109 protein-coding genes, 1 tRNA gene, 2 pseudogenes and 1 riboswitch are annotated in these 106,121 nt (G+C 65.5%); of the genes and pseudogenes, 62 read left to right on the plus strand and 50 right to left on the minus strand.

The annotated features are described in order from the left end of the window. Positions 1–375 precede the first annotated feature (375 nt). Entirely contained in the window at positions 376–2,334 is a 1,959-nt protein-coding gene (locus XINFAN_RS10900; RefSeq protein WP_160144593.1) for an AI-2E family transporter, read from the minus strand. A 272-nt stretch (positions 2,335–2,606) separates the two neighbouring features. Here XINFAN_RS10900 and XINFAN_RS10905 point away from each other — a divergent pair, with 272 nt between their 5' ends. Further along, positions 2,607–3,404: a lytic murein transglycosylase gene (locus XINFAN_RS10905; protein WP_435530866.1), complete on the plus strand. Its 798-nt coding sequence runs from the start codon at positions 2,607–2,609 to the stop codon at positions 3,402–3,404. Between the two features lie 946 nt (positions 3,405–4,350). Here the strand turns inward: XINFAN_RS10905 and XINFAN_RS10910 are convergent. From XINFAN_RS10910 to XINFAN_RS10935, 6 genes are all read right to left on the minus strand, one after another. Beyond that, positions 4,351–5,430 (minus strand): GGDEF domain-containing protein, encoded by a 1,080-nt coding sequence (locus tag XINFAN_RS10910; RefSeq protein ID WP_233352193.1) that lies wholly within the window; start codon positions 5,428–5,430, stop codon positions 4,351–4,353. A gap of 2 nt (positions 5,431–5,432) precedes the next feature. Next, positions 5,433–6,014, minus strand: coding sequence for a heme NO-binding domain-containing protein (locus XINFAN_RS10915; protein ID WP_124086867.1), 582 nt, complete (start codon positions 6,012–6,014; stop codon positions 5,433–5,435). A 75-nt stretch (positions 6,015–6,089) separates the two neighbouring features. Then, positions 6,090–7,850, minus strand: a complete 1,761-nt coding sequence (locus tag XINFAN_RS10920) for a DUF4153 domain-containing protein (RefSeq protein ID WP_124086869.1) — start codon at positions 7,848–7,850, stop codon at positions 6,090–6,092. 60 nt (positions 7,851–7,910) lie between these two features. Beyond that, complete coding sequence (locus XINFAN_RS10925) at positions 7,911–8,339, minus strand: VOC family protein (RefSeq protein ID WP_124086872.1); 429 nt, start codon at positions 8,337–8,339, stop codon at positions 7,911–7,913. A 97-nt stretch (positions 8,340–8,436) separates the two neighbouring features. Further along, the gene (locus XINFAN_RS10930) at positions 8,437–9,846 is read right to left on the minus strand and encodes a surface lipoprotein assembly modifier (protein WP_124086874.1); all 1,410 of its coding nucleotides are present in this window, start codon (positions 9,844–9,846) and stop codon (positions 8,437–8,439) included. 15 nt (positions 9,847–9,861) lie between these two features. Next, a complete protein-coding gene (locus tag XINFAN_RS10935; RefSeq protein WP_124086876.1) occupies positions 9,862–10,980 on the minus strand; it encodes a hypothetical protein in 1,119 nt (372 codons plus the stop codon). Between the two features lie 125 nt (positions 10,981–11,105). Between XINFAN_RS10935 and thyX the strand changes: the two genes are divergently transcribed. The 3 genes from thyX (at position 11,106) to XINFAN_RS10950 (ending at position 12,769) form a co-directional block, all read left to right on the plus strand. Next, a complete protein-coding gene (thyX, locus tag XINFAN_RS10940; RefSeq protein WP_124086878.1) occupies positions 11,106–12,026 on the plus strand; it encodes an FAD-dependent thymidylate synthase in 921 nt (306 codons plus the stop codon). 68 nt (positions 12,027–12,094) lie between these two features. Further along, entirely contained in the window at positions 12,095–12,439 is a 345-nt protein-coding gene (locus XINFAN_RS10945) for a hypothetical protein (RefSeq protein ID WP_124086880.1), read from the plus strand. A gap of 3 nt (positions 12,440–12,442) precedes the next feature. After that, positions 12,443–12,769 (plus strand): arsenate reductase family protein, encoded by a 327-nt coding sequence (locus XINFAN_RS10950; protein WP_124086881.1) that lies wholly within the window; start codon positions 12,443–12,445, stop codon positions 12,767–12,769. Between the two features lie 536 nt (positions 12,770–13,305). On the opposite strand, the gene XINFAN_RS10955 is transcribed toward XINFAN_RS10950, so the two are convergent. Together XINFAN_RS10955 and thrS are read right to left on the minus strand one after the other, a co-directional pair. Next, complete coding sequence (locus tag XINFAN_RS10955) at positions 13,306–13,512, minus strand: cold-shock protein (RefSeq protein WP_124086883.1); 207 nt, start codon at positions 13,510–13,512, stop codon at positions 13,306–13,308. Between the two features lie 283 nt (positions 13,513–13,795). Next, the gene (gene thrS, locus XINFAN_RS10960) at positions 13,796–15,742 is read right to left on the minus strand and encodes a threonine--tRNA ligase (protein ID WP_124086885.1); all 1,947 of its coding nucleotides are present in this window, start codon (positions 15,740–15,742) and stop codon (positions 13,796–13,798) included. Between the two features lie 170 nt (positions 15,743–15,912). Here thrS and XINFAN_RS10965 point away from each other — a divergent pair, with 170 nt between their 5' ends. From XINFAN_RS10965 to XINFAN_RS10980, 4 genes are all read left to right on the plus strand, one after another. Beyond that, positions 15,913–16,572, plus strand: a complete 660-nt coding sequence (locus XINFAN_RS10965; protein WP_124086887.1) for a DNA-3-methyladenine glycosylase I — start codon at positions 15,913–15,915, stop codon at positions 16,570–16,572. Between the two features lie 115 nt (positions 16,573–16,687). Continuing rightward, the gene (locus XINFAN_RS10970; RefSeq protein ID WP_124086889.1) at positions 16,688–17,443 is read left to right on the plus strand and encodes an alpha/beta fold hydrolase; all 756 of its coding nucleotides are present in this window, start codon (positions 16,688–16,690) and stop codon (positions 17,441–17,443) included. Then, the gene (locus tag XINFAN_RS10975) at positions 17,443–18,411 is read left to right on the plus strand and encodes an alpha/beta hydrolase (RefSeq protein ID WP_124086891.1); all 969 of its coding nucleotides are present in this window, start codon (positions 17,443–17,445) and stop codon (positions 18,409–18,411) included. Before XINFAN_RS10970 ends, XINFAN_RS10975 begins: the two co-directional genes overlap by 1 nt. Then, positions 18,408–18,608: a hypothetical protein gene (locus XINFAN_RS10980; RefSeq protein WP_124086893.1), complete on the plus strand. Its 201-nt coding sequence runs from the start codon at positions 18,408–18,410 to the stop codon at positions 18,606–18,608. Before XINFAN_RS10975 ends, XINFAN_RS10980 begins: the two co-directional genes overlap by 4 nt. A gap of 88 nt (positions 18,609–18,696) precedes the next feature. Here the strand turns inward: XINFAN_RS10980 and phaZ are convergent, their stop codons facing one another. After that, on the minus strand, positions 18,697–19,989 hold the full coding sequence (gene phaZ / locus XINFAN_RS10985) for a polyhydroxyalkanoate depolymerase (protein ID WP_124086895.1): 1,293 nt from the start codon (positions 19,987–19,989) through the stop codon (positions 18,697–18,699). A 124-nt stretch (positions 19,990–20,113) separates the two neighbouring features. Here phaZ and phaC point away from each other — a divergent pair, with 124 nt between their 5' ends. From phaC to XINFAN_RS11005, 4 genes are all read left to right on the plus strand, one after another. Continuing rightward, positions 20,114–21,928, plus strand: coding sequence for a class I poly(R)-hydroxyalkanoic acid synthase (gene phaC / locus XINFAN_RS10990; RefSeq protein ID WP_124086897.1), 1,815 nt, complete (start codon positions 20,114–20,116; stop codon positions 21,926–21,928). A gap of 363 nt (positions 21,929–22,291) precedes the next feature. After that, entirely contained in the window at positions 22,292–22,744 is a 453-nt protein-coding gene (locus XINFAN_RS10995; RefSeq protein WP_124086899.1) for a Phasin, read from the plus strand. A gap of 179 nt (positions 22,745–22,923) precedes the next feature. Beyond that, positions 22,924–23,481, plus strand: a complete 558-nt coding sequence (gene phaR / locus XINFAN_RS11000; RefSeq protein ID WP_124086901.1) for a polyhydroxyalkanoate synthesis repressor PhaR — start codon at positions 22,924–22,926, stop codon at positions 23,479–23,481. Positions 23,482–23,488: 7 nt separating this feature from the next. Then, the gene (locus XINFAN_RS11005) at positions 23,489–24,433 is read left to right on the plus strand and encodes a LysR family transcriptional regulator (protein WP_124086903.1); all 945 of its coding nucleotides are present in this window, start codon (positions 23,489–23,491) and stop codon (positions 24,431–24,433) included. Between the two features lie 90 nt (positions 24,434–24,523). On the opposite strand, the gene XINFAN_RS11010 is transcribed toward XINFAN_RS11005, so the two are convergent. From XINFAN_RS11010 to XINFAN_RS11050, 9 genes are all read right to left on the minus strand, one after another. Then, positions 24,524–25,717 carry a DegT/DnrJ/EryC1/StrS family aminotransferase gene (locus XINFAN_RS11010; protein ID WP_124086905.1) on the minus strand — a complete coding sequence of 398 codons (1,194 nt, stop codon included), beginning with the start codon at positions 25,715–25,717 and terminating at the stop codon, positions 24,524–24,526. A gap of 128 nt (positions 25,718–25,845) precedes the next feature. Further along, on the minus strand, positions 25,846–26,394 hold the full coding sequence (locus tag XINFAN_RS11015) for a sarcosine oxidase subunit gamma (RefSeq protein WP_124086907.1): 549 nt from the start codon (positions 26,392–26,394) through the stop codon (positions 25,846–25,848). After that, on the minus strand, positions 26,387–29,302 hold the full coding sequence (locus XINFAN_RS11020; protein WP_124086909.1) for a sarcosine oxidase subunit alpha family protein: 2,916 nt from the start codon (positions 29,300–29,302) through the stop codon (positions 26,387–26,389). The genes XINFAN_RS11015 and XINFAN_RS11020 overlap by 8 nt, the downstream gene beginning before the upstream one ends. Continuing rightward, positions 29,299–29,571 (minus strand): sarcosine oxidase subunit delta, encoded by a 273-nt coding sequence (locus XINFAN_RS11025; RefSeq protein ID WP_124086911.1) that lies wholly within the window; start codon positions 29,569–29,571, stop codon positions 29,299–29,301. Before XINFAN_RS11025 ends, XINFAN_RS11020 begins: the two co-directional genes overlap by 4 nt. A gap of 4 nt (positions 29,572–29,575) precedes the next feature. After that, a complete protein-coding gene (locus XINFAN_RS11030) occupies positions 29,576–30,070 on the minus strand; it encodes a hypothetical protein (RefSeq protein ID WP_124086913.1) in 495 nt (164 codons plus the stop codon). A 41-nt stretch (positions 30,071–30,111) separates the two neighbouring features. Further along, the gene (locus XINFAN_RS11035; protein ID WP_124086915.1) at positions 30,112–30,426 is read right to left on the minus strand and encodes a hypothetical protein; all 315 of its coding nucleotides are present in this window, start codon (positions 30,424–30,426) and stop codon (positions 30,112–30,114) included. A gap of 8 nt (positions 30,427–30,434) precedes the next feature. Then, the gene (locus XINFAN_RS11040; RefSeq protein ID WP_124086917.1) at positions 30,435–31,685 is read right to left on the minus strand and encodes a sarcosine oxidase subunit beta family protein; all 1,251 of its coding nucleotides are present in this window, start codon (positions 31,683–31,685) and stop codon (positions 30,435–30,437) included. A gap of 179 nt (positions 31,686–31,864) precedes the next feature. After that, positions 31,865–32,407, minus strand: coding sequence for a Dps family protein (locus XINFAN_RS11045; protein WP_124086919.1), 543 nt, complete (start codon positions 32,405–32,407; stop codon positions 31,865–31,867). A 59-nt stretch (positions 32,408–32,466) separates the two neighbouring features. Beyond that, complete coding sequence (locus tag XINFAN_RS11050; RefSeq protein ID WP_124086921.1) at positions 32,467–33,900, minus strand: Glu/Leu/Phe/Val family dehydrogenase; 1,434 nt, start codon at positions 33,898–33,900, stop codon at positions 32,467–32,469. A gap of 380 nt (positions 33,901–34,280) precedes the next feature. Between XINFAN_RS11050 and XINFAN_RS11055 the strand changes: the two genes are divergently transcribed. The 8 genes from XINFAN_RS11055 (at position 34,281) to XINFAN_RS11090 (ending at position 42,180) form a co-directional block, all read left to right on the plus strand. Beyond that, positions 34,281–36,044: a TadE/TadG family type IV pilus assembly protein gene (locus tag XINFAN_RS11055; protein ID WP_160144594.1), complete on the plus strand. Its 1,764-nt coding sequence runs from the start codon at positions 34,281–34,283 to the stop codon at positions 36,042–36,044. Then, the gene (locus XINFAN_RS11060) at positions 36,041–36,604 is read left to right on the plus strand and encodes a TadE/TadG family type IV pilus assembly protein (protein ID WP_124086924.1); all 564 of its coding nucleotides are present in this window, start codon (positions 36,041–36,043) and stop codon (positions 36,602–36,604) included. Before XINFAN_RS11055 ends, XINFAN_RS11060 begins: the two co-directional genes overlap by 4 nt. 13 nt (positions 36,605–36,617) lie before the next feature. Continuing rightward, on the plus strand, positions 36,618–37,205 hold the full coding sequence (locus XINFAN_RS11065) for a TadE/TadG family type IV pilus assembly protein (protein WP_124086925.1): 588 nt from the start codon (positions 36,618–36,620) through the stop codon (positions 37,203–37,205). A gap of 115 nt (positions 37,206–37,320) precedes the next feature. Then, positions 37,321–37,605 (plus strand): hypothetical protein, encoded by a 285-nt coding sequence (locus tag XINFAN_RS11070; protein WP_124086926.1) that lies wholly within the window; start codon positions 37,321–37,323, stop codon positions 37,603–37,605. A 76-nt stretch (positions 37,606–37,681) separates the two neighbouring features. After that, positions 37,682–38,995, plus strand: a complete 1,314-nt coding sequence (locus XINFAN_RS11075; protein WP_124086991.1) for a homoserine dehydrogenase — start codon at positions 37,682–37,684, stop codon at positions 38,993–38,995. A gap of 84 nt (positions 38,996–39,079) precedes the next feature. Further along, a complete protein-coding gene (gene glpX / locus XINFAN_RS11080) occupies positions 39,080–40,045 on the plus strand; it encodes a class II fructose-bisphosphatase (RefSeq protein WP_124086927.1) in 966 nt (321 codons plus the stop codon). A gap of 243 nt (positions 40,046–40,288) precedes the next feature. Further along, entirely contained in the window at positions 40,289–42,037 is a 1,749-nt protein-coding gene (recJ, locus tag XINFAN_RS11085) for a single-stranded-DNA-specific exonuclease RecJ (RefSeq protein WP_124086928.1), read from the plus strand. 68 nt (positions 42,038–42,105) lie between these two features. Then, positions 42,106–42,180: transfer RNA gene (locus XINFAN_RS11090), tRNA-Glu, on the plus strand. A gap of 14 nt (positions 42,181–42,194) precedes the next feature. Here XINFAN_RS11090 and XINFAN_RS11095 read toward each other — a convergent pair. From XINFAN_RS11095 to XINFAN_RS11105, 3 genes are read right to left on the minus strand one after another with little or no spacing between them, the layout of a single operon-like run. After that, entirely contained in the window at positions 42,195–43,274 is a 1,080-nt protein-coding gene (locus XINFAN_RS11095) for a tyrosine-type recombinase/integrase (protein ID WP_124086929.1), read from the minus strand. Next, on the minus strand, positions 43,271–43,450 hold the full coding sequence (locus XINFAN_RS11100; RefSeq protein WP_124086930.1) for a hypothetical protein: 180 nt from the start codon (positions 43,448–43,450) through the stop codon (positions 43,271–43,273). Before XINFAN_RS11100 ends, XINFAN_RS11095 begins: the two co-directional genes overlap by 4 nt. Next, the gene (locus XINFAN_RS11105; RefSeq protein WP_124086931.1) at positions 43,450–43,692 is read right to left on the minus strand and encodes a hypothetical protein; all 243 of its coding nucleotides are present in this window, start codon (positions 43,690–43,692) and stop codon (positions 43,450–43,452) included. The genes XINFAN_RS11100 and XINFAN_RS11105 overlap by 1 nt, the downstream gene beginning before the upstream one ends. A 125-nt stretch (positions 43,693–43,817) precedes the next feature. Here XINFAN_RS11105 and XINFAN_RS11110 point away from each other — a divergent pair, with 125 nt between their 5' ends. Then, the gene (locus XINFAN_RS11110) at positions 43,818–44,372 is read left to right on the plus strand and encodes a helix-turn-helix transcriptional regulator (RefSeq protein WP_124086932.1); all 555 of its coding nucleotides are present in this window, start codon (positions 43,818–43,820) and stop codon (positions 44,370–44,372) included. 142 nt (positions 44,373–44,514) lie between these two features. Here the strand turns inward: XINFAN_RS11110 and XINFAN_RS11115 are convergent, their stop codons facing one another. After that, positions 44,515–44,763: a helix-turn-helix domain-containing protein gene (locus tag XINFAN_RS11115; RefSeq protein WP_124086933.1), complete on the minus strand. Its 249-nt coding sequence runs from the start codon at positions 44,761–44,763 to the stop codon at positions 44,515–44,517. 183 nt (positions 44,764–44,946) lie between these two features. Here XINFAN_RS11115 and XINFAN_RS11120 point away from each other — a divergent pair, with 183 nt between their 5' ends. The 6 genes from XINFAN_RS11120 (at position 44,947) to XINFAN_RS11135 (ending at position 49,489) form a co-directional block, all read left to right on the plus strand. Continuing rightward, on the plus strand, positions 44,947–45,555 hold the full coding sequence (locus tag XINFAN_RS11120) for a hypothetical protein (RefSeq protein WP_124086934.1): 609 nt from the start codon (positions 44,947–44,949) through the stop codon (positions 45,553–45,555). Then, positions 45,552–46,631 carry a hypothetical protein gene (locus XINFAN_RS11125; RefSeq protein ID WP_124086935.1) on the plus strand — a complete coding sequence of 360 codons (1,080 nt, stop codon included), beginning with the start codon at positions 45,552–45,554 and terminating at the stop codon, positions 46,629–46,631. Before XINFAN_RS11120 ends, XINFAN_RS11125 begins: the two co-directional genes overlap by 4 nt. Before the next feature lie 62 nt (positions 46,632–46,693). Further along, positions 46,694–47,260, plus strand: coding sequence for a metallophosphoesterase (locus XINFAN_RS11130; RefSeq protein ID WP_124086936.1), 567 nt, complete (start codon positions 46,694–46,696; stop codon positions 47,258–47,260). 79 nt (positions 47,261–47,339) lie between these two features. Further along, positions 47,340–47,516, plus strand: coding sequence for a hypothetical protein (locus XINFAN_RS21705; RefSeq protein ID WP_160144595.1), 177 nt, complete (start codon positions 47,340–47,342; stop codon positions 47,514–47,516). Further along, positions 47,517–47,693, plus strand: a complete 177-nt coding sequence (locus XINFAN_RS21710; protein ID WP_160144596.1) for a hypothetical protein — start codon at positions 47,517–47,519, stop codon at positions 47,691–47,693. It abuts the gene before it with no gap. Between the two features lie 383 nt (positions 47,694–48,076). Beyond that, a complete protein-coding gene (locus tag XINFAN_RS11135; RefSeq protein ID WP_124086937.1) occupies positions 48,077–49,489 on the plus strand; it encodes a hypothetical protein in 1,413 nt (470 codons plus the stop codon). Here the strand turns inward: XINFAN_RS11135 and XINFAN_RS11140 are convergent. Next, positions 49,452–50,000, minus strand: a complete 549-nt coding sequence (locus XINFAN_RS11140) for a recombinase family protein (RefSeq protein ID WP_124086938.1) — start codon at positions 49,998–50,000, stop codon at positions 49,452–49,454. The two genes, XINFAN_RS11135 and XINFAN_RS11140, sit on opposite strands and share 38 nt — an antisense overlap. Positions 50,001–50,604: 604 nt before the next feature. Here XINFAN_RS11140 and XINFAN_RS11145 point away from each other — a divergent pair. The 6 genes from XINFAN_RS11145 to XINFAN_RS11165 all read left to right on the plus strand — a co-directional run bounded on the left by XINFAN_RS11145 (position 50,605) and on the right by XINFAN_RS11165 (position 54,795). Further along, positions 50,605–52,629, plus strand: a complete 2,025-nt coding sequence (locus XINFAN_RS11145) for an STM2767 family DEAD/DEAH box helicase (protein ID WP_124086939.1) — start codon at positions 50,605–50,607, stop codon at positions 52,627–52,629. Further along, a complete protein-coding gene (locus XINFAN_RS11150) occupies positions 52,626–53,255 on the plus strand; it encodes an STM2766 family helicase-associated protein (protein WP_124086940.1) in 630 nt (209 codons plus the stop codon). Before XINFAN_RS11145 ends, XINFAN_RS11150 begins: the two co-directional genes overlap by 4 nt. Positions 53,256–53,536: 281 nt before the next feature. Continuing rightward, the gene (locus tag XINFAN_RS21715) at positions 53,537–53,689 is read left to right on the plus strand and encodes a hypothetical protein (protein WP_160144597.1); all 153 of its coding nucleotides are present in this window, start codon (positions 53,537–53,539) and stop codon (positions 53,687–53,689) included. 131 nt (positions 53,690–53,820) lie between these two features. Further along, positions 53,821–54,120, plus strand: coding sequence for a nucleotidyltransferase family protein (locus tag XINFAN_RS11155; protein ID WP_124086941.1), 300 nt, complete (start codon positions 53,821–53,823; stop codon positions 54,118–54,120). 140 nt (positions 54,121–54,260) lie between these two features. Continuing rightward, complete coding sequence (locus tag XINFAN_RS11160) at positions 54,261–54,506, plus strand: type II toxin-antitoxin system ParD family antitoxin (RefSeq protein WP_124086942.1); 246 nt, start codon at positions 54,261–54,263, stop codon at positions 54,504–54,506. Then, entirely contained in the window at positions 54,496–54,795 is a 300-nt protein-coding gene (locus XINFAN_RS11165) for a type II toxin-antitoxin system RelE/ParE family toxin (protein WP_124086943.1), read from the plus strand. Before XINFAN_RS11160 ends, XINFAN_RS11165 begins: the two co-directional genes overlap by 11 nt. A 182-nt stretch (positions 54,796–54,977) precedes the next feature. Here XINFAN_RS11165 and XINFAN_RS11170 read toward each other — a convergent pair whose 3' ends face one another. The 7 genes from XINFAN_RS11170 to XINFAN_RS11195 form a co-directional block, all read right to left on the minus strand. Next, positions 54,978–55,706 (minus strand): nucleotidyl transferase AbiEii/AbiGii toxin family protein, encoded by a 729-nt coding sequence (locus tag XINFAN_RS11170; RefSeq protein ID WP_124086944.1) that lies wholly within the window; start codon positions 55,704–55,706, stop codon positions 54,978–54,980. Next, entirely contained in the window at positions 55,699–55,902 is a 204-nt protein-coding gene (locus XINFAN_RS11175) for a hypothetical protein (RefSeq protein WP_124086945.1), read from the minus strand. The genes XINFAN_RS11170 and XINFAN_RS11175 overlap by 8 nt, the downstream gene beginning before the upstream one ends. 185 nt (positions 55,903–56,087) lie before the next feature. Beyond that, complete coding sequence (locus XINFAN_RS21720; RefSeq protein WP_160144598.1) at positions 56,088–56,261, minus strand: hypothetical protein; 174 nt, start codon at positions 56,259–56,261, stop codon at positions 56,088–56,090. A gap of 73 nt (positions 56,262–56,334) precedes the next feature. After that, entirely contained in the window at positions 56,335–56,631 is a 297-nt protein-coding gene (locus XINFAN_RS11180; protein WP_124086946.1) for a chromosome partitioning protein ParB, read from the minus strand. Beyond that, entirely contained in the window at positions 56,628–57,293 is a 666-nt protein-coding gene (locus XINFAN_RS11185; protein ID WP_124086947.1) for a ParA family protein, read from the minus strand. The genes XINFAN_RS11180 and XINFAN_RS11185 overlap by 4 nt, the downstream gene beginning before the upstream one ends. 34 nt (positions 57,294–57,327) lie before the next feature. Continuing rightward, positions 57,328–57,801, minus strand: coding sequence for a hypothetical protein (locus tag XINFAN_RS11190; protein ID WP_124086948.1), 474 nt, complete (start codon positions 57,799–57,801; stop codon positions 57,328–57,330). Between the two features lie 32 nt (positions 57,802–57,833). Further along, complete coding sequence (locus XINFAN_RS11195; protein WP_124086949.1) at positions 57,834–58,961, minus strand: helix-turn-helix domain-containing protein; 1,128 nt, start codon at positions 58,959–58,961, stop codon at positions 57,834–57,836. Positions 58,962–59,347: 386 nt separating this feature from the next. Here XINFAN_RS11195 and XINFAN_RS11200 point away from each other — a divergent pair, with 386 nt between their 5' ends. The 5 genes from XINFAN_RS11200 (at position 59,348) to nrdF (ending at position 64,171) form a co-directional block, all read left to right on the plus strand. Beyond that, positions 59,348–59,770, plus strand: a complete 423-nt coding sequence (locus tag XINFAN_RS11200; RefSeq protein WP_124086950.1) for a PaaI family thioesterase — start codon at positions 59,348–59,350, stop codon at positions 59,768–59,770. Positions 59,771–60,061: 291 nt separating this feature from the next. After that, positions 60,062–60,249, plus strand: a riboswitch (cobalamin riboswitch). Positions 60,250–60,351: 102 nt separating this feature from the next. Then, on the plus strand, positions 60,352–60,573 hold the full coding sequence (gene nrdH, locus XINFAN_RS11205) for a glutaredoxin-like protein NrdH (RefSeq protein WP_124086951.1): 222 nt from the start codon (positions 60,352–60,354) through the stop codon (positions 60,571–60,573). A gap of 10 nt (positions 60,574–60,583) precedes the next feature. After that, positions 60,584–61,012 carry a class Ib ribonucleoside-diphosphate reductase assembly flavoprotein NrdI gene (gene nrdI, locus XINFAN_RS11210; protein WP_267898353.1) on the plus strand — a complete coding sequence of 143 codons (429 nt, stop codon included), beginning with the start codon at positions 60,584–60,586 and terminating at the stop codon, positions 61,010–61,012. Further along, positions 60,994–63,120 carry a class 1b ribonucleoside-diphosphate reductase subunit alpha gene (gene nrdE, locus XINFAN_RS11215; protein WP_124086953.1) on the plus strand — a complete coding sequence of 709 codons (2,127 nt, stop codon included), beginning with the start codon at positions 60,994–60,996 and terminating at the stop codon, positions 63,118–63,120. Before nrdI ends, nrdE begins: the two co-directional genes overlap by 19 nt. 58 nt (positions 63,121–63,178) lie before the next feature. Then, positions 63,179–64,171: a class 1b ribonucleoside-diphosphate reductase subunit beta gene (gene nrdF / locus XINFAN_RS11220; RefSeq protein ID WP_435530864.1), complete on the plus strand. Its 993-nt coding sequence runs from the start codon at positions 63,179–63,181 to the stop codon at positions 64,169–64,171. 42 nt (positions 64,172–64,213) lie between these two features. Here nrdF and XINFAN_RS11225 read toward each other — a convergent pair whose 3' ends face one another. The 4 genes from XINFAN_RS11225 to ccrA form a co-directional block, all read right to left on the minus strand. Next, positions 64,214–64,450 (minus strand): Lrp/AsnC ligand binding domain-containing protein, encoded by a 237-nt coding sequence (locus XINFAN_RS11225; protein WP_124086954.1) that lies wholly within the window; start codon positions 64,448–64,450, stop codon positions 64,214–64,216. Positions 64,451–64,597: 147 nt separating this feature from the next. Further along, positions 64,598–66,145 (minus strand): ATP-dependent DNA helicase, encoded by a 1,548-nt coding sequence (locus XINFAN_RS11230; protein ID WP_124086955.1) that lies wholly within the window; start codon positions 66,143–66,145, stop codon positions 64,598–64,600. Positions 66,146–66,205: 60 nt separating this feature from the next. Then, positions 66,206–66,382: a hypothetical protein gene (locus XINFAN_RS21960; protein ID WP_199286407.1), complete on the minus strand. Its 177-nt coding sequence runs from the start codon at positions 66,380–66,382 to the stop codon at positions 66,206–66,208. A gap of 156 nt (positions 66,383–66,538) precedes the next feature. After that, complete coding sequence (gene ccrA, locus XINFAN_RS11235) at positions 66,539–67,831, minus strand: crotonyl-CoA carboxylase/reductase (protein ID WP_124086956.1); 1,293 nt, start codon at positions 67,829–67,831, stop codon at positions 66,539–66,541. 214 nt (positions 67,832–68,045) lie between these two features. Here ccrA and XINFAN_RS11240 point away from each other — a divergent pair, with 214 nt between their 5' ends. The 3 genes from XINFAN_RS11240 (at position 68,046) to XINFAN_RS11250 (ending at position 70,423) form a co-directional block, all read left to right on the plus strand. Continuing rightward, the gene (locus XINFAN_RS11240; protein WP_124086957.1) at positions 68,046–69,125 is read left to right on the plus strand and encodes an NAD(P)/FAD-dependent oxidoreductase; all 1,080 of its coding nucleotides are present in this window, start codon (positions 68,046–68,048) and stop codon (positions 69,123–69,125) included. Positions 69,126–69,210: 85 nt separating this feature from the next. Beyond that, entirely contained in the window at positions 69,211–69,546 is a 336-nt protein-coding gene (locus XINFAN_RS11245; RefSeq protein WP_124086958.1) for a carboxymuconolactone decarboxylase family protein, read from the plus strand. Positions 69,547–69,613: 67 nt separating this feature from the next. After that, complete coding sequence (locus XINFAN_RS11250; protein ID WP_124086959.1) at positions 69,614–70,423, plus strand: glycoside hydrolase family 25 protein; 810 nt, start codon at positions 69,614–69,616, stop codon at positions 70,421–70,423. A 148-nt stretch (positions 70,424–70,571) separates the two neighbouring features. Here XINFAN_RS11250 and XINFAN_RS11255 read toward each other — a convergent pair whose 3' ends face one another. The 4 genes from XINFAN_RS11255 to XINFAN_RS11270 form a co-directional block, all read right to left on the minus strand. After that, on the minus strand, positions 70,572–71,627 hold the full coding sequence (locus XINFAN_RS11255; protein WP_124086960.1) for a hypothetical protein: 1,056 nt from the start codon (positions 71,625–71,627) through the stop codon (positions 70,572–70,574). Positions 71,628–71,714: 87 nt separating this feature from the next. Further along, positions 71,715–72,530 carry a metal ABC transporter permease gene (locus tag XINFAN_RS11260; protein ID WP_124086961.1) on the minus strand — a complete coding sequence of 272 codons (816 nt, stop codon included), beginning with the start codon at positions 72,528–72,530 and terminating at the stop codon, positions 71,715–71,717. Further along, positions 72,523–73,290 carry an ATP-binding cassette domain-containing protein gene (locus tag XINFAN_RS11265; RefSeq protein ID WP_124086962.1) on the minus strand — a complete coding sequence of 256 codons (768 nt, stop codon included), beginning with the start codon at positions 73,288–73,290 and terminating at the stop codon, positions 72,523–72,525. The genes XINFAN_RS11260 and XINFAN_RS11265 overlap by 8 nt, the downstream gene beginning before the upstream one ends. Then, the gene (locus tag XINFAN_RS11270) at positions 73,287–73,802 is read right to left on the minus strand and encodes a Fur family transcriptional regulator (RefSeq protein ID WP_124086963.1); all 516 of its coding nucleotides are present in this window, start codon (positions 73,800–73,802) and stop codon (positions 73,287–73,289) included. Before XINFAN_RS11270 ends, XINFAN_RS11265 begins: the two co-directional genes overlap by 4 nt. 70 nt (positions 73,803–73,872) lie before the next feature. Between XINFAN_RS11270 and XINFAN_RS11275 the strand changes: the two genes are divergently transcribed. After that, complete coding sequence (locus XINFAN_RS11275) at positions 73,873–74,919, plus strand: zinc ABC transporter substrate-binding protein (protein WP_124086964.1); 1,047 nt, start codon at positions 73,873–73,875, stop codon at positions 74,917–74,919. Between the two features lie 197 nt (positions 74,920–75,116). On the opposite strand, the gene XINFAN_RS11280 is transcribed toward XINFAN_RS11275, so the two are convergent. Then, positions 75,117–76,100, minus strand: a complete 984-nt coding sequence (locus XINFAN_RS11280; protein WP_124086965.1) for an adenosine kinase — start codon at positions 76,098–76,100, stop codon at positions 75,117–75,119. A 74-nt stretch (positions 76,101–76,174) separates the two neighbouring features. Continuing rightward, entirely contained in the window at positions 76,175–76,819 is a 645-nt protein-coding gene (nth, locus tag XINFAN_RS11285) for an endonuclease III (RefSeq protein WP_124086966.1), read from the minus strand. A 302-nt stretch (positions 76,820–77,121) separates the two neighbouring features. On the opposite strand from nth, the gene XINFAN_RS11290 reads away from it, so the two are divergent. Then, complete coding sequence (locus XINFAN_RS11290) at positions 77,122–77,772, plus strand: YiaD family glycine zipper/OmpA-like lipoprotein (protein ID WP_124086967.1); 651 nt, start codon at positions 77,122–77,124, stop codon at positions 77,770–77,772. Positions 77,773–77,900: 128 nt separating this feature from the next. Here the strand turns inward: XINFAN_RS11290 and XINFAN_RS11295 are convergent. Both XINFAN_RS11295 and XINFAN_RS11300 read right to left on the minus strand, forming a co-directional pair. Further along, a pseudogene (locus tag XINFAN_RS11295) lies at positions 77,901–77,981 on the minus strand (IS5/IS1182 family transposase); the annotation flags it as partial. Between the two features lie 517 nt (positions 77,982–78,498). Continuing rightward, positions 78,499–80,508 (minus strand): AsmA family protein, encoded by a 2,010-nt coding sequence (locus XINFAN_RS11300; RefSeq protein ID WP_124086968.1) that lies wholly within the window; start codon positions 80,506–80,508, stop codon positions 78,499–78,501. Between the two features lie 383 nt (positions 80,509–80,891). Between XINFAN_RS11300 and rimO the strand changes: the two genes are divergently transcribed. Further along, positions 80,892–82,253: a 30S ribosomal protein S12 methylthiotransferase RimO gene (rimO, locus tag XINFAN_RS11305; protein ID WP_124086969.1), complete on the plus strand. Its 1,362-nt coding sequence runs from the start codon at positions 80,892–80,894 to the stop codon at positions 82,251–82,253. 1 nt (position 82,254) lies between these two features. Continuing rightward, positions 82,255–82,413, plus strand: a complete 159-nt coding sequence (locus tag XINFAN_RS21725) for a hypothetical protein (RefSeq protein ID WP_160144599.1) — start codon at positions 82,255–82,257, stop codon at positions 82,411–82,413. Here XINFAN_RS21725 and XINFAN_RS11310 read toward each other — a convergent pair. Next, positions 82,408–82,966: pseudogene (locus XINFAN_RS11310) on the minus strand (transposase family protein); the annotation flags it as partial. The gene XINFAN_RS21725 and the pseudogene XINFAN_RS11310 sit on opposite strands and share 6 nt — an antisense overlap. A gap of 35 nt (positions 82,967–83,001) precedes the next feature. On the opposite strand from XINFAN_RS11310, the gene XINFAN_RS21965 reads away from it, so the two are divergent. The 5 genes from XINFAN_RS21965 (at position 83,002) to XINFAN_RS11330 (ending at position 88,507) form a co-directional block, all read left to right on the plus strand. Further along, entirely contained in the window at positions 83,002–83,367 is a 366-nt protein-coding gene (locus tag XINFAN_RS21965) for a hypothetical protein (protein ID WP_199286408.1), read from the plus strand. Between the two features lie 96 nt (positions 83,368–83,463). Then, complete coding sequence (locus XINFAN_RS11315) at positions 83,464–84,630, plus strand: aromatic ring-hydroxylating oxygenase subunit alpha (RefSeq protein ID WP_124086970.1); 1,167 nt, start codon at positions 83,464–83,466, stop codon at positions 84,628–84,630. A gap of 59 nt (positions 84,631–84,689) precedes the next feature. After that, positions 84,690–85,898, plus strand: a complete 1,209-nt coding sequence (locus XINFAN_RS11320) for an NAD(P)/FAD-dependent oxidoreductase (protein WP_124086971.1) — start codon at positions 84,690–84,692, stop codon at positions 85,896–85,898. Between the two features lie 528 nt (positions 85,899–86,426). Next, entirely contained in the window at positions 86,427–87,440 is a 1,014-nt protein-coding gene (locus XINFAN_RS11325; protein WP_124086972.1) for a 4-hydroxyproline epimerase, read from the plus strand. Beyond that, positions 87,437–88,507: a threonine aldolase family protein gene (locus XINFAN_RS11330; RefSeq protein WP_124086973.1), complete on the plus strand. Its 1,071-nt coding sequence runs from the start codon at positions 87,437–87,439 to the stop codon at positions 88,505–88,507. Before XINFAN_RS11325 ends, XINFAN_RS11330 begins: the two co-directional genes overlap by 4 nt. On the opposite strand, the gene XINFAN_RS11335 is transcribed toward XINFAN_RS11330, so the two are convergent. From XINFAN_RS11335 to XINFAN_RS11355, 5 genes are read right to left on the minus strand one after another with little or no spacing between them, the layout of a single operon-like run. Further along, positions 88,468–89,472, minus strand: coding sequence for a 5-oxoprolinase subunit C family protein (locus XINFAN_RS11335; protein WP_233352194.1), 1,005 nt, complete (start codon positions 89,470–89,472; stop codon positions 88,468–88,470). The two genes, XINFAN_RS11330 and XINFAN_RS11335, sit on opposite strands and share 40 nt — an antisense overlap. Next, positions 89,469–90,215: a 5-oxoprolinase subunit B family protein gene (locus tag XINFAN_RS11340; protein WP_124086974.1), complete on the minus strand. Its 747-nt coding sequence runs from the start codon at positions 90,213–90,215 to the stop codon at positions 89,469–89,471. Before XINFAN_RS11340 ends, XINFAN_RS11335 begins: the two co-directional genes overlap by 4 nt. A 20-nt stretch (positions 90,216–90,235) precedes the next feature. Then, positions 90,236–91,414 (minus strand): NAD(P)/FAD-dependent oxidoreductase, encoded by a 1,179-nt coding sequence (locus tag XINFAN_RS11345; protein ID WP_124086975.1) that lies wholly within the window; start codon positions 91,412–91,414, stop codon positions 90,236–90,238. Positions 91,415–91,417: 3 nt separating this feature from the next. Then, entirely contained in the window at positions 91,418–92,194 is a 777-nt protein-coding gene (locus tag XINFAN_RS11350) for an SDR family NAD(P)-dependent oxidoreductase (protein ID WP_124086976.1), read from the minus strand. A gap of 43 nt (positions 92,195–92,237) precedes the next feature. Then, positions 92,238–92,597, minus strand: coding sequence for a cupin domain-containing protein (locus XINFAN_RS11355; protein ID WP_124086977.1), 360 nt, complete (start codon positions 92,595–92,597; stop codon positions 92,238–92,240). A 295-nt stretch (positions 92,598–92,892) separates the two neighbouring features. Here XINFAN_RS11355 and XINFAN_RS11360 point away from each other — a divergent pair, with 295 nt between their 5' ends. The 8 genes from XINFAN_RS11360 (at position 92,893) to XINFAN_RS11395 (ending at position 101,961) form a co-directional block, all read left to right on the plus strand. Further along, positions 92,893–94,509 carry a GMC family oxidoreductase gene (locus XINFAN_RS11360; protein WP_124086978.1) on the plus strand — a complete coding sequence of 539 codons (1,617 nt, stop codon included), beginning with the start codon at positions 92,893–92,895 and terminating at the stop codon, positions 94,507–94,509. Continuing rightward, positions 94,506–94,937 (plus strand): hypothetical protein, encoded by a 432-nt coding sequence (locus XINFAN_RS11365; protein WP_124086979.1) that lies wholly within the window; start codon positions 94,506–94,508, stop codon positions 94,935–94,937. Before XINFAN_RS11360 ends, XINFAN_RS11365 begins: the two co-directional genes overlap by 4 nt. 14 nt (positions 94,938–94,951) lie before the next feature. Beyond that, the gene (locus XINFAN_RS11370; protein WP_160144601.1) at positions 94,952–96,688 is read left to right on the plus strand and encodes a dihydroxy-acid dehydratase; all 1,737 of its coding nucleotides are present in this window, start codon (positions 94,952–94,954) and stop codon (positions 96,686–96,688) included. Beyond that, positions 96,685–97,581, plus strand: coding sequence for a dihydrodipicolinate synthase family protein (locus tag XINFAN_RS11375; protein ID WP_160144602.1), 897 nt, complete (start codon positions 96,685–96,687; stop codon positions 97,579–97,581). The genes XINFAN_RS11370 and XINFAN_RS11375 overlap by 4 nt, the downstream gene beginning before the upstream one ends. A 104-nt stretch (positions 97,582–97,685) precedes the next feature. Then, the gene (locus XINFAN_RS11380; protein WP_124086982.1) at positions 97,686–98,843 is read left to right on the plus strand and encodes an ABC transporter substrate-binding protein; all 1,158 of its coding nucleotides are present in this window, start codon (positions 97,686–97,688) and stop codon (positions 98,841–98,843) included. A 271-nt stretch (positions 98,844–99,114) separates the two neighbouring features. Then, positions 99,115–100,050 carry an ABC transporter permease gene (locus XINFAN_RS11385; protein ID WP_124086983.1) on the plus strand — a complete coding sequence of 312 codons (936 nt, stop codon included), beginning with the start codon at positions 99,115–99,117 and terminating at the stop codon, positions 100,048–100,050. Position 100,051: 1 nt separating this feature from the next. Continuing rightward, positions 100,052–100,852, plus strand: a complete 801-nt coding sequence (locus tag XINFAN_RS11390; RefSeq protein WP_124086984.1) for an ABC transporter permease — start codon at positions 100,052–100,054, stop codon at positions 100,850–100,852. After that, positions 100,849–101,961, plus strand: a complete 1,113-nt coding sequence (locus tag XINFAN_RS11395; RefSeq protein ID WP_124086985.1) for an ABC transporter ATP-binding protein — start codon at positions 100,849–100,851, stop codon at positions 101,959–101,961. Before XINFAN_RS11390 ends, XINFAN_RS11395 begins: the two co-directional genes overlap by 4 nt. 8 nt (positions 101,962–101,969) lie before the next feature. Here XINFAN_RS11395 and XINFAN_RS11400 read toward each other — a convergent pair whose 3' ends face one another. Next, positions 101,970–102,914 (minus strand): LysR family transcriptional regulator, encoded by a 945-nt coding sequence (locus XINFAN_RS11400; protein ID WP_124086986.1) that lies wholly within the window; start codon positions 102,912–102,914, stop codon positions 101,970–101,972. A gap of 142 nt (positions 102,915–103,056) precedes the next feature. Here XINFAN_RS11400 and XINFAN_RS11405 point away from each other — a divergent pair, with 142 nt between their 5' ends. The 4 genes from XINFAN_RS11405 to XINFAN_RS11420 form a co-directional block, all read left to right on the plus strand. Next, positions 103,057–104,226 carry an NAD(P)/FAD-dependent oxidoreductase gene (locus XINFAN_RS11405; protein WP_124086987.1) on the plus strand — a complete coding sequence of 390 codons (1,170 nt, stop codon included), beginning with the start codon at positions 103,057–103,059 and terminating at the stop codon, positions 104,224–104,226. A 13-nt stretch (positions 104,227–104,239) separates the two neighbouring features. Then, positions 104,240–105,016 (plus strand): SDR family NAD(P)-dependent oxidoreductase, encoded by a 777-nt coding sequence (locus XINFAN_RS11410; protein WP_124086988.1) that lies wholly within the window; start codon positions 104,240–104,242, stop codon positions 105,014–105,016. A 34-nt stretch (positions 105,017–105,050) separates the two neighbouring features. After that, the gene (locus tag XINFAN_RS11415) at positions 105,051–105,827 is read left to right on the plus strand and encodes a LamB/YcsF family protein (protein WP_124086989.1); all 777 of its coding nucleotides are present in this window, start codon (positions 105,051–105,053) and stop codon (positions 105,825–105,827) included. A 33-nt stretch (positions 105,828–105,860) separates the two neighbouring features. Then, a partial coding sequence (locus XINFAN_RS11420; RefSeq protein ID WP_435530865.1) for an electron transfer flavoprotein subunit beta/FixA family protein occupies positions 105,861–106,121 on the plus strand: 261 nt, incomplete at its 3' end.

Raw genomic sequence — 106,121 nt, forward strand, 5'->3', positions numbered from 1 at the left:
GAACTGAGCGTCCCGGCCCCGCCCGAAGCAGCCGGCCCGGGACGCGCAGTTCCATCCCCCCATATCCGCAATCAGGAGAAAGAGCGAACGGCGCGCGCAAGCGCCTTTGCCCGGCCGCCGCCCGGCCGCGGATGACGACAGGATGCGTGGCCTGACCCCCCGCCGGCGGCAGCCGGAGGGGCGGCAGACCGGCGGGAGACCCTTTCCCGCGGAACGCATCGCACGACCGCCGCCAGCCCCAGACTGGCGCGGGCGCATCCGGCGCCACAGCCGGATGCAAACCAGGCCATCGCTCTCCATGAGTTCCGACAGTGCGGAGTGCGAGTGCGGAGAGCGATGGCCGCCCCTTCTTTCCCTTCCCGCCATGCGCGCGGCTCAGGCGGGGATCTGTTCCGGCACCGCGGTCAGGCGCCCCCGGCTGCGGCGCCGCGCCGCGCGGGGGGCGGTCTCGGGCAGCGCGACCGGCGGGCGTTCGGCGAAAACCTCTTCCAGGAGCGCCTCAAGCCCGGTCACACAGAAATCCGCCCCGGTGGCGAGGATCTCCCGGATCTTCTCCGGCGTGACCGCGCCGCCGTGCAGCGGGCTTTCCGGGCCCTGCCAGATCACCACCCCTACCCTCTTGCCCGGCGCCGCCCGTTTGATGCGGCGGATTTGCAGGATCGAGCCGCGCGCGGGCGCCCCGTCGAGGAAGGACAGCACCATCGTCTCCGACACCGCCCCCGTCACCGCCGCGAACCGGCGCGGCGCCAGATCGGCATGGGACAGGATCTCGACCCTGGCGCCTTCGGCCGCCGCCGCCTGGGCCGCCATCCGCGCCGCCACATCGTCAAGCCGGCTGCGCCCGCCGAGGAAGGCGACCTGGCGGCCCGGCCCGGCCAGCGGCTCGGCGTCGTCCTCTTTCCCGGCCTCGGCCAGTTCCTCCTCCACCACCGCGTCGAGCTCATCGAGGAAAGCCATGGCGCTGACGGTCAGCCGCTCTTCCTGCGCGGGCGTCACCACGCCGCGCTCCAGATCGTGCTGCGCAAGCAGCAGCGCGGGCAGACCCACGTCGCGGTGATAATCCGAAAGCCAGGCCTCTTCCAAAGCCTCTTCTGCGCGGAAGGTGCTCTCAGTCACATCGCCCACCAGCAGCCGCTGATACAGCCGCATATGCGGCGCCAGCACCGGCTTGTCGCCGAACATCACATCGAACAGCTCGAACTGCGGGATATGGCGGCCCAGCACCACGAGGCAGACGGTCAGCGGCGTGGACAGCACCAGCCCCATCGGCCCCCAGACCCAGGTCCAGAAGATCGCCGCCACGATGATCGCCAGCGCCGTCACCCCGGTGCGCGAGCCGTAAAGCCAGGGCTCGACGATGTTCGAGGTGATCAGCTCGACCACGATGAACAAAGCCGCGGTCCAGATCACCGCCGACCAGTCCGGCGAGACCGCGAAGGCCAGAAACAGCGGGAAAGCCGCGGCGAGGATCGAGCCGATATAGGGCACGAACCGCAAGACCAGCGTCAGTAGCCCCCACAGAAGCGCATTCGGCACCCCGATCAGCCAGAGCCCGATCCCGATCGGAACCGCATAGATCGTGTTCACCAGAAGCTGCGCCAGCAGGTAATGCGCGACCCGGCTTCCCGCCTCTTCCAGCACCTGGGTGGTGCGGTGGATGTCGCTCGCGCCGACCAGCCGGATGAAGCGGTCGCGCAATTCGTCGCGTTCGAGCAGCATGAAGATCACGACGACGATCACCAGCCCGGCGGTGCCGATCGGGCTGACCAGCGGCATCACCAGATCGGTCAGGGTGGCGAAGGGGCTCTGATCCTCGACCACGGTCACCGGAACCGGCACCGACCCGGCCGCGGTCCCCGGCGCTGCCAGTCCCGCTGTCGCGCCGCCCTCGGCCGGGATCGCCGCGCCGATCTCGGCATTGATCTCGGTGAACATCTGCGTCAGCCGCCCGGTCAGGCTGTTGCCGTCGCCGCTTTGCTGCAAGGCCTCCAGTTTGGTGACGATATTGGCCTGGAATGCCGGCAATTGCCGCGCCAGCGTGCCGAGCTGGCTGACGACAACCAGCAAAAACAACCCGATGGCAGCGAAAGCGACCGTCACCGTGACCAGCACCGAGGCCAGCATCGGCATGCCGCGGTTGCGCAGGAAACTGACCAGTGGCGAGAGCGCGAAGGTGATCAGGATCGCCACGGCGAGCGGCAGGAAGATGTCGCGGCCCAGATGCAGGATGCCGGCGATGATGACGGCGCCGATCAGCGCGGTCAGCGTCATGCGCCTGGAACTGCCCGGATCGCGGATCCCGTAAAGCGCACCGGGCCGGGGTTCTTCCGACACCGGCTGTTCCTCCTGCATCCGCGCCACGCCAGACACCCCGCGCCCCGATCAATCCCCGCCCAACGCAAACCGCCGCCCCGAGGTTCCCGCGCCCCGGGAAAATACCGCGCGCTGCGGCGGCCCGGTCACGCAAAGCCCCCGATCCCCGGGGATCGGGCCGATATCGGGCCCGCGCATCGCCGCACCGGCGGTTAACCGCTTGATCAGGACGGCGGGCCGACTAGACTTGCGGGCCAAATCAGCCTTCAGGTGGACACGTGCGTCTCAATTCGATCTTTTCCGGTATCCTGGCAGTTCCCGCGCTGCTGTTCAGTCTCGCCCCGCCGGCAGCCGCCGCCTTTTGCGCCGACACCGGCGGCCGGTATGAGGAATGGAAGCCGGTCATGGCCCAGGAGGCCCGCGCCGCCGGCGTGGGCGAGGCCGGAATCCGGGCGCTTATGGGGACCTCATATTCCAAAGCCACCATCTCGGCCGACCGCAACCAGAAGAGCTTCAAATACACGCTAGACAAGTTCATGCAGGTGCGCGGCGCCGATACGATCGTGAAACAGGGCCGCGCGCGCAAGGCGAAGAACCCCGATTTCTACGCCGCGCTGGAACGGCAATACGGCGTGCCGGCCGGGGTGCTGCTCGCGATCCACGGGATGGAGACCGCTTTCGGCGGTTTCATGGGCGACACCAACGTGGTCTCGGCCATCGCCACCTTGTCCTACGACTGCCGCCGCAGCGATTTCTTCACCCCGCATCTGCTGGCCGCGCTGATGCTGGTGGACCGCGGCACGATCAGCCCGCAAAGCATCGGCGCCAAACATGGCGAGCTGGGGCATACCCAGTTCCTGCCCGGCAATGCGCTGAAATACGGGGTGGACGGCAACGGCGATGGCCGGGTCGATCTGAACAACGTGACCGACGCGATGGCCTCGACCGCGAATTTCCTGCGCCAGAAGGGCTGGCAGCCGGGTCTCGGCTATCAGGAGGGCGAGCCGAATTTCGCGGTGATCCGCGAGTGGAACGCGGCGACGGTCTACCAGCAGGCGATCGCCATCATGGGCAAACGGATCGACGGCTGAGCCGCAGCGCCATGAACACCGGGCCGGAGACGGCCCGGCGACGCGCTCCTGACGGACAGAAGGCCCGGACTTCGCGCTCGGCAAAGAGCACGGCAGAAATCCCTGCGATGAGATGCGGGTTCCACTCCCGGGAAACCGCGTTGAAACCCTCGGATCAACAGCCGGGCCGCGATCACTCAGCGCCCGGCGACCGACGAAGTGAACCCGCGCGTGCCGGCCTCTGCCTGCGCCGATGGGGCCGCTGCGGCGGCTCCGGTTCCCGGGAAAGCCGCCAGGAAGCGATCAGATCAGCCTGAAAATCCCTGAAAGCCAGCCTGCACAGGGCGTCGTTCTGCCCCGGCGCCCCCCTCCCCATAAAATTTCGCCGCTACGACTTGCGCTCCCGAAGCGGCACCGGACCAACAGACAGGCCACGGAAGTCCTGAGGGGCGGCTTCAGTGGTTGCGAAGAATACTCGTCCGCGGACGGTCCCGCCCCGGCGGAAGGCCAAAGTCCCGGCCGACCGCTCTCCCGCGGCGATCCCCGGGGCGCAGGAGAATACCCGGCTGCGAAGACGCCGTCCGATCCGAAGCGGGGGCCTTTCCATGCCCAAAGATGCCGGGCATTTTCTCGGGAGGCCGCAGCCAATTCACTGCTGTGAATACCCCATTCCCTCGCCGGCCGGGAATGCTCCGGTTTCCGGGACGATGCGTCGGGAACGTCATGCGACCGGAGTTCCAAAGCGCATGGCACTTCTGCCATATCGCCGGGTCATCGGCGCAAAGGGGCGGCGCCCCGGCAAGGTTTCCGCACGGATCCTTTCTCCCGGCATGCTCTCCGGCAGCCCACCAATCCTTATGCCCCGTCGCAACACCGTTGCCGGAAGGCCCGGGCGTCCTTTCCCCGCTCGGAGTTTCGGATCGCTGCGGCCATGGCCGTCCGGCCCCCGCGCGCGAGATCCGTTCCGTCATTCGCGGGCATCCAGACCCGCCTCATCTGCGTTTCCGCCGCGGCTCCGCCCCGCGCCCGGCCCGAGTCCCAGATCCTGCGCCCAGGCGACGCGGCCACGCCCGGCCCCCTTGGCCGCGTAAAGCGCCGCATCGGCATCGGCGAGAACCTGGGCGGGGTCGGGGTAAAGGCCGGGCGGGACCGTCACCATCCCGACGCTGGCCGAGACCCGACAGAGCGTGTCGCGATACGGGACCGGACGCGAAATCTGCCCGACCACCTCCTGCGCAAGCGCGCGCAGCCGGGTCTCGTTGGTCAGTTCGGGCAGGACCGCGATGAATTCGTCGCCGCCGACCCGCGCGACGCAATCGCGGGTCCTGGTCTGGCCACGCAGGATCGCCGCGACCGCCGTCAGCACCTGATCGCCCGCGGCATGGCCGTGATGGTCGTTCACCTGTTTGAAGAAATCCAGATCCAGATGCAGCAGGGCGAAAGCCGTCCCCTCGCGGCAAAGGCCGGCCAGGAAGGCGTCGCAGGCGCGGCGGTTGCGCAACCCGGTCAGCGGATCGGTCAGCGCCTCGTCCTCGGCCTGGCGCCGCGCGCCCTCCAGCCGGCGGCTGAGCGCGCGCATCTCGCCCATCACCAGCGCATTGGCCTCGGCCAGGTAAAGCAGTTCCATCGTCATATCGGTTGCGGCGAAATCGGTGTCGGTCAGATCCAGCTGATCCACCGCGCGCATGATGTCGATGCCGAAGGTCAGGTTGACGAGCACCCCCGCATCCCGCGCCAGAGGCACCGCGACGCCGCGCAGCCGCAGCCCGCCACCCTGCGGCACCATGCGGAATTTCTGCCCGTCGCGCGCGATCAGCCCGGCCACGCAGGTGATCTGCGACGGGCCGCGCAAGGCGAAGAGGGAAAACAGCGAGCGGCCCCTGATCTCGGTTCCGGGAAACATCCGGCGGATCAGCGGCCCGGCGGCCCGGATCGTGCCGTCCCCGGACAGAATCAGATGCATCGGCATCAGCCGCGCCAGCATCGCCGGATCGAGCGCCAGCCCCGCTTCCTGTTCCGCCCGCGGCGGCGACGGTTCATGCCCCATGATCAGCCCGCTCTGGACAATTCAAACCGGCGCGCTTCGGCGAACCGCGCCTCAAGCAGGCGGATGGTCAGCGCCGGCCCCTGAGCGCAAAGCCAGGGCTCGATCAGGACGAGGGCGCCGTAATCGTCTGCCATCGCGGTCAGCACCCCCGTCATCAGCGGCCCCAGCTCCATCGGAGCGCCACGGGCGGTCAGCCGGTAAAGCCCCGGCCCCACCTCATCCAGACGAAGATCGGGCAGGTCCAGTTCCGGCAGCGCCAGCCGGGCGCGGTCGGGCAGTTCCTCAAGCGAGAGCAGGAAATCGGTGAACCCCGCGCCGCCGAACCGCAACAGCCGGCGCGGCGCCGCGCAATGCGGACCCGCGATGATCGACGTGCCCAGATCTTCGAGAATCGCAGGCACCGGGCGATCCAGCTCTGCCGAACTGAGGGCCAGCACCTGGTCCAGAACCAGCGAATCGTAAGGCAGCAGCGGCTCGAACCCCGAGGACGGGAAACGGCCGCGCGACAGGATCCGCTGCCATGCGGCCTGGCCGAATGTGGTCAGCACATAACCCTGTAACGCGCGCAAAATCAGACCATACATCGCGCAAGCCCCTGCCGTTGCCCCGCCAAGGCTAGAGCGCAAAGGTTAAGAACTTATCCAGGACGACCCGCCGCCTCAGGGAACGAAGAAGATCCCCTCGCCCCCGGTCCCGAGCTGGTTGATCCGCGCCGGCGCCAGCGGCGGGGGCGCCACCTGCCAGAGCGTCAGCAGCCCGGTAAGCTGTTCGGTGTAAAGGCGGCTGCCGTCGCTGCCGCGCAGATCCAGCCGCATCACGCCGCCCGAGGGGCCCGGCATCAGCCCGTAGCCCTCGGTCCAGGCCTGGTGCGCCAGCAGAATCACCGCCTCTTCGCCCGGCACCTCGGGCAAAAGATCGGCGACCACCATCAGACAGCCCGGCCGCCCGTCCAGAACATTCTGGCAGGCAGAAAGGATCTGGTCGAGATCCCATTCCTCCATCTCGCCCAGGAGCATCGTCTTCGTGCCGGATGCGGAGTCGGGCTGCACCGGCAGCAGGCTTTCCAGTTCGGTGATCAATGCGGGCCGGCGCGAAGACGAATCGGTCTGCACCGTGCCGTAAAACCCGCCGTAATCCCCGGCCTGCAAGGCGCGCACCGACGCCAAGAGCGCCTCGTCGCCTTCGGCAAGCGCGTGATCCCCGATCCGCGCCATCGCGCGTTCGCCCGCGAAACCCCAGGCCCGGAAACCGGAATATCCCATATCCTCCAGCGATTTATCGCCCGCGATCACCCGCCCCGCCTGAGCGCGGGCCGAGATCGCCTCGGCATCCACAACCGGCGTCATCCACAGCACCGCCGCGCAGATCACCCCGAGCGCCAGCCAGGGATTGGCGGCGCGGATATGCCCGGCCCAGCCCCGGCCGCGCAGAATCGCCGCCGCATAGACCAGGCCGTAGACCAGCGCGATCAGCACCAGCACCAGCACCAGAAGGCGCGTGGGCGTCGGGCCATAGGCGGCGATGCGGATCCAGACCGCCCAAAACGCCAGCCCCGCCAGCACCGGCAGCAAAAGCGACATGGCCCGCGCCGACCACAACAGGACGGGGCTCTGCGTCGCCTCGGCATCGTCGGCGTCCAGCGCCACCGTCACCAGCAGGATCCCCGCCGCCGCCATCGCCAGAAGCGCCGCCGCGGGCGACAGGCCCGGGAAGCCGTCGTCAAAGCCACGGATCAGCGCCGCGCCGGTGAACACGGCGGAAACCACCGTCACCACCGGCAGCAAAAGCCGCAAAAGCCAGTGGACGAGGCGCGGCGAGAGATGTTCTGCCAGTTCGTTCACCACCGCCACCGCGAGGCCGAAGGCCGCGCCGGAGATCACCAGCGGCATCCCGTCGCGCAACAGCAGATCGCGGATCACGGTGATGCCGACCATCTCCAGCAGCGCGGAGGAGAGCAGGATCACCAGCCAGACCGCGCCGGTGAAGGCCGCCGCCACCATGGCGCGCACGAAGATCGTCCAGGAGATACCGAACAGCGCGGGGTAGTCGCGCCAGTTGCCGCGGCTGGCCTCGGCCAGCAGGAAAGGAACCGGCAGCACCGCCACCGCAAAACCTGCAAGCAGCGGCGCGGGCGTCCCGAAGAGCCCCTCGACCCCGGGCCAGCGCATCGACACCAGCCAGACGAGGCCCGCGGTCATCAGCGAGAGCGGCGCCGCCCTGAACGCCGCGCCGCGCAGCCGCAGGGTGCCCGCCATCGCGAAGAAGGCGCCGGTGAAGACGCTGATCAGCACGGCAAGGAACAAGGTCAGGCGCTCGCCCAGCAGATCGTTTTCGGCCGCCTCGGCCAGCAGCCAGACCGCAAGCCCGGCAGCGGCGCCGCAGATCGCAAAGGCCCAGCGGGTCGGAACAGGTCCACTCATGACCACCTCGGATTCGGATTTCGCATGTCACGCCGCCCCGGCCGGGCCGGGGCCGGCCGCTTACCAGTGGCCGGTGTTGCCCATCGAGGCCCAGGGTTCCTCAGGCGCGCGGGCACCGCCCTTTTGCAGCAGTTCCACCGACACATTGTCGGGGCTGCGCACGAAGGCCATCCGCCCGTCGCGCGGCGGGCGGTTGATCGTGACGCCGTTCTTTTGCAGATGGGCGCAGGTGGCGTAGATATCGTCGACCTCATAGGCGAGATGGCCGAAATGGCGGCTGTCCGAGGGCAGACCGTCGTCGCCGTCCCAGTTGAAGGTCAGCTCGACCGGGCATTCCGGCTGGCCCGGCGGCGCCATGAACACCAGGGTGAAACGCCCCCCCTCGTTGTCGATGCGCCGGGTTTCCTCCAGCCCCAGAAGCCGGAAGAACGCCATGGTCTTTTCCAGGTCGAGCACCCGGACCATGGTATGGAGATAACGGATCGTCATGGGAAAACCTCCTGTCACGGCAGAGACTTACCACATCGGCGCCCCAGGCGACAGTGGGCGCTTCCCGCCCCGGCGGGGTCGTTACCGCGCTCGCGGCTCAGAACACCGAGGATATTGCGAAAGAAACCGAGGTCGTCGATGTTTCGAATCGGCTGACATTGGATTCCGTGCGCCCATGACGCAGACTAACCACAGGAGCAAAGCCCATCACATCCCAGGCCTCAAGCGCCACATCCACAGAAACACCCAACGATCTGTCTGTTCGCCCGCCGGTGACCCAAGCGAAACCCAATGAGTAATTCTCGTAATCGCGCCAACCTGCAAAGGCATTGAAAGAAAGCTTGCCCGGACCAAGCGTCCAGCCCGGATCCACCCCAAGCGAAATATGTGCAGAATCGTAAGTGGAATTGACGTAATCTGATCGCATGATCTCTCCGGTCAGCGCAAGGCTGAGCCGCCCCTCGCCTCCTCGGATCGGCCGCTCGCCAATCAGGGCCACTGTGGCGACATCTATAACCTCGGGAGCCGTATCGCGCCAGTTGCGCTCGACCTCGATCGCCACCCAGAGCGATCCGTCTGCGCCGCTCCAGCCGAGCGCCTGAGCTTCAAAGCCGAGATGGGGGCCGGCTCTTTCACCCGCGATCCAGTTGTAACCAACTTCCGTCCGAAGGCTGACGGGCCGCTCGGCAGCCCCCACCAGCATGTCCCGACGCAAGCCCAGAGCGATACGCGAACGATCCAGATCGCGCGAACGCACCGACCCCGCTTTAGCCTGTGACGCGCCGTCGATCCGGTTTTTCACCATCTCCAGCGAGAAGCTCAGCACCGACTGCGCGGTGGCGCTGGCCGGAAGGATCCGTTGCACCCCGAAGCGCAGATTGGCGCGGTGCCCTGAAAGCGCCTCGGCGCCATCGTCAAGTGTGCCCAGATCGAAATCACCAATTCGGAAAACGTCATCGCGGGCGCCGCCATTCAAATTGTCGCTAGGCCCGGCTTCCAAATCTATCGACCAGCGCCAGGGTGTGCGATTGCGCACCCAGGCCAGATCCTGTCCAGACTGCTCATACGCCTTGTCGTCGGGTGCGACATCAAGCGAACGTCGCAGCCAGAATTGCGCCAGCATCGGCCGGTCATCGCCAAGGGCGGCAAGTGCCGTGGTGCGCGCGATTTCATAGCGCAGCGCTTTACCAGCCTCTTCTTCACGCGCGATCTTCCAGGCCTTACGCCCGGCAGTGAGCCCCTCTTGCGGACGACCGAGCTTTGGCTCGGTCGAAGCGAGCAGAAGCTGGACATAAACACTGTCAGGATCAGCCAGTAGCAGCGCCCGCGCGATACGGTTCGCCACCTCATAGTCGCCTGCACGCCAGGCTTCGCGCGCGGTCAGCAGGGCTTCATCGGGTGTGACGCGCAAAACGTCGGCGGTGACAGCGGGAATCCCGAGCAGATATACGACCGGAAGCATCGCCAACAGCTTCCCGATTCCGACAATCGCCGAAAGGCGGCTCATACCCCCGCCCTTCACTCAGCGCGGCGTACAGATCGGCGAGGCGCCCGCAGTGTCACAACGAGGAATGTTGAACACGCCATACTCATGGACACCATCGCGACCGATCGGGCTGATGTATATCACCCCCGCAACATCCGTAGCGCCATTGCCCCCGAAATTGCCGGCGTAAGTCCCGACACTGTCGCCGCCCCTGAGCTCGACATTTCCGAGGAAGCCGCCATCGCTGTTGATCGATGTCTCACGCAACACAAGACTGGGGAGCGTCGTTGTATCCACCGTCGAACCATCGCTGAAAACCAGCGTCGTCACCTGATTACCTTCGCGGTCCCAAACGGTGCGGTTGGCAATACCACCTTCGACGGTATCCCCACTCCCGGTTTGGGTGAAACGCGCGCTGACCTGAACCTCTCCACGGGTGCTGAGCGGCTCACCGGGATGGAACTCACCCGGACGCGGCGATCCTTGGGGGTCAAGCGGTCCCGGGATGAATACCCCGCCATAGCTGCCGTAATAGTTCATCACTCCCGTCTCCGGCCCCGGGGTCGGGCTCGTGTCGGGGATGCCGGTCGGGCGCGTGTACGCGACGACCCGGATAGCACCTCCACCGTTAAATTCGTTGAACTGGCCGCCGTCTGCTGCGGCAATCGCGACCAGATTCCCTCGCGCATTCTCAGCCACATAGGCCAAGAAAGAGCGGTTCATGTTGGTTTCCTGATACTCATAGGCCAGATAGGCTGGCTGGCCATGATGCGAGGGGATATCCATCTGCTGCCGACGTTTGAAAACCCCGTATCGGCCGGAAGAACTGACCCCGGCCATGTCGATCTCAAGCGTGGTACCGTCATAGCGAAACCCCCGCATGTCGCGGGTGATCGTATCCATACTGGGCGCATTGGGATCGGGATTTGGGATGGGAGGCTCAGGTTCAGCCGGATCTCCAACGAAGGGGTTGGTGCTTCCCCCGCATCCGGCGAGCAGGGCGGAGGTGAAAAACGCATATACGACCGGACGAAACATGAGATGAAACCCCGTGAAGAAATCCACAGCAGGATTGCCGCCAAACCCCTTGAAAGTCAAAGACGAATCCACATGCCGCACCTTTAGCGGCCGCCCGTGTCCCTCTCGCATCAGCATGATTTCGCGGCGCTTTCACGCTCTGCCACCAGATCTTGTTGCCAGGCCCCCGCGCCGGTTTGTCCCTTTGATCGTCTCTGCCTTCACGCTAGACCGGGTTTCAGATGATTCACCCGGAGGACCCCATGGCGCTGACCCCCGAACAAGAGGCCGAGATCGAATCCGCCCGCGCCCATCCGCGCCCGACGCTGCGCGCCGTCTCCGAGGGGATGGAGGCGCATCTCTACCGTGCCCATCCGGTGCTCGATCACGGCTTCATCCGGGTGGTGGATTACATGGGCGACGACAGCGCCATCGTCCAGGCCGCGCGGGTGTCTTACGGGGCGGGCACGAAACATGTCTCGAACGACGAGGGGCTGATCCGCTATCTGATGCGGCACTGGCATTCCTCGCCCTTCGAGATGTGCGAGGTGAAACTGCACGTCAAACTGCCGGTCTTCGTCGCGCGGCAGTGGATCCGTCACCGCACCGCCAACGTGAACGAATATTCCGCGCGCTATTCGGTGCTGGACCGCGAATTCTACATTCCGGCCCCCGAGAACCTGGCGGCGCAGTCGAAGGTCAACAACCAGGGCCGCGGCGAGACCCTCGCAGGCGAAGAGGCCGCGCGGGTGCTGGAGATCCTGAAATCCGACGCCAACCGCGCCTATGACAACTACGAGGGGATGCTCGGCCAGGCCCAACCTGACGGAAGCCCTCAGCAGGGCCTCGCGCGCGAGCTGGCGCGGATGAACCTGCCCGCGAATGTCTATACCCAATGGTATTGGAAAGTGGATCTGCACAACCTGTTCCACTTCCTGCGGCTGCGCGCCGATCCGCATGCGCAATACGAGATCCGCGTCTATGCCGAGGCCATCGCCGCCTGCGTGAAGGACTGGGTGCCGCTGGCCTACGCCGCTTTCGAGGATTACCGCCTCGGCGGTGCCACGCTGTCGGCCAAGGCCGTCGCGGTGCTGAAACGCCGCCTCGCCGGGGAAACGGTGGACGAGGCCGCAAGCGGCATGTCGAAAGGCGAATGGCGCGAGTTCACGGCGCTCTGGGGCTGATGCCGCGCCTGACCCCTTGTGCCCCCGCGCCCATCGGCTACCCTGCCCCGTAAAGACAGGAGGTTTCCATGCTCTTGCGCGTTGCCGCCGTTGCGCTGCTCATCGCCTCGCCCGCCGCGGCGCAGATGTTCTATGAGGATTTCCGCGACGAAGCGGAGCGCACCCGGGTCGATGGTCCCTGGGCGCGCTATCAGACCCATGTGCTGAAACTCTCGCAGGACCGTTACGCGGTGCTGTTCCGCCCGGGCTTCGTCGATGCGCCCACCGCGATCCGCGCCGTCGCGCCGCTTTGCGCGGCCCGGGGGCGCAGCGCGGTCGGCGAAGGCACGCTCGCCCCGGTGGATCTGGTGCGGGAGAATGGCGAAGATTCCGTATTGCAGGGCTACCGCGTGATCTGCGCGAAACCGGAGTGAACCATGATCCTTTACGGCATCCCGACCTGCGACACCTGCAAGAAGGCGCTGAAAACGCTTGAGGCCGCAGGCAAGAGCGTCACCTTCCGCGACATCCGCAAGGATCCGCTGAGCGAGGCGGAAATCGCAGAGATCGTCACCGAATTCGGCGAGCGCGCGGTGAACCGGCAATCGACGACATACCGCGGCTTCTCGGATTTCCTGAAAGCCTCGGAGCCCGAGGCGCAGATCGCCGCGCAGCCCGCGGTGATGAAACGCCCGCTGATCCGCGACGGCGGGAACTGGCATCTCGGCTGGGACGAGGCCACGCAGGCGGCGCTGACCGCATAAGCGGCAAGCGGTTGGAAGCGCGTGGTTTCGCGCCATAGCGGGCCCCGCAAATCCGCAGGAGGTCAGACGCCGGGCGCAGGGCCATCGGGAAATGCCGGTGCCCCCTGAAAGCGCGCCAGCAAGAAATCGCCAGGGTGCCAGGGCCGCTATCGTGCCTGCGCCGGAGAAACGCTTCGCCCGATCCGGGCCGCAACAAGCGCTGGCACATCTGCGATAAGATCCCGGTCCCGGGCTGCCAGGGCGATCACGCCCCCCCGGCAATTCAGGAGACCCGAGCGGTCAAGGTCATAAATGACAAGGAACGCGCGGCCCGGCGCGGCAGAACGGCCCGCCTGCACGGCCCCGGGTTACAAAGAAGAACAGCCTGGGCCTCGGCTCCGAAACGAACGCCGCAGAGCCGGGAACGGTCTGAACGACGGGAACAGCAGCCAAACCCGCTCCGGCCGGCAGCGCCCGGAAAACCGCGATCCGGGCCTGGAAAGCAAAAGGCCAGCCCGCAGCCATCTGCGGGCTGGCGGATATTCCTGCGCCCTTGCTCAGAGCAGTTTCAGATCGCCCGCCGAGGACCGCCCGTCGCGACCCGACTGAAGTTCGTATTCGATCTTCTGATTGTCGTTGAGGCCTTTCAGCCCGGCCCGTTCGACCGCCGAGATATGCACGAAGACATCCTTGCCGCCGTCATCCGGCGCAATGAAGCCAAAACCCTTCGTTGCGTTGAACCATTTCACGGTGCCAGTCGGCATTCCCGTCTCTCCCTTCAAACCCCCCGGGCCGCGGTATTGCTTCCCGGGCGTAGCCGCCAGGTCTTCCGGGCCTTTCGTCAGTGAGAGGCTAGTCAGAAAGTCTGTCGTTACTGAGGTGAGGATGACACGGCGCGAATGGAAATCAAGAAATATGCCACAAAACCGGCGCGATTCGCCGCTGCGCAGGGGAAAATCGCCCCTTCGCACGCCGCTTTGGCCGCCGGAAGCGGGCGAATCGCCCGCCGCCCGGCCCGCTTTTGCCGCCGCTCCGGCCTCTGCCGGCTCAGCCTGGCGCCGGCGGCAGCGCCTCATATGCCAGCGTCTGCACCGCGGAATCGAGCCCGAGGCTTTCGGTCCTGGTCTCGCCCAGCCGGCGCAACGAGACCGTCCGCTCAGCCACCTCTTTCATGCCCACGGCCAGGATCACCGGCACCTTGCCGACCGAATGCTCGCGCACCTTGTAGTTGATCTTCTCGTTGCGGGTATCGGCCTCGGCCCGCACGCCCGCCTTTTTCAGCGCCTCGGTCACTTCCAGCACATAATCGTCGGCATCCGAGACGATCGAGGCCACCACCACCTGACGCGGCGCCAGCCAGAACGGCAGCTTCCCGGCATAGTTCTCGATCAGAATGCCGATGAACCGCTCGAATGAGCCGAGGATCGCGCGGTGCAGCATATAGGGCCGGTGCTTGCCGCCATCCTCGCCGATATATTCCGCGCCCAGCCGTTCGGGCAGGTTCGGATCGACCTGGAAGGTGCCGCATTGCCATTCGCGGCCGATGGCGTCGGTCAGTTTGAAATCGAGCTTCGGCCCGTAGAAGGCGCCGTCGCCGGGGTTGATCTCATAGGGCAGGCCCAGATTCTCGATGGCGCCTTTCAGCGCGCCCTCCACCTTGTCCCATTGTTCGTCGGTGCCGATGCGCACCTCGGGGCGGGTCGAGAGCTTGATGTCGAACTTGTCGAACCCCAGATCGCGGTAGACCGAGGACAACAGGCTGATGAAACCCGCGCATTCCGATTCGATCTGCTCTTCGGTGCAGAAGATATGCGCGTCGTCCTGGGTGAAACCGCGCACCCGCATCAGCCCGTGCATCGAGCCCGAGGATTCGTAGCGGTGGCACGAGCCGAATTCCGCGAGGCGCAGCGGCAGATCGCGGTAGGATTTGAGGCCCTGGTTGTAGACCTGCACATGGCAGGGGCAGTTCATCGGTTTCAGCGCGTTGACGCGCTTTTCCTTCGCGCCTTCCTCGTCCACCTCGACGATGAACATATTCTCGCGGTAGGCCTCCCAGTGGCCGGATTTCTCCCAGAGCACACGGTCCACCACCTGGGGCGTGCGGATCTCCTTGTATCCGGCCACGCGCAGACGGCCGCGCATGAAATCCTCAAGGCCGCGCCAGATCTGCCAGCCGTTCGGGTGCCAGAACACCATGCCCGGCGCTTCTTCCTGGAGGTGGAACAGGTCCATCTCACGGCCCAGCTTGCGGTGGTCGCGTTTCGCGGCCTCTTCCAGCATGGTCAGATGCGCCTTCAGATCCTCGCGGTTCCTGAACGCCACGCCGTAGATCCGTTGCAGCATGGGGCGCGAGGCGTCGCCCAGCCAGTAGGCGCCTGCGACATGGGTCAGTTTGAACGCATCCGCCGGCACCTGGCCGGTATGGGCAAGATGCGGCCCCCGGCAGAGATCCTGCCAGTCGCCATGCCAGTACATGCGGATGTCCTCGCCTTCCGGAATCCGGTCCAGAAGTTCGATTTTGAAAGGCTCGCCGCGCTCTTCATAGTATTTCCGGGTGCGCTCGCGGTCCCAGAGTTCGGTTTTGACAGGGTCGCGGGCGTTGATGATCTGCTTCATCCGCGCCTCGATCTCGCCGAGGTCTTCCGGCGTGAACGGCTCGGCCCGGTCGAAATCGTAGAACCAGCCCTGATCGCGCACCGGGCCGATGGTCACCTTCACATCGGGCCAGATTTCCTGGACCGCGCGCGCCATGATATGCGCCAGATCGTGACGGATCAGCTCCAGCGCCGGGGCCTCGTCCTTCATCGTGTTGATCGAGATCGCGGCATCCGCCTGGATCGGCCAGGCCAGATCCCAGTGCCTGCCATCGACCTGGGCCGAGATCGCGGCCCTGGCCAGCGACGGCGCGATCGAGGCCGCGACTTCGGCCGGAGTCACCCCCGCCTCGTAATGACGGATATTGCCATCGGGAAATGTCAGGGAAATCTGGGCCATCGGCCTTTCTCCTCGTCGGTCTGGCGCCCACGGAACGCCCGGTTGCGGGTATGTATGATGGCGCTCCTTTGCGCCGTCACGCGCGCGGCGTCAAGCGTGGGGCGGGCGGGCGGCAGAAAATCTTGCGCCCCTGCGCCGCCTCTGCCAGCCTGCGCGAAAAGAGGAAACGGATGCGCAGCCTCACAGAGATCCTGGCGATTGCCGCGGCCCGCAAGGGCGGATCCGACGCGGTGCTGGCGGGCGCCGCCGGCCCGCTGCCGCGCGAAGACCTCGCCGCCATCCCCGATGACCGCTGGCTCGCCGCCATGGCGCGCGGCATCCTCAAGGCCGGGATCAGCTGGAAGGTGGTCGGGAACAAATGGCCCGGCATCGAGGCCGCGTTCGACGGTTTCGACCCCGGCCGCGTCTCGCTTTACGACGACGACAGGATCGACGCTCTCGTCTCCGACGCCCGGGTGATCCGCTCGGGGCCGAAGATCCTCGCGATCCGGCACAATGCGGTATTCCTGCGCGAAAACCCCGGCTTCGGCCGCCGCGTCGCCGACTGGCCCGACGAGGATTTCGCCGGTCTGCTGGCCTGGCTTGGCAGAGAGGGCAGCCGGCTCGGCGGCACCACCGGGCAGTATATGCTGCGCCATATGGGCAAGGAAAGCTACGTGCTCACATCGGACGTGGTGGCGCGGCTGAAGGCCGAAGGGGTGATCGACGGCCCCGCCACCTCGGCCAAAGCGATGAAGGCGATCCAGCAGGCGTTCAACCGCTGGCGCGCGGAAAGCGGTCTGCCGTTCAACACCATCGGCCGGGTGCTGGCGCAAAGCATCGACGGCTGACCCGGCGCCCGGAAACCGATACGGTTTCCGGACCGATTTCTTCAAAGAAATCGGCCCCCGCTTGCGGCGCGGCGCGCGCTCTGCCAGCCTTGTGTCGCCCCTGAAGGAGAAGCAGTTGACCGAATACCTCACCTCACCCCAGGGCCGCAGGCTCGCCTTCAACCAGAGCCCGGGCCAGGACAGCGGCCTGCCCGGCATCGTGTTCCTCGGCGGTTTCCGCTCGGACATGGAGGGCTCGAAAGCGCTGTTTCTGGAAGCCTGGGCGCGGGAACAGGGCCGCGCTTTCCTGCGCTTCGACTATTCCGGCCACGGCCGGTCCTCGGGCGATTTCGAGGATGGCTGCATCGGAGACTGGGCCGGAGACGCCCGCGCCGTGATCGAAGCCCGCACCAGCGGTCCGCAGATCCTCGTCGGCTCGTCGATGGGCGGCTGGATCTCGCTCCTGCTCGCACGCGCGGCGCCGGAACGGGTCGCGGGCCTCGTCGGCATCGCCGCCGCCCCGGATTTCACCACCCGCACCTGGGCGGAACTGTCCGAGGACCAGCGCGCCGAAACCAGCCGTTCGGGCCGGCTCGCCCTGCCCTCGGATTACTCGGACGAGCCCTATATCTTCACCCGCCGGCTGTTCGAGGACGGCGCGCAGAACCGCGTGCTCGACCGCCCGCTGCCGCTGCCCTTCCCGGTGCGGCTGTTGCAGGGCACCGCGGATACCGACGTGCCGCAATCCGAGGCGCTGCGGCTCCTCGGCCATATCGACAGCCCCGACCTGCGGCTGACCCTGGTCAAAGGCGCCGACCACCGCTTTTCCAGCCCCGACTGCCTCGCCCTGATCGCCGCCAGCATCCTCGACGTGACCCGGGCCGCCGCCTGATGCGCCGCGCCGCCGCGATCCTCGCCGCGCTTGCGCTCATCCTTGCCGGGCTCTGGTTTCTCGCCCCGCGCGAAGGGGTGGAGCGCGGGGTCGCCTTCGACACCTCGGTGCTGGGTGAGGACCCCGACCTCTGGCTGCATCTCAGCGAACAGCGCTACGCCGACATCCGCCCGGGCGCAGTGAAACGCATCCTCTGGGCGGGCGGGCGCGGCGCGAGGACACCGCTCTCCATCGTCTATATCCACGGCTTCGCGGCCTCGGCCGAAGAGATCCGCCCGGTCCCTGACGAGGTGGCCCGCGCGCTTGGCGCCAATCTCTTTTACACCCGGCTCGCGGGCCAGGGCCGCGCCGGCGAGGCGATGACCGAGGCCAGCGCAGGCGACTGGATCCAGGACATGGACGAGGCCATGGCGATCGGGCGCCGGATCGGCGGGCGCGTCATCGTGATCGGCACCTCGCTGGGCGGCACGCTGGCGGCCATCGCCGCGACCGACCCGGATCTGTCGCGCGACATGGCGGGGGTGGTGCTGATCTCTCCCGCCTTCGCGCTGCATGCGCCGTCGAACCTGATGATGGACGCGCCCTTCCCCCGGCTCTGGGCGCCGCTGCTGCTCGGCTCCACCCAACATGTGGCGGCAGTGAACCCGGCTCACGCGAAATACTGGGCGACGGAGTTTCCCACCGCGGCGCTCTTTCCGGTGGCCGCACTGATGCGCGAGGCCCGCGCGCAGGATTACGCAGCGGCGAAAATACCGCTGCTGGCGATCCTGTCACCCGACGACGCCATCGTCGACCCCGCCGCGCTCGCGCCGGTCGGGGCCGCCTGGGGCGGAACGGTGCAGATCGAGGAACGCCGGATGCAGGCGGGGGACGATCCCTTCGCCCATGTGATCGCGGGCGACATCTTCTCGCCCGGCCAGAGCGAGGCAGTCACCGCGCTGATCATCGCCTGGGCGCAGGCGTTATGAGCGCGCTCCTCGTCGTCATTCCCGGCTTCATGGCCGATGCACGGGGCGCCATGCCGCAGGTTTCGGACCCGGGAGGCGGGCAGATCGGCCTGTTGCGCCGCCGGCCCGAAAAGGGTGACGCGGATCGCCACCGATCCGCTACTCCCCCGTCGCCATCGCCGCGCGAGGCCCGGCCGATCACCGCCCTCGCCGGATGACCGGCCCGGCAAAAACCCGCGCCCCTGTCATTTTCTGTTCTTAAATATCCCCGCCGGAGGCAGCCGCGGGCCTTGCCCGCGGCGCTCTTCAGGCCGAGGCCAGACGGATCGGCGTCACCGCTTTCGCCGGCTTGCGCTCGGGCCGCGGCGCGGCGGAATTGGCGTCGATGAAATCCAGCACCAGGGGGCGGATGTTGAGCCGCCAGGACTTGCCCGCGAAGATGCCGTAATGGCCGGCCCCGGGCTCCAGATGCCGGGCCTTTTTCGATTCGGGCAGGCCGGTCAGCAGATCCAGCGCGGCGAGGCACTGGCCGGGGGCGGAAATGTCGTCCTTCTCGCCCTCGACGATCTTCACCGCCACCCGGGTGATGGCACCGATATCGACACGCTTGCCCTTCACCGCAAAGACGTTGCGGGCGATCTCGCGATTTTTGAAGATACGCTCGACGGTCGAGAGGTAGAATTCAGCGGTCATGTCCATCACCGCCAGATATTCGTCGTAAAAGCGGTTGTGGGCATCGTGGTCCGAGGCCTCGCCCCGCGCCTCGCGCAGGATCTGCTCGGTGAAGGCGCCGGAATGGCGCTCGGCGTTCATCGAGATGAACCCGGCAAGCTGCAACAGCCCCGGATAGACCAGCCGTCCGGCGCCCTTGTATTTGAAGCCGACGCGCTGGATCATCGTCTGCTCCAGCTGGCCCATGGTCACCCGGCGGCCGAAATCGGTGACTTCGGTCGCGGCCGCATCGGGATCGACCGGCCCGCCCATCAGCGTCAGCGAGCGCGGCTGCGCGTCGGGATCCTCGGCGGCAAGCCAGGCGGTGGCGGCCAGCACCAGCGGCACCGGCTGGCAGATCGCGATCACATGGGTGTCGGGGCCGAGTTCGCGCAGGAAATCGGCGATATAAAGCGTATAGTCCTCGACATCGAACTTGCCTGCGCTGACCGGAATGTCGCGCGCATTGTGCCAGTCGGTCACCCAGACATCGGCATCGGGCAGAAGCGAGGCCACGGTCGAGCGCAGAAGCGTGGCGTAATGGCCCGACATCGGCGCGACCAGCAGGATGCGCCGCGCCATCGGCGCGCGGCGGCGCACGAAGAACTGCACCAGATTGCCGAAGGGCCGCTCGACCACCACCTTCTCGTCGACCAGATGGTCCTGTCCATCGGGGCCGACGACCGAGCGGATGCCCCAGTCGGGTTTCGCCACCATCCGCGCGAAGCTGCGCTCGGTGACTTTGCCCCAGGCCGCCATCATCGGCAGCATCGGATTCATGGAAAGCGCGAACAGGGGATAACTCGCGAATGCCTGCACCGAAGCGCCCAGCCACTCATTCGTGTTGCGGACGCTTTCCATAAGATCGTAGGTGGCCGTATACTTCACTTGCGTCTCCATGACCCCGGGGGCATGCCCGGCACTATTCGCTTCGCGGGGCCAGGGGCGGACGGGATCGCGGGGCTGGCGACGTGATGCTGCGCGGCAGCAAATTTAGGGGGGAAATTTTTGTATGACAACTGCCGGTAAAAAAGAAGATTCGGAAAGTGTAGCAAGGTTGGAACGGTTGAACTCCAATCTGGCCCGGATCGAAGAGCTGTCGCAGCGCCTGACGGCTGCACTGGCAGCACGCCGGGCGCATGATCCCGCGCTGAACGGACCGGCCGCAGATGTCTATATGAAAGCCGCCGCCGCCTGGTTCGCCGGCATGATGCGCGACCCCGCGAAAGTGCTGGAACACCAGATCGGCTACTGGGGCAAGACGCTGAAACATTACGTCGAGGCCCAGCAGGTGCTGGCCCAGGGCGAGTTCCGTGCCCCCCCCGATCCCGGCCCGGGGGACCGCCGTTTCTCGAACCCCCTGTGGCAGACGCATCCGTTCTTCAACTATCTCAAGCAGCAGTATCAGCTGAACGCCGATGCGGTCACCACCGCGATCGGCGATATGGACGCGATCGGCGACGAGGACCGGCGCCGGGTGGAATATTTCACCCGTCAGATCGTCGACATGTTCTCGCCGACGAATTTCCTTGGCACCAATCCCGATGCGCTGGAACGCGCGGTCGAGACCGATGGAGAGAGCCTCGTGAAGGGGCTGGAGAACCTCGTGCGCGACATCGAGGCCAACAACGGCGAGCTGATCGTGACGCTGGCCGATAAGGAGGCCTTCTCCGTGGGCGGCAATCTCGCCACCACCGGGGGCGCGGTGGTCTACCGCAACCGGATGTTCGAGCTGATCCAGTATGCGCCCACCACCGACAAGGTGCACAAGGTGCCGCTGCTGATCTTTCCGCCCTGGATCAACAAATTCTACATCATGGATCTGAAGCCGCAGAATTCGCTGATCAAATGGATCGTGGATCAGGGTTTCACCTTGTTCGTGGTGTCCTGGGTCAACCCCGACGCGTCTTACGCGGATGTCGGCATGGACGACTATATCCGCGAGGGCTATCTGCGCGCCATGACCGAGGTGCGCCGCATCACCGGCGAAAAGCAGATCAACGCCGTGGGCTACTGCATCGCCGGCACCACGCTCGGGCTGACGCTGGCGCATCTGCACAAGGCGGGCGACAAGACGGTGAAGACGGCGACCTTCTTCACCACGCTGACCGACTTCTCGGATCCGGGCGAGGTTGGGGTGTTCCTCGACGACGATTTCGTCGACGGGATCGAGCGCCAGACCGGCCAGGACGGTATCCTGTCGCGGCTGTTCATGCAGCGGACCTTCTCGTTCCTGCGCTCGAACGACCTGATCTACACCCCCGCGATCAAAAGCTACATGCTGGGCGAGGCGCCGCCGGCCTTCGATCTGTTGTTCTGGAACGGCGATTCCACCAACCTGCCGGCGAAGATGGCGGTGGAATATCTGCGCGGCCTGTGCCAGCGCGACGGCTTCTCGCAGGGCGAGTTCAAGGTGTTCGGCGAGCCGGTGCGGCTGAAGGATGTCAGAGTGCCGCTCTGCGCCGTGGCCTGCGAGACCGACCACATCGCGCATTGGCGGGGCAGCTTCAACGGCGTGAAACAGATGGGATCGAAGGACAAGACCTTCATCCTGTCGGAATCGGGCCATATCGCCGGGATCATCAACCCGCCCTCGAAAGGCAAATACGGCCACTGGACCAGCGAGGCGCCGGTCGCGGGCCGGCCCGAGGACTGGCTCGCGGGCGCCACGAAGAACCCGGGCAGCTGGTGGCCCCGCTGGGCGGAATGGCTGGCCGACGCCTCGGGGCCGAAGGTGAAGGCGCGCACCCCGGGCGGCCCCGACAATCCGGTGCTGGCCCCTGCGCCCGGCACCTATGTGACCGCCGTTCCGAAGCTGATGCCCTGAGGTCTGCGCGGGCGCTCTTCCGCCCTCACGGGCGTCATCGCGAGCGAAGAGGCCCGTGAGGGCCGATGAGCGGGCCGGGCGGGGATGATTCGCTCGCGCAAGGGTTGTGCGGCCGGCGGCGAGGCTGCGGCCTTCCCGCTGCCGCAGGGCGGCGCGCCCGGCACATGCGCCGGAAATCTGCTGCAATCCCCGCCGCTTGCCGTCCGGCAGGGCGGCAGGCGGCGCTGTCATGACCCCGTTATGCGGATGGGTTATTGCTGCATTGCAGAAAAAAACTTGAAATGCTGCACCGCAGCATGTATATGATGGCTCAGGAAACGGGCAAGCCCCTCCCCAGAAAGCCCGATGCAGGAGATTGAAGCAATGACCAAGACCCCCGATTTCACCAAAGTGTTCCAGGACGTGCTGGCCTCGTTCCCGGTCGATGCCTCGGCATTCCAGAACGCCTTCCGCACCCAGGCCGCTTTCGGCGAGAAATTCTCGAAAGTCGCTCTCGAAGCCGCCGAGAAATCGACCGAAATCTCGGCCTCCTGGGCGAAAGACACCTTCACCCGTCTGGGCGACATCACCCGGGCCAAGACCGATCCGGCCGACTACACCAAGGCCGTGACCGATTTCGCCTCGAAATCGGCTGAACTGGCCGCCGAGAATCTGGCCGCCTTCGCCGAAGTCGCCAAGAAAGTGCAGATGGAAACCGTCGAGTTGATGCTCGCGGCCGGCAAGGAAGCCTCGGAAGACGCCACCGCCGCCGTCAAGAAAGCCACCGCCGACGTGCAGTCGGTCGCCAAGAAGGCCACCGCCACCGCCGCGAAGTGATCCCTGGCGGCCACCGCGCCGCCGCAGCGACGATATGGTTCGGGCGGGCTCGCTGAGCCCGCCCCTGCTTTTTACGCCCCACCCTTGCTTTTTACGCGAAGCCCCCCTTAAGCTTCTCTGCAAGCGCGAAGCCGGGCCCGGCCCGGCAAGCCGGAGTTCCAGGGAGAGAAGGGGGCATCATGTCCGATACCGACAAGCCGCTGCTGATCAAGCGCTATGCCAGCCGCCGCCTCTACAACACCGAGACATCCGATTACGTCACGCTGGAAGATATTGCGGGTTTCATCCGCAAGGGCCGCGAGGTGCAGATCATCGATCTCAAGACCGGCGACGATCTGACCCGGCAATATCTGTTGCAGATCGTGGCCGAACATGAATCCAAGGGCCAGAACGTGCTGCCGGTCAATGTTCTGACCGATCTGGTACGCAGCTATACCACCGGAATGCAGACGGTGATGCCGCAATTCCTCGCCTCGTCTTTCGAGATGCTGCGCGAGAGCCAGTCGAAGATGATGGAAAACCTGTCGGCCTTTCCCAATCCGATGGTCTCGGTGCCCGGGTTCGAAGCTTTGCGCAAACAGCAGGAAGCCTTCCTCAAAAGCATGATGGGTGGCATGGCCGCCTGGCCCGGCGCCTCGTCCGGCCCGGCGCCGGAAGAGCCCGCCGACAAGAACGAGGACATCGCCGAGATCCGGCGCCAGCTTGCGGAATTGCAGGCGAAACTCTCGAAACTCTGAGCCCGCCATGTCCGGGGCCGAGGGCCGCGTCACGCTCTGGGGGATCGAGGTCTTCCTCGCCGCCGCCGAGGAAGGCGCGATTTCCGCTGCGGCGCGGCGGCTCGGGGTCAGCCCCTCGGGGGTGAGCCAGCAGCTCAGCGGGCTGGAGGCCGCGCTCGGCGCGGTGCTCATGGACCGCACCGCGCGGCCGATGACGATGACGCCCGCCGGGCTTATGTTCCGCCGCCATGCCCAGACCATGCTGAACGCGGCGCAAGAGGCCCGCGCCGAACTCGCCCGCGCCGATCTCGCCGGGCTGACGACGCTGCGGCTCGGGATGATCGAGGATTTCGAGGCGGATGTGACGCCGCGCCTTCTGTCGGGTCTTGCCGCCGATCTGCCGGGCTGCCGGTTCCTGCTGGAAACCGGCCCCTCGCACCGGCTGCTCGAACGGCTGGAGGCGCGCGCGCTGGATATCGTGGTGGCGGCCGATCTGCCCGACGACAGCGCCAGCGAAGAGCGCGAATGCCATCCGATCCTGCGCGAACCCTTCCTCGCGATCCGCCCCCCCGGCGGCGACATCGCGCGGCTGCCGCTGATCCAGTATTCCGCCCGCCATGCCATGGGCCGCCAGATCGCCGCGCATCTCCTGCGCGAGGGGGTCCGCCCCGCCGCGCGGTTCGAACTGGACAGCTATCACGCGATCCTCGCCATGGTGGCCGCGGGCGAGGGCTGGGCGATCCTGCCGCCGCTCGCGCTGCACCAGGCCCGCCGGTTCCGCGCCGAGGTCGAGGCCGTTTCCCTGCCCTTCGCCCCGTTCTCGCGCAGCCTGTCGCTGATGGCGCGCGCCGGAGTGCTGCAAGACATTCCCGCGCTGATCGCCGGGCGGCTGCGGGCACTGGCCGGGGCCGAGGTGGTCGCACCGGCGCTGACGGACTGGCCCTGGCTGAAGGGCGAACTGGCGCTGACATAGCGGCAGCCCGAAATCTTCAAAGATTTCGGGCCAATTCCTTCAAAGGAATTGGTCCGGTTCCTTTGAAGGAACCGGGCCTCGGCCCGCCGTTCAGCCCCTGACCTCAGTCACCGCCGCCAGCACCGCATCGGCCAGGTAATCCAGCTCGGCCTGCTCCAGCCTGACCGGCAGACGCAGGTCGCAGGCGCGCATCAGCATGGCGCGGGTCTGCGGCAGATCCGGCGTCTCGCCGAGGAACTGCCAGTTCCAGAACGCCCGCGCATTGCCCTCGGACAGGCCGAAGATCTGCACCGGCACGCCGCGCGCCTTCGCCGCCGCCTGAAAGGCGCGGGCCTGATCGTCGTTCCATTCCCCCGCCAGGTTGAACTGGATCGAATCCGGCGCCCGCTGTTCCGGCGCCAGAGCCTCGGGCACGTTCAGCCACGGGCAGGCGTTCAGCTTTGCCGCGATATGGTCGTGATTGGCGCGGCCCTTCTCCACCCGCCCGGCCACCAGCGGCAGTTGCGGCCGGATCACCGCCGCCGACAGGTTCTGCATCCGAACGTTATAAAGCGGCAGTTTGTTCTGCCACTGGCCGAAACTGTTCTGAAGCCCGCCGTGTTTCTTCCAGTTTTCCTCATAGGCGCCCGACATGATGATCGCCCGCGCCGCCAGTTCGGGATCGTCGGTGATCAGCATCCCGCCCTCGCCCGCGTTCACCATCTTGTAGGACTGGAAGCTGAAACAGCCCGCCTTGCCGATGGTGCCGATCCGCCGCCCGTGCCAGGTGGTGCCGAGACTATGCGCCGCATCCTCGATCACCGGCACGCCGGCGGCCCCGGCCAGTTCCATGATCGCATCCATATCCGAGGTATGGCCGCGCATATGGCTGATCAGCACCGCGTCGGACCCGGGCAGCTTCGCCGCGAAATCCGCAAGGTCGATGCGGTAATTCGCGCCCACCTCGACCAGCACCGGCACGCATTCGGCATGGACCACCGCCGAGGGCACCGCGGCGAAGGTGAAGGCCGGGATCAGCACCCTGGCCCCCGGTTTCAGATCCAGCGCCTTCATGGTCAGGAACAACGCCGCCGAGCAGGACGACACCGCCAGCGCATATTTCGCCCCCATCAGCGCGGCGAATTCGCTCTCCAGCAGGGCGACCGGGGCATCTTGTGGCGCGTTGTAGCGGAACAGATCTGCCGATTGCAGCAGGTCGTCGATCGCGGCACGGGCGGCGGCGGGGATCGGCTCGGCCTGGTGAAGGTCGGGGGCGCAGAGAGCGGGCTGTTGACCGTCGGGCATGTTCAGATTTCCTGAAACTGAGTTTCAGGAAGCATTAAACAAGGCGCCCGGGACAATCCAGCGACGTTTCATCCCCCCGGCTGCTTTTCGCCAGTGGATTTCTTCCCCCAAAGCCCCGGGAAAGAGAACTACCTTTCGGCGCGCGCCTCCAGCCGTTCCAGCGCCAGCGCGCAATCCGCCCAGGCCGAACGCGCCATCGAGCGCGGGACGCGGATCGCGAAGCGTGTCTCATCCTCGCGCAGGATCAGCGCCGGGATCTGGTTCAGAAGGCTGCGCGCAGCCCTTCCCGGCGGAAACTCCCGCAGCCGCAGATCAAGCGGGACAAGCCGCGTCAGCGCAGCCTCCACCCCGGGGCCCGAGAGCGAAAGCCCCGCCCATCCGCCGCTCTGATCCGTCAGCGCGGCGGTATCAGTCAGCCCCTCGGGGGGCGCGGCGCCCAGCAAAAAGGCCTGATCGCGCCCGGCCCAGATCAGCCGCAGATCGTCGGCGGACGAGCAGCGCCCCGGCTCGGGGAAGCTCAGCCCCAGAGGTTTCAGCAGCTTCGCCGCCCGCGCGGCCGCGCCGGGATAGAGCGCCACCAGCCAGATCGGGCCGGACGGCAGCGGCTCCAGCGTGAGGCCGGCCTTTTCCAAAGGCCCTTGCCCGGCGAAGACGGGTTTCGCGATCAGTTCAGCCACGCATCCGCCCTCCGTCCGGGTCGAGGAACACCGGCGGGCCGGTCTCGCAGATCACGTCGAGCCCGCGCAGATGATCGACCAGCCGGACCCTCTCGCCATGCCTCGCCCGGCCGTTTCGCAGGAAGGCCAGGGCCAGCCAGCGCCCCAGCACCGGCGAGAAACAGACCGAGGTGACATGGCCCTCGCTGGTTTCGGGCGTGATCGCCTCGCCGGGGCGGAACAGATGCGCACCGGCGCTGATCGGCTCGTCCGACTGCAAGCCGATCAACTGGCCGCGCGCCGCGCCGGTCAGGCCGGGGCGTTGCGCGGCCGCCTTGCCGATACAATCCTTCTTCGCACTGATCATCGCGCCGAGGCCGAGGTCGGCGGCGGTGACGCGCCCGTCCATCTCGGCATGGGTCAGGAAGCCCTTCTCGATCCTGAGCACATTCAGTGCCTCGATCCCGTAGGGGCCGCCGCCAAGGGTTTCCGCCCGCGCCACCAGGTCGCGGAACAATGCCTCGCCGTAATCGGCGGGGACGGCGATCTCGTAGCCCTGTTCACCCGAGAAAGAGATGCGGAACAGCCGCGCCGCCACCCCGCCGACCGTCACCGCCCGATACCCCATGAACGGCAGATCGCCGACCGGAGCGTCGAGCAGCGTGTCCAGCAGCGCCCGCGCCTTCGGCCCCGCCACCGCGAACTGGGCGTAAACCTCGGTCACCGGAGTCAGCCGCAGATCCCAGGTCGCGCAGAACGCCTGATGGACGAAATCGAGATGGCGCGCCACCTGGTCCGCCGCGCCGGTGGTGGTGGTGATCAGGAAATGGCGGTCATCCAGCCGCGCCGCGGTGCCGTCGTCCAGCACATGGCCGTCCTCGCGCAGCATCAGCCCGTAGCGGATGCGCCCCACCGGAAGGGTGCTGAACATGCCGGTGTAAACCAGGTCGAGGAAGCGTCCCGCGTCGCTTCCCTGCACGTCGATCTTGCCGAGCGAGGACACATCCGTCACCCCGACCGCCTCGCGCACCATGCGGACCTCGCGGTCGCAGGCCTCGCGCCAGGTCGTCTCGCCGGGTTTCGGGAAATACGACGGGCGATACCAGAGCCCGGCCTCGACCATCGGCGCCAGCCGGTCGCGGCTGGCCTGGTCCGAGGTCAGAAGCCGCTCGGGCGCGAACCCCTTGCCGCGCCCGCCCGCGCCCATGGCGGCGATGGAAACCGGCACGTAAGGCGGGCGGAAGGTGGTCACGCCGGTGCCGGGAATGTCGCGCCCGGTGGCATCGGCCAGCACGGCAAGCGCCAGGACGTTCGAGTTCTTGCCCTGATCGGGCGCCATGCCCTGCGTCGTGTAACGCTTCATATGCTCGGCGCCGGCGTAATTCTCGGCCGCCGCGAGGCGCACATCCCTGACCGTCACGTCATTGGCGAAATCGAGCCAGGCGCGGCCCTCGCCCGCCACCGCCCAGATCGCGCGGTGGTTATAGGGCGCATCCTCGGCGGCAGGCAGCGCGACTCCCGCGGGCCGCAGCCCGAGGTCCGCCAGCGCGGCCTCTGCCGCCGCCTTGCCGGTGGTCAGCGCGCCATGGGTCGAGAAGCTGCCGTTCGCCGCGCCCACCGCGGTCAGCCCCGGCACCGCGGCCTCCATCGGCACGAAAGCCGCCAGATCTTCGGACCAGCGCGGGCGGCCGTTCATATGGCAGGTCAGATGCAAAGCCGGGTTCCAGCCGCCCGACACCGCGAGGCAATCGGTCTCGATCTCGAACGTCTCAGAACCCTTGCGCACCCGGACGCCTCGCAGCCCGTGGCGGCCGCGCGAGCCGACCACCTCTGCCCCGGTATGCACCGGGCAATCCTCGACATTCGAGGCATCCGCGCGCGGGTCGATGATCGCCGCCACCTGCACCCCCGCCGCCATCAGATCGCGCGCGGTGGCCCGTGCAGAGTCGTTGGCGGCGAACAAGGTCACCCGCCGCCCGGGCGCCACCCCGAACCGGTTCAGATATGTCCTGACCGCCGAGGCCAGCATAATCCCGGGCCGGTCGTTCATCGGGAAGGCGATGTGCCGCTCCTGCGCGCCCGAGGCGAGCACCGCGCGCGCCGCGACGATGCGCCAGAAACATTCGCGCGGCAGGTTGGGCCGGGCCGGGCGGTGCAGCCCCACCCGTTCCAGCGCGCCGTAAGTGCCGTGATCGTAAGCGCCGGTCACGGTGGTGCGGGTCATGATGCGCACATTCGGCAGGGCGCGCAGTTCGGCCTCGACCCCGGCGATCCAGTTCGCTGCCGGCTCGCCGCCGATCAGCCCGCCGTCGGAGAGAAGCCGCCCGCCGAGGCACGGGTTCTCATCTGCGAGGATCACATCCGCCCCCGCCCGCGCCGCTGTCAGCGCCGCCATCAGCGCCGCCGGCCCCTCGCCGATCACCAGGAGGTCGCAATGCGCCCAGGCTTTCTCATAGACGCCCTCGTCGGCGACGCCCCCGAGGCTGCCAAGGCCCGCCGCGCGGCGGATCAGCGGCTCGTAGAGGCTTTCCCAGAACCGGCGCGGCCACATGAAGGTCTTGTAATAGAAGCCCGCGCTCAGGAACGGCGAGAGCAGATCGTTCACCGCCATGAGGTCATGGCGCAAAGATCCGAGGCGGTTCTGGCTGCGCGTCTCCAGCCCCTCGAAAATCTCCTGCATGGTGGCGCGCACATTGGGGGTGCGGTTGGTCTTGCCCAAAACCTCGACCAGCGCATTGGGCTCTTCCGAGCCCGCGCTCAGCACGCCGCGCGGGCGGTGATATTTGAACGACCGCCCCATCAGCCGCACCCCGTTCGCGAGCAGCGCCGAGGCCAGAGTGTCACCGCGAAAGCCGGTGTAATCGCGCCCGTCGAAGCGGAACCGCACCGGGCGCGAGCGGTCGATGATCCCCCTGCCCTCGACCCTCATTCCGCCGCCCCGCTGCGGCCCGCGACCAGTTCCACGGCGAAAACCTCATGGGTGACGGTGCTGCGGGTGACGAGCAGCCATTCGCGGCAGCCGCCCTCGTGATACCACAGATCGCGCGCGCGCCCGGCGGGGTTGTCGCGCAGATGCAGGTAAGCGTCCCAGGCTTCGGGCGCGGCCCCCGCGCCGGGGCGGTTCAGATAATCCTCTGCGCCGAGACAGCTATATTCGCGCCGGTCGCGTGGCCCGCAAAGGGGACAGGTCAGCCGCATCGGATCACTCCACCCCGCGGCAGGTCGCGGCGGGCGCCCGGGTCAGGCGGTAGATCGTCTTGCCGCCGCCCGGTTCCGCGAGATCCGACATCCCCTCGCAGCCCCCACCCCCCTCGACGCGGAAGTAATCGGTCTCGATCTCCAGCACATCGCCCTTCAGCGCGCGGATGGCGAAACCGCCGCCGTCGCATTCGACATAGCAACTGGTGCGCCGCCCCTCGTCCATGCAAAAGGCGCTCTGGGTGAAATATTCGTTCGCGAGCCCGTCGCGCCGCGCGCGGCCCTGATCCGCGAACCGGCCGATCACATCCACCACCGGCCCCGGCGAGCCGGGCGCGTTATGAAAGTTCAGCCGCAGCGCCGCCACATGCTGATTGGGGTTTTTGCGCAGATGATCGGCGGAATAGTCGCGGGCGAAACAGCCCAGCGGGGCCTCGGCCATGGCGGGAAGAGCGAACAGGGCACCGGCGAGAAGCGCGGTCAGGGCTGGTCTCATCATCTCTCTTCTCCAGGGTTTGCGGCAGAGCGGCGCGGTTTCAGTTAATCCCACGGCCCGGCAGAAGGAAAGGCGCGCGGAAGCGGCAGGTCAGCGGCTTTCACTGCGGCGATCCGCGCCTCGTCGGGCGGCAGATATCCGCCGTTCGCATCATACACCGACAAGCTGAGCCGGTAAGCCGGGCGGCCCCGCGAGGCGTCCGGCCGCTCTTGCGCTGCGAATCCGGCATGTAGCTCCGTCGCGGATTTTAAGAAGCCCGAGCCAACCCCGGCCTCTGCCCGCGTCGGGCCGGGCGCGACCACGACCGCGCAGGCGGGCGTCGCGGCAAGCAGGGTCGCGAGGAGGAAAGGAAGGCGCATCCGTTCTCTCAATGCAGGTTGTGCTGGTGGCCGGTGCCTTCCTCGTCGATCAGATGGCCGGTCGCGAAACGGTCCAGCCGGAAGCGGCGGGCAAGGTCGTGGGGCTCGCCCGTGGCCATCAGATGCGCCATGCACCAGCCCGAGGCGGGCGTGGCCTTGAAGCCGCCGTAGTTCCAGCCGCAGTTCAGATAGAGCCCGTCGATCCCGGTCCTGTCGATGATCGGCGAGCCGTCCGGCGTCATGTCCATGATCCCGCCCCAGGAGCGCAGCACCTTCGCCCGGCCGATCACCGGCATCAGGGTCATCGCGGCTTCCATCACCTGCTCGGCCCGGGGCAGGTTGCCGCGCTGCGCATAGGAGGCGTGGAAATCCAGATCGCCGCCGAACACCAGCCCGCCCTTGTCGGATTGCGAGATGTAGAAATGGCCCATGCCGAAGCTGATCACATGGTCGATCGCGGGTTTCAGCCCCTCGGTCACGAAGGCCTGGAGGATATGGCTTTCCACCGGCAGCCGCATCCCGGCCATGGCGGCGACCTGGCCCGAGCGGCCGGCGACCATGATCCCCACCTTGCCCGCCCGGATCGCGCCGCGGGTGGTCTGCACGCCGCGCACGCGCCCGCCCTCGATGTCGATCCCGGTCACTTCGCAGTTCTGGATCAGATCGACGCCGCGCCGGTCGGCGGCGCGGGCATAGCCCCAGGCCACCGCGTCATGGCGCGCGGTGCCGCCGCGCGGGTGCAAAAGCGCGCCGTATATCGGGAAACGGGCATTGTCGTAATCGAGGTAAGGGATCAGATCGCGCAGGCCCTCGCGGTCCAGAAGTACCGCATCGTCGCCCTGGTTGATCATCGCATTGCCGCGCCGGACGTAAGCGTCGCGCTGGCCGTCGGAATGGAACAGCATCACCAGCCCGCGCTGGCTGAACATGACGTTGTAATTCAGCTCGGATTCCAGCTTCTCCCACAGTTTCAGCGAGAAACTGTAGAAGCCGGAGTTCCCCGGCATCATATAGGTGTTGCGCACGATGGTGGTGTTGCGCCCGGCATTGCCGCCGCCGAGCCAGCCTTTCTCCAGCACGGCGATGCGCTTCAGCCCGTGGTTCTTCGCAAGGTAATAAGCGGTCGAGAGCCCGTGCCCGCCGCCGCCCACGATCACCGCGTCATATTCCGCCGCCGGCGCCGGATCGCGCCAGGCGGGCTTCCATCCACGGTTGCCGCGCAGACCTTCGGCAAGGACGCGCCAGCCAGAGTAACGCATGGACCCACCCCCGGATTTGTCTGCCGCCCCGGACCGTAGTGGCCCCGGACCCGCCCATCTGACAGGGAAACCCGCGGATGTTCAACGGGCAGAAACGCCCGGGGGCGGAAAAGCGCAGCCTCGCGAACGAGGCCGCGCCTTGGGCCGGGTCTGCCGCTTGCGCCGGGAAGCCGCCGGGATCAGTGGCCGCCGCTTTGTGCCGGACGCAGGGTTTCGTAAAGGAACCAGATCCGCTTTTCGGCCGCGTCGATCCAGTTCTCGATCAGGCTGGCGGTGGCCACGTCGCCATGTTCGTCGCAGATGTCATGCGCGGCGCGCAAAGCGGCGACCTGGGCGCGGTTGTCCTCCATCAGCTCGGCCAGCATGTCGGCGGGTTCGACATAATCGGCCTCGTTCGGGGCGATGCGCGACATCTTCACCACCTGGTCGGGCGATTTCAGCGTCTGGCCGCCCAGCTTGCGCACCCGCTCGGCCATGTCGTCGGTGGTGGCGAGGATCTCGGCCGACTGGTCGTCCAGCAGCAGGTGGTAGTCGCGGAAATGCGGACCCGAGACATGCCAGTGGAAATTCTTGGTCTTGAAAAACAGCGCGAAAGTGTCGGCCAGCAGCACGTTCATCGCCGCCGCGATATCCTTCACCGCATTGCCGCCCAGATCGGTGGGGGTCGAAAGACGGCCGCGCGCCGGATCTGCCGCGCTTCGGGGGGAATCTTTCTTCGCCATGACAAACTCCTTTATGGCAGGCGGGGGACAAACGCGCGCCCCCGCCCCCCGGTTCCCGGTCAGAGCCCTTTCGAGCGGTAGGTCTTCGCCACCCGGTCGATGGCGACGATATAGGCGGCGGTGCGCAGATCCTCGACATCCTCGCGGCCGTGCCAGATCTCGCGCATCGACTGATAGGCGGTGCGCATCGTGTCATCGAGGCCCGAACGCACCAGCGCCAGCTCGTCCGAGCCGGTCAGGAAACGCTCTTTGAAATCCTCGGCCATGCTCCAGCCGAGGCCCTTGTCGGCGGAAAGCCGCTCCAGCTCCTCGACCAGCAGGCGGCTCCGCGCCTCTTCGGCGCGGCGCTGCATCCGGCCGAAGCGGATATGCGAGAGGTTCTTGACCCATTCGAAGTAAGAGACCGTCACGCCGCCGGCATTGGCATACATGTCGGGGATGATCACCTTGCCGCGGTTGCGCAGGATCTCGTCGCCGCCGAAGGTGATGGGGCCGTTCGCCGCCTCGATGATCAGCGGCGCGCGGATGTTTTCGGCATTGCCGCGGTGGATCACGCCTTCCATCGCCGCCGGGATCAGGATGTCGCAATCGCCTTCCAGAACGCTGGCGCCCTCTTCGACGTAAGCGCCGCCGGGGAAGCCCTTTACGCCGCCGTGCTGGGCGATCCAGGCCTTGACCTCGTCCACGTTCAGGCCGTTGTCGTCGACCAGGGCGCCGTCACGCTCGATGATGCCGGTGATCAGGCAGCCGTCTTCCTCGGACAGGAATTTCGCCGCGTGATAGCCCACATTGCCAAGACCCTGGACGATCACCTTCTTGCCCCCGAGCCCCCCCGAGAGCCCGGTCATCGCCACGTCGCGCGGGTGGCGGAAGAACTCGCGCAGCGCATATTGCACGCCGCGCCCGGTCGCCTCGACCCGGCCCTGGATGCCGCCGGCATGCGGCGGCTTGCCGGTCACGCAGGCCTTGGCGTTGATGTCGGTGGTGTTCATCCGGGCATATTGATCGGCGATCCAGGCCATCTCGCGCTCGCCGGTGCCCATGTCGGGCGCGGGCACGTTCTGCGCCGGATGGATCAGGTCGCGCTTGATCAGCTCATAGGCGAAGCGGCGGGTGATCTGTTCCAGTTCGTGCTCGTCCCACTGGCGCGGGTCGATGCAGAGCCCGCCCTTCGAGCCGCCGAACGGCGTCTCCACCAGCGCGCATTTGTAGGTCATCAGCGCGGCCAGCGCCTCGACCTCATCCTGGTTGACCGAGAGCGCGTAACGGATGCCGCCCTTGACCGGCTCCATATGTTCGGAATGGACCGAGCGGTAGCCGGTGAAGGTCTCGATCTTGCCGCGCAGGCGCACGCCGAAACGCACGGTGTAGGTCGAGTTGCAGACCCGGATCTTCTGCTCCAGCCCGGGTGAAAGATCCATCAGCCGCACGGCGCGGCTGAACATCAGATCCACGGAATCGCGGAAACTGGGCTCATTGGGGGTTTGCAGCATGTGAACTCCTTCGGGCTGCGGGTGCCGTGTCCCGTGGAAGGGACTCAGCGCAAGATGCGGGTAAGTGGTAAACCTGCCGTTCCCAATGTCCAGAGCTGCCGAAAAAAGCGGCAGATCCGGCCCGGTCGGATCGCATTTTCATCAAACTGATTCGGCTTATGGGGAAGACATCCGCAGGTACCCTGCCCGACAACCGTCAAAGTTGTGTGGCGCTGTTCTCTCTCGCCCGACAATCCGAATTGGGGCGCGAATATCGTTTCGACGCCACCGCGAAGTCCGGCCCGCGCCGGGGCTCCGCCATAATTCAGCCCCACCGCGGCGGCAATTTCACCATGTGCCGGACTGCCCGGATTCCGCACGCCGCATACAGGGACAGTGTGATGTCGAACGCCTTTCAGAAGAAGTCATTCCCCTTCGGCCGGATGATCCACCGCTTCCTGCGCGAGGAACACGGCGCGATGACACCCTATATCCTGATCTTCATCTTCCTGATGCTGGTCTTCGGCGGCATATCGGTCGATGTGATGCGCTTTGAGGCCCGCCGGGTCGCGGTGCAGAACACGCTCGACCGGGCCACGCTTGCCGTGGCGAACATGAATCAGGTGCTCAGCCTGTCCCGCTACGGATCGAAACAGGCCCATGCCGAGGCGATCGTGCAGGATCATTTCGACAAGGCGGGGCTCGGGTCCAGCCTGGAATACGTCCATCTCGACGACGGGATAAACTACCGCGTGGTCGAAGCCCGCGCGAAGGTGGTGTCGAACAATTTCTTCATGTCGATCCTCGACGTGCCCACCCTGAACACGATGAACGCCAGCCAGGCCGAACAGCGCATCAGCAACGTCGAGATCGCGCTTGTGCTCGACGTGTCGGGCTCGATGTATAACGACATCACACGGATCACCAACCTGAAGTCCGCAGCCAAGGACTTCATCGACATGGTGCTGAAGAACGACACCGAGAACAAGATCTCGATCTCGATCGTGCCCTACAACGGCCAGGTGAACCTGGGGCCGGATATCTTCGCGATGTATAATGCGACGCACAAGCACGGCTATGCGAATTCCTGGTGCCTCGATCTGCCGCCCAGCACCTATACCAGCACCTCGCTGTCGCGGTTCACGGCCCTGCCGCAGACCCCTTTCGCGGACGCCTGGTCCTCGACGACCACCTCGGGCAACTGGGTCGCGCTTCAGCGGCCGGCCCCCGATTCCGTGCGCAGCCATCTCTATGCCAACGTCTGGTGCAATCCGGTCGAGGCGAATTACGTCCGGCTGCATTCGAACAATATCCCCGTGCTGAAAAGCCAGATCGAGGGTCTGGTGGCCATCGGCGCGACCTCGATCGATGTCGGCATGAAATGGGGCACGGCATTTCTTGATCCCGAGGCGCAGCCCGTCGTCGCCTCGCTGGCCTCGCGGGGCCTGGTGCCCACCCATTTCAGCAACCGCCCCGCGCCCTACAACACCCCCGAGACCATCGATAAGACGATGAAGGTCGTGGTGCTGATGACCGACGGTGAGAATTTCGAGCAGGAGCGTTTCTCCGACAGCTACCGCTCGGGACCGTCGCCGATCTGGCGCGCAAACCAGAACAAGGACAAGGACAGAAACTTCTCGATCTTCCATGAATCGAAAGTGGACAAAAGCACCTCGACCAAACTCTGCAACAGCCGGCCCTTCTGGGTGCCGCATCTGAGCGCCTGGCATTCCCGGCCCTGGAACGGGACCACGCCGTCCTCCTCGGCCTGCTACTCCACCACGGCCGTCACCTCCGACACGACCCAGCAGACCTGGCAGCAGGTCTGGGAAGCCGCGCGGGTGAAATGGGTGGCCCGCCAGCTCTATGTGCGCGCCGTCGGCGGCTCGGTAGACAGCTGGACCAACCAGATCCGTTCGCTTACCTCGATCTCCACCATGGACAGCAGGCTGAACGATGTCTGCACCGCGGCAAAGGCGAAGGGCATCCTGGTCTATGGCATCGCCTTCGAGGCCCCCGCGGGCGGACAGGCCGCGATCAAGAAATGCGTCACTTCTCCCGAGAGCGACTATTTCTACGTCACCGCAGACAATGAGGGCATCAATATCGCCACGGCGTTCACCTTCATCGCCACCAACCTGACCCAACTGAGGCTGACCCAATGAGAAGCCCGCTTCGTGCGATCGGTCGCCGTCTGCGCCGGCTCTGGCGGCGCGAGGACGGAACCGCGACCATCGAATTCACCATCTTCGTGCCGATCGTGCTGGTGATCTTCGTCGCCGCGATCGAAGCCGGGGCCTATATGATCCGCCATGTCATGCTTGAGCGCGGGCTGGATCTGGTGCTGCGCGATTTCCGTCTGGGCCGCCTCAACTCGCTCAATCACGACCAGCTCCGTGACCGGATCTGCGACCGGGTGTCGCTCATCAGCGATTGCAGGAACAATCTGAAGGTCTGGATGCAGCCGATAGATCCGGCCAGCTGGAGCGATGAGCAGCAACTGCTGAGCCATGTGTATTGCGGCGACCGCAACGACCCGCTGAACTCAAGGCCGCCGGGCGCGATTGCTCCGGGCGGGTCCAACGAGATCATGCTGATCCGCATCTGCGTGCTGGAATCGCCGATGTTCCCCTCGACCCCGCTTGCCATGCGGCTGCGCGCGGATTCCCGGACGGGTGACTATGAACTGGCGACGGCGTCGGTCGTCGTGAACGAACCGCAGTGAGTGAGGACAGGATATGCTGAGCTGGACGCGCGGGCATTTGCGGCGCTTCGGAAAGGAAGAGGACGGTCTGGTGATGACCGAGTTCCTCATCCTGCTGCCGCTGCTGGTCTGGAGCTTCATGGCGCTGGTCATCTACTGGGACGCCTATCGCACCGTAAATGGCGCACAGAAGGCCTCTTACGCCATTGCCGACCTGATCTCGCGTCAGAGCCGGATCGACCGCCCCTTCATCCTGGGCATGGAAGGGGTGATGGAAAGCCTTTTGGGCAGGCCGAATGTGGTCAGCATGCGCATCACCTCGCTGCAATATACCGAGGACAAGAACGGCGTCGGCAAATTCACCGTGCTGTTCTCGGAATCGCCCAATTCGCGCAAACCCAAACTCACCACGACTGCGGTCCAGGGCCTGGCGGACAGGATTCCGATGATGACCTCGGGCGATACCACGGTGCTGGTGGAAACCTGGACGAATTACCAGCCCGGCTTCGAGGTGGGCATTCCCTTCAGCACGTTTGAAAATTTCATCGTCACCCGGCCGCGCTATCACCGCCGGGTGTGCCTGACCGAAGAAATGAAGAAATCCTGCCCCGACAATGCCTGACGGTCTTGCGGCATGCCCGGCCCGCCGATGGCGCTGGCCGGGCCTTCCGTCTTCGGGCAGGGCGCGTTAGGCTTCCCCCGGCTCCTTCCGGGCCCCGGGCAAGACACGGCCAGCAATGACGCGATTCCTTCTGTTCCTTCCGGCCGCTCTCCTGATGGCCTGCGATCCGCTGCCGCAGATCGGCGCGGCCCCGGCGGCCCCTGCCGGCCCGCCGCCGCGCCTTCTGCCGATCGGCGAACTGCTGGCCCAGGCCCCCGCCGCCGGACTGAGGCCGGAACGCGGCGATGCGCTGGCCGCCCGCGCCGCCCGGCTGCAGGCCCGCGCCGCGGCGATGCGCGGCCCGGTCCACGATCCGGCCACCCGCGCGCGGCTGCGCCCGCCCGCCCCCGGCGCGGGCTGAGCCCCGCGCACAGCGTTGCAGAGCGCGCGGCGCCAGGCTAACAGGCTGACCGGACCATCTCGTGAAAGGCTTTCCCATGTCGAGCGCGCCGCAGAACTCCGGGCCCCTCCGCCTCGGCATCGCCGGTCTCGGCACCGTCGGCATCGGCGTGGTGAAGATCGTGCAGCGCGAGGCGGCGCTGCTGGCCGCGCGCGCCGGCCGCCCGGTCGCGATCACCGCGGTTTCGGCCCGCGATGCGAAGAAGGACCGCGGCGCAGACCTCTCGGGCTACGCCTGGGAGAGCGATCCGGTGGCCCTTGCCACCCGCGCCGATGTGGATGTTTTCGTCGAGGTGATGGGCGGCCATGACGGCGCCGCGAAAGCCGCGACCGAGGCGGCGCTGGCGGCCGGCAAACATGTCGTCACCGCGAACAAGGCGCTGCTCGCCCATTACGGCCAGGCCCTTGCGGAACGGGCCGAGGCGAACGGCGCGGCGCTCCGGTTCGAGGCCGCCGTCGCCGGGGGCATCCCGGTGATCAAGGCGCTGACCGAGGGGCTTGCCGGCAACCGCATCAAACGCGTCATGGGCGTGATGAACGGCACCTGCAACTATATCCTGACCCGGATGCAATCGGCCGGCCTGCCCTACGAGACGGTGTTCGAGGAAGCCCGCAGCCTCGGCTATCTGGAGGCCGATCCGAACCTCGACGTCGGAGGCATCGACGCCGGGCACAAGCTCTCGCTGCTTGCCGCCATCGCCTTCGGCACGAAGGTCAGCTTCGACAAGGTGGAACTGGAAGGCATCGGCAGCGTCTCGATCGACGACATCAACCTTGCCGACGACATGGGCTATCACATCAAGCTGCTCGGCGTGGCGCAGATGACCGGCCGCGGGCTGGAACAGCGGATGACCCCTTGCCTCGTCCCGGCGGAAAGCCCGCTCGGCCAGTTGCAGGGCGGCACCAATATGGTGGTGCTGGAGGGCGACAGCGTGGGCCAGATCGTGCTGCGCGGCCCCGGCGCGGGCGAAGGCCCAACCGCGAGCGCGGTGATGGGCGACGTGATCGACATCGCCCGAGGCTTCCGCCTGCCGGTCTTCGGCATCCCGGCGAAGACGCTGGCCGAGCCGGTCGCGGCGCTGTCGGCAACGCCCGCGCCCTACTACCTGCGCGCGAAGCTGCTCGACAAACCCGGGGCGCTGGCGAAGATCGCCACCACTCTGGGCGACGCCGGAATCTCCATCGACCAGATGCGCCAGATCAACCAGCCCGGCGCCGACGACGGCGACGCCATCGTGCTGATCGTCACCCACAAGGCCGCCCCCGCCGACATCGCCTTCGCCATGTCGCAATTCGCCCAGACCGGCGTGCTGGTGGAACAGCCGGTGGCGATCCGCATCGAGGAAGTCTGAACGCGTTAGCGCGACCACGCTTGCGGTAGCGCCCCCCGGCGGCTAAGCCTCGGGCAACGCTTACGCCACCAGAGGTTTTCCACCATGGCCGACCAGGCTCAGTTTCAGGATCGCATGCTTTCGCTCGGCCTCGCCCGGGTGTCCGAGGCCGCCGCGCTGGCCTCGGCCCGGCTGATCGGCCGCGGCGACGAGAAGGCTGCGGACCAGGCCGCGGTGAATGCGATGCGCGACCAACTGAACCTGCTGGAGATCAAGGGCGTCGTGGTGATCGGCGAGGGCGAGCGCGACGAGGCGCCGATGCTCTACATCGGCGAAGAGGTCGGCACCGGGCACGGCCCCGAGGTGGATATCGCGCTCGACCCGCTGGAAGGCACCACGCTGACCGCGAAGGACATGCCGAACGCGCTGACCGTGATCGCGATGGCGCCGCGCGGCACGCTCCTGCACGCGCCCGATGTCTATATGGAGAAGCTGGCGATCGGCCCCGCCTACAAGCCCGGCACGGTGACGATGAACATGACCCCCTCCGAGCGGGTCTCGGCGCTGGCCGCGGCCAAGGGGGTCTCGACCGGGGATATCACCGTCTGCGTGCTGGAACGCCCGCGGCATGAGGATATGATCCGCGAGATCCGCTCGACCGGCGCCTCGATCCGGCTGATCACCGATGGCGATGTGGCTGGTGTGATGCACTGCGCCGAGCCGGAAGTGACCGGCATCGACATGTATATGGGTTCGGGCGGCGCCCCCGAGGGTGTGCTGGCGGCGGCCGCGCTGAAATGTATGGGTGGCCAGTTCTTCGGCCGGCTCGTGTTCCGCAACGAGGACGAAAAGGCCCGCGCCCGCAACGCCGGGATCACCAATTTCGACCGGGTCTACACCCGCGACGATCTGGTGCGCGCCGACGTGATCTTCGCCGCAACCGGGGTGACGAGCGGCTCTTTGCTGACCGGCATCCGGCGCGAGCCGGGCTGGGTCACCACCGAGACCATCCTGATGCGCTCGAAAACCGGCTCGGTGCGCCGCATGACCTACCGCAGCCCGCTGCGGTAGCCGCGCAGGGGGGCCAGCCCCCCATCTCCTTCGGAGATTCCCCCCGGGATATTTTCAGACAGAAAATGAGGGGCGCGCTGCTCAGGATCATTTTCTGTCTCTTAAATATCCCCGCCGGAGGCATCCGTGCCGCAAGGCGCGGACCTCTTTACGCCAGACCGGCGCGCTGCCTCTTTCATCTCGTCCCGGTCTGCCGGGCCGAACGGGCTTGCGCCGGGGGCGGCTTTCGGGCAGCCATGGCCCATGTCTGATCTGACCGCTTTCCTCGGGGTCGAGGCCTCGCTGACCGGCCGGCGCTGGACCGGCCCCGCGCCTGCGACCGAGCGTCTTGCCGAGGCCATGGTCCAGGCCACCCGCCTGCCCTTGCCGCTGTGCCGCATCCTCGCCGCGCGCGGGGTGGCGGCAGAGGATGCCGCAGCCTTCCTCGCGCCGCAGCTGCGCGAGCTCTTGCCCGATCCGCGCGGGCTGAGGGACATGGAGCAGGCGGCGGCGCGGTTCCTCCTCGCGCTGGACCGCCGCGAGCGGATCGCGATCTTCGCCGATTACGATGTTGACGGCGGCTCCTCGGCGGCGCTGCTGATGACCTGGCTGCGCGCCATGGGCCATGACGCCAGTCTCTACATCCCCGACCGGATCGACGAGGGATACGGGCCGAACGTCCCCGCGATGCAGGCTCTGGCACGCGAGCATACGCTGATCGTCTGCGTCGATTGCGGCACGCTGAGCCACGAGCCGGTCGCCGCCGCGCGCCCCGCCGATGTGGTCATCCTCGACCACCATCTCGCGGGCGAGACCCTGCCCGAAGCACTCGCCGTGGTGAATCCCAACCGCCAGGATGAGGACGGCAGCCTCGCCCATCTCTGCGCCGCCTCTGTCGTGTTCCTGATGCTGGTCGAGGCCAACCGCCAGCTGCGCGTCGCCGGTCGCCAGGGGCCGGATCTGATGGGCATGCTTGATCTGGTGGCGCTGGCGACGGTGGCCGATGTGGCGCCGCTGCTCGGCGTGAACCGCGCCTTCGTGCGCCAGGGGCTGAAGGTCATGGCGCGGCGCGAGCGGCCGGGGCTGCGGGCACTCGCCGATGTGTCGCGCATGGACAGCGCGCCCACCGCCTATGCGCTCGGGTTTCTTCTGGGGCCGCGGGTCAATGCCGGCGGGCGGATCGGCCAGGCCGATCTGGGCGCGCGGCTTCTGGCCACCGCCGATCCTGTCGAGGCCGGGGCGCTGGCGCAGCGGCTCGATGAGTTGAACAGCGCCCGGCGTGAGATCACCGAGAGGGTGCGCGAAGAGGCTCTGGCCCAGGCCGAGGCGCGCGGGGTGGATGGCCCCTTGGTCTGGGCCGCGGGCGAGGGCTGGCACCCGGGCGTCGTCGGCATCGTCGCCGCCCGGCTGAAGGAGGCAACGGGACGCCCCGCCGTGGTGATCGGGCTTGAGGGGGGCGAGGGCAAGGGCTCGGGCCGTTCTGTCGCCGGGGTGGACCTTGGCGCCGCGGTGCAGCGGGTCGCGGCCGAAGGGCTGCTGCTGAAAGGCGGCGGCCACAAAATGGCCGCCGGGCTGACGGTCGCGCGCGAGCGGCTGGAGGAAGCGATGGCGCGGCTGAGCGCGCTGCTCGCGCGCCAGGGGGGCGAGAGCGCCGCGCCGCGCGATCTCAGGATCGACAGCCTCGTCATGGCCGATGCCTGCGGGCTGTCGCTGGTCGAGCAGATCGAACAGGCCGGCCCGTTCGGCGCCGCCGCCCCTGCCCCGCGTTTCGCGATTCCCGCGGTGCCGGTCAGCGCGCGCCGGATCGGCGACAAACATCTGCGGCTGACGCTGCGCACCCCCGGCGCGGGGCTGGAGGCCGTGGCCTTCGGCGCGTTCGACACCCCCCTCGGCCCGGCGCTGGAGGCCGCGGGACACCGGCCTTTCCACCTTGCCGGACGGCTGGAGATCAATACCTGGGGCGGCCGTTCAAAGGTGCAACTGAGGCTGGACGACGCTGCTCCGGCGAGTTGAAAAAATCCGTCATTTTCCCTCTTGCGCATCCAGGAGAGGGCGATTAGACACCGCCTCACAGAAAGCGTGGCCCGTTCGTCTATCGGTTAGGACGTCAGGTTTTCAACCTGAAAAGAGGGGTTCGACTCCCCTACGGGCTGCCACTTCTTCCTGTAACCTATTGTTTCTCATCGTCATTTCCTGCCTTTCTGTCCAACGCGGAAGGGAAGTTGGACACATTTCCCAGCTTGGCGAACCCGCTGTCTGCCAGTTTAGCCCGGTTTGCCTTCTTCGTATATGTATCGGCCTGCTTGGTGTCCTTATGGGCCAGATAGGACGCGATTTCCCAGTTCGTCGCCCCTGCATCGGCCAGCCTGGTCGCCCCTGCCTTGCGCAATCCATGCAGCGAACCCGGCACCTTCGCTTCGGCGCATCGGTCGCGGAACCAGTTGCCGAGCGTCTCGGGCTTGTAGCCGATGGGTTTGGCGTCTTGGGTGATGAACAGCATCCGGTCTTTCGGCAGCATCGCCAGTTCCTCGGCCAGTTCGGGAAGGATCGGCAGATCAGCGGCCACCGAAGTCTTGGCCCGCTTGTATGCGATCCGCGCCCTGCCGTCCTTCTGGGTGACGTGCTGCCAGCCCACCCGGCAAAGATCCGTGCGCGCCATGCCGGTGTTCAGCGCCAGCAGCAGCACCAGCCGGGCCTTTGATCCTGCCGGATGCCGGGTAAGGAAGCGATCAACCTCGCCATCGGTCCAGGTATGGTATCCGTCTGGGTTGGTTTTCATCTTCTCGGCAAACCGTGCCGGATTCGGGCCGGTGTATTTCAGTTTCTTGGCTGCGAAGTTGAATAACATGGACATGTTCTTCTTCACGGTGTTTGCGGCACTCGGCCCGGCCTTCTTGGCCATCAGCGCCTCGATGTGGCGCACCTCCAGCCGTGCGAAGTGATACTTTCCCGCTGTGCCACGCAGCCAGTCCAGTTCCCCCCGGATGCTGCGCTTGCGCGATGCAGACAGGTTCAGGAATTTCAGGCTGCCAAGGTATTGCTCGATCAGCCACGCCACCGTGCCCGGCGCGGCGGTCGAGACCGGGGCCTTCGCCCTTTTCACCGCCGCCTCATGCCCGGCTATGAACGCCGGGCTGCCGTAGGGGCCGGGAATGTTGCAGCGGAAATCTCCCGCCTCGAACCTCCAATAGATTCGGCCTTTGACGACATTCTTCCGAACCCCGGGATATGGGTTCTTGCGCCGGGTCATTTCAGCAGCTCATCGGGATCAGGCCCGGCGGTGGCATCGTCCACCTTCCCGGCGATGATGACATGTTTTCCGTCAGGCGTAACCTCCACCCGCCACTCTGCAATCCCCGCCGCCCGCAGCGCCTTCGCGTAGCGCGTCAGATCGGATTGCTTGAGGGGAGCGCGAGCGTTCGCCATCACTCCGCCCTCCGCGCCTCGCCTGCAGCCTTTGCGCGCTCCGCCGCATCGCGCTGCGCTTCCGCTTTCAGCATCGCCTCGATGTGTTCGCCCAGCAGAAGCATGGTGCGGCCCATTGCATAGTAAGTGCCATATTTCCTTGCTTTTTCCCGCAGAGTGCGGGGAGACAGGCGGATTCCGCGTTCTTGCAGCGCCGCGCTCCACTGCTCTGGCGTCTGTCCGGTTTCGATCTGATGCTCCATATCCTACCCTCGACTGCATGTTTCTGCGTCTACCAGCGCCGACGATAGGCATCAACAGAAAGCGCGATATTGGGTTCACATGGAATATTTTTGCGCTATATATTGCGCATTCAAGGAGGTGAACCATGTCTAGTGCAAAAACCTACCGCTTCGGACCGAACCGAATCCCCGACAAGTTGGTCTACCAGGAGATGGAGGCACAGCTCCGGGAAGAAGAGCTATCCCGCTGCAAGCCGCATGAGGGACTGAAGCTCATCAGGAAGGAGCACAAGCGCTCACAGGCCGAGATGGCCACCCTGCTGGATGTCAGCCGACGCAGCTATCAGGACTTCGAGAGCGGCAAGCGCGCGATACCGTCCGACGTTCTGTTGCGCCTCTATGGCCACTTCAACTGTGACCTGCACAAGCTGTTCACCGGGGCGTCGGTTCCCGTCTCCCGCAAGGACAGGGCCAGCTTCGTCACGGCCGCATTGGATGCGGTGTTCGCACTGCTGAAGAGGTTTGGGGAACAGGGCATCACGGAGCGAGAGCTTAGGCATTACGCGATCATGACGGCGGAGTTGACCGATCCGGGTGAGGACCCGGAGCTCCTATGGCTCTTGGAACTGGCGGGGCGCGACCGGGCCGGGCTGCCACGCTTCGGCTTTGGGGATGAGGAAGGCGACGGTGGTGAAGGGTAGCGGCATATCATCGAGAAGGGACTTGAGAGCATCGGTCGTGCAGCGCTCGATCATCATCCGTGCAATTGGGGAGTTTTGATCCCGATTTGCAAGGATATTTTGAGGTGATCTTGCGGCCAGAAGTTAGATAGTCCCCCACGGGCTACTGACCGGGAACAGCTTTTGCCACCCTGTCCATCAGCAGGGCCGGTGACGCACCGATCCCCTCCGCCCATTCGATGAACTCGATCACGTCGAGCCGCCTCTCGCCGGTTTCCACCTTCGCCACATAGGATTGCGGCCGGTTTAGCCGGTCTGCCAACTCCTGCTGGGTGATCCCCGCCTCCTTCCGCGTCTCGATCAGCACCTGCATCAACGCCCGGTGCCCCGGCGTTCGCAGACTTCGTGCCATCGCGGCGTCTCCAAAGGGCCTAAGCCCTTGCCGCGTAATCCCGTTCTGGTATTATCCCATTTCAGGATGTTGGCGTTGCTGCATCCTCCTGCGCTCAGTGCCTTCTGAAGTGTGCGAGTGAATCTGGTCAGGCCATTCAATGCCGGTGCCGGAGCGTGGGTTTCAGTGGTGGAGGCATTGAAGATGAACAAGACGGCACCTTGGCATCGCGCATTCGCGTCCCGCCACCGCCATGTGCGGCCCGACAGGCGGCGTCTGGCCGTCTATCGTGGCCGGGTGGTGTCGGTCGCCGACCGGGTGACGAGCACGACGGTCAGCGGCCAGCATGGCTACACCTCGGTCAACTCGGTGCCCGAGGTCTGGATCGCCGATGCCCATGGGCAGGAACTGCGATTCATCGACGTGACCCTGACGGACTGCCGGGCCGGGCATGAGGTGGTGATCATCGGCGATCCGGCGAAGGACAAGGTTCTCTCGATGCGGAACCTCTCGACCGGGCAGACGTGGTTTTCATCGTCCCTGACGGACCTGCCGTTCAATGGAAGCCATCTCTTCAGCATGATCCCGACCGCGATCCTGTTCTGTGGCATCGCCTCGTTCATATCGTTTGCCATGTTCGGTGAAGCCTGGTCGCGCAGGACCTGGTGGGAGCAAACCGCCCCCGATCTGATGTTCTACGCCGCGCTGGCCCTAGGCTGCTGGTTGCCCGAAATGGGGCGGACATGGATCAACCACCGGAACGAGGCCCTGCGTGCCCGGATCACGCAGGAGCTGGAGGCGGCCTCCAAATGAGACATGCCCCTACGTTCACAGGCGTCGTTCTGGCCTTTGTCCTCAGCCTGCCTGCTGCGACCATCGCCGAGCCACTGCCGCTGGTGCCGTTCCAGACGACGGAAACCGGCCAGATGCGCGATCCGACCGGCCTCTGGTCCCCGACCGAGGTGGCTGAAGGCGGGTCGGATGTGCAGCCCTCGGTCTGGTATGCCCGCTTCCAGGTGCGGGGCGGCGAGGTCACGCTGGCGGTCCTGGTCGATGCCTGGTGCGGCATGTCCGAGTGCCCTGTGCGCTTTCGCGTTGAAACGGCCGATAGCCGGGTGGTCCAGAACTTCGGGACCGTCGACTACGACATGGTCTGCCAGGATTTCGAGAGCTTCACCTATGATCCAGAGGCGCGGGTGCTCCATGCCTGCGACGCCCGGATCGCGCTGCTGCCGGAGGGGCGAGCCATGCGCGCACTGATCGCCGGGCTGACCATGGCCTGCCTTGCCGCGACGGCCTCGGCCGAGACGGCGCTGGACTTCCCTGCGCCGGGGTCGAGGGCGGCGTGGAACAACCTCGTGCTGGGGTTGACCCATACCGATGGCTCCATCGACGTGGTGATCGCCGAGCGGCCCGATCCGGCGGCTCTGGCCAACCTGATCGACCTGCTGGTGCTGCATACCGGCTTTCAGGTCCGGTTCAGCGTCTTCCACGATGTCGCGGGTCGCGGCGAGGTGCTGACGCAAATCTACGCCTTCCGCGAGGCGACGGGCACTGATCTGCACGTCTGCCGGAACTGGTGGTCCTGGCCGGACGCCGATGGCTACGCGGCGATGATGCGGGGACAGTTCGGCGGCAGCCTGGTCTTCATCGACAACGGTGACAGTTCCGATGCCTATGACAACCCGGCGTCGGACTTCATGGCGGCGCGGGTGCTCGATCCTCTGTTCGCAGGCGTTCTCGGCCCGGACCCGCGCCGGATCGAGGACGGCGGCGACTACCTCGCGGCGCTGGAGATGTTCTGGCGGCAGATCGACACGGTGGGGGTATGGGATCGCGACCGGCTGCTGGCGCGCGGGGGTTGGGTCGATGGCTGTGGCGACCGATAGGCGTTGACCGCGCCGACCCTGCCGGGGCACAAGCCGCCTTCCTTCTGACTGGACCTTTAACGATGACCCACTGGTACACCGCCGACCCGCATTTCGGGCATGACAGCATCATCCCCAACGCCCGCCGTCCGTTCCGCGACACCGGCCATATGGAGGCGGTGCTGATCGAACGGCTGTGGGAGAAGGTCGGCCCCGATGACGATCTCTGGATCGTCGGCGATTTCGCCTTCGGGCCGAAGGCGAAGGACGAGGACTGGCTGCTGGCGATCTTCGGCCAGCTTCCTGGTGCACGGCGGCATCTGGTGGTGGGCAACCATGACGGCCCGCTGACCCAGGCGCTGCCCTGGGACAGTGTGTCGTGGCTGGCGGAGGTCGATGATCCCGCCAGCGAGAAGCCGGTGACGCTCTGCCACTACCCGATGATGACCTGGAACCATGCCCGCAAGGGGGCGCTGCACCTGTTCGGCCATGTGCATGGCAACTGGCAGGGCAGTGAGAACGCGGTCAATGCCGGGGTGGATGCGTGGGATTTCTATCCGGTGACAGTGCAGGAGGCCGCCCGGCGGGCGAAGGGGCTGCCGGTGAACCGGCACTGGAGGGATGTCGAGCCGCGCGCTTCTCGGTCGTGAGGTCAATGTCTTTCGCAGGTATCAACCGAATGCCGGATATGGACCACCACCGGATCGTGTATGGAAAGAGGGGAGCGACATGGCATCTGCAAATCTCGCCGAACTGATCGCAGGTATCACCCCAGAGAACATGCACGGCACGGTCGACTTCAGCCATCCTGTCGGGTTGGAACTGGTCTACGAGGAGATGATCCCGGTTGCTGATAACCTCTACGATCAGCATATCGAAGCCCTCAAGGCAGAAGGATTGATCTGAATGGCAGGCAGAATGTCGTTTTCGACGCTCCGCAACCGCATGCCGCCGGAAGCGCAGGAACGCGCCCGCGCCAAGTCCGAAGCCCTTGAAGCCGAGATGGTGCTGATCGAGGTGCGCCAGGCCATGAAGCTGTCCCAAGAGGCGCGGGATGATGGCGGGGACGGTACCGCCTGGTGACACCCCGCCAGCCCCGTCCCTACGGCCCTTCATGGAGAGAGCGGGCCGGGGCTGGCTCCGCGCCCCCGATCCGACCGCCCCCCACATGGCTGGGGCGGATCGGGGGCGCACGGCCTGAAAGGCCGTCCCGCAAGGGGTGCTGGCCGCAGGTTGCAAACCCGCGCAGGCGATCAGCGTGGCAGCAATGATCGCCGGAGACGGTGCCGTCCGCGGCACCGGGCAAGGCCCATGGGCCGCGCAGTCGCTTGCGACGGAGAGGGGTCGAGGGGATTCCCCCGCCCGCTGTTTTGGGGTAGCGTTCGCGCAGGGGCCCCAAAACGGAAAGCGGGTTTCCGTTTCGATCAGAACGGAAAAAACGGCGCGAACGCCGCACAGGAACGACAGTGGGCAAGGCTGGATCATATCGCGCCCATGCGCTCGACGCGTCAAGCCTGACGGCGATGGAACACCACGAACTGCGGCTCGATGAGGCGGGGAGAAAACGGAGTATTCGGAAGGATGCCCAAGGCAGATGCCTTCCGCCTCTGCTCTATAACCCCTACGGCAAAGATTTGTCCCTGACCCAGAGCTATGAAGCCCATGTCGCGGGTGCGCGGCGGAACAAGGGAGCGGGGAAGCTCTGTCTCCATGCGTTCATCCAGTTCCCCACCGATCTGGAGATCACCCCCGAAACGCAGCAGGGGATGCTGGACGAGGCGGTCCGGTTCGTGAACCGGACCCATGGCGGCGATGCCGTGTTCCGCGCGCGCATCGACCGGGACGAAGCCGGGCAACATGGTGTCGATGTGTTCTTCGCTCCGAAGTATCTGAAAGCCACCAAGCGCCGGTCGGAAACATGGATCAGCCTGACCAGGTTCGGGAAGGAGCGGGCAGTCGAGCGGTTCGGACATCGGCAGGCAGTGGACAAGGACAAGGAGGCCGGGCAGGTGGTGCCGCTCTTCTCCGGCCCGAAGGGCGACGTTCCCGTCATGGTGCCGTGCGATAGCCGGTATTACCAAGGGCGGGCGTTTCAGGATTTGTGGTTCGAGCACCTGCGCGACGAGGTGGGCCTGCCTTGGGTGGAGCGTGGAAAGGCCAAGATCGGCCGCGATCCTGATCGGCTTCAGGTCGAGGAATACAAGGCGGCGCAGGAGCGGCTGAAAGCTGTGGCCGACGCCGAACTGATCCGGGAACGGGCCCGCGCCGCTGGCCGGGCCGAGGGGATGAAGGAGGCGGCTGACGCCCTTGAAGTCACCCGCATCCTTCTGACCGGCGATCTGTCGCCGCAACTTTCCACCAAGGCCGCAAAAATACAGCAGGTCGCCGAGAAGCTGCGCGCTTCGCGCCAGGAGCAACGGCGGCAATGGGAGCATGCCATCAATTTCGGTCTTGCGGTGCCCGAGGATCGCGGGCGGAAGGCCCTCGACAGAGCTTTCAGCTTGTTCGCCGATGATGCCGATGATGATCTGGGCCAAGCGCAACGCGAGCTGAGCGAACTGAAACGGGAGCATGAATCACACCTGCCCCCATCTGGCTTGCAGGTAGGCGCGCGCGCCTCACGCATGATCGCGGCGCTGGTCCGCTGGTGGGAAGCTGCCGCGACGGTGTTGACCAAGCTGTTCGACACGCACCGGACACCTGATCCTTATCGTTTCGCGGTGATTCACGGGCTTCTATCGGACCTGCCGGATGAGGATGCCGCCCTGTCTCCGATCCGGATCGAACTGGAGAGGGAGCATCGGATCGTCGCCGTCGCGGGTCGTCTTGATATGCGAGGCCCTAAATCTGAGGGACACGCCGGACCGTCTTCACGCTGACCCGGAAGAGCTGCGCAATCTCGGGCAGCGACCGTTGTTCCTCGTCCCGCATCCGCCGAACCTCTGCCTGCTGGGCCGGTGACAAGGCCGGGGGCCGTCCCCCCACCCGACCACGCTTCCGGGCGGCCGCCAGCCCTTCCCTGGTCCGCTCGGAAATCCGCTCGCGCTCGAATTGCGCGATGCTGGCAAAGACGTGGAAGACCAGCCGCCCGGCTGGCGTCGTGGTGTCGATGTCCTCGGCCAGCGACCGGAACCCCGCCCCGCGCGCCCCGATCGCCTCGACGACCTCCAGAAGGTCGCGCAGGGACCGCGCCAGGCGGTCGTATTTCGACACCATCACCACGTCACCCTCGCGGAGCTGGTCGAGCATCCGGTTCAACTCGGGCCGGTGCCGCTTTGCTCCGCTGATCCGGTCTGCGAAGATTCGCACAGCCCCCGCTTCCTTCAGGGCGTCGAGCTGCGCATCGAGGTGCTGATCCTCGGTCGAGACGCGCGCATAGCCGATCAGCATGGACAGAAACCTCCCAAAACCGATCTGGTTTTGTCCCAAGGTTCTGTCCTGGTCAACGCGCTGATGTGGAGGGCTGTCGAAAACCGGGACAGAAACGGCCGTATCTGTCCCCGCACTGATGGTCAGAGGTTTTCCAGGCGGGACGGCTGCTCTGCGGAACGGAACTGCCGGTCGTTACGGACGCGAGGTAGATCAAACATGCGCGGGCTTCGCCGTCCCGCTGGGCGGGAAGCGGCCTGACGGTACAGCACATGGCGGTCGCGGCGACACCGTAAAAGCGGTCACTCATGTACAACGTGCGGCGAAGCGGGCGCTTGGTGGCCAGGAACGGGCGGAAAGCCGACTGACTGCAGTGCAGCATGGCAACTTCACCGAACGGGACGCGAAGTGCAGGAAGCGAACACTTGAGCTGGCGACCAAGACTGCAACATTCTAAATTTCCAAGACGTGCTCGGGCGATGTCCCGACAATCGTGACATTCTCACGGCACAACAGCTGAAATTTGGTCAAGGACTTGCAATGATGAGAAAAATCATACATTCCTGACAAGGTGATGGGCGGGTTAACAGCTCCAAACCCACTTTTATAGCGTTGCGAGGAGAATATGACGAGCAGCTTTTTCTTCCTTCAAGCTGAGAAGGATGAGAGAAATCGAGCCTTCTACGACAATCTTGAAAGCTGGTCCTCAAAAAAAAGCACGCAAGTTTACGTGGTCAACCAGCCTCTTGGTGATGATCGATATGACTACAATTATGAAAATTGCGCAGTCGTTATGTCACCCGGCCGAAAAATATGCCTGATAAATTTCTCGGAAGAGGGCGACGAGTTCGCAGATTTTGTTGAAGACTTCATCGAAGATGTGGGCTCTATTTCTGACAAGTATCAGTACAAGGACGCGATTGGCAGGCCGCGAAAATGGCGCAACGATCTCGTCTACGAAGTTGATGCAGGCACAAATTACGATGTTAAATCTTACATTCAGGATAGCCGGATTGAAGACCCTGCGAAGCGGAGACTTTCTGAGCTGATTATATCCCTAGTAACTGGGAGCATTAACGATATTGAAAGAGCTACTGCTGAAGTGCCGGATAACCTTCTCGACAAGGTTAAGCGGAAGATACAGCTTTTCGATGCTGATCAAACGCGCTTCATATACAAGGCGATCAATAAGAAATCGATACATATTCAAGGCCTTTCCGGAACCGGAAAAACGGAACTTTTGCTTCATAAGCTCAAGGATATTTATGTCCGAAACCCAAGCTCCAGAATATTACTTACATGTCATAACCGCATTCTCGCGGACAACCTAAGAAGAAGGATTCCCGAATTTTTCAATTTTATGAAGGTAGAGCAGCAGATTGAGTGGGATAGTAGGCTGTGGTGTATGCATGCTTGGGGCTCTCGTAGCGACCCAAACTCTGGCACGTATAGATACATTTGCCATTACTTCAATATTCCGTTCTACACTTTCGGGCAGTCCTCATTTGATGAGGCCTGCAAAGAAGCATGTGAGTTGATCCAGTCGAGACATGATGGATTGGAATACGCATTCGATTACATCCTCATAGATGAGAGCCAGGACTTTCCGCAATCATTCCTTGATCTATGCGAGCTCGTAGCGCGAGAATATGTAATCGTAGCGGGAGATATATTCCAAAGCATCTTTGATACAAAAATCAAGCCAAGCATATCTCCAGATTTCTTGTTGAGCAAATGCTACAGAACCGACCCAAGAGCTTTAATGTTCGCCCACTCTCTTGGCATGGGGTTGTTTGAGGAGAAAAAGCTCCGCTGGCTGGAGGACGATGAGTGGCAGACGTGCGGATATATTGTAGAGACATCGGCTGATAAAAGCTTTTACCGACTGAAGCGCGAACCGCTTCGTCGCTTTGAGGATATATCCGCTGCCGAAGTGCCCTCGGTTTCGATTGTTGAAGGCGAAACACTAAATAATGAACAAGTGGCAGAGCTTGTTCTCGGGGCTATCAGGGCTATTTCAGAAGAGAATCCCACGATCACGCCGGATGACATTGGGATTATATTGGTGGATAGCGGAAGTCAGATATTTGCCCTTCAGGATACGCTTGCACAAATCATTCCGCGCGAGACAGGCTGGGCTGTCAATAAGGCTGTTGAAAGCAAGAGGAAAATACCTGGCCGTATATTTATTAGCAATCGAAACAACGTGAAGGGACTTGAGTTCCCATTTGTTATTTGCGTAACAAGCAATCTATCGAGAGGGCTAGCTTACAGGAACTCACTGTACATGACGCTGACGCGTTCATTCCTACGATCTTACTTGATTGTCTCCCGAAAGCAGGATGAGAAAATGATGGGCTTGATAAGGCAGGGCTTGGATACGATCAATGTGTCAGGTTTCATTGAGACGCAACCCCCGTCTGCGGAAGAGCGAGCAGAGATTATGACCAGTATTACTCAAGATAATGTTCGCACATCATTTTACGACTTTTGTGAAGAGATTTTTGATGAAATTGGTATTTTGCCGATTTTTAGGCAGGAGCTGCGTCGAGTAATCAAAGCAACAGCCGGTGAGGATTTTGATCGAGATGAAATAGCTGAGATTGCGGGATTTAATTATAAGAAGATGTTAAAAAAGGATGGAAGATGAACATCGAATCCTTTAATTTGGATCGATATCAGACGTCGAGCCTACTATCGGCTTTTCGAGAAAGAAAGAATGTTGTTCTTTTTTGGATGCAGGTCGTAAAAACGATCCTGTCTTTTGTGGAGCCCAAGCCAGAGCAGATCTATGGAAAGATGCTGATCTGTACTGAAAAGATGCACCGTGTCTTCATTGAGGGTGACGGCAAGACGTTCTCGACTGCATTACCATTTTCCGTAAAAAAGGTGGATGGGTACTTTTTCTGTACGCTTCGATCTGGAATTGATCTTAGTAGCAAGCTGAGTTCCGAAATTATTGCGGCTCTGTCGACATCTGATTCGTTCGGTAATATTCAGGTTCTCGGCTTTGCTGACGAAATTATGAATATTTCTGACGACCCGGACACTCTTTGGGTGGCGCTTAGTGAGCTGATCAACTCGGATGATGGCTATCTTCGTTTTGATCATGATCCTGATCGCGAGGATGGAAAAATACACCCATTAAACCACATCGACATATTCTTTTCCCAATCAGCCACGTTCAAGCTTGGGCTGAGGGAGAGATTGGAGATTAATGCTCTTTCGGATATTCTTAACATTAGAACTGATTGTCATTATCTCGCCAAGGAGTGAAACACTCCGAGTGGCAACTTAGTCGCTGCAAAGAAACTGTTGTCAGCGAGATTTGTTATACTGTGGTTCACATTTCCGGCAGCTTAGGGCTGGGACTCGCCCCCTTGCTGCTCCACGCCTGGGCGACCGCTTTGGAAAACTGGGCAGCGAACTCGACCGACAGCTCTGGGCCGTAGCCTTCCGCTGCACCTGCGAAGAGTTGCGCCATACTGTGATCTGCCGGGGTGTCTCTGATTGGGCTATGCTGACGTTGCACACACGAACCGGAGTTCAGACCATTGATGCCAGACGACAGCCCCCCTTCCCCCGAACCGTCTCCACCGCCGCTCTCGCCCAAGTCCACGCTGGAACTGATCGAGGACGGCGAGTTGAATGCCATCGCCGATGCGAGGGCAAACAGCCGTGAGATCCCGGTGTCGCTGGACGAACTGTAGGCAGCTGCTCTGCGGCATCGCGGGGATTTTTCCGAGGGGCGAGCCTTGACCTGATACCACCTAGCGGCGCTGAACGCACGGATTGGCTGTAGCCCCTAGATCGCCTATATTGGACGCAGGAGGCCCTTGCGATGCAGAGCCAGACGCCATCCCAAGCCCTGCAACATGGGCGCAATCTGATCCGCGAACTCGCGGCCCGGCACCGCACGACCAAGCCGCGCGTGTTCGGTTCGGTCCTGACAGGCAGGGACCGTGCGGACAGCGACCTCGATGTGCTGGTCGAACCCTTGCCGGAAACCACGCTGTTCGACCTCGGGGGCTTGCAAGATGCGCTGGAAGAGGTGCTTGGCGTCCGGGTGGACGTGAAGACCCCTATGGACCTGCCTCCGCATGTCCGCGCGAAAGTTTTGCTGCAGGCGGTCCCGGTTTAAGCGCGGACAGCGGCTCGGACCTAGCACTTGCGTTCGCGGATCGCCCAACCACTGGACGACGGCACCTCCAGCACCTAGATTGCACCTTGGTATTTATTGGTATAGGTTGGAATTTGCCTAGAGAAGGAAGGGAGGCGACGATGCCCCGCAATACGTCCGTGTCCCTGGGGGACCACTTCACCAGTTTCATCGACGCCCAGGTGCAGGCGGGCCGCTACGGATCGGCCAGCGACGTGGTGCGCGCAGGGCTGCGCCTGCTGCAAGAGCATGAGGCCAAGGTGAAGGCGCTGGAAGCCGCCTTGATCGAGGGCGAGGAATCCGGTGAGCCGCAGCCCTTCGACAATGAGGCTTTCAAGGCCCGGATGCGGGCCGAGCATGGCCACTGATCGAGGTTATCGGCTTTCTCCTGCTGCCGACCGCGATCTTGCAGACATCTGGCGCTATACCGCCCGCCGGTGGTCCGTCGAGCAAGCAGAGAGCTACCAGGACGATCTGGCGGCCGCGTTCGAGGGGCTGGCATCGGGCCGGAAGATGGGCCGCCCGGTCGAGATCAGGCGCAAGGGCTATCTGAAATACGCCGTAGGGACGCACCTGATCTTCTTCCGCGAGGCGGAGACGGAAATCATCGTTGTGCGGGTCTTGCACGGCAAGCAGGACCCGCAGCGGCACCTTTAGGCCACGCAGCCCTCGACCTCGCGTGGATCGAGAGTATGACGCAGGACTAGCCGCGCCCGCCCATGGGCATTTGGACATCGACCTGCATGTCGCCTGGACCACGCTGCAGACCGAACCGCCCGCGCTCATCGAGCATCTGCCCGGCTATGGCAGCCACACCCACACGGCCGCCCGCCGGTCACCTACATGCTGTAGCTGTTGCCGTAGGGAGTGATCCCGTCCGATGAAGCAACCGAGCCGCCGTGGATCGGAAGAATCTCATGTGCCAGATCGAGGTCCATGCCCATTCTGGTCATACAGGTCCTGAGCCACCTCGGATCGTGGATCGCCTGAGCAGCCTTGTCGTAAGCGTTCACGACAGTTTCCCCATAGGCTCCTTTGGCTTTGGACCAAGCGGCCTCAGGTATCGGCCCAAAGCGCGAGATCATCATCGAAAGGTCGATGATATCGCGGTTGAGAACGGAGCGGTCGGCGTGGTGGTCGGCATTGGCGAGCAGCCTTTCGCAATACATATCATCACGGGACAGGACCGGGACACCCAACACCGGGTCGAAGGTGCCGCTGATCGGGATGCGCGCCTCGCGGACGATCTCGAATCGCACCTTGGCATTGCCGACACCGATCTGCGTCCTCATCCCGTATTGATCGGCGCGCATATCGCGCAGCGCCGCGACTTCCGCGCCCGGCTTTAGCAGGCCGTCCAATCCCCTGTCGAAGGCCGTGGAACGAAGCAGCCGATACCCCTCCTGCGACGAGCAGAAGAAGGCAATATCGACGCTGTCGCGATATTCATCTAGGGCAAGAACGATTGCCGTCCCGCCACCGAGGAAGCACCGGGCCTCAAGCAGCAATCTGTCGTCCAGGGCCGCGAGGATGGTGGCGATGGCGTTGTGGTGCGGGCGTTCAAACATTTAGGACGCCGTTCCCGTATCGGGCGATGAGCCGGGCGAGCAAGTCCCGCTCTTCCGGGGTGAGGGCATCCTGACCCACATGCCGCCAGTTCCGCTCGTAGATCGCCAAGGCGTCCGCACCCTCCAACACGGTGTCGGGGGGACGGTTCCAGCACAGGTGCCGCAACTGTGGATATTGCTCGATGCGCACTTTCATACCCGGCCCTCTCTGTGGCCGAAGGTAGGAGTTTTGAGAGAAACCTTCCATGTTAGACTGGCTGGCTTCGGTCCTGACGGTCAAAAGGCACTACCGCCCCGGCCTCCGAACGGTCCAGCCAAGGAGGATCGTCAGCGAAGCGCAGGGAAAGCCCATAGGTTATGGCGAAAACAAATACCGGATAATCAAAGAAATCGGGTATTCCACGCGGGGGCGGTCAGTGTTCCCAGTTCGGCGACGGCCGCATCAATGTTGTCGCCGAGCCGGTGCGGCTCGCCCCCGGCGCGGACCAGGTAGATGTCGCCGTTCTCTTCGATGCTGACAGAGGCACCAGCCTCGCGAGCTGCATCCAGCAACATTCCGAGCGCAATGGCCTGGGCAATCTGCTCCTATTTTACCTGCGATCCTTTCCAGATCAAAAACCGGACAATTTCAAATACCGGATTTATCTTTGTAGAGCTGCCACATCTCTTCGATCAGAACGCCCTGCACGACGCCACGCCGCCGGGCCTCGGCGGCGATCTCGGTGGCTATGGGCGGCAACACCTTGGCATGAACCTGATCCGTGCGGGGGCTGGGCTTGCGGCCTCGCTTCCCCTGCGGCTCGCGCTCGACGAAGCCCAAACCGGCGGCGCGCTCGTCGGCAGCCCGGAGTGAGGCGGCATCTGACGGCTTCTCGCGCGTTTTCAGCCGCCCCAGATCAATGGCGAACGGACGTTCCTCGCTCATCGGCCAGGCTCCCCGACCAGGCGGCCATAAACCGCCTGTGCGAACCCGGCCGCATTGCCGATTGCCGCCTCCATGTTTCCCTGCGGCGGCATCGACCGCAGGTCGCCCCCGAACTCGAACAGCGCCGAAAACGCCACGCGCTCCATCAGCGCGGGTTCGATCAGATCGACCCCCTGCCTGCGGAGCGAGTGCTCGATGCCGACATGCTGTTTCGACCGAACCCCCTTCGTCATGGTGAAGACCACTGCATGAGGAATGCGCCGGTCCAGAGTCTCTTCTTCCTCGGCGATCAGGGCCAGCGCCCGCGCCCCGATTGTCGCATCCAGCGTCGTGGCGCGCATCGGCGTGATGACCAGATCGGCTTGTGAAATCGCGCGTGAGACCAGCCGGGACGCCACCCCCTCAAGATCGACGATCACCACCTGGCCGTCCTGGTCGAGGGGCTTGATCGTTCGCACGATCTCCGCCTCGGTGACGCCCGACAGCACCTCGATACCGGCCGGGACGGTCCCGCGTTGGCTCCACAAGGTCAGGCTCCGGTTCGGGTCGCAATCCAGCATGGTAACCGGCGCACCGGCGTGAGCCAACTCTGTGCCGAGAAGGACTGCTGTGGTAGACTTCCCTGCGCCCCCCTTCGGCGACGCGATTACGATAACAGGCATGGTTTTTCCCAATCGGGTTATTTCAGTTACCGGATCAAGCGCCGCCCCAAGGCTCGGCGCGCTCAAAATCTTCCAGCTCCGGCTCGCGTCCTTCGTGCAGCCGGATTCTAGCTGCTAGTCTGCGGCTTTCACTCGCAGCGCGCCGCAACTCTGTCAGCTCGGCCAGCACCTCGGACGGCAAGATCGCCCGTTGGGCAGCCCATCGTTCACTGGTTGCGCTGTTCAACAGAAAAATCTGTTGTCCCCATATCCGACCGTCCTGATGGTCACGACCGAGCGGGGTCAGCGCTCCACCGATCCCCGCAAGAAAGATGCCCCCTCCGCTGGGGTGCCGATATAGTGCAGCCTCGAATGCGTTGAACTCATGGACGAACGAGTTTCGCACACCCTTCTGCACCCGCCAGATCAGCTTGGCCGTCCTGGTGTTGTAAACCACGCGACCGATCCTCCGCGACATATCGCAGAGCAGCGGCTTCCGGTCACAAATCTGAATGTTATCGTCGGACATCCTGCCCTCTTTTCGCTTGTGTGTGGGGTGCTTCAGTCAAGTTTTGCGAAGGGACCGTGCGCAGAATGCTCATTGCTTCTGCTGAACTGAACCAACTCGCCGATCAGGGATGCCAAAACGGCCTTTCCCCTTGCCTCTGCCTTCGCCATGCCGATGAAAGCGGCTGCGGTATCCCGAACCCGGTAGCGCCCGATGCGCCCAGCATTCCGATCCGCAATCAGCAGGCAGAGGACGCTTCGCGTCTCTCCGAAAAGATCGCAGGAGGTGGCCCATTGTGCGCCAGATATGCCGATCATCATTGCACGATCGCGGGCAGCCAGTGTCAGGGCTCGCCACGAAGGCGGTTTGCCCGGCGACAACCCTTCGGCGTAGAGGCCAATGACATCTCTGAACTCGGGGCCTGCCAGCAGCATCACCTGTTCTGGCGATGTGGTTGGCGGCCCCAGCCGTGCATGTTCGCTGGCCCTACAAGTTTCGATTATCTTTTCTTCTTTGGTATCTGGTCGGACCAAACTGTCCGACGGCGCGACCTCAACTGTCCGACCGGATGGCACCGAAAAATCGGCCAGAACCGCTGAAAGTGCCTCGATGACCTCGGCCAATCGGTCTCGTGACCGCAGTTCGGACGGCCTGAGGCGCGGGAAGATGGCGCGCGCGGCGTCCAAAGCTTCGGGCGCATCCAGTTGGCGAATCTGGCAGATCAGGTCATTGGCGCGATTCCTGGCTGCCCGAAGTTCCAGCGCCTCGACGGCCTCTTGCTGAACAAGGCGCAAGAGATCGCTAGCACGGTCGATGAGCGGGGCGAGATTGATCCCACTGGCACAGATGATGCGACCATCTGGGCTGCGCCGCCCGAACCTGCGTCCGTTGCGCATGGTTGCCCGGAAGATCAGTGCCCTCTCCGCAAGACGTGTCTCTATGCGGTTGATCTGCCGCACTGACAGCCCAAGCTCGTCAGCCAGTCGGGTTACGGAGGTCCAAATAGAGCAGATTCTGCCGGGTTCAAAATCTTGAGCTTTCAGATGCCGCAGGGCATAGCGAAGGTAGCAGATGTCCTCGTCGCGCAGCCCCAAGCATTGCCGCAGTTTGCCAACGATGTCTGCCAGATCGAAAGGTCGCACTCCAACCGGAAGCCCGCCATGTGTGAGGGTAAGGCTCATGTCCGCCCCCTTGCGTGGGCCGAACGATCCGGGTAGAATCCAAAGCTGTGCAGACTTTGAATGCCGTCGTGGTGGATGCCAGTCCCCACGGCGGTTTTTCGTTTTTGACAGTTCGCCGATCTCGGGCCGCACTTCCAAACGGGTAGCTGTGATCGGTTGGACAGAATCGGCTTTTCTCGTTGAATATCAAAGGGACAGCCACTGCCTGTTGGACAGAGTAACCATCTGATTCCAAAGAATTGGCATCCCACCCTACGGGCTGCCACTTTTCTTCTGTTTTCCCTTACAACTGAACAGCTTATCCGTGCTTGGCGCATTCGTGCAGCAGACAGCTTGCGCCCGCACGCGGCTGCGGCCAGGTTGCGCTTGCAGAATAAGGAGCAGCCATGTCCCATGCGATGGATGTCGAGGCGTTGACCGCCTTTCTGGCCCGTGATTTCGGCCAGGTCGCCGAAGATTTCCGGGTCGAGGCCGTCACGGCCGAAGGGCTGCGGCTGCGGCTGAAGGTGCAGGAGCGCCATCTGCGCCCGGGCGGCACGGTCTCGGGCCCGGCGATGTTCGGGCTGGCGGATGTGGCGGTCTACCTCGCCATCCTCTCGCGCATCGGTCCGGTCGCCCTGGCGGTGACCACCGGCTGCGCGATGGATTTCATGCGCAAGCCCGCCGCCGGGCGCGACCTTTACGCCGAGGTGCGGCTGCTGAAACTGGGCCGGAGCCTCGCCGTGGCCGATGCGCTGATCTTCAGCGAGGGTGTCACCGAACCCGTCGCGCGGGCGAATATGACCTATTCGATTCCCCCCGCCCGCTGATCCCGCCGAATCACGAAAGACGCCCATGCGGGGCAGCTCGGCCCCGGCGCGGGGTTATCCCCAGAGCTGTGCACCGGCTTATCCCGCGGCGCACCGCCCCCCGCCCGGAACCCCGGGACACGGAATAAATTTCTTGCCCGCCGGATGTGGCCCGCGTCGCCCGCTCCGCCGCCCTGCCAGGCGGCAAAACCACCCGTTTCCACAGGTTTCGGACGCTTTACCACCCCTAGAGGTATTTTCCGGGGCAATCGAAAACTGACACAAGATATTGACAACCATCTTCGTCTGGCGCCAATATGCTGGTGTTCTGGTGCTCCGGTTTGCAGCCGGCGTGAAAAGGGAAGCCGGTGCAAGGCCGGCGCTGCCCCCGCAACTGTAAGCGGCAAGCGAAGCCGGCGGGCCATCGGATCGGGACAATCCGAAGGCCGGCCTTGCGGCGCTCCGCAAGTCAGGAGACCTGCCAGAACCGAAAAGGCAACGAAACCGTGCGGAGGGCGCGGAAGAGTGGATCCGGCGGATACGTCTCCGCGGGCCGGTCTTCTGTGAACCGCCGCCACCCGGGACAGAAGAAGGATCAGGCAATGACCATCACCGTTTACTCGAAACCCGCCTGCGTTCAGTGCACCGCGACCACCCGCGCGCTCGACGCCCGCGGCATCGCTTACAGCATCATCGACCTGACCGAGGATTCCGACGCGATGGAGCGGGTGATGGCCATGGGCTACCGCCAGGCCCCGGTCGTGGTGGCGGGCGATGCGCATTGGGCCGGATTCCGCCCGGACATGATCGGCCGCCTCTCCTGAGGCGGGGGTCGTGGAGCCTGCCGTTCCCGGTTTGATCTATTATTCGTCCGAATCGGGCAATACTGCGCGCTTCATGCACAAACTCGGGTTTGCGGCGCAGAGGATTCCGATCTCGCCGAAGGATGAGATGCCGGCAGTCGCGCAGGATTACGTGCTGATCCTGCCGACCTTCGCCGATGGCGAGGGCCGCGGGGCCGTCCCGAAACAGGTGATCCGCTTTCTGAACGATCCGGCGCGGCGCGCGCGGATCCGCGGCGTGATCGCTTCGGGAAACAGAAATTTCGGCGCGACTTTTGCCCTCGCGGGTAAGATCATCGCCGGGAAATGCAATGTCCCCGTGCTCTGGCGTTTCGAGCTGGCGGGACTTGAGACCGATATCGCCCGCGTCCGGCGCGGGCTTCAGCTTTTCCGGGGGATGGAATGCTCGACAATGGCGTGAAGCCTGCGCTGGATTACCATGCGCTGAACGCGATGCTTAACCTCTACGATTCAGAGGGGAAGATCCGTTTCGAAGCAGACCGTATGGCGGCACGGCAGTATTTCCTGCAACATGTGAATCAGAATACCGTCTTCTTTCACAATCTCGACGAGAAGCTGCGCTATCTGGTCGATGAAGGTTATTACGAAGCCGAAGTTCTGGACCAGTATTCGCGCAACTTCCAGCGCGCGATCTGGGATGCCGCCTATGCGCGGAAGTTCCGTTTTCCGACTTTCCTCGGCGCGTTCAAATATTATACCTCCTACACGCTGAAAACCCGTGACGGGCAGCGGTATCTGGAGCGTTACGAGGACCGCGTGGTCATGGTCGCGCTGGCGCTGGCGCGCGGCGACGAAGCGCTGGCGATGAGCTTCATGGAGGAAGTCCTTTCGGGCCGGTTCCAGCCGGCGACGCCGACCTTCCTGAATGCCGGAAAGAAATCCCGCGGCGAATTGATTTCCTGTTTCCTCCTGCGGATCGAGGATAATATGGAATCCATCGGCCGCAGCATCAATTCGGCGCTGCAATTGTCGAAACGCGGTGGCGGCGTGGCTTTGATGCTGACCAATCTGCGAGAATTGGGCGCGCCGATCAAGGGGATCGAGAACCAGTCCTCGGGCGTGATTCCGGTGATGAAACTTCTGGAAGACAGTTTCAGCTACGCCAATCAGCTTGGCGCGCGCCAGGGCGCGGGGGCGGTCTATCTGAATGCGCATCACCCCGATATTCTGCGCTTCCTCGATACCAAACGCGAGAATGCCGACGAAAAGATCCGCATCAAGACGCTGAGCCTTGGCGTGGTGATCCCGGATATCACTTTCGAGCTGGCTAAGAAAAATTCAGATATGTATCTTTTCTCGCCGCATGACGTCGAGAAGATCTATGGCGTGCCCTTCTCGGAGATTTCGGTTTCCGAGAAATATCATGAAATGGTGGACGACAAGCGGATCAAGAAAAAGAAGATCAACGCACGGGAATTTTTCCAGACCATCGCCGAGATCCAGTTCGAAAGCGGCTATCCCTATATCATGTTCGAGGACAGCGTGAACCGGGCCAATCCGGTTCATGGCCGCATCACCATGTCGAATCTCTGCTCGGAGATCCTTCAGGTGAATGAGGCGAGCACGTTCCACGAAGATCTGAATTACGATCACCTCGGCACCGATATTTCATGCAATCTCGGCTCGCTGAATATTGCGGCGACGATGGACGGGCCGGATTTCGGCGCGACCGTCGAAGCGGCAATCCGCGCGCTGACCGCGGTGTCGGAAATGTCGGCGATCGACGCGGTGCCCTCGATCCGGCGTGGCAATGACGAGGCCCATGCGGTGGGGCTTGGCCAGATGAACCTGCACGGCTATCTGGCGCGCGAACATGTCTATTACGGCTCCCCCGAGGGGGTGGAATTCACCAGCGTGTATTTCGCGGCTGTCGCCTATCACGCGATCCGTGCCTCCAATCTGCTGGCACAGGAAAAGGGTGAGAGCTTCCGCGATTTTGACAAGTCGAAATATGCCGATGGTTCGTTTTTCGACAAATACACCGGGCAGGACTGGCTTCCGACCTCGGAAAAAGTGGCGAGCCTGTTCGAAAAGGTCAAGCTGCCGACCCGCCAGGACTGGGCGGAACTGAAGGCGCTCGTGATGCAATACGGGCTTTACAACCGCAATCTCCAGGCGGTGCCTCCGACCGGCTCGATCAGCTATATCAACAATTCGACATCTTCGATCCATCCGATCGTGGCGAAAATCGAGATCCGCAAAGAGGGCAAGATCGGTCGCGTCTATTATCCGGCGGCTTTCATGTCGAACGAGAATCTCGAATATTATCAGGATGCCTATGAGATCGGTCCGGAAAAGATCATCGACACCTATGCGGCGGCAACCGAACATGTCGATCAGGGCCTGTCTCTGACCCTGTTCTTCCCGTCCGAGGCCACCACGCGCGATATCAACAAGGCCCAGATCTATGCCTGGAAGAAGGGCATCAAGACGATCTATTACATCCGCCTGCGCCAGACCGCGCTGGAAGGAACCGAAGTGCAGGGCTGCGTTTCCTGCACGTTGTGACGGATGGAAAGCGCCGGGGGCCCTGCCCCCGGACCCCCGGGATATTTAGAGACAGAAAATGAGGGGAGCCTTCGTGATGAAGGATCATGTGGCGAGCCGCACCGTGCTGAAGGCGATCAACTGGAACCGCCTCCAGGATGAAAAGGACCTGGAGGTCTGGAACCGGCTGACGGTGAATTTCTGGTTGCCCGAAAAGGTGCCGCTGTCGAACGATGTGCAATCCTGGTCCACTCTGCGGCCGGAAGAGCGCGAATTGACGATCCGGGTTTTCACCGGGCTGACGCTGCTGGATACGGTGCAATCTTCGGTCGGCGCTATTTCCATGATGCCTGATGTGGTCACGCAGCATGAAGAGGCATGCCTGACGAATATCGCCTTCATGGAATCCGTCCATGCGCGCAGCTATTCGTCGATCTTCTCGACGCTCTGCTCGACCAAGGAAATCGACGACGCTTTCCGCTGGTCGGAAGAGAATCCGCATTTGCAATCCAAGGCGCGGATCGTGCTGGAGAAATACAGGGCCGGCGAGGATCCGCTGAAACGCAAGATCGCCAGCGTGTTCCTGGAGAGCTTCCTGTTCTATTCCGGCTTCTATCTGCCGATGTACTGGTCGAGCCGCGCCAAACTGACCAATACCGCCGATCTGATCCGGCTGATCATCCGCGACGAGGCGGTGCACGGCTATTACATCGGCTACAAATATCAGCGCGGGCTGGAGAAACTGGATGCGGCCCGGCAGCAGGAATTGAAAGATTTCGCTTTCGCGCTGATGTTCGATCTTTACGATATCGAGCAGAAATACACCGAAGAGCTATACGACGGGATCGGACTGACCGAGGACGTGAAGGCCTTCCTGCATTACAACGCCAATAAAGCGTTGCAGAATCTTGGCTATGAGGCCCTGTTCCCGGCCTCTGTCTGCGAGGTCAATCCGGCGATCCTGGCGGCGCTGTCGCCCGACAGCGAGAACCACGACTTCTTTTCGGGATCGGGCTCGTCCTATGTCATCGGCAAGGCGGTGGCGACCGAGGACGACGACTGGGATTTCTGAAATCCGCGACAAAGCCCGGGCCTGCCGCCCGGGCTTTTCGTTTCAGAAGGCGCGGAAGGTCATCGTGGTCAGTGTGCGCTGAATCCCGGGAATGTCGAACAGCCGTGACGACAGGTAATGGCCGACTTCCTCGCCGTCGGGGATATAGACTTTGGCGATCAGATCGTAATCGCCGCTTGTCGAATAAAGCTCGCTGACGACCTCACGGTCCCAGATCGCATCGGCGACCTCATAGGTTCGGCCGGGCGCGCAGCGGAACTGAACGAAAACCAGCGACATGACGGGATCCTTTCCTTTGGTCCCAAGCCTAACGCCTGACGAGGGAAAGGAAAATCCCCCTCCCACGGTGAGGCGGTTTCTTCAAAGAAACCGCACCGGAGCCTTTGAAGGCTCCGGGCCGGAGTTTTTGAAAACTCCGGCGGCGGGTCAGCCGGGCTCGTCGCCCGAGGTGAGTTCCAGCTTAGGCGCCGCCCCTTTCAGATCGCTGATGCCGAGCGGCAGCTTTGGCCGCGCCAGCCGGTTGCGCACAACCCAGTGCAGCCGGGTCTCGGCCCGGGTGATCGCCACATAGGCGAGGCGCTTCCACAGAGGCACACCCGCTTCGGTGCGGTTCGCCCAGGCGGCGGCGGAAAGGTCGGGCGCGAAGACCTGGACCTCGGGCCATTGGCTCCCCTGGGCCTTGTGGATCGTCACCGCCGCGCCGTGCAGGAAGGTCGCGCCCATCGTGGCGGCATGGGGGATGAACGGCTCTTCCTCGTCGGGCTTTTCGATCTTGATGATCGAGGCGGCGGAAAGCTGCGGATCCTCGGCGCCGATCACATGCAGCTTGGCAAAGCCCGTGCGGTTGCCGGGGCCGAGATAGATCACCTGCGCGCCCTTGATCAGCCCGCGCGCCTCCAGATCCACCCGTTTCTTGCGGTGTTTCAGCGGCAGTTCGATCCCGTCGCAGATCAGCGGCTCGCCGGGGATCAGGTCGTGTTCCGGCGCGCCATGGGCGGTGCGGAAGGCGGTGATCAGCTTGACGCGGGTGATGTTGCGCCAGACCAGCACCGGGCTGCGCGCCATCAGATCGGCGTCCACCCGTTCCGACCAGACCACCCGGTCATCCTGCGCCGCCTTCTCGCGCACCAGCCGCTCGAAGGCCGGGAAATCCAGCGTGTCGTCTGCCAGCGCATGGGCGAGGTCGAGGATCGGATTGTCCTGGGTCTGGCGGTGGATGCGGTTCAGGATCAGCTGGCGCTCGGGGCCAAGCGTCTCGAACACCATCTTGCCCGACTGCCCCACCGGCGCCAGCTGCGCCGGATCGCCGAACAGCACCAGACACGGGAAGATCTCGCGCAAGTCGTCGAACTGGCGCTCGTCCAGCATCGAGGCCTCATCGACGAAGCCGATGTCCAGCGGATCCTCGCGCCGTTTCCAGCCCTTGATGAAATCGGATCCCTTCAGCCCCGCCGCCGCCAGCGCGCCGGGAATCGAGGCGACCTGGGCGTAGAACGCCTGCGCCCGGTCGAGCGCCTGCTCGGTCAGCCCCTCGACCCCCAGCCCCTCGATCGCGGGGCGTTCGGCCTGGCCCGCCAGCCATTCGGCGATGCGCTCGTATTGCGGATCATAGACCGGGGTATAGAGGATGCGGTGGATCGTGGTCGCGGGCACACCGCGCATCCGCAGAACCGAGGCCGCCTTGTTGGTGGGCGCAAGGATCGCCAGCGTCCGGCGCTCCTTGCGGCGCTTGCCCTCCCAGTCGCCCGAGACCACCTCGACCCCGGCGGCTTTCAGCGCCTTGTAAAGCTGGGCCAGCAGAAGCGTCTTGCCCGATCCGGCCTTGCCGATCACCGCCGCGACCGAACTGCTGCCCTCGGGGGGCGGAAGCAGCATTCCCTCGTCGAGATCCACGCCCTGGGATTTCAGCCCGAGCGCGATACGGTCCCAGGCCTCGGCCTGATCGTCGGAGAAAGTGGGGGCCGGTGCCTGCATGGGGCGAGAGTATCGCGCGCGCGGGCCAAGGGCCAGTGCGCCCGTGCAGGGTTCAGCGGTTCAGTGCGGCCGCCCCGAGGCCGCGCCGCCATTGCCATTGCCGCGCGAAAGTCCGGCGATCTCGGCCTCGGCGGTGCGCAAGGCCTCTTCGGCCTTGGCCGCCAGCGCGGGAAGGCCGTTCGCCAGAGCATAGGCTTTCAGATCCCGCAGAACCTCGAAGATCCATTCATGACTCATAACGGCACCCGGCACCGGCGGCAGACCGGATAAGGGTATCATTTACCATAAGGCAGAGAGTATCCGCAGTTATGTGCACAATGTGCCAGTGCTGTCGCGCAAAGAGAAACGCCGCACCCGGAAGGATGCGACGTTCCCGCGGTTTCCCACCCGGGGTCAGCGGTTGCGGCTGACCTCCAGCGTATCCTCGAAGGTGCGCAATCCGGTGCGCGGCGCCTGGACCAGAACCGCCATATTGCCGGGCTTGTGCTGGTTCTTCCACATCAGCGTATGGGCGCGGGGGATTTCCTCCCAGTTGAACACCTCGGACATGCAGGGGTCGAGGCGGCGCTCGCACATCAGCTTGTTGGCCGAGGCCGCCTGTTTCAGATGGGCGAAATGGCTGCCTTGCAGGCGCTTCTGGTGCATCCACATGTAGCGCACGTCGAAGGTGCAGTTGAAGCCGCTGGTGCCGGCGCAGATCACCACCATGCCGCCCTTCTTCACCACCAGCGCCGAGACCGGGAAGGTCGCCTCGCCGGGATGCTCGAACACCATATCGACGTTCACGCCCTTGCCGGTGATGTCCCAGATCGCCTTGCCGAACTTGCGCGCCTCTTTCAGCCAGATGTTGTATTCCTCGGAATTCACCGTCGGAAGCTGGCCCCAGCATTTGAATTCGTTGCGGTTGATCACGCCCTTGGCGCCCAGACCCAGCACGAAATCGCGCTTCGATTCGTCCGAGATCACCCCGATCGCATTGGCGCCCGCCGTGTTGATCAGCTGGATCGCGTAGGAGCCGAGCCCTCCGCTCGCGCCCCAGACCAGCACGTTCTGGCCGGGTTTCAGGTCGTGCGGCTCGTGCCCGAACAGCATCCGGTAGGCGGTGGCCAGCGTCAGGGTGTAGCAGGCCGATTCCTCCCAGGTCAGGTGCCTGGGCCGCGGCATCAGCTGCTGCGCCTGCACCTTGGTGAACTGGGCGAAAGAGCCGTCATGCGTCTCATAGCCCCAGATCCGCTGGCTGGTCGAGAACATCGGATCGCCGCCGTTGCATTCCTCGTCGTCGCCGTCGTCCTGGTTGCAGTGGATCACCACCTCGTCGCCGACCTTCCAGCGCTTCACCTTGTCGCCCACCGCCCAGACGATGCCAGAGGCGTCGGAACCCGCGATGTGGTATTCCTGCTTGTGGCCGTCGAAGGGCGAGATCGGCACGCCGAGACCGGCCCAGACCCCGTTGTAGTTCACGCCCGCGGCCATCACCATGACCAGCACTTCGTGGCTGTCGAGCTTCCAGGTGTCGACCACCTCAAGCTGCATGGCCTTTTCCGGCTCGCCGTGACGCTCGCGCCGGATCGCCCAGGCATACATTTTCGCCGGCACATGGCCGAGGGGGGGCATCTCGCCGATCTCGTAGAGATCTTTCTTCGGGGCGTCGTAGGACATGATGGGTGCCTGTGTATCCAGTGCCATGGGCCAGCTCCAAAACTCGTGCGCCGCACCGCAGAATCGATGCGCTTGCAGCAGAGATAAAATCCGTCGCGAAATAATGCAATACACAAACATGAGTATCGGTAATTTTATGTCCGCCGCGTCGCAGAAATCCGCCGGGCTTTTCGCGCTGCGCGGGCAGGGTTGAAACGCCGCGGCGCCGGTGATCTACCGGGCGAAAATCGGGGGGAATGGCATGGATTATGATTTCGTGATCGTGGGCGGCGGCATCGCCGGGGTCTCGGCCGCGGCAAGGCTGGCGCCCCTGGGCCGGGTGCTGCTGCTGGAGGCCGAGGACGCGCTCGCGCATCACGCCTCGGGCCGCTCTGCCGCGCTTTACGAGCCGCGCTACGGCGCCGCGCCGGTGGTGGCGCTGTCGCTGGCCTCGGAGGCGGATTTCCGCGCCCTGCCGCAGGTGCTGTCGCCGCGCGGCCTGTTGCTGGTCGCGCGCGAGGATCAGCGCGCGGCCTTCGACGAAGATCTGGAGGCGATGGATTTCACCCGGATCAGCTTTGACGAGGCACGCGCCAGGGTGCCGGTCCTGAACCCCGATACGGTGGCGCTGGCGGGCTATGCCGCTCACGCCGAGGATATCGACACCGATCTGCTCTTGCAGAGTTACGCGCGCGCGGCCCGCGGCCATGGCGCCGAAGTCCGGCTGAAGGGGCGGGTAAGCGGGATCCGGCGGCTGGAGGGCGGCTGGCATGTCGCCTGGCCGGGCGGAGAGGCGACCGGGCGGATGCTGGTCAACGCCGCCGGGGCCTGGGTCGATCAGGTGGCCGTTCTGGCGGGGATCGCGCCTCTGGGCTTCACCCCGCTCCGCCGCTCGATGGCGCGGATCCCGGCGCCCGAGGGGATGGATGTCGCCTCCTGGCCGATGGTCTTCGGCCCGGGCGAGGACTGGTATATGAAGCCCGACGCCGGGGCGCTGATCGTCTCGCCCGCCGAGGAGGATCCGGTCGACGCGCCGCATGACGCCTGGGCCGACGACATGGTGCTGGCCGAGGGCCTGGCGCGTTACGAGGAAATGGTGACCGCGCCGGTGACGCGGGTGCTGGCCAACTGGGCCGGGTTGCGCACCTTCGCGCCCGACCGGGTGCCGGTGATCGGCCCCTCGCCCGCCGATCCCTCCTTCATCTGGTGCGCGGGCCAGGGCGGATACGGATTTCAGACCAGCCCGGCCGCAAGCCTGCTGCTGGCCGATCTGATCGCCGGTCGCCCGCCCGCGATCGGCGCGGCGGTGGCGGATGCGCTCTCACCCGCGCGGCTCCGATGAATATTCGCAGATACGAAATCATTTGATCCCGATCAAAGCCCTCCCCTTTGCGCCATGCCATCCCGTGGCGCGAAGGAGACCGGATATGAGCAGCAAAGAAAAGATCGCCGCCATGCGCGCCGAGCTTCGCGTGATGAACAAGGCGATACCCGAGACGATGGCGGGATTCGCCGCGCTGTCGAAGGCGGCAAAGGACGGACCGGCGGTGCCGGTGAAGGAAAAGGAGTTTGTCGCCCTCGGCATCGCGGTGTCGCAGCGCTGCGAGCCCTGCATCAATTTCCACGTCGAGGCGCTGATGAAGGCAGGTGCCAGCCGCGAGGAACTGGGCGAGGTGCTCTCGGTCGCGATCCAGATGGGCGGCGGCCCGGCGGTGATGTATGCCGCCCATGCGCTGGCGAGTTGGGACGAGCTGAGCGCCTGACGCGAAACTGTTCACAGACCGGAAACAACGGATGACACCGGCCGCGGGATCGGCGACGATCCCCGCCATGACTCGCATCCTTTTCTGTTTCCTCGCCGCGCTGTCGCTGGCCGCCTGCGGCGCCCCGACGCCCCGAACCAAACCCGAGGCCCGCCCGCCCCACAGCCTGGGCGCGAGCGAGGTCACCTCCGCCAGGTTCGGCGATGCGAAACCCGTGGACACCTGGGGCGGCAAGCCGCCGCAAAGCTATGCGGTGCACGGGGTAGACCTGTCACGCTGGCAAAGCGGGGTGGACTGGCCCACGGCGCGGGCGAACGGGGTGAATTTCGCCTTCATCAAGGCGACCGAGGGCGGCGACCGGGTGGATCCGATGTTCGAGGACCACTGGCGCGGCGCGGGCCGCGCCGGGGTGCGCCGCGGCGCCTATCACTTCTTCTATCATTGCCGCCCCGCCGAAGAGCAGGCGCGCTGGTTCATCCGCCATGTGCCAAGGGTGCCGGGCGCGCTGCCCCCGGTTCTGGACATGGAATGGACGCCGTTCTCGCCCACCTGCACCATCCGCCGCGACGGCGCCACCAACCGGCGCGAGGCGAAGATCTTCATCGACATCGTGGCGCGCCATTACGGGCAGCGGCCGATCCTCTACACCTCGATCGACTTCTTCGAGGACAATGAGATGTGGAAGCTGGAAGGCGCCGATTTCTGGCTGCGCGCGGTCGCGAAACATCCGCAGGATCTTTATAACGGCCATCACTGGCTGTTCTGGCAATATACCTCGACCGGGCTGGTGCCGGGGATTCCCGGGAAGGTCGACATCAACGTCTATGAGGGGTCGGCGGCGCAGTGGAACGCCTGGCTCGCCGCGCGGGCACCCTGAGCGCCGGGGCCACCAGCCGCCGCATTCTCCTCGCCGGACAATCCGACCCATCGGGCGCAGCGCAATCCCGCGCTGCCCCGGACCGCCAGCGCCACCCGGGCGGAATCGCCCTGGCCATCGCTGCAATGGCGCGGCCGGATGGCGGCGCTCAGTCCCCGGTGCCCTCCTCCTGCGCTTCCTCGCCCGGCGCCACGCCGCAGCTCTTGCCGCTGCCGGACTGCTGGCAATCGCCCGTGCCGATCCCCGCCTTGCCGCCGGTGGCGAAGGTGCTGCGGCCGGGGTCGTTCTTCTGAATGCCACGCCGGATGGTGACGCCGTTCTTCTCTTCGGTCTGCTCACCCGCCAGCCAGGCCTCGGCCTCGGCTTCGGCCTTAGCATCCCGTTCGGCGCGCATTGCCTCCCATTCGGCGGCGCGCTCCGCCTCAAGCAGGGCGCGCTCTTCGGCGCGGCGCGCGCGGATCCCCTCGTCGATCTCCGGGACCATCACCAGAACCGGCACCTCGCCCATCCCCCGGACCGGACGCACGAGCGAGGCATTCATCGCCGCCACGTCCAGCGTGGAAAGCAGCGCCCGCATCTCTTCGTCGCCGGTCGCCGCCGGCGCGGTGATGCGCAGATGGATCTGGGCCTGGAGATCGCCGAAGAACACCCGCGAGGGCGAATCCCCCGGCAGCCGCGCCTCGCGCAGGGGCATGCCGCGCACCGTCATATAATCGTCGCCCGGGATGTCCATGGCCGCCATTTCAAGCTGAAGGCGGATTTGGGTGGCGGCGAAACTCGTGAAGATGAAATCGGGAAAGCGCACCAGTTCCACCGCGACGAGGCCTTTCGGCGTCTCATAGATCTGGCGGGCCTGGGTCAGCTTCGCGCCGCCGTCCACGGTGAACGCATCGCGCGCCAGACGGGCCTCGTCGTCGCTGAAACCGACCCCGGCGGCGCCCGCCGCATCCCCCTCGGCCGGATCGCGCCGGGTCCAGCCATCGGGTGCGCGCGGCAGCATCGCGGCCAGATCGCCGCCGCCGCTGCCCCCGCCCGGCAGGCCCGCGATCTCGATCAGCCCGGCCCAGCCCGCGACGTAAGAGCCGAAACCGATCTTCTCGCCCGGGGGCGCCATGCGGTTGGCCATGGTGTAATCGAAGAACATGTAGAACAGGAAACCGCAGGCCGGAACGATCAGGCTGGCCAGGAAAAGGATGATACGCACGGAGAGACCCCACAGCCGTTTCGCGCGTGATAGCAGCGGAATCGGGCGGGCTTCGGGCAGAGCTGCGGCGGTTTTCGGCGCGGGGCGTCAGCCCCTGCGCCTGCCCGCGAGGCGCCCGGCGGGAAGCCGCGAGAGAGCCCCGGTCAGCGCGAAGATCGCCGCCGCCGCCACGATGATCGACGGGCCCGCGGGCGTGTCCTGCCAGAGCGAGAGCTGCAACCCCGCCACCACCGAAACCACCCCGATCGCCACCGCAAGGCCCGCCATGCTCTCAGGGCTTTTCGCCAGCCAGCGCGCGCTGGCGGCGGGGATGATCAGCATGGCGGCGATCAGCAGCGCGCCGACCACCTTCAGCGCCACCGCCACCACCACGGCCAGCGCGATCACCAGGACCAGCCGCTCGCGCGCGGGCGCATGGCCCGCGGCATGGGCCAGATCCTCGTTCAGCGTGGCGGTGAGCAGCGCCTGCCAGCGCCAGGCGATCAGCGCCGCGACCAGCGCGGCGCCGCCCCAGATCAGCGCCAGATCGGCGCGGCCGACCATCAGGATGTCGCCAAACAGCCAGGCCGACAGATCGGTGCGCACGGTCGGGAAATAGCTCACCGCCACCAGCCCGAAGGCCAGCGCCGAATGCGACAGCACGCCCAGAGTGGTGTCCATCGCCCAGCCCCGGCTTGCCAGCCCCGCCACCGTCAGCGCCATGGCGAGCGCCACGATCAGCGTGCCGACCGTCACCGGCAGGTCGGTCGCCAGCGCCAGCGCCACCCCGAGGATCGCGGCATGGGCGGTCGCGTCGCCGAAATAGGCCATCCGCCGCCAGACCACGAAACAGCCCAGAGGGCCGGTCGCCAGCGACAGCCCCGCCCCCGCCAGCGTCGCCCGCGTCACCAGATCGTCAACCATGGCTGCGCCCCTGTTCGTGGTCGTGGCCGCAATGATGGTCATGCGGCGCGTTGTGGTCGTGATCGTGCTCGTGACGGTAAAGCGCCAGCGCGCCGCGCGTGCCCAGCCCGAACAAAGCGCGGTATTCCGGCGCGTCCGAGACCACCCGGGGCGTGCCCTCGCAGCAGATATGGCCGTTCAGGCAGATCACCCGGTCGCTCGCCGCCATCACCACATGCAGGTCGTGGCTGATCATCAGCACCGCGCAGCCGGTCTCGGCCCGCACCTCCTCGATCAGCCGGTAGAAGGCCGCCTCGCCGGGCTGGTCGAGGCCCTGGGTCGGCTCGTCCAGCATCAGGATCTGCGGATCGGCCAGCAGCGCCCGCGCCAGCAACGCCCGTTGCATCTGCCCGCCCGACAGCGCGGCCATCTGCATGCCGCCCTTGCCCTCCAGCCCGACCCGCGCCAGCGCCGCCGCGGCGCGGGCATCCGTCACCCGCACAGGCAGCGACAGGAACCGGCGCAGGCTGATCGGCATCGACGCCCCGATCACCAGCTTTTGCGGCACATAACCCACCCGCAGCCCGGGCGCGCGTGCGACCGTTCCCGCCGCCAGCGGCACGATCCCCAGAAGCGCGCGCAGAAGCGTCGATTTCCCCGAGCCGTTCGGCCCGAGGATGGTCACGATCTCGCCCGGCACCACGCTCAGCGAGATGTCGTGCAGCACCTCGTCCTCGCCGTAGCGAACGCAGATATGCCTGGCCTCGATCAGCGTGGTCATGCGTCCGCCCTGCACGCGGGGCAAAGCCCGAGCGCCTCGACCGTCGAGCGTTCGATCAGAAAGCCCAGCTCCGCCGCCGCCGCATCCAGTGCCGCGCGCACCGGGGCGGCGGGGGCCTCGGCCACCGTGTTGCACAGCCGGCAGATCAGGAAGGCGGGCGCATGGGCCTCGCCGGGGTGCATGCAGGCGGCGAAGGCGTTCAGCCGGCGGATGCGATGCGCAAGCCCCTGTTCCACAAGGAATTCCAGCGCGCGATAGGCCACCGGCGGCTGGTTGCCGAACCCCTCTTCGGCCAGCCGTTTCAGCACGTCATAGGCCCCCATGGCGCGGTGTTCCTCCAGGAGGATCTCCAGCACCCGGCGCCGCACCGGCGTCAGCCGCGCGCCCGAGGCCGCCACCAGCGCATCGGCGCGCTCCAGCACGTCCCGCGCGCAATGGGCGTGATCGTGGCGCAGGAAGGCGGCACCCGGATCGGCGCAGCCCGGGCAGTCCGAAGGATGGTCATGTGCCATGATCGCCCCTTGACACGTTATGATATCACATACATAGATCTTGCGCCTTCCAAGCGAAAGACCCTGTGTGATGCGTTATATCATATCCCTCCCCCTGACCAGTCTCGGCCTTGCGCTCTGCACCGGCGCGGCCCTCGCCGATGTGCCGCAGGTGATGACCGACATCCCGCCCGTCCATTCGCTGGTGGCCCGCGTGATGGGCGATCTCGGCACGCCCGGACTGTTGCTGACGCCGGGCGCGTCCGAGCACCATTTCCAGCTTCGCCCCTCGCAGGCGCAGGGGATCGCCGCGGCGGATCTGGTGGTGATGGTGGGGCCCGGGCTGACGCCCTGGCTCGATCCGGCGCTGGCCCTGCGGCCCGACGGCGCCCCCCTTCTCGGCCTGCTCGCCGCCGAAGGGACGTTCCGGCGCGATTACGCGGCAGGGGGCGGGCATGACGATCACGATCATGCGCACGGGCACGACGAGGAGGATCACGACCACGCCGCCGCTGAGGACCACGGCCACGACGACCACGCAGAGGCGGGGCACGATCATGACCACGGTCATGCGGAGGCCCATGACCATGACGACCACGCGCATGACCACAGCCACGAGGGCGTCGATCCCCATGCCTGGCTCGACCCGGAGAACGGAAGGCTCTGGCTCGGCCTGATCGCGGCCGAACTTTCGCGGCTCGATCCCGTAAACGCCGCGACCTATGCCGCCAATGCCGCCCGGGGCGCCGAAGAAATCGCCGCGGCGGATGCGGCGGCGCGGGAGGCGCTTACCCCGGTGAAAGACCGCCCCTTCGGCACCTATCATGACGCTTTCGGCTATTACGCCGCGCATTACGGTCTGAACCTGCAAGACAGCATCGCCGCGGGCGACGCCAGCACACCGGGCGCGAAACATCTGAGCGAGCTGAGCGCCCGCGTGGCGGCGGGCGAGATCCTCTGCCTGTTCCCCGAGGCCGGCCACGACCTCGCCGCGGTTGAACGCATGGCCGAGGGCAGCGGCGCGCGGATCGGCGGCGCGCTCGATCCGGTGGGCACTGCGATGGAGCCCGGCCCCGGCCTCTACCCGGCGCTGATCCGCACCAGCGCGGAAACCATCGCCGCCTGCCTGACGCCCTGACGCCGCCCCACCCCGGCCCGCGCGATACGGCAAAATCTGGCCGGCTCACTCACGGGGTGGCCTTTCGCGGTCACGGCAAGCCCGCAGGCGGAACACGCCGGGCACGCCGCCGGCCAGGGACGCGCGGCCCCGCAGGGCCGCGGCGGCGGGCGGGGCCTCGATGGCCGCGCCCGCCGCGTCTCTGCCGCCGGAACGGGTCAGATCAGCCCTTCGGCCCGGAACAAAGCCTTCACATCCGCCTCGGGCCGGGCGCCGTAATGGCCGATCACCTCGGCCGCCGCCACGCAGCCCATCCGCCCCGCCACTTCCAGCGAGGCGCCGGTCGCCAGCCCATACAGGAACCCGGCCGCGAACTGGTCGCCAGCCCCGGTCGCATCGACCGGCGTCACCCGCCGGACCGGCACCACCGCCTGTTCCTCGCCCCGGATCACGATCACGTCCGAACCCGAGCGGGTGCAGACCACCAGCCCGGCATCGCGCGCCGCCTGTTCCAGCGCCGCCGACAGATCGGTCTCGTAAAGCGAGGCCCATTCGTGCTCGTTGCCGATCACGAAATCCAGATCCTTCACCAGCCGGCGGAAATCGGCGCGGTGACGGTCCACGCAGAACGGATCGGACAAGGCGATCCCCGCCAGCCCGCCCGCGCCCCGCGTCAGCTGCGCCGCGCGCTCGAACGCCGCCTTGCCCTGGTCCTTGTCGTAGAGATAGCCCTCCAGGAACAGGATCCGCGCCGCCCCGGCGACCGAATCCGACACATCCTGCGGCCCCAGTTCGGACGAGATCCCGAGATAGGTGTTCATCGACCGCTCGCCATCGGGCGAGACGAAGATCATCGAGCGCGAGGTCGGCAGTTCCGCCCCCGGCACCGGCGGATTGACGAAATCGGTGCCCTCGTCCGCCATGCTCTGCGCATAGAACCGGCCCAGAGCGTCATCGGCCACCCGGCCGATGAACCCCGTCGTCAGCCCAAGGCTGCCCAGCCCCGCGATGGTGTTCGCGACCGAGCCGCCCGGCGCCTCGCGCCGCCCGCTCATCTGCGCGTAGAGGAACTCGCCGCGCTCGCGCCCGATCAGCTGCATGACGCCTTTTTCGATTCCCATCTGCGCGAGGAACAGGTCCTCCGCCGGGGAAAGCACATCGACGATGGCATTGCCGATGCCCACGACCTGGTAATTCTTCATCTCGTCTCCCGCTCCGGCAAATCGCCTTCGCAAAGGCTCATGGCATCATTCCCGCCCGGTGCCAAGCCGGAGGCTCAGCCGGTCTTGTCCTCGAACAGGCACCAGTCCCGGATCGGGCAGATGGCGCATTTCGGCTTTCGCGCCACGCAGATATAGCGCCCGTGCAGGATCAGCCAGTGATGCGCGTGGCTCTGGAATTCGGCGGGCACGTTGTCCTCGATGGCGCGCTCCACCGCCGCCTCGTCGCGCCCGGGGCAGATGCCCGAGCGGTTGCCGACCCGGAAGATATGGGTGTCCACCGCCTGGGCGGGCATGCGGAACCACATGTTCAGCACGACATTGGCGGTCTTGCGCCCGACCCCTGGCAGCGTCATCAGCGCCGCGCGCGAGGACGGCACCTCGCCGCCGTATTCGTCGATCAGCCGCTGGCTCAGCCGGATCACGTTCTTCGCCTTGTTGCGGTAAAGCCCGATGGTGCGGATATGCTCGGTCAGCCCCTCCTCGCCGAGCGCCAGCATCTTCTGCGGCGTATCGGCGATGGGAAACAGCTCGCGCGTGGCGCGGTTCACGCCCTTGTCGGTGGCCTGGGCCGACAGGGCCACCGCGACCAGCAACGTGAAGGCGTTGGTATGATCAAGCTCGCCCTTCGGCTCGGCCTCGGTCTCCCGAAAGCGCGTGAAGACGGCTTGCATCGCGTTGAAATCGAGCTGGCGCACCATGGCTCAGCATCTGCCAGCCTTGCGGGCCGGAAACAAGCCGGATCGGACGAAATCCCGGCCGCGGCGCGAAAGACCCCGGCAGTGCCGCCTTCATGCCGGGAACGGGCGCCGCCGGGCGGCAATCGTCAGCCCGCCGCCGTTCCCCCCTTGCGGTCCCCGCCCGCGATTCGTCGCGGCCATCGGCGCTGATCCGCGCATCGCTCACATCGGCGTCAGCCCACTGTCACGCGGACCGGCGGCCTGGTATAAGATCCGCCAGAGCCCGCTTGTGACGGGCCAGACCTGGAGCAACGAGCAGGACCATGACCAGAATTTCGCTTCTTCTCGCTTCCGCCGGTGCGATCGCGCTTTCCGGCTGCGTCGATCCCAATGCCTATCCCGACAATCCGAACGCCCGCCAGCAGCAGGGCGCAGTGCTCGGCGGCCTCGTCGGCGCGGCCGCGGGCGCAAGCTCGGGCGGCGACAACCGGCTGGCCAAAGCCGCGGTCGGCGGCGTGATCGGCGCCATCGCGGGCGGCGCGATCGGCGCCACGCTCGACCAGCAGGCGGCGGAGCTGCGCGCGCAGATGTCGCCCGGCGTCGGTGTGACCAATCACGGCGACTATCTCGTGGTGAACATGCCGCAGGATCTGCTGTTCGCCACCGACAGCGCCACGCTCTCGGGCTCGCTGACCCGCGATCTGAACGCGGTGGCGCAAAGCCTGCTGAAATATCCCAACAGCACGATCCAGGTGGTGGGCCATACCGATTCCACCGGCGACGCCGCCTACAACATGGACCTGTCGCAGCGCCGCGCCTCGGCGGTGGCCTCGGTCCTGCGCAACAATGGCGTGCCCTCTGGCCGCATCAGCGCCGTGGGCCGCGGCGAGGACCAGCCGGTCGCGACCAACCTCACCCCCGAGGGCCGCGCGAAGAACCGCCGGGTCGAGATCTTCATCCGCCCGAACGCCTGAGCGGACGGACAGAGACGCAGGAGGGGCCGGGGAATTTCCCCGGCCCTTTTTGGTTTTGGGGGATATGCCGGTGCAAGATTTCTACCGAACGCTGCCGTCGCGATAAGCAGTAAGCCCCGGGTCGTGTTTGACAAATGTCGACACCATCGCCTGATGCCGGCAACATCGACGAAGCCGAGGAAACTGCCTGCGGTGTTGTCGTAGCGCGTTATCCGCCACCACCAGATCGTAGCCGGTGCAGTCGGGATCCTGGTCCAGATCCCAGTTCGCGAACGGTCGGGAGCCTCTTGTCAGCAGCCCTCCTTTTTCGCCCGCCGCATGAGGACGGGCGCGGATCACCCTCGCCGGTTCGCCCGAACAGGTGGCACGTGACCTGCCCGATGTCGACCATCCGGAACCTGCCGGGGGCAATCCCGGCGAGGTTCTGGCCGCGTCCAGGATATCCTCTCACCGCCCCGACCCACGCCATCGGGCCTGAGCCGGTGGCGGCTTGCGCTCCACCAGAAAAGCCCATCCATAACAAGGTAATGACCCGAAGGCTGATGCCCGTTCGGATGCCGGCCTGCACGGATGAATCCCTCGAAGACTGCCCAAACGTCGGATATCACGTTGCGCGCAAAGCTCACCTCCCACCTTGAGATGAGCCTGAAGCGCAGATCACGGGCCAGGGGAAGCCCTTTTATCAACAGAAACTGGATCTCCGGAACACGTCTGCCTGCCCTCCGCTCACTCCCGCCCCAGGATATCCCCGAGCAGCCTTCCCGTCTCGGCCTCCAGCGCCTCGCGGGCGCGGCGGCGGGCGGCGTCTTCGACGCTCTCACCCTCGGTCGGGATCACGCCCAGTTCGTCGCGCAGCCGCGCTTCGAGTTCGGCTTTCGCCCGGGCCTCGGCCTCCTTCGCTTCCTGGCGCGCGCGTTCCCCGGCGGCTTTCGCCTCGGCCTCCATCTTCTCGCGGGCGATGCTTTCCAGATCCAGCCGGTAGGTCGGATCGGCCCAGCTTCCGGTGATCCGCAGGGGCACCATCACGCCCCCGGTGCTGCCCTCGCCCGGGAAGGCGGTCGGGCGGATGCGGTAATCCAGATCGCGCGCGCCCAGCCCGATCCGCCCCGCCCCCGTCGCGGTCAGATACGGCGCAACCAGTTTCAGATCGCTGTTGGCGAGATCGCCGTCCTTGATGGTGAAGCTGCCCGCCACGCCGTCGAAGATCGTCTTCTGCCCCTCGCCCACATATGAGGTGTCGAGCGTGCGCAACATCCCCGCGATGTCCAGCCCGCGGATCTCGCCCTTGCCCAAGGACAGGCTGCCCTCGCCGCTCAGCCCCTGCATGATCTCGTCCACCGAATTGCCGACGCCCAGGAATTTCAGGCTGAGGTTCGCCTTGGTGATCAGCCGGTCCCAGCCCGCCAGATCCAGAAGCAGCGGCTGCGCGTCGATCGCCGCGAGGGTCAGATTGCCGCCGACCGAAAGTCCGCCACGCCCGTTCACCACGAATTCGCCGGTGACGCTGCCGCCATAGGCCGCCATCTGGCGGATGTCGAACACCGCGCGGGCGCGCTCGATGGTCAGGATCAGCCGGGTCTCACCGAATTTCACCGCACCCAGATCGACCGAAGCCGCACCGATGCTGACCTCGGCATCCAGCGTGCCAAGCGCCGAGACGTCGATATGACCGCCCGGCCAGCCCTCGGCCTTCATGCCGCCGCCCTGGCCGCCGCCCTCGCCGCCCGAGACGCCTTTCAGGTCCAGCGCGCCACCGCGCAGATTGCCCGAGAGTTTCGGCCGCGGCCCGCCCTGCACCAGATCGAGATCGCCCGAAAACACATTGCCGTCGGCCTCGATCTTCGCCCCACGCAGGTAAAGCGCGCCCTTGTCGTCCAGCACCATCTGCGAGTTGAGCGCAAGTTTGCGCGCCCCGAACCCCTCGGGCGGGGCGGAAACCGCGGATCCGGTCAGCGCCGCCAGCGCCGCGAGGTCGGAAAGATCCGCCGTCAGCGCGCCCTCGGCCGCCATCGGCTGCCAGCCCGCGCGGCCCCGGAACTCCGCCGACGCCCCCCCGACAACGGCCTTCAGCGTGACCGGTACCACGCGCCCCTCGGTAAAGGCGGAGAACACCCCGCCCTCGCCGGTGACGGAAACCCGCTGGCCCGAGACGATGCCGCTGGCGGCAAAGCTGAAGGCTCCGGCGAAATCGGGGATCTTCAGCTCGGCATCCACCCCGTCGAAAGTGATGTCGCGCCCGGCGGCATGATCGATGAAACGCAGCGTCCCGCCCTCGATCAGCCCGCGCTCCAGCGTCCAGGACCGGCCCACGCCCGGAGTGCCGGCCCCGATCTCGCCCGCCTCGCCGCCGCCCCCGAACACCCAGTTCTCGCGGCCGTCCCTGGCCCGTTCCAGCAGCAGCCGCGGCCGGTCGGCGGAAACATCAAGGATCTTCACCTCGCCGCCCATAAGCGCCGCCGCATTGATCCCGATCGTCAGCCCGTCGGCGGCAAACATCGGTTCCTCCCCTTCGGACCAGGCGGCATTGGCGATGGTGACCGGCCCGGTCTTCACCCCCAGCACCGGCCAGAACCGGGGCGAGACATCGCCCTCGATCCTGAGCTCGCGCCCGGTCAGCCGCTGGAACTGATCGGCGGCCATCTGCGCCACCCGCTCGGTGGGAATCATCAGCACCACGCCGACCGCGATCACCACCAGCAGAAGAAGCGCACCGAGGATCCTGAACAGCCACCGCATCGAACGCCTCCGGTTATTCTTGTGATTTGGCAACGAATCTAGAATCGCCCCGGTTCCCCCGGCAAGCCACGAATGACGCCGCCAGCCTCCGCGGCATCAATTAGCCGAGAGCAGCCGCATAAACCCTCCCCGGCCCCTTCGCCCCGCAGCCCGGCGGATCGGCGGATCGGCGGATCGACCACGAAACGCCCCTGCGGATGGGCGCCACAACGGTAAACCCCCCGCCCTCTCCTCACCACCCACCTCATTTTCTGTCTCTAAATATCCTCTGGGGGTCCGGGGGGCGAAGCGCCCCCGGCGGGTGCCAGTGCGAAGCGCCCCCGGCGATCAGCCACAATCGCGCCCCCTACCCATACCGCCCCGAAATCGCTATATGCGCGCGCATGTCGCAAAACCCGCCGATCCTCCGCCCCGACCTCGCCCGCGCCACCGTGCCCGACAGCCCGCGGCGCGAAGGCCAGCCGACCATCGGCATGGTATCCCTCGGTTGCCCCAAGGCGCTGGTCGACAGCGAGCGGATCCTGACCCGCCTGCGCGCCGAGGGCTATGCGATCAGCCCCGATTACAAGGGCGCCGATGCGGTGATCGTGAACACCTGCGGTTTCCTCGACAGCGCCAAGGCCGAAAGCCTCGACGCCATCGGCGAGGCTCTGCGCGAGAACGGCCGCGTCATCGTCACCGGCTGCCTCGGCGCCGAGCCCGATTACATCACCGGCGCCCATCCCAAAGTGCTGGCCGTCACCGGGCCGCATCAATACGAATCCGTGCTTGACGCGGTGCATGGCGCAGTGCCGCCCGCGCCCGATCCTTTCATCGATCTGCTGCCCGCCAGCGGCATCCGCCTGACGCCCCGGCATTACAGCTATCTGAAGATCTCGGAAGGCTGCGATCACAAATGCAAATTCTGCATCATCCCCGACATGCGCGGGAAGCTGCAAAGCCGCCCCGCCCGCGCCGTGCTGCGCGAGGCCGAGAAACTGGTCGATGCCGGGGTGAAGGAGTTGCTGGTCATCAGCCAGGACACGTCCGCCTATGGCACCGACTGGAAGGGCCGCGACGAGAAATTTCCGATCCTGTCGCTCGCGCGCGATCTGGGCAGCCTCGGGGCCTGGATCAGGATGCATTATGTCTACCCCTATCCCCATGTGCGCGATCTGATCCCGGCGATGGCGGAAGGGCTGATCCTGCCCTATCTCGACATCCCGTTCCAGCACGCCCACCCGGACGTGCTCAGACGCATGGCCCGCCCGGCGGCGGCGGCGCGCACGCTTGATGAGATCGCCGCCTGGCGGCGCGACTGCCCCGGGATCGTGCTGCGCTCGACCTTCATCGTCGGCTATCCGGGCGAGACCGAGGCCGAGTTCCAGACCCTCCTCGACTGGCTCGACGAGGCGCAACTCGACCGCGTGGGCGCGTTCAAATACGAAAACGTCAAGGGCGCGCGCTCGAACGCTTTGCCCGACCATGTGCCGGAAGAGGTGAAGCAGGAGCGCTACGAGCGCTTCATGGAAAAGGCCCAGGCGATTTCCGAGGCGAAGCTCGCGGCGAAGATCGGCCAGCGCATCGAGGTGATCGTGGACGAGGTGGACGAGGACGGCGCCACCTGCCGCACCAAAGCCGACGCGCCCGAGATCGACGGCAATCTCTTCATCGACGAGGGTTTCGAGGGCCTCGCGCCCGGCGATATCGTCAGTGTCGAGGTGGACGAGGCCGGGGAATACGATCTTTGGGGCAGGCTGGTGTGACATGGCCGATCTGAAGCTTCTCCGCTTCTCGGGCCTGCTGCCGGGCCGGGCCATGGCGCTGGAACGCGCGTTGCAGAGCCTGTCAAAGCGCAACCCGGACCGCCCCGGCTTTGCCGGAGGCCTGGTTTCGTCAGGGGCGGGACTCGCTCTCGTTTCATAGCCGGAACAAGGCTGTTGCCGCGCGGGCTCTGGCTGAGAGGAATACTTTCGGACATCTGTCGCAGCGGGTTGCCAGTCCTTCAGCCGCCCGCACAGGATTCCGATCCGGTTTCGGCGTTTGTCGCGGTGCCTGTCGTCTTTGACGGGCCTGCGGCGGGACTTCCGGCCCGGGATGCACGGTCTTATCCCCTCAGCATCTCTGAACCAGCCGGCATCATGGCCCCTGTCTGCATGCAGCCAGGTGTCCATGCCGCCTTTGGTTCGGCCCATCAGGCGCCCCTTTGATCGTCTGCCCCTTTTGACCGCAAGCCCGATGCCGTGCGCCGCGCCTTCAGACAGGTCGCGCCGATCACGACCGTCTTTGGATCCGCCGCATCCGACCCCGGACCGTGCCTCATCCGCGCGAAGACGCCCCTGTCGCTCCACCGCGTCCAACCATGGCAGAGCGCCTTCGGCGGGCCATGTTCCCTCGGGGCATCGCACCACCGCAACCCGTTGCGACTGAAGAAGATCATACGCCTCAGCACGCCCCGGCCATCCGCGCGCGGCTTACCCATCCTTCAGGAACGCAGCCCCCCGGACTGTCTTCGTGATCTTCGGATACTCATCGGAAAGAAGGGTGCGCCCCGCCGCGACCGCGCTGACGAGGGATAACGGCAAGGAATATCTGTATGCCGCATTTGCTTTTTGTCGCGGCGGGGCGCGATGGGTTATGGTCGGGGATCAGCGGCGGTTCTGCGAACCAAAGCCCGACCCAGGCGCAACCCGAGGGAGGAACATGGTCAGCTTGTCCGGCATGATCCGCTGCCCGAAACGCCGCCCTGGCGCGCCGCTTCCCTCCGCGCGTTACGCGGGCCGTGGCGGGGTGTTCTCGCTCGGGAAGGATCGCAACCCCATCCTCTTTCTGACGCGCTGCCCCGCCGACGATCCGGCGGCCGATATCCGCGTCGGCTGACGCAGACCGGCGATCCCTCTCGGGATTCCCCTCCGCCTTGCGCGGGGCCGGTGCGCCTTCTTTCACACCCCCCCTTCAGCTTCAGGGAGCAGGCCCATGCCCTCCACCACCGACCTCAGGACCCGGGAAGACGAAAAGACCATCTTCTTCCTTCTCGACCAGGAATATTACACCTCGCAGGAGATCTTCGAGCGCGAGCATGACCGCATCTATACCCGCGACTGGATCTATGCCGCGCATGTCTCGCAACTGCCCCGGAAGGGCGATTACCTGATGTTTCGCTATGGCGGCGAAGAGATCGTCGTGGTGCGCGGGGATGACGACCAGTTCTACGCCAATCTCAACGTCTGCCGCCATCGCGGTTACCGCCTGTGCGAGGAGGAAAAGGGCAATGTCCGCTCCTTCGTCTGCGGCTATCACCAATGGGCCTTCAATCTGGACGGCAGCCTGAAACGGGTGCCGCAGATGCCGGACGGGGTCTATTTCGACTACTGCAAATACGGGCTGCGCACCGCCCAGGTCGAGGTCTGGCACGGGCTGATCTTCGTCTGTCTGGCCGAGGAGAAGATCCAGCCGCTCAGCGAACGCCTCGCCGATTTCGAGGGCATGGCGGCGCGCTTCGCGCCCGAGCGCACGAAACTGGCCATCGAGAAGAACTACCTGATCCAGGGCAACTGGAAGGTCGTCGTCGACAACGCCATGGAATGCTACCACTGCGCGGGCAATCACAAGTCGCTCTGCGCGGTGGTGGATGTGCCGGGGCTGATGGCGGATATCAAACACTGGCTGGCCGACGAGACCGGCGACGGGCCGACCAATCTGGGTGTCGGCGGGATGCGCCTGCGCGAAGGCATGCAGTCCATGTCGCACGACGGCTCACTGATCTGCGAAAAGCTGCTCGGCACTCTGACCATGGAAGATGTCGAGGCCGGTGCCACCGGCGGCGTGATGATGGTGCCGAATTTCTCTTATTCCGCCTTCTATGCAGACCATTGGTGGAACATCGCCATCCGCCCGAAATCGGCGACCGAGACCGAACTGCTCTATTCCTGGTTCGTGCGCGAGGATGCGGTCGAGGGCGAGGATTACGACATCGGGAAGCTGATCGAGGTCGGCGACAATACCCAGGTCGAAGACAATGTCCTGATCGAGCGCACCCAACGCGGGATGAACTCGCGCTATTTCCTGCCCGGGCCGATCGGCTCGGATGTGGAACCCGCGCTTTACGATTTCGTCGCGAACTACCGCAAGAACATGGGCTAGGCGGCCTGCCTCCGCCCTTGTCCGCAGGGGCGGAGGCGGTTTTCCGGAAAGGAGCCGCCATGAGCGGAATCATCGTCATCGGCGCCGGTCAGGCGGGTGCCTCGCTTGTCATCAGGCTGCGGGCCCTGGGGTATGAAGGCGCGCTGACCCTGATCGGCGGCGAAACCGTGCCGCCGTATCAGCGCCCGCCTTTGTCCAAAGGTTATCTCCTGGGCGAGATCGGGCTGGACCGGCTGTTCCTGCGGCCGCGGGATTTCTATGCCGGCCAGAACATCGCGCTGCGTCTTGGCCAATGGGTCACCGGGATCGACCCGGGCGCGAAGGTGATCCGGCTGGGCGACGAGGTGCTGGGCTATGACCAGCTCGCGCTGACCACCGGCTCGGTGCCCCGCCGCCTGCCCGGGGCCATAGGCGGCGGGCTGGCGGGCGTCTTCACGGTGCGCGATCTGGCCGATGTCGATGCGATGGCGCCGGAATTCGTCGCGGGGCGGCGGGTGCTGATCGTCGGCGGCGGCTATATCGGGCTGGAGGCGGCGGCGGTCGCGGCGAAACTGGGCCTGGAGGTGACCCTGGCCGAGGCCGCGCCCAGCATCCTGCAACGCGTGGCCTCATCCCAGACGGCGGAACATTTCCGCGCGCTGCACAAGGCGCATGGCGTGACCATCCTCGAAGGCACGGGGCTCGACAGGCTGACCGGCGAGGGGCGGGTCGACACCGCGATCCTGAGTGACGGGCGCCAGCTGCCGGTCGATTTCGTCATCACCGGCATCGGCATCGCCCCGGCGACCGCGCTGGCCGAAGCCGCCGGCCTGCGGATCGAGAACGGCATCCGGACCGACGCCGAGGGGCGGACCTCGGACCCGTCCATCTGGGCGGCGGGCGATTGCGCCTCCTTCCCCCATCAGGGCGGCAGGCTGCGGCTGGAAAGCGTCGGCCATGCTATCGAACAGGCGGAATGCGTGGCCGCGAACATGCTGGGCGCGGGCCGCGCCTATGCCGCCAGGCCGTGGTTCTGGTCGGACCAGTATGACGTGAAACTCCAGATCGCGGGGCTGAACAGCGGCCATGACCGCGTCGTCACCCGCGAGGAAGAGGGCGCGCGCTCGATCTGGTATTACCGGGGCGGGAAACTGCTGGCGCTCGACGCGATCAACAGCCCGAAGGCCTATCTGGTCGGCAAGCGCGTCATCGACGCCGGGCTGAGCATCGATCCCGAAAGCGTGCGCGACACGTCGCTGGACCTCAAATCGCTCTTGCCCGGGCGCTGATCGCGCCCGGACCGGAGCCCATAATAACTGATATAACCAAACTCTATCAACACATGCCGGGCCTCCGTGCCAGGCTTCACGCGGACGGGGCGGAAACCGTCAGAACGCGAGCCACGACAGGCGGCGGATGCGCAGGCATCTGACCGGGCAAGGATTTTGTCCCGGCTTTCATGCTGTCTCGCCGCGCGAATGACCCGCCTGGCGAGCAAAAGGGGGAACCATGAAGAAATCTGCGAATGTATCACGGCGGGACTTCATGGCCGGAACCGCGGCAGTCGGGCGGCGTCCGGCAGGGCTTTCCCGCAGATCCTCAGCGCATGTATCCGCGATTGAGGCGCCTGATCCGGCAGACGAAGGTCCGGAAACGGATGCCGGGCGATGCCCGCCGCCGGATCGGCTGCGCCATCCCGCGCCATTGCGCCCGGCCCGGCACGCGGCTGCTCTGGCATGACCGGCGGCATGGAAACCGCCGCGCCCCCGGCGGCGGCGCGGATGCGCGGGCGGCTGGCTACAATCTGGAGAAACTGAATGCGCAAGATGTTCTTCTGCATCGACGGCCATACCGGCGGCAATCCGGTGCGGATGGTCATGGGCGGAGCGCCGTTCCTGCAAGGCGCGACGATGAGCGCGCGGCGGCTGGACTTCCTCGCCCGCTACGACTGGATCCGCCGCGCCCTGATGTTCGAGCCGCGCGGCCATGACCTGATGTCGGGCGGATTCATCCTGCCGCCGCTCGATCCGGCCAATGACGCGGCGTTTCTGTTCATGGAGACCAGCGGCTGCCTGCCGCTTTGCGGCCATGGCAGCGTGGGAATGATCACCTTCGCGCTGGAACACGGGCTGATCCTGCCCCGGGGCGACCTTCTGCGGATCGAGGTTCCCGCAGGGCTGCTGGAGGCGCGCTTCACCCGCGAAGGCACGCGCGTCACCTCGGTCAGCTTCGAGAGCGTGCCGAGCTTTCTCTTCGCCCGCGATGTGGTGATTTCCGATCCGCGCTTCGGCAGGCTTCGCGCCGATATCGCCTATGGCGGCAATTTCTACGCCATCATCGAGCCGCAGGAGGGTTATGGCGGGGTCGCCGATCTGGGCCTTGCCGGGATAGCCGAGGCAAGCCCGCGCATCCGGCGGGCCTTCGACGCGGCGATCAATGCGGTCCATCCCGGGGATCCGTCGATCCGCGGCGTCAGCCATCTGATCTGGTCCGACGCGCTCGACCCCGACGGGCGGGGCAGCAGCGCCGCGATCTTCTTCGGCAACAACGGCATCGACCACGGGCCCTGCGGGACCGGGACGGCGGCGCGTCTGGCGCAGCTTGCGGCCAGGGGATTGCTGACCGTGGGCCAGCCCTTCGACCAGCGCAGTCATGTCGGCACCCGCTTTACCGGCACGATCGCGGGCCATGTGAAGGTCGGCTCCTTCGACGCGATCCGTCCGGTTCTGGCGGGACAGGCGCATGTGACCGGCTACAACCAGATCTGGACAGACAGCAACGATCCGTTCCCCGAGGGGTTTCAGGTGCTGCATGGGGCGCCGCTGCCATGACGCGCCCTGCCTTTCTCTCCGACAACGAGGCCGGGACCGATCCGCGCATCCTCGCCGCCCTCGTCGCCGCCAACGAGGGGCTGGCCCTGCCCTATGGCGCCGATGACCTCAGCGCGCAGGCCAGGGCGCTCTGCTGCGAGGTTTTCGAGCGCGAGGTCTTCGTCTTTCCCACGCCCACCGGCACCGCGGCCAATGGGTTGTCGCTGGCCGCGCTCACCCCGCCCTATGGCGCGATCCTCTGCCATGAGGCGGCGCATATCCTGACCTCCGAGGCCGGCGCGGCAGAGTTCTTCACCAGCGGCGCGCGGCTGATCGCCCTTCCCGGCGCAGAGGGCAGGTTCAGCGCCGAAACCCTGCGCGCGGCGCTGGAGAGCATCGCGGCCGATGGCGTCCGCCAGCCCAGGCCCGCCGCCATCAGCCTGACCCAGGCCAGCGAAAGCGGCACGGTCTATACCCTGGCCGAAACGCGCGAGATCGCCGGAATCGCGCATGGCGCGGGGCTGAGGGTCCATATGGACGGCGCGCGCTTCGCCAATGCGCTGGTCCATCTGGGCTGTCCCCCCGCCGAGGCGACGTGGAAGGCCGGGGTCGATATCCTGTCCTTCGGCCTGACCAAGAATGGCGGCATGAACACCGATGCGATCATCGTCTTCGATGCCGGAATCGCGGCGGAACTGAACCACCGCTGCAAGCGCGCGGGCCTCGCGCAATCCAAGATGCGCTTCGCCTCGGCGCAGATCCTGGCCTCGCTTGCCGGCGGGCTGTGGCTGGACAATGCGCGGCGGGCCAATGCCAATGCGCAAAGGCTGGCCGGGGCGCTGGCGGGATGTGCGGGCGCCACCCTGGCCCAGCCGGTCGAGGCCAACGAGATCTTCGTCTGCCTGCCGGAGCCGGTCCTCGCGGCGCTGGCCGGGGCGGGCATCGTCCTGCGCCCCTGGCCGGGGCCTCAGCCGGGGCTGTGCCGCCTCGTCACCTCTTTCGCCGATGACGAGGCGCTGATCGCACGGTTTCTGGCCGTGGTCGCGCCCTATTCCTCCCAGCCGGTCACCACGCCGCTGACAAGCTGATAGGACAGCAGGTCGGGAATATCGGCGGGGTGGCGGATCAGGGGACGGATCTCGCGCCGCAGCGCCGCGTGGCGGGCCGCGTCGGGCTTGTGGGCGGCGCGCCCCTCGTCATGGCTGATGAAGCGGAAGCGCAGGCCCACCCCCGGCCCCGCCTGCGCGACCAGCGGCAGGTCGTCGGGCAGGATCGTGCCGATCCGGGGATAGCCGCCGGTGGTCTGGCATTCGGGCAGAAGGACGAAGGGCATCCCCTTGCCGGTCATCTGGATATCGCCCGGCACCATCGGCTCGGACAGCACGCTGAGCTGCGCCCGGCCGGAGAAGGGCTCGCCCTCGAAAGCCAGTTCCGCCCCCTGACGGTTGCCGCGGGGCGTGCGGCGGAACGGCGTCGCCTCGAAGCGGCGGCGGGTTTCCGCGGGAAAAAGCTCGGTGTGGACGCCGGGCAGGATGCGGATGGCACCGCCCTGAAAGCGGTCCGGCGCGGGCAGGCGCATTCCCACCGGCCCGCCGGGATCGGTGCCGGCGGGCAGGATCTCTCCCACCTGCACGGGACCGCCGATCCCGCCCGCAAGATGCGCCGACCGGCTGCCGAGAAACGCCGGAGTGGCGATCCCGCCGCCGAGATGAAGATATCCGTAGGTGCCTTCGGTGACCGCGCCGATGGCAAGGCGCTGCCCGGCGCGGAGCTGGTGGCTGGCATTCCAGACAAGCGGGTCGCCATCGAGTCTCGCCGCCATCGGCGCGCCGGTCAGCGCGATACGCATATCCGCCAGCGCCCGGAACTCTCCGCCGAACCCGGCCATTTCCAGCGCGGCAAGGCCGGGCTCCTGCCCCAGAAGCGCGGCACCCTCGATCAGCGCATGGCGGTCAGCCGCGCCGCCGCGCGACAGGCCGAAGGCCATCTGCCCGATACGGCCCAGATCCTGAACCGTGACCGCCGGGCCAATCCTTTCGACGACCAGGCTCACGGTATCGCCTCGCAGAGCGCGCCGCCCGCGGCCGCCCGGTCGCCCGCGCGGATATCGGCCAGTTCCCCGGCGCCTATGGGCACGAAGCTCACCTCGTCGCCGGGGCGGAAGGCGAAGGGATCGGCGAGCTCGGGGCGGAAATTGCGAAAGGCGCTCTGGCCGATCAGCCGCCAGCCGGTCGGCGTGGCATTGGTGAAGATGTTGAATTGCCGGATCGCGGTCACGACCGATCCGGCGGGGACCTGCGCCGTCAGCCCGTCCTGCCGGGGCATGTTCCAGTGGTCGGGCATGGTGCCGAGATAGGGCAGACCCGGCGCGAAACCAAGCGCCATCACCCGCAGCCGCGTGGCGGCGATCTCTGCCACGGCCTTCCCTTCGGTCAGCCCGGCAAGGGCGGCGGCTTCGGCCAGTTGCGGGCCATGCTCGCCGCCGAAGGCGACCGGGATCCGCCAGAACCGCCGCCCCTGCGGCAGGGCGGCGGCGAACCAGTCCCGGCTGGCGAGGCGCTCTGTCACCACCGCGCGCAGCTCTGCCAGCGGCAGGCGGATCGGATCATAGCTGAGCAGCGTCGAGGCGAGCGCGGACGAGGTTTCCACGACGCCCGCGATCCCCTCTGCCTCAATCGCGGCGCGGAAAGCCAGATTGGCGCGGTTGGCCGCGTCGGTCAGGCTGTCCGAAAAGGTGACGAGCAGGCCGGACAGGCCGACCTCGCGCAACAATGGATAGGGTGGCTGCGCCGCCATGGGACAGTCTCCGGCGTGGTTCAGAACACATTCTGCTCGATGATCTGCTGCCCTTCAAGAATCCGGGTATAGCGGAACTCTGACAGGTCGAGCGTCCTGTAGCCGCCATGCAGGATCAACTCGGCCAGCCCGCGTCCGACCGCCGGGCTTTTTTGCAGGCCATGGCCGCTGAAACCATTGGCGAAGATGAAATTGCCGATCTCGGGATGCGGCCCGAGGATGGCATTGTTGTCGATGGTGTTCACATCGTAATGCCCCGCCCAGGCATTCACCGGCCTGATCGCCTCGAAACGCGGCACGCGGGCGGCCAGCACCGGCCAGATATCGGATTCGAAGCGACCATGGTCGATCCCGAAATCGGTGCAGGCGGGGTCGTCATTCGCATCCGGCGCGACGCTACAGATGAAAAGGTCGTTCTCGGTCCGGCAATAGATGCCGCTCGTGTCGATCAGGAGCGGCATGTCCGCGATCCGCTCGCGGCAGGAGAACACGAAGATCTGCCGCTTTCGCGGTTCGACCGGCAGATCCGCGATCCCGGCCATCGCCGCCACTTCGGCCCCGTTGATCCCGGCTGCGTTGACGAAGGTGCCGCATTCCAGCACCGCGCCCGATTGCAGCGCGACCGAGGCGATGCGCCCGCCGTCGCGGCCAAGCCCCGTCACGCGGTCGGTCAGACAGGTCGCCCCCTGCGCGCGGGCCTTGCGGCGGAACGCCTGAAGCAGGCTGTAGGGGTCGAGCCAGCCTTCGCCGCTTTCGCCGAAACTGCCCAGCGCCACGCCTTCGGGGTTCAGCCAGGGAAAACGTCGCGCCAGCGCATCGGGATCGAGAAGCGTGATCCGGGCCCCGCACCCGGTCTGCACCGCGTGATTGCGCCGCAAGGTGGCCTCGCCCTCCGGGGGGACCAGGATCAGATAGCCCTTTTCCTTAAAGCCGATCTCCGGCCTGTCGCCATCGACTTCGAGAAGATCGCCCGCCTGACGGACGAATTCGACGCCGAACTGCGACATGAGCACATTGGTCCGGGTCGAGAACTGCGACCTGATTCCGCCGGCGGACCGCGGCGTGGCGGCGAATTCATAGGTCGGGTCGGGCTCGATCACCGCGACGCGGAGCCCGCTGTCGCGGGTCAGGAAATAAGCGATGGAACTGCCGATGACCCCACCGCCGGCGATCACCACGTCGAAACTCATGCGGGTCATGCGTCAATCCCTGACCGGAACGGTGTAGTTCAGCGCCATCCGCCCGCCATCGGCATAGATCGTCTGGCCGGTGATATAGCTCGAATCCTCCGAGGCGAGAAAAACCGCGATCCGGGCGACTTCCGAGACCTCTCCGGCGCGGCCCATCGGCGTGCGCGACAGGATGCGGTTCATTGCCGCCTTGTCGGTCGCGACCGCCTTGAGCACATCGGTATTGATCGAGCCCGGCCCGATGGCGTTGACCCTTATCCCGTGGCTTGCCAGCGCCAGCGCCATGCCCCTGGTCAGCTGCCCGATCCCGCCCTTCGACACCGCATAGGAGGTCGTGGCCGGGATCGCCAGGACCGCGTTGACCGAGGACATGTGGATGATCGTCCCGCCCTCGCCCTGCCGGACCAGATGGCGGGCGACCTCCTGCGCGGTGACGAAGGCCCCGCGCAGGTTGATGTTCAGCACCCTGTCGAAATCCTCAAGCGTCAGGTCGAGGAAATCGCAGACATGGACGATCCCGGCATTCGGGATCGCACCGTCGAGACGGCCGAAGACCGCGACCGATTCCGCGACCAGGTTGCGCACCGCTTCCGGCTCGGCCACGTCGCATTCCAGGAACACCGCCTGGCCGCCCGAGGCGCGGATGCCCCCGGCGACCGCCTCGCCCTTCGCGCGGTCGATATCCGAGACGATGACCTTCGCGCCTTCGGCTGCGAATTCACCGGCGCAGGCCTCGCCGATGCCGGCGGCGGCGCCGGTGATGAGATAGACCTTATCCTTCAGTCGCATACGGACTTTCCTTTGCTGAACATCGCCCGGCGCCGTCCCGCGATCAGTGATCTTCGGGAACGTGATTGAACGCCTGGTCCGAGATCAGCACCGTGACGTCGTGGAAATCGTCGGTCATCTCGAAGGTCACCACCTGCCCTTCGCGCAGATAGCAGGCGTCTCCGGCCCCAAGCACCACTTTCTCGCCACCTTCGACGGTGATCGTGCAGCCGCCGGCGATGAGATAGATGAACTCGTCGAAGGGCATCTTCATCTTGTGCGTGCCCTTCTCCTTGAAGCTGCCGGCCAGGCGCTTGCCGTCCGCCGATCTGTAGAGCACCGCCTGCCCGCCATCGAACTCGGGCAGCGGGTCGTAATGGGTGGTGTTTACGTTGAAGTGCGGGATGGTCTTGTCGTCGGACATGATCGCTCCTGATGAATCCCCGGGATATCGTCAGAGCAAGCCTAGCGGCGGGCGAGCCCTCTCAACAAACAACAAATCCAGCTTTCAGCTATGCCTGGCGTTTATAGAAACGCGCCGTTGCGGCCGGGGCGGAAGACGGCCGGGCGGCAGGCTTTCCCGCCCGAGGGCTATACGCAACCGTTATATCTGATTGCGTCAATTGCTCCTTGTTGAGCAGGCCGAAGCATGTAGGCTTTTTTCAGAACGGCTCCGGGTGCCCGACAGCACCCCGCCGCCAGGGTTGGGAACAAAGTCGATGGTTGACGCTCTCGGACATACGGATGTGGTCATTATCGGCGCCGGGCCCTCCGGCGCCGTGACCGCGCATACGCTGGCCAGCAAGGGCTTCAGCGTCACCTGTCTTGAACAGGGCGACTGGATCAGCCCCGCCGATTATCCCGGCAACCGGCCCGAATACGAATTGCTGCTCCAGCAGAAATGGAGCTGGAATCCCAATACGCGCGGGCGGCCCGCCGACTATCCGATGAACCTCGACGCGGCCGAGGTCACGCCGATCATGATCGCCGGCGTCGGCGGGTCGAGCGTCTTCTACGGCGCGCACTGGATGCGCCTTCCCCCGTCGGATTTCCGGGTCAGGACGCTGGATGGCGTCGCCGATGACTGGCCCATCGACTATTACGACCTCGAACCCTTCTACAACCGGGTGGACGAGTTCCTCGGCGTGGCGGGCCTCGGCGGCGACCCGGCCTATCCGCCGCAGGATTACAGGATGCCGCCGCATCCCCTGGGCAAGGGCGGGATGCTCATGGCCGCCGGGCTGAACAAGCTGGGCTGGCACTGGTGGCCGGGCACCAATGCGATCCCCACCAACAAGTTCAGGAACATGGAGAAATGCGTCCGCTGGGGCGTGTGCGAGACCGGCTGCCCGGCGGGGGCCAAGGCCTCCTTCGATCTGGGCTACTGGCCCCATGCGCGCGCGGCGGGGGCCAGGCTGATCACCGGCGCACGGGTGCGCGAGATCACCACCGACCCGCAGGGCCGCGCCGATGCGGTGATCTGGATCGACCGCGACGGGCGCGAACATGTCCAGAAAGCCAGCGTCGTCGTCATGGCCGCCAACGGCGTCGGCACGCCCCGGCTGCTGCTCATGTCGAAATCGGCGCGCTTTCCGGAGGGGCTCGGCAATTCCTCGGGGCTGGTCGGCCGGAACCTGATGCTCCACCCCAACAACGAGGTTCTGGGCCTCTACGACGAGGATATCGAAAGCTGGAAAGGCCCCGCCGGACAGCTTCTCTACTCGCTGCAATTCTATGAGACCGATCGGTCACGCGGCTTCTTGCGCGGCTCCAAGGTCAATCTGATGCCGGTGCCGGGCATCCTGCGCATCCTGGAGCATTTCGACCATCTGCCCTTCGGGAAACGCTGGGGAAGCGCGATCCATGACATCGGCAAATATGCCGGGCGCGCGCTGAGCCTGGCCGGCAATATCGAGGATCTGCCCGAAGAGCATAACCGCGTGACGCTCGACCCGGTGCTGACCGACAGCGACGGCATCCCCGCGCCGAGGATCGAATACAGGATCAGCGAGAACACGCAGAGGAACCTCGATTTCACCCTCGACCGGATGGCCGAGATGCACGAGGCGGCGGGGGCGGCCCATATCCTGCGCCAGCCGCTCTGGAAGGACGCGCCGGGCCATCTTCTCGGCACGGCGCGGATGGGCGACGATCCCGAACGGTCGGTCGTGGACCGTTTCGGACGCAGCCATGACGTGCCCAACCTGTTCATCGTCGATGGCAGCGTGATGGTGACGAGCGGCGGGCTGAACCCGACCGCGACCATCGCCGCGCTGGCGCTGCGCTGCGCCGAACACATCGCCGAAACCGCCAGGTTCCAGGAGGTGGCGGCATGAGCGACATGACCCTTGCCCCTGCCGATATCGCCCTTCTGACCCGGCTGGCCGATGTGCTGATCCCCGGAACCGCGGACATGCCCGCCGTGGGTGAGATCGCGGATTACGCCGATCTGCTGCGCCGCGCCGTCGCCGCCTGCGGCTATGCCGCGGCCGATCTGCGCGCCGCCATCGACATGATCCCGGCCGAGGTGGACTGGGAGGGGGCAAAGGCGTTCTCGGAGGCACGGCCCGGGAGCTTCCGGATCCTGGGCGTGATCGTCAGCGCCGCCTATTACATGGCCCGCCCGGTGCTTGACCGGCTGAAATTCCCGGACGACCGCCGTCATCCCGCCGCCGATGACGAATTCGCCAACGAATACATGACCGGCATCCTCGATCCCGTGACAGAGCGCGGCCCGGTCTATCGCGACACGAGACAAGCCTGATGCAGGGGGACGATATGAATGACCGACCGGCGCGCCGCCGCCGCAGCCAGGACTGGACAGAGGCCACGGGGATCGACGGATTCCTCTTGCGCTCGGCCATGAAGGTGCAGGGCCTGCGCCCCAAGGATTACGACCGCCCGATCATCGGCATCTGCGACAATACCAGCGAATTCAACCGCTGCCACACGCATTTCCCGGCGATGATCGAAGGCGTCAAACAATCCATCCTGCAATCGGGCGGGTTGCCGCGCGTGTTCAACACGATGACGATGGGCGCCGACCTGGCGCTGCCCCTCGGCGCCTCCTTCATGAACCGCAACCTGCTGGCGATGGAGATCGAGCAGATCGCCACGCTCTATTCCATGGACGGGATCGTCTTTCTGGGGGCCTGCGACGAGACCATCCCGGCGATGCTGATGGCGGCGGCCTCTGTCGATCTTCCGGCGATCATGCTGCCGGGCGGGCCCTCGTTCAGCGGCTTCTGGCGCGGGCGTGACGTGGGGCCGGGCGTCGATTTCCACAAGGTGATCGAGGGCGAGCGGCGCGGCGAATATACCAGGGATGACGTGACCTCGCTCGAAAACTCGCTTGAGCGCAGCCCCGGCCATTGCAGCACGATGGGCACCGCCGCAACGATGGCAACCATCGCCGAGGCGCTCGGGATTGCGCCCTCCGGCAGCTGCGCGATCCCGGCGGTGGATTCGCGGCGCATCCAGATGGCGCGGAATGTCGGCGAATACATCATGCGGCTGGTCGAATACGATATCCGTCCGTCGCAGATCATGACCCCGGACGCCTTCGACAACGCCATCCGGGCGCTCGCCACGGTGGACGGGTCAAGCGCGGCGGTGATGCATCTTCTCGCCATCGCCGGCCGGCTGGGGATCGACCTGCCACTGGCGCGTTTCGACGAGATATCGACCACGACCCCGGTGCTGCTGAACCTCAGGCCCTCGGGCCAATATTACATGAACGACTTCTTCAATGCCGGCGGGGTCCCGGCGCTGCTGAACGCGCTGGGAGATCTGATCCATACCGACGCGCCGACCGTGACCGGGCGGACCCTGGGCGAAGAGATCGCGGGCGCCGGGATCGAGGATCCGCGCGTCATCAAGACCCGTGAGGCGCCGCAATCAGAGCCGCGCGGCATTTCGGTCCTGTTCGGCAATCTCGCCCCCGATGGCGCGATCATCCGCACCGGCGTGGCGAGCCCCGATCTGCTGACCCATCGCGGCCGGGCCGTGGTCTTCGACGGCAAGGCCGATCTGGACGCGCGGCTTTACGATCCCGGCTTCGACGTGCGCCCCGGCGATATCATCGTGCTGCGCGGCGAGGGCCCGCGCGGGTCCGGCATGCCGGAATCGGGGCGGATCGTGGTGCCGGACAAGCTGCTCGCGCAAGGGATCACCGATATGGTGCGCATCACCGATTCCCGGCTGGGCGGCACGGTCAAGCAGACCGCTGTTCTGCATGTGGCGCCCGAATCCGCCGTCGGCGGGCCTCTGGGGCTGGTCGAGACCGGCGACATGATCGTGCTCGACGTGCCGAACCGGATCCTGCATCTGGAAGTGTCGGATCAGGATCTTGCCGCCCGCCGCGCACGGAAGGGGCCGCCGGTGATCCGCGACTATCCGGCGCGCGGCTTTGCGAAGCTGGTGGTGGAAAGCGTCAGCCAGGCCAATCGGGGCTGCGATCTGGATTTCATGTCGCCGCCAATGAGAATCACCAAAGATGAAGAGGTTGCATCGTGACCAGCTCTCCCTGGCCCATCGGGGTCATCACCGCCATCGTCACGCCGCTGCGCGATGACCGGCTCGACAAAGCCGCACTGGCCGCGCTGATCGACTTCCAGATCGGCGGCGGCGCGGTCGGGCTCGTGGTTGGTGGCGGCACCGGCGAATATGCCGCCATGAACATCGATGAGCGGATGGAACTGGTGCGCGAGGCGGTCAGCGCCGCGCGCGGCCGCATCCCCATCATCGCCCAGACCGGCGCCATCGCCACCCGCGACGCCGTGCGGCTGAGCCGCGACGCCGAAGAGGCCGGGGCCAGCGGCCTGCTGATCGCCTCGCCCTATGCCGAACCGATCAGCTGGCGCGAACGCCTCGCCTTCTACCGCGAGGTCACCGCGGCCGTCTCGATCCCGGTCATGATCTACAACACGCCGCCTTCGGGCATCCTGACGATGGCTCAGGTCAGGGAACTGGCAGAGTTGCCCAATGTCTCGGCCATCAAGGACAGTTCGGGCGACCCGGAACTGCTGGGCGATCTGATCGCCTTTGCCGCAGAGCGGGATTTCGGCGTCTATCTGGGCAAGGATTCGCTGCTTTACGAAGCCATCGTCACCGGCGCGCGGGGGGTGGTCTTCGGGGTGCCGAACTTCATCCCCGAGGTCATCGCCAAAACCATCGCCGATATCCGCGCCAAAGGCTCGACCCCCGGGACCCTGGCCGACTGGGCGAAGCTCCGGCCTTTCCTGCGCTTCATCGAGACCTCGTCGAACTACATCTCGCTGTGCAAACTTGGCTGCAAGGTCCGGGGCGTGGACGTGGGCGAGGCGCGCGCGCCCTATCTGATGCCCGAGGCCGGGGAAGCGGCCATCTTCACGGAATGGGTCGAAACGCTCACGGCCCCGAAGCGTTAAGTCACGGAAAAATCTGCGCCCATCCGGCATGATCGCCCCGAAAGCGGCCCCGGGCAGGTCTTTCGGGACAATATTGTTATATCTGAAAAACAGGGAGAAGGCCGATGAAGAAAGCATGGACAATCGACGAGATCAAAAGCGCCATGGGCGGCGCACCGAGCCGCCGCCAGCTCCTCGCCGGCGGCTCGGCTGCCGTCGCCGGGGCATTCATGGCGCCGTTCTTTCCGGGCATGGCGCGGGCCGAGGTCGGCGGCAGGCTGAAGCTTCTGGCCTGGGAAAGCATGCCGATGCAAAGCTACCTGGCGCCGTTTCTCGAAGCCAATGGCATCGACCTGGAGATTTCGTCCATCGCGACCCAGGACGACGTTCATGTCCAGTTGATCGGGAACACGCCCAACACCATCGACGTGACCTCTTATTCGGTCGGCTATTCGGATTTCTACATCAACGAACTGGGCATCGTGTCCCAGATGGACCCGAAGCAGGTGCCGGCCTACAATGAAGACGACATCTTCGCAGAATTCTATATGACCCCCGCCTTCGCGCAGAACGGCGAAGTCTACGCCGTCCCGGTGATCTGGGGGCTGAACACGCTGGTCTACAATCCCGCCCTCGTTCCCGAACCGGCGTCCTACACCGACCTGCTCAAGCCGGAATATGCCGGGCAGCTCACCTTCATCGAGGACACGCTGGCGACCTGGCCTATGCTGGCCAAGGTGGCGGGATTTGGCGACAAGTTCCCCCATCTGACCCGCGAGGAACTGGCCGCCACCTTCGAGGCCGCCATCCCCTACCGCGCGCAAAGCAAGCTGTTCGCCGGCTCGGTCGGCGACACGATCAACCTGTTCGTCAATGGCGAGATCGGCGTGCTGTTCTGTGGCTGGGCGGGGATTCCGACCGAGACAGGCCCGCAGGGCGTCGAGACCATTGCCCATACCCCGGCAGAGGGCGGCGCGATGTGGTGCGACGCCTGGTTCATTCCAAAGACCGCGACGAACCGCGACACGGCGCATGCCTTCATCAACGCGCAGCTCACCCCCGAGGGCAATGCCGCCACCGCCAATCATCACCTGTCGGGCTGCGTCAACCGCCGCTCGGTGCCGCTCCTGAATGACGAGGTGCGCGCCAGCGTGGATTACGACAATCTCACCCAGGTTCTGACCGACTCGCCCCTGGTGGGGATGCCGCCGCGCGAGTCCGATGAATTCGCGACCTTCGACGAATGGACCGCGGCCTGGGAAGACTTCAAGCTCGGCTTCTGAGACCGGCGCCCGGAGACGATCTCCGGGCCGCCGCCGCCCCCCGACCATCCGCATTGCGCCGGATCGAACGGAAGAGACACCGGGGCCGGCCATTTGCCGACACCATGAAAGCCAGTCCCACAAAGGGCACGCAAGCCGGTCCTGCATGACATCATGCCAGACTATCGCCAATATATGACGTGACCCAAGGCCATCCGCCCGGCGGTCCTGACCGATGCGGCGGCCCTTTTCAGAAAGGTTCGTCGCCCGAACAGACAAGAGAAAGGGAGCGATGTTCGCCTACGCCAAGACATTGCGCGACAACAGGCGCGAAAGGACCGGGGTGCTGTTCGCCCTGCCGGTCGTGCTGTTCCTGATCGCCTTCTTCATCGTCCCGACGGTCCTTCTGTTCGTCTTCAGCTTCTGGCAATCGCGCTCTTTCGTGCTGGTCCCCGATGCGTCGCTGACGAATTACATCGACGCGCTGACCCGCCCGGCCTTCCGGCAGACCATCCTCACCGGCCTGACCATCGGCTTGGGCACCGCCACCGTCGCCACGGTGCTCAGCTATCCCGTCGCCTGGTTCATCGCCTACCGGACAAGAACGAACCTGCTGCTCTACATCATCATGCTGTCCTGGTTCTCGTCTTATCTGGTGCGGATCTTCGCCTGGCGCACGATCCTCGGCACCAACGGGCTGATCAATTCCGCGCTCCTCTCTCTCGGGGTCATCGACGCGCCGCTGGAGATCCTGATCTTCAGCCCGCTCGCCGTGACCATCACGCTGGTCCATATCTTCGTGCCCTTCACGCTGCTTCTGCTGCTGAGCGCGTTGCGCAACGTGACGCCCGATTTCCTCGCGGCCGCGCGTGATCTCGGGGCCTCGCGGATGAAGGTGTTCTTCCGCGTCACGCTGCCGATCGCCTACAAGGGCTTCGTGGGCTCTTTCATGTTCACCTTCATCCTCGCCGCCGGCGACTTCATCACCCCGCAGCTTCTGGGCGGCCGGACCGGGATCACCACCGGGCTGCTGATCTCCAACCAGTTCCGGCAGACCGGCAACTGGCCCTCGGGCGCGGCGATGGCCTTCATCCTGATGGCGGTGTTCCTGGTGGTCTATTTCGTGCTGGTGCAGGTGCTGCGCTGGTTCAGGCTCTCGCCCGGACTGCGCTTCCATCCGCCGGTCGAGGAACTTCGCGCCGAAATGGCGCAGGCAAAGGAGGCCTGAGATGCTGCGCGCCTATGTCTGGCTTTACCTTGCCTTTCTGTTCCTGCCGATCCTGATGATCACGCTTTTCGCGTTTCACGCCACCTCGGCCCTGAGCTTTCCCTTCGAGGGGTTCGGCCTGCGCTGGTTCCGCGAGATCCTCGGCAATGACCGCTTCATCGGGGCTTTGAAGAATTCGGTGATCGTCGCCTCGGCGACCTCGGTCATCACCTGCCTGCTCGGCACTTTCGCCGCGCTGGCCTTTCCCCGCCTAAGCGAGCGCCCGCGCGCCGCACTGGGCTTTCTCGGCTTCGCGCCGATCGTGCTGCCGGGACTGTTCCTCGGCATCGCGCTTCTGGTCCTGTTCGAGCGGTTGGGCATCTTCCGCTCACTCGTCACCGTCATCATCGGGCATACCCTGTTCTGCCTGCCCTTCTTCATCGAGACGGTGCGGACCCGGGTGGCCTATTTCGACGCCGAGCTTGAACTCGCCGCCCGCGATCTGGGCGCAGGCCCCTTCACCACCTTCAGGCTGGTGACGCTGCCGATCCTCATGCCGACGCTGCTGGCGGGCACGATCCTGGTCTTCGCGCTGTCCTTCGACGAAATCGTCATCACCGTCTTCATCATCGGCGACCAGAGCACCCTGCCCTTCTTCATCCTGTCGATGATGCGGCGGACCGTGAACCCGACGATCAACGCGGTATCGGTGCTGGCGATGCTGCTGACCCTCACGATGCTGCTGGTCGCGGGGGGCATCCTGTGGATGCAGCGCCGCCGGGCCATCCAGCGCCGCGTTTCCGACAAGGAGATCCCGCAATGACCTTCCTCACCCAGCCCGTGCGCGAGACGGACATCGTCACGATGCGCAATCTGGACAAGAGCTTCGGCACGTTCGTCGCGCTCCGCGACATCAATCTCGAAATCCGCAAGGGTGAGATCCTGACCTTCCTCGGCCCCTCGGGATGCGGGAAATCGACGCTGATGCGGATCATCGCCGGGTTCGAAGCCCCCAGCCGGGGCGAGCTTTTGCTGCACGACCAGGACATGACCCGGCTGCCGCCCGAACGCCGTCCGGTGAACATGGTGTTCCAGCGCTACGCGCTGTTTCCGCATCTCGACGTGTTCGACAACATCGCTTTCGGATTGCGGATCAGGAAACTTCCCGAAAGCGAGGTGCGCACCAGGGTCATGCGGATGATGGAACTGGTCCAGCTCGACAAGATGGCGAGCCGCTGGATCAACGAACTCTCCGGCGGCCAGTCGCAGCGCGTCGCGCTGGCCCGTGCCCTGGTCAACGGCCCCGAGGTCCTGCTGCTCGACGAGCCGCTCGCCGCGCTCGACCTGAAGATCCGGCAGCTCATGCTCCAGGAGCTCAGGCGCATTCAGGAATCGACCGGGACCACCTTCGTCTATGTGACCCATGACCAGGACGAGGCGATGATCCTGTCCTCGCGCGTGGTGCTGATGGATCACGGCCGCATCGAACAGGTCGGCACCCCGGACGAGCTGTATTTCCGCCCCCGCTCGCTGTTCGTGGCGCGGTTTCTGGGCGAGATGAACATCCTTCCCGCCCGGATCGTCGAGGCGTCGGACTCGGGTGTGGTCGCCCGTTTCGAGGGCGGCACCGCCCGCTCCGCGACGGCGCAGCCCGGCTATGCGCGCGAGGACGGAACGCATATCGCCGTGCGCCCCGAGGCGATCCGCATCGCGCCCGCGCCGGAAAACGCGCCGGTCGGTCACAATGCCTGCCTGGCCCGCATCGCCGCCATCGAACCGATCGGCGGGCGGGTGGTCTACAGCGCCGAATTGCCGAACGGCACGCGTCTGCGCGCCCAGCGGATCCGCGACGGCGGCGGCGCCGATTTCAGCATCGGCCAGCCGGTTCTGCTGTCCTGGGAGCCGAACGCGATGACGATCCTGCGGGACTGAGCGGGCGCTCAGTCTGCCTCGTCCAGCCCGTCCAGCATCCGCCCCGACCAGGCCCCGGCGGCCACCAGCCCGGCGGTGGTGTCGAACATCGTTCGGCCGGCGAACTCGGCCAGCCGGGCGGTGGGCCGATCGAAAGGATAGCAGATCATCAATTGCCGGTGCATCGGCGGATTGACCAGCGGCGCGGCGCAGAGCTTGCCCTCTGCGATGTCCTTGTGGATCGCGGCCAGGGGCAGGATCGTCCATCCGTGGCCAAGCAGGACGAGGCTTTTCAGCACCGAATAGGAATCCGCTTCGACCTGGATCGGGATCTCGATCCCGCAATCCCGCGCCGCCCGGCTGACCATGCTGCGCAGGCTGTGACGGTGGCTCGGCAGGCAGAGCGGCGCCTTGCTCAGGTTCCTGAACTCGAAAGGAGCGTCGATGGTGAACCCCGTTCCGGGCGGCGCGACGATATAGAGCGATTCCTCGATCAGCAGCTTGGATTTCAGAGACTTGACCGAATTGGGGTCGAGAAGGATCGCCAGGTCGATCTCCCCCCGGTGCAACCAGTCCTGGAGATAGCTGGAATAGGCGCTGACGATGCGGATCGTCGCCTCGGGATGGCGCTCGCGGAAGGCGGCGACCAGAGGCGCGGCGAAAATGTCCGACACCGTCGGCGGCAGCCCGACCGAGACATGCCCGCGCAGCGGCGCGCCCTCGGCCTTGATCAGCGTCCTGATCTCGTCCAGTTCCGCCATGATGCGCAGGGCGTGCTGCAACACGCCCTGCCCCTGCTCGGTCAGGACCATCCCGCGCCCGTGCCGGTCGAAGAGCCGCGTGTCCAGCTCCTCCTCCAGCATCCGCACATGCCGGCTGAGCGCAGGCTGCGCGATATGGAGCCGGTCCGCCGCCTTGGAGAGGCTGCCAAGTTCGGCGACGTGAATCAAAGTGCGAAGCTGTGTGATGTCCATGACCTATATAATATCACTATATCTGATCAAGAAAAAGGGTCGAAGCCTTACAGGCTCGCCATCGCTATAGTTTGCGGGGAAGGCCGCGGAACCGTGCTTTCGCCGCCGCATGGACGATCGAACCGACAGGGGAATCTCCCGGATGACCGCGACAGATAATGCGAAAGTGGTGATCATCGGCGGCGCCATCATCGGGAGCTTCTGCGCCTGGTTTCTGCGCGAAAACGGCTTTCGCGGCGAGATCACCGTTGTCGAGAAGGATCCGAGCTACCGTTTCTCCTCGACGGCGCTGTCGGCCGCCTCGATCCGCACCCAGTTCGAGACGCCGCTCTGCGTCGCGATGAGCCTGTTCGGCGTCGAGTTCATTCGCGGCCTGAAAGCCCGCTACGGCTCCGACGGCGATATCGGCTATGTCGAGGCCGGTTATCTGATCCTCCACCGCCCCGGGGATGCCGCCGCCCGGCTGGACATGCTGCGGATGCAGAACGCCCATGGCGCCGACATCATCGCCTTCGCCCCCGGGGATCTGCCGTCGCGTTTCCCCTTCCTGAACAGCGAGGGGCTCGGCCTCGGCACCTTCGGGCAAAGCGGCGAAGGCTGGTTCGACGCCTGGTCGCTCCTGTCGCTGATCCGCCGCGAGGCGCGCCGCCTGGGCGTCCGCTATGTGGAGGCCGAGGCCAGCGGGCTGGAGGTCAGGGGCGACCATGTGACCGGCGTGGCGCTGGCCGGAGGCGAGATTCTGCCCTGCGACTGGTGCGTCAACGCCGCCGGCGCGCTCGCGGCCCGGCCCCTGGAAGGGCTCGGCATCGCCCTGCCGGTCAGCCCGCGCAAGCGCACGGTCTTCAACTTCCGCGCGCCGGTCGAAGCGCGGGGCTTTCCCATGCTCTACGACGTTTCCGGCTTCTGGATCCGCCCCGAGGGCGAGGGGTTCATCGGCGGCATCAAACCCCCCGCCGACCCCGACGCCACCGGCGATTTCACGCCCGATCACGCCCTTCTGGAAGATCTCCTCTGGCCGCTCCTCGCCGCCCGCATCCCGGCGATGGAGCAGTTGCGCCCCGATCGTTGCTGGGCCGGGCATTACGAGATCAACGCGCTCGACCATAACGGCATCGTCGGCCCGCATGACCGGATCGGCAACCTGATCTTCGCCACCGGCTTTTCCGGCCATGGGGTCATGCATTCCCCCGCCACCGGCCGGGCCGTGGCAGAGCTGATCGTGCATGGCGGCTTCCGCACGCTCGACCTCACCCCGCTTGGCTGGGAAAGGGTGCGCGACGCCAGACCCCTGGCCACGGCGGTAAGCCATTGATCGGAGAAAGCGCATGAGACTCGACGGCAAGGTGGCGGTCATCACCGGCGCGGCGCATGGCATCGGCCGCGCCTGCGCCGAGCGTTTCCTGAGCGAGGGCGCGAAGGTCGTCCTCGCCGATATCGACGCCGCCGCACTCGACGCGACGGCGCGCGGGATCGGCAGCCCGGACAGGGTTCTCGCCCGGCCCACCGACGTTACCCGCAGGGCCGATGTCGAGGCCGCCATCGCCGCCGCCGTCGCGGCCTTCGGCGGGCTGGACATCATGGTGAACAATGCCGGGATCGTGCGCAGCCAGGACTTCCTCGACATCACCGAAGAGGATTACGACGCGGTTCTGGGCGTGAACCTCAAGGGCGCCTTCTTCGGCACCCAGGCCGCCGGCCGCCGGATGATCGCCGCCGGCACGAAGGGCGTCATCGTCAACATGTCCTCGATCAACGCCCTGCTCGCCAATCCCTCCATCGCCACCTATGCGATCTCGAAGGGCGGCATGAACCAGATCACCACCACCGCCGCCATGGCCTTCGCGCCGCATGGCATTCGCGTGGTGGGCATCGGCCCCGGCACGATCCTGACCGATATGGTGTCGCGCTCGATCATGACCTCGGACGACGCGCGCAGGACAATCCTGGAGCGCACCCCGCTCGAACGCTGCGGCGAGCCCTCCGAGATCGCCGCCGTCACCGCCTTTCTGGCCAGTTCGGATGCCTCCTACATCACCGGGCAGACCGTCTTTGTGGATGGCGGCCGTATGGCGCTCAATTACACCGTTCCGGTCCGGGACTGACCATGGCCGTGACCCCAACTCTGGATGATGGTGCATGACTCGTTCGATAGACCTCAATTCTGATCTCGGCGAAAGCTACGGCCCCTGGGTCATGGGCGACGACGAGGGTATCCTGGCCGTGGTCAGCAGCGCCAATATCGCCTGCGGCGGCCATGCCGGCGATCCCGAAACGATGTATGCGACGGCGATGCTGGCCCGGAAAAACGGTGTCACCATCGGTGCCCATCCCGGCTATGCCGACCGCGAGGGGTTCGGCCGCCGGATCATTCCGATGTCTTGCGACCAGATCACCCGCATGGTCGCCGTCCAGATCGGCGCGATGATGAGCGCGGCCGCCCTGGCCGGAACCGAGGTCGCCTATGTCAAGCCGCATGGCGCACTGGGCAATCTCGCGGCCGAGGATATCTCGATCGCGGCCGCCGTCGCCAGGGCGGTCAGGGCGATCTCGCCCGACCTGGCGCTGCTGGCGCTGTCGGGCAGCGCGCTTGAACGCCAGGCCCGTCATATGGACATGCCGGTCTATTCCGAGATCTTCGCCGACCGCGCCTATCTGCCCGACGGCCGTCTCGTGCCCCGCAGCAAGCCCGGCGCCCTGCTGACCGACGCCGCAACGGCCGCCCGGCGCCTCGTCGGCTTCATGGAGACCGGGCTGATGCCGGTGACCTCGGGTCCGCCCATCTCGCTTGAGGCGCATTCGATCTGCGTTCACGGCGACAGCCCCAGCGCGCTGACGATCGCCCAATTCGTGCGCCGGGAGCTGAGCGAGGCCGGCATCTCGCTGAGCCCGTTCATCGCCAGCCGGACGATCTGAGGCCCGTCGGGTCCGGTTCGGGAAAGGAACGTCATGAAAATCCTTGTGCCTGTCAAACGGGTTATTGACTACAACGTTAAGGTTCGTGTGAAGGCGGACGGCAGCGGTGTTGATCTTGCGAATGTGAAGATGTCGATGAACCCGTTCGACGAGATCGCGGTGGAAGAGGCGATCCGGCTGAAGGAGAAGGGGATTGCGACCGAGGTGGTCGTGGTCTCGATCGGGGTCAAACAGGCGCAGGAGACGCTCAGGAACGCGCTCGCGATGGGGGCCGACCGCGCCATCCTGATCGAG

This window comes from Pseudogemmobacter humi, assembly GCF_900609055.1.
Lineage (GTDB): Bacteria > Pseudomonadota > Alphaproteobacteria > Rhodobacterales > Rhodobacteraceae > Pseudogemmobacter > Pseudogemmobacter humi.

Excerpts from the sequence above, each read along its gene's own strand:
- XINFAN_RS10910 (WP_233352193.1), bottom strand. The coding sequence starts at position 5,430 with ATGGGGCATGAACCGTCGCCGCCGCGGGCGGAACAGGAAGCGGGGCTG.
- XINFAN_RS10915 (WP_124086867.1), bottom strand. The coding sequence starts at position 6,014 with ATGTATGGTCTGATTTTGCGCGCGTTACAGGGTTATGTGCTGACCACA.
- XINFAN_RS10920 (WP_124086869.1), bottom strand. The coding sequence starts at position 7,850 with ATGAGTGGACCTGTTCCGACCCGCTGGGCCTTTGCGATCTGCGGCGCC.
- XINFAN_RS10925 (WP_124086872.1), bottom strand. The coding sequence starts at position 8,339 with ATGACGATCCGTTATCTCCATACCATGGTCCGGGTGCTCGACCTGGAA.
- XINFAN_RS10930 (WP_124086874.1), bottom strand. The coding sequence starts at position 9,846 with ATGAGCCGCCTTTCGGCGATTGTCGGAATCGGGAAGCTGTTGGCGATG.
- XINFAN_RS10935 (WP_124086876.1), bottom strand. The coding sequence starts at position 10,980 with ATGCTGATGCGAGAGGGACACGGGCGGCCGCTAAAGGTGCGGCATGTG.
- thyX (WP_124086878.1), top strand. The coding sequence starts at position 11,106 with ATGGCGCTGACCCCCGAACAAGAGGCCGAGATCGAATCCGCCCGCGCC.
- XINFAN_RS10945 (WP_124086880.1), top strand. The coding sequence starts at position 12,095 with ATGCTCTTGCGCGTTGCCGCCGTTGCGCTGCTCATCGCCTCGCCCGCC.
- XINFAN_RS10950 (WP_124086881.1), top strand. The coding sequence starts at position 12,443 with ATGATCCTTTACGGCATCCCGACCTGCGACACCTGCAAGAAGGCGCTG.
- XINFAN_RS10955 (WP_124086883.1), bottom strand. The coding sequence starts at position 13,512 with ATGCCGACTGGCACCGTGAAATGGTTCAACGCAACGAAGGGTTTTGGC.
- thrS (WP_124086885.1), bottom strand. The coding sequence starts at position 15,742 with ATGGCCCAGATTTCCCTGACATTTCCCGATGGCAATATCCGTCATTAC.
- XINFAN_RS10965 (WP_124086887.1), top strand. The coding sequence starts at position 15,913 with ATGCGCAGCCTCACAGAGATCCTGGCGATTGCCGCGGCCCGCAAGGGC.
- XINFAN_RS10975 (WP_124086891.1), top strand. The coding sequence starts at position 17,443 with ATGCGCCGCGCCGCCGCGATCCTCGCCGCGCTTGCGCTCATCCTTGCC.
- XINFAN_RS10980 (WP_124086893.1), top strand. The coding sequence starts at position 18,408 with ATGAGCGCGCTCCTCGTCGTCATTCCCGGCTTCATGGCCGATGCACGG.
- phaC (WP_124086897.1), top strand. The coding sequence starts at position 20,114 with ATGACAACTGCCGGTAAAAAAGAAGATTCGGAAAGTGTAGCAAGGTTG.
- XINFAN_RS10995 (WP_124086899.1), top strand. The coding sequence starts at position 22,292 with ATGACCAAGACCCCCGATTTCACCAAAGTGTTCCAGGACGTGCTGGCC.
- phaR (WP_124086901.1), top strand. The coding sequence starts at position 22,924 with ATGTCCGATACCGACAAGCCGCTGCTGATCAAGCGCTATGCCAGCCGC.
- XINFAN_RS11005 (WP_124086903.1), top strand. The coding sequence starts at position 23,489 with ATGTCCGGGGCCGAGGGCCGCGTCACGCTCTGGGGGATCGAGGTCTTC.
- XINFAN_RS11010 (WP_124086905.1), bottom strand. The coding sequence starts at position 25,717 with ATGCCCGACGGTCAACAGCCCGCTCTCTGCGCCCCCGACCTTCACCAG.
- XINFAN_RS11020 (WP_124086909.1), bottom strand. The coding sequence starts at position 29,302 with ATGAGGGTCGAGGGCAGGGGGATCATCGACCGCTCGCGCCCGGTGCGG.
- XINFAN_RS11025 (WP_124086911.1), bottom strand. The coding sequence starts at position 29,571 with ATGCGGCTGACCTGTCCCCTTTGCGGGCCACGCGACCGGCGCGAATAT.
- XINFAN_RS11030 (WP_124086913.1), bottom strand. The coding sequence starts at position 30,070 with ATGATGAGACCAGCCCTGACCGCGCTTCTCGCCGGTGCCCTGTTCGCT.
- XINFAN_RS11035 (WP_124086915.1), bottom strand. The coding sequence starts at position 30,426 with ATGCGCCTTCCTTTCCTCCTCGCGACCCTGCTTGCCGCGACGCCCGCC.
- XINFAN_RS11040 (WP_124086917.1), bottom strand. The coding sequence starts at position 31,685 with ATGCGTTACTCTGGCTGGCGCGTCCTTGCCGAAGGTCTGCGCGGCAAC.
- XINFAN_RS11045 (WP_124086919.1), bottom strand. The coding sequence starts at position 32,407 with ATGGCGAAGAAAGATTCCCCCCGAAGCGCGGCAGATCCGGCGCGCGGC.
- XINFAN_RS11050 (WP_124086921.1), bottom strand. The coding sequence starts at position 33,900 with ATGCTGCAAACCCCCAATGAGCCCAGTTTCCGCGATTCCGTGGATCTG.
- XINFAN_RS11055 (WP_160144594.1), top strand. The coding sequence starts at position 34,281 with ATGTCGAACGCCTTTCAGAAGAAGTCATTCCCCTTCGGCCGGATGATC.
- XINFAN_RS11060 (WP_124086924.1), top strand. The coding sequence starts at position 36,041 with ATGAGAAGCCCGCTTCGTGCGATCGGTCGCCGTCTGCGCCGGCTCTGG.
- XINFAN_RS11065 (WP_124086925.1), top strand. The coding sequence starts at position 36,618 with ATGCTGAGCTGGACGCGCGGGCATTTGCGGCGCTTCGGAAAGGAAGAG.
- XINFAN_RS11070 (WP_124086926.1), top strand. The coding sequence starts at position 37,321 with ATGACGCGATTCCTTCTGTTCCTTCCGGCCGCTCTCCTGATGGCCTGC.
- XINFAN_RS11075 (WP_124086991.1), top strand. The coding sequence starts at position 37,682 with ATGTCGAGCGCGCCGCAGAACTCCGGGCCCCTCCGCCTCGGCATCGCC.
- glpX (WP_124086927.1), top strand. The coding sequence starts at position 39,080 with ATGGCCGACCAGGCTCAGTTTCAGGATCGCATGCTTTCGCTCGGCCTC.
- recJ (WP_124086928.1), top strand. The coding sequence starts at position 40,289 with ATGTCTGATCTGACCGCTTTCCTCGGGGTCGAGGCCTCGCTGACCGGC.
- XINFAN_RS11095 (WP_124086929.1), bottom strand. The coding sequence starts at position 43,274 with ATGACCCGGCGCAAGAACCCATATCCCGGGGTTCGGAAGAATGTCGTC.
- XINFAN_RS11100 (WP_124086930.1), bottom strand. The coding sequence starts at position 43,450 with ATGGCGAACGCTCGCGCTCCCCTCAAGCAATCCGATCTGACGCGCTAC.
- XINFAN_RS11105 (WP_124086931.1), bottom strand. The coding sequence starts at position 43,692 with ATGGAGCATCAGATCGAAACCGGACAGACGCCAGAGCAGTGGAGCGCG.
- XINFAN_RS11110 (WP_124086932.1), top strand. The coding sequence starts at position 43,818 with ATGTCTAGTGCAAAAACCTACCGCTTCGGACCGAACCGAATCCCCGAC.
- XINFAN_RS11115 (WP_124086933.1), bottom strand. The coding sequence starts at position 44,763 with ATGGCACGAAGTCTGCGAACGCCGGGGCACCGGGCGTTGATGCAGGTG.
- XINFAN_RS11120 (WP_124086934.1), top strand. The coding sequence starts at position 44,947 with ATGAACAAGACGGCACCTTGGCATCGCGCATTCGCGTCCCGCCACCGC.
- XINFAN_RS11125 (WP_124086935.1), top strand. The coding sequence starts at position 45,552 with ATGAGACATGCCCCTACGTTCACAGGCGTCGTTCTGGCCTTTGTCCTC.
- XINFAN_RS11130 (WP_124086936.1), top strand. The coding sequence starts at position 46,694 with ATGACCCACTGGTACACCGCCGACCCGCATTTCGGGCATGACAGCATC.
- XINFAN_RS21705 (WP_160144595.1), top strand. The coding sequence starts at position 47,340 with ATGGCATCTGCAAATCTCGCCGAACTGATCGCAGGTATCACCCCAGAG.
- XINFAN_RS21710 (WP_160144596.1), top strand. The coding sequence starts at position 47,517 with ATGGCAGGCAGAATGTCGTTTTCGACGCTCCGCAACCGCATGCCGCCG.
- XINFAN_RS11140 (WP_124086938.1), bottom strand. The coding sequence starts at position 50,000 with ATGCTGATCGGCTATGCGCGCGTCTCGACCGAGGATCAGCACCTCGAT.
- XINFAN_RS11145 (WP_124086939.1), top strand. The coding sequence starts at position 50,605 with ATGACGAGCAGCTTTTTCTTCCTTCAAGCTGAGAAGGATGAGAGAAAT.
- XINFAN_RS11150 (WP_124086940.1), top strand. The coding sequence starts at position 52,626 with ATGAACATCGAATCCTTTAATTTGGATCGATATCAGACGTCGAGCCTA.
- XINFAN_RS21715 (WP_160144597.1), top strand. The coding sequence starts at position 53,537 with ATGCCAGACGACAGCCCCCCTTCCCCCGAACCGTCTCCACCGCCGCTC.
- XINFAN_RS11155 (WP_124086941.1), top strand. The coding sequence starts at position 53,821 with ATGCAGAGCCAGACGCCATCCCAAGCCCTGCAACATGGGCGCAATCTG.
- XINFAN_RS11160 (WP_124086942.1), top strand. The coding sequence starts at position 54,261 with ATGCCCCGCAATACGTCCGTGTCCCTGGGGGACCACTTCACCAGTTTC.
- XINFAN_RS11165 (WP_124086943.1), top strand. The coding sequence starts at position 54,496 with ATGGCCACTGATCGAGGTTATCGGCTTTCTCCTGCTGCCGACCGCGAT.
- XINFAN_RS11170 (WP_124086944.1), bottom strand. The coding sequence starts at position 55,706 with ATGTTTGAACGCCCGCACCACAACGCCATCGCCACCATCCTCGCGGCC.
- XINFAN_RS11175 (WP_124086945.1), bottom strand. The coding sequence starts at position 55,902 with ATGAAAGTGCGCATCGAGCAATATCCACAGTTGCGGCACCTGTGCTGG.
- XINFAN_RS21720 (WP_160144598.1), bottom strand. The coding sequence starts at position 56,261 with ATGTTGCTGGATGCAGCTCGCGAGGCTGGTGCCTCTGTCAGCATCGAA.
- XINFAN_RS11180 (WP_124086946.1), bottom strand. The coding sequence starts at position 56,631 with ATGAGCGAGGAACGTCCGTTCGCCATTGATCTGGGGCGGCTGAAAACG.
- XINFAN_RS11185 (WP_124086947.1), bottom strand. The coding sequence starts at position 57,293 with ATGCCTGTTATCGTAATCGCGTCGCCGAAGGGGGGCGCAGGGAAGTCT.
- XINFAN_RS11190 (WP_124086948.1), bottom strand. The coding sequence starts at position 57,801 with ATGTCCGACGATAACATTCAGATTTGTGACCGGAAGCCGCTGCTCTGC.
- XINFAN_RS11195 (WP_124086949.1), bottom strand. The coding sequence starts at position 58,961 with ATGAGCCTTACCCTCACACATGGCGGGCTTCCGGTTGGAGTGCGACCT.
- XINFAN_RS11200 (WP_124086950.1), top strand. The coding sequence starts at position 59,348 with ATGTCCCATGCGATGGATGTCGAGGCGTTGACCGCCTTTCTGGCCCGT.
- nrdH (WP_124086951.1), top strand. The coding sequence starts at position 60,352 with ATGACCATCACCGTTTACTCGAAACCCGCCTGCGTTCAGTGCACCGCG.
- nrdE (WP_124086953.1), top strand. The coding sequence starts at position 60,994 with ATGCTCGACAATGGCGTGAAGCCTGCGCTGGATTACCATGCGCTGAAC.
- nrdF (WP_435530864.1), top strand. The coding sequence starts at position 63,179 with ATGAGGGGAGCCTTCGTGATGAAGGATCATGTGGCGAGCCGCACCGTG.
- XINFAN_RS11225 (WP_124086954.1), bottom strand. The coding sequence starts at position 64,450 with ATGTCGCTGGTTTTCGTTCAGTTCCGCTGCGCGCCCGGCCGAACCTAT.
- XINFAN_RS11230 (WP_124086955.1), bottom strand. The coding sequence starts at position 66,145 with ATGCAGGCACCGGCCCCCACTTTCTCCGACGATCAGGCCGAGGCCTGG.
- XINFAN_RS21960 (WP_199286407.1), bottom strand. The coding sequence starts at position 66,382 with ATGAGTCATGAATGGATCTTCGAGGTTCTGCGGGATCTGAAAGCCTAT.
- ccrA (WP_124086956.1), bottom strand. The coding sequence starts at position 67,831 with ATGGCACTGGATACACAGGCACCCATCATGTCCTACGACGCCCCGAAG.
- XINFAN_RS11240 (WP_124086957.1), top strand. The coding sequence starts at position 68,046 with ATGGATTATGATTTCGTGATCGTGGGCGGCGGCATCGCCGGGGTCTCG.
- XINFAN_RS11245 (WP_124086958.1), top strand. The coding sequence starts at position 69,211 with ATGAGCAGCAAAGAAAAGATCGCCGCCATGCGCGCCGAGCTTCGCGTG.
- XINFAN_RS11250 (WP_124086959.1), top strand. The coding sequence starts at position 69,614 with ATGACTCGCATCCTTTTCTGTTTCCTCGCCGCGCTGTCGCTGGCCGCC.
- XINFAN_RS11260 (WP_124086961.1), bottom strand. The coding sequence starts at position 72,530 with ATGGTTGACGATCTGGTGACGCGGGCGACGCTGGCGGGGGCGGGGCTG.
- XINFAN_RS11265 (WP_124086962.1), bottom strand. The coding sequence starts at position 73,290 with ATGACCACGCTGATCGAGGCCAGGCATATCTGCGTTCGCTACGGCGAG.
- XINFAN_RS11270 (WP_124086963.1), bottom strand. The coding sequence starts at position 73,802 with ATGGCACATGACCATCCTTCGGACTGCCCGGGCTGCGCCGATCCGGGT.
- XINFAN_RS11275 (WP_124086964.1), top strand. The coding sequence starts at position 73,873 with ATGCGTTATATCATATCCCTCCCCCTGACCAGTCTCGGCCTTGCGCTC.
- XINFAN_RS11280 (WP_124086965.1), bottom strand. The coding sequence starts at position 76,100 with ATGAAGAATTACCAGGTCGTGGGCATCGGCAATGCCATCGTCGATGTG.
- nth (WP_124086966.1), bottom strand. The coding sequence starts at position 76,819 with ATGGTGCGCCAGCTCGATTTCAACGCGATGCAAGCCGTCTTCACGCGC.
- XINFAN_RS11290 (WP_124086967.1), top strand. The coding sequence starts at position 77,122 with ATGACCAGAATTTCGCTTCTTCTCGCTTCCGCCGGTGCGATCGCGCTT.
- XINFAN_RS11300 (WP_124086968.1), bottom strand. The coding sequence starts at position 80,508 with ATGCGGTGGCTGTTCAGGATCCTCGGTGCGCTTCTTCTGCTGGTGGTG.
- rimO (WP_124086969.1), top strand. The coding sequence starts at position 80,892 with ATGTCGCAAAACCCGCCGATCCTCCGCCCCGACCTCGCCCGCGCCACC.
- XINFAN_RS21725 (WP_160144599.1), top strand. The coding sequence starts at position 82,255 with ATGGCCGATCTGAAGCTTCTCCGCTTCTCGGGCCTGCTGCCGGGCCGG.
- XINFAN_RS11315 (WP_124086970.1), top strand. The coding sequence starts at position 83,464 with ATGCCCTCCACCACCGACCTCAGGACCCGGGAAGACGAAAAGACCATC.
- XINFAN_RS11320 (WP_124086971.1), top strand. The coding sequence starts at position 84,690 with ATGAGCGGAATCATCGTCATCGGCGCCGGTCAGGCGGGTGCCTCGCTT.
- XINFAN_RS11325 (WP_124086972.1), top strand. The coding sequence starts at position 86,427 with ATGCGCAAGATGTTCTTCTGCATCGACGGCCATACCGGCGGCAATCCG.
- XINFAN_RS11330 (WP_124086973.1), top strand. The coding sequence starts at position 87,437 with ATGACGCGCCCTGCCTTTCTCTCCGACAACGAGGCCGGGACCGATCCG.
- XINFAN_RS11340 (WP_124086974.1), bottom strand. The coding sequence starts at position 90,215 with ATGGCGGCGCAGCCACCCTATCCATTGTTGCGCGAGGTCGGCCTGTCC.
- XINFAN_RS11345 (WP_124086975.1), bottom strand. The coding sequence starts at position 91,414 with ATGACCCGCATGAGTTTCGACGTGGTGATCGCCGGCGGTGGGGTCATC.
- XINFAN_RS11350 (WP_124086976.1), bottom strand. The coding sequence starts at position 92,194 with ATGCGACTGAAGGATAAGGTCTATCTCATCACCGGCGCCGCCGCCGGC.
- XINFAN_RS11355 (WP_124086977.1), bottom strand. The coding sequence starts at position 92,597 with ATGTCCGACGACAAGACCATCCCGCACTTCAACGTAAACACCACCCAT.
- XINFAN_RS11360 (WP_124086978.1), top strand. The coding sequence starts at position 92,893 with ATGGTTGACGCTCTCGGACATACGGATGTGGTCATTATCGGCGCCGGG.
- XINFAN_RS11365 (WP_124086979.1), top strand. The coding sequence starts at position 94,506 with ATGAGCGACATGACCCTTGCCCCTGCCGATATCGCCCTTCTGACCCGG.
- XINFAN_RS11370 (WP_160144601.1), top strand. The coding sequence starts at position 94,952 with ATGAATGACCGACCGGCGCGCCGCCGCCGCAGCCAGGACTGGACAGAG.
- XINFAN_RS11380 (WP_124086982.1), top strand. The coding sequence starts at position 97,686 with ATGAAGAAAGCATGGACAATCGACGAGATCAAAAGCGCCATGGGCGGC.
- XINFAN_RS11385 (WP_124086983.1), top strand. The coding sequence starts at position 99,115 with ATGTTCGCCTACGCCAAGACATTGCGCGACAACAGGCGCGAAAGGACC.
- XINFAN_RS11390 (WP_124086984.1), top strand. The coding sequence starts at position 100,052 with ATGCTGCGCGCCTATGTCTGGCTTTACCTTGCCTTTCTGTTCCTGCCG.
- XINFAN_RS11395 (WP_124086985.1), top strand. The coding sequence starts at position 100,849 with ATGACCTTCCTCACCCAGCCCGTGCGCGAGACGGACATCGTCACGATG.
- XINFAN_RS11400 (WP_124086986.1), bottom strand. The coding sequence starts at position 102,914 with ATGGACATCACACAGCTTCGCACTTTGATTCACGTCGCCGAACTTGGC.
- XINFAN_RS11405 (WP_124086987.1), top strand. The coding sequence starts at position 103,057 with ATGACCGCGACAGATAATGCGAAAGTGGTGATCATCGGCGGCGCCATC.
- XINFAN_RS11410 (WP_124086988.1), top strand. The coding sequence starts at position 104,240 with ATGAGACTCGACGGCAAGGTGGCGGTCATCACCGGCGCGGCGCATGGC.
- XINFAN_RS11415 (WP_124086989.1), top strand. The coding sequence starts at position 105,051 with ATGACTCGTTCGATAGACCTCAATTCTGATCTCGGCGAAAGCTACGGC.